At 66.0% G+C, this 80,960-nt stretch carries 66 protein-coding genes and 4 pseudogenes; 33 read left to right on the plus strand and 37 right to left on the minus strand.

The window, feature by feature from the left end; translation table 11 throughout:
• A partial coding sequence (locus tag RWO33_RS01950) for an efflux RND transporter periplasmic adaptor subunit (protein WP_314101527.1) occupies positions 1–860 on the minus strand: 860 nt, incomplete at its 3' end.
• Positions 861–983: 123 nt separating this feature from the next.
• Here RWO33_RS01950 and RWO33_RS01955 point away from each other — a divergent pair.
• The 3 genes from RWO33_RS01955 (at position 984) to RWO33_RS01965 (ending at position 3,825) form a co-directional block, all read left to right on the plus strand.
• The gene (locus RWO33_RS01955; protein ID WP_314101528.1) at positions 984–1,655 is read left to right on the plus strand and encodes a TetR/AcrR family transcriptional regulator; all 672 of its coding nucleotides are present in this window, start codon (positions 984–986) and stop codon (positions 1,653–1,655) included.
• Between the two features lie 138 nt (positions 1,656–1,793).
• Positions 1,794–2,441 (plus strand): protein-L-isoaspartate O-methyltransferase, encoded by a 648-nt coding sequence (locus RWO33_RS01960; protein ID WP_314101531.1) that lies wholly within the window; start codon positions 1,794–1,796, stop codon positions 2,439–2,441.
• Positions 2,442–2,457: 16 nt separating this feature from the next.
• Positions 2,458–3,825 carry a TolC family outer membrane protein gene (locus RWO33_RS01965; protein WP_314101535.1) on the plus strand — a complete coding sequence of 456 codons (1,368 nt, stop codon included), beginning with the start codon at positions 2,458–2,460 and terminating at the stop codon, positions 3,823–3,825.
• A 184-nt stretch (positions 3,826–4,009) separates the two neighbouring features.
• Here RWO33_RS01965 and waaA read toward each other — a convergent pair whose 3' ends face one another.
• On the minus strand, positions 4,010–5,308 hold the full coding sequence (gene waaA, locus RWO33_RS01970; RefSeq protein ID WP_314101537.1) for a lipid IV(A) 3-deoxy-D-manno-octulosonic acid transferase: 1,299 nt from the start codon (positions 5,306–5,308) through the stop codon (positions 4,010–4,012).
• Between the two features lie 86 nt (positions 5,309–5,394).
• Between waaA and RWO33_RS01975 the strand changes: the two genes are divergently transcribed.
• Positions 5,395–6,315, plus strand: coding sequence for an LpxL/LpxP family Kdo(2)-lipid IV(A) lauroyl/palmitoleoyl acyltransferase (locus RWO33_RS01975; RefSeq protein ID WP_314101539.1), 921 nt, complete (start codon positions 5,395–5,397; stop codon positions 6,313–6,315).
• A 97-nt stretch (positions 6,316–6,412) separates the two neighbouring features.
• On the opposite strand, the gene RWO33_RS01980 is transcribed toward RWO33_RS01975, so the two are convergent.
• The 4 genes from RWO33_RS01980 to RWO33_RS01995 form a co-directional block, all read right to left on the minus strand.
• Positions 6,413–6,847 (minus strand): transposase, encoded by a 435-nt coding sequence (locus tag RWO33_RS01980; RefSeq protein ID WP_314101657.1) that lies wholly within the window; start codon positions 6,845–6,847, stop codon positions 6,413–6,415.
• A 169-nt stretch (positions 6,848–7,016) separates the two neighbouring features.
• Positions 7,017–8,336: an O-antigen ligase family protein gene (locus RWO33_RS01985; protein ID WP_145479517.1), complete on the minus strand. Its 1,320-nt coding sequence runs from the start codon at positions 8,334–8,336 to the stop codon at positions 7,017–7,019.
• Positions 8,329–9,441 carry a glycosyltransferase gene (locus RWO33_RS01990; RefSeq protein WP_145479251.1) on the minus strand — a complete coding sequence of 371 codons (1,113 nt, stop codon included), beginning with the start codon at positions 9,439–9,441 and terminating at the stop codon, positions 8,329–8,331. Before RWO33_RS01990 ends, RWO33_RS01985 begins: the two co-directional genes overlap by 8 nt.
• Before the next feature lie 16 nt (positions 9,442–9,457).
• On the minus strand, positions 9,458–9,655 hold the full coding sequence (locus RWO33_RS01995) for a zinc-finger domain-containing protein (protein ID WP_145479250.1): 198 nt from the start codon (positions 9,653–9,655) through the stop codon (positions 9,458–9,460).
• Between the two features lie 326 nt (positions 9,656–9,981).
• On the opposite strand from RWO33_RS01995, the gene RWO33_RS02000 reads away from it, so the two are divergent.
• A complete protein-coding gene (locus RWO33_RS02000) occupies positions 9,982–13,320 on the plus strand; it encodes a GH92 family glycosyl hydrolase (protein ID WP_314101543.1) in 3,339 nt (1,112 codons plus the stop codon).
• Positions 13,321–14,078: 758 nt separating this feature from the next.
• On the opposite strand, the gene RWO33_RS02005 is transcribed toward RWO33_RS02000, so the two are convergent.
• Both RWO33_RS02005 and RWO33_RS02010 read right to left on the minus strand, forming a co-directional pair.
• The gene (locus tag RWO33_RS02005) at positions 14,079–16,367 is read right to left on the minus strand and encodes an NADP-dependent malic enzyme (protein WP_145479248.1); all 2,289 of its coding nucleotides are present in this window, start codon (positions 16,365–16,367) and stop codon (positions 14,079–14,081) included.
• Positions 16,368–16,601: 234 nt separating this feature from the next.
• Positions 16,602–17,951: a dicarboxylate/amino acid:cation symporter gene (locus tag RWO33_RS02010; RefSeq protein ID WP_314101546.1), complete on the minus strand. Its 1,350-nt coding sequence runs from the start codon at positions 17,949–17,951 to the stop codon at positions 16,602–16,604.
• 260 nt (positions 17,952–18,211) lie between these two features.
• Between RWO33_RS02010 and RWO33_RS02015 the strand changes: the two genes are divergently transcribed.
• The gene (locus tag RWO33_RS02015) at positions 18,212–19,378 is read left to right on the plus strand and encodes a porin (RefSeq protein WP_145479246.1); all 1,167 of its coding nucleotides are present in this window, start codon (positions 18,212–18,214) and stop codon (positions 19,376–19,378) included.
• Between the two features lie 132 nt (positions 19,379–19,510).
• Here the strand turns inward: RWO33_RS02015 and RWO33_RS02020 are convergent, their stop codons facing one another.
• Positions 19,511–20,080: a hypothetical protein gene (locus RWO33_RS02020; protein ID WP_314101554.1), complete on the minus strand. Its 570-nt coding sequence runs from the start codon at positions 20,078–20,080 to the stop codon at positions 19,511–19,513.
• Positions 20,081–20,216: 136 nt separating this feature from the next.
• On the opposite strand from RWO33_RS02020, the gene RWO33_RS02025 reads away from it, so the two are divergent.
• Positions 20,217–22,865, plus strand: coding sequence for a PAS-domain containing protein (locus RWO33_RS02025; RefSeq protein WP_314101560.1), 2,649 nt, complete (start codon positions 20,217–20,219; stop codon positions 22,863–22,865).
• A gap of 854 nt (positions 22,866–23,719) precedes the next feature.
• On the opposite strand, the gene RWO33_RS02030 is transcribed toward RWO33_RS02025, so the two are convergent.
• From RWO33_RS02030 to RWO33_RS02095, 14 genes and pseudogenes are all read right to left on the minus strand, one after another.
• On the minus strand, positions 23,720–24,055 hold the full coding sequence (locus RWO33_RS02030; protein ID WP_314101561.1) for a hypothetical protein: 336 nt from the start codon (positions 24,053–24,055) through the stop codon (positions 23,720–23,722).
• 759 nt (positions 24,056–24,814) lie between these two features.
• Positions 24,815–24,956: pseudogene (locus RWO33_RS02035) on the minus strand (LuxR C-terminal-related transcriptional regulator); the annotation flags it as partial.
• Positions 24,957–25,042: 86 nt separating this feature from the next.
• Complete coding sequence (locus tag RWO33_RS02040) at positions 25,043–25,531, minus strand: hypothetical protein (RefSeq protein ID WP_314101563.1); 489 nt, start codon at positions 25,529–25,531, stop codon at positions 25,043–25,045.
• A gap of 737 nt (positions 25,532–26,268) precedes the next feature.
• Positions 26,269–30,276, minus strand: coding sequence for an RHS repeat-associated core domain-containing protein (locus tag RWO33_RS02045; protein WP_314101565.1), 4,008 nt, complete (start codon positions 30,274–30,276; stop codon positions 26,269–26,271).
• Positions 30,277–31,201: 925 nt separating this feature from the next.
• Positions 31,202–31,593: pseudogene (locus RWO33_RS02050) on the minus strand (response regulator transcription factor); the annotation flags it as partial.
• A 42-nt stretch (positions 31,594–31,635) separates the two neighbouring features.
• A complete protein-coding gene (locus RWO33_RS02055; protein ID WP_314101570.1) occupies positions 31,636–32,430 on the minus strand; it encodes a hypothetical protein in 795 nt (264 codons plus the stop codon).
• Positions 32,431–33,494: 1,064 nt separating this feature from the next.
• Positions 33,495–33,974, minus strand: a complete 480-nt coding sequence (locus RWO33_RS02060; RefSeq protein WP_314101572.1) for a hypothetical protein — start codon at positions 33,972–33,974, stop codon at positions 33,495–33,497.
• 425 nt (positions 33,975–34,399) lie between these two features.
• The gene (locus RWO33_RS02065) at positions 34,400–34,711 is read right to left on the minus strand and encodes a hypothetical protein (RefSeq protein WP_314101574.1); all 312 of its coding nucleotides are present in this window, start codon (positions 34,709–34,711) and stop codon (positions 34,400–34,402) included.
• A gap of 518 nt (positions 34,712–35,229) precedes the next feature.
• A complete protein-coding gene (locus tag RWO33_RS02070; RefSeq protein WP_314101576.1) occupies positions 35,230–35,625 on the minus strand; it encodes a hypothetical protein in 396 nt (131 codons plus the stop codon).
• Positions 35,625–36,212, minus strand: a complete 588-nt coding sequence (locus tag RWO33_RS02075) for a DUF6531 domain-containing protein (RefSeq protein ID WP_314101578.1) — start codon at positions 36,210–36,212, stop codon at positions 35,625–35,627. The genes RWO33_RS02070 and RWO33_RS02075 overlap by 1 nt, the downstream gene beginning before the upstream one ends.
• Positions 36,213–37,137: 925 nt before the next feature.
• On the minus strand, positions 37,138–37,794 hold the full coding sequence (locus tag RWO33_RS02080; protein ID WP_314101581.1) for a response regulator transcription factor: 657 nt from the start codon (positions 37,792–37,794) through the stop codon (positions 37,138–37,140).
• A 283-nt stretch (positions 37,795–38,077) separates the two neighbouring features.
• Positions 38,078–39,117, minus strand: a pseudogene (locus RWO33_RS02085) (ABC transporter substrate-binding protein).
• Entirely contained in the window at positions 39,114–40,511 is a 1,398-nt protein-coding gene (locus RWO33_RS02090; RefSeq protein ID WP_314101584.1) for a sensor histidine kinase, read from the minus strand. Before RWO33_RS02090 ends, RWO33_RS02085 begins: the two are co-directional and overlap by 4 nt.
• The gene (locus RWO33_RS02095) at positions 40,486–41,175 is read right to left on the minus strand and encodes a response regulator transcription factor (protein WP_314101586.1); all 690 of its coding nucleotides are present in this window, start codon (positions 41,173–41,175) and stop codon (positions 40,486–40,488) included. The genes RWO33_RS02090 and RWO33_RS02095 overlap by 26 nt, the downstream gene beginning before the upstream one ends.
• A gap of 215 nt (positions 41,176–41,390) precedes the next feature.
• Here RWO33_RS02095 and RWO33_RS02100 point away from each other — a divergent pair, with 215 nt between their 5' ends.
• The 3 genes from RWO33_RS02100 to phbB are packed head-to-tail and all read left to right on the plus strand — an operon-like array spanning position 41,391 to position 44,693.
• A complete protein-coding gene (locus tag RWO33_RS02100) occupies positions 41,391–42,572 on the plus strand; it encodes a porin (protein WP_314101588.1) in 1,182 nt (393 codons plus the stop codon).
• Between the two features lie 33 nt (positions 42,573–42,605).
• On the plus strand, positions 42,606–43,931 hold the full coding sequence (locus tag RWO33_RS02105; protein WP_314101658.1) for a CitMHS family transporter: 1,326 nt from the start codon (positions 42,606–42,608) through the stop codon (positions 43,929–43,931).
• 21 nt (positions 43,932–43,952) lie between these two features.
• The gene (gene phbB, locus RWO33_RS02110; protein ID WP_145479238.1) at positions 43,953–44,693 is read left to right on the plus strand and encodes an acetoacetyl-CoA reductase; all 741 of its coding nucleotides are present in this window, start codon (positions 43,953–43,955) and stop codon (positions 44,691–44,693) included.
• A 116-nt stretch (positions 44,694–44,809) separates the two neighbouring features.
• Here the strand turns inward: phbB and RWO33_RS02115 are convergent, their stop codons facing one another.
• Positions 44,810–47,104: a TonB-dependent receptor gene (locus RWO33_RS02115; RefSeq protein ID WP_314101590.1), complete on the minus strand. Its 2,295-nt coding sequence runs from the start codon at positions 47,102–47,104 to the stop codon at positions 44,810–44,812.
• Positions 47,105–47,272: 168 nt separating this feature from the next.
• Positions 47,273–48,514: a flavohemoglobin expression-modulating QEGLA motif protein gene (locus RWO33_RS02120; RefSeq protein ID WP_314101659.1), complete on the minus strand. Its 1,242-nt coding sequence runs from the start codon at positions 48,512–48,514 to the stop codon at positions 47,273–47,275.
• Positions 48,515–48,642: 128 nt separating this feature from the next.
• Between RWO33_RS02120 and RWO33_RS02125 the strand changes: the two genes are divergently transcribed.
• The gene (locus RWO33_RS02125; RefSeq protein ID WP_314101593.1) at positions 48,643–49,212 is read left to right on the plus strand and encodes an antitoxin Xre/MbcA/ParS toxin-binding domain-containing protein; all 570 of its coding nucleotides are present in this window, start codon (positions 48,643–48,645) and stop codon (positions 49,210–49,212) included.
• Positions 49,209–49,685 (plus strand): RES domain-containing protein, encoded by a 477-nt coding sequence (locus RWO33_RS02130; RefSeq protein ID WP_314101595.1) that lies wholly within the window; start codon positions 49,209–49,211, stop codon positions 49,683–49,685. The genes RWO33_RS02125 and RWO33_RS02130 overlap by 4 nt, the downstream gene beginning before the upstream one ends.
• 63 nt (positions 49,686–49,748) lie before the next feature.
• Here RWO33_RS02130 and rsgA read toward each other — a convergent pair whose 3' ends face one another.
• Positions 49,749–50,837 carry a ribosome small subunit-dependent GTPase A gene (gene rsgA / locus RWO33_RS02135; protein WP_314101597.1) on the minus strand — a complete coding sequence of 363 codons (1,089 nt, stop codon included), beginning with the start codon at positions 50,835–50,837 and terminating at the stop codon, positions 49,749–49,751.
• A 147-nt stretch (positions 50,838–50,984) separates the two neighbouring features.
• Here rsgA and RWO33_RS02140 point away from each other — a divergent pair, with 147 nt between their 5' ends.
• From RWO33_RS02140 to RWO33_RS02155, 4 genes are read left to right on the plus strand one after another with little or no spacing between them, the layout of a single operon-like run.
• On the plus strand, positions 50,985–52,259 hold the full coding sequence (locus RWO33_RS02140; RefSeq protein WP_314101599.1) for a pyridoxal phosphate-dependent aminotransferase: 1,275 nt from the start codon (positions 50,985–50,987) through the stop codon (positions 52,257–52,259).
• A 1-nt stretch (position 52,260) separates the two neighbouring features.
• Positions 52,261–52,884, plus strand: coding sequence for an SGNH/GDSL hydrolase family protein (locus tag RWO33_RS02145; protein WP_314101602.1), 624 nt, complete (start codon positions 52,261–52,263; stop codon positions 52,882–52,884).
• A gap of 56 nt (positions 52,885–52,940) precedes the next feature.
• Positions 52,941–53,582 (plus strand): methyltransferase domain-containing protein, encoded by a 642-nt coding sequence (locus tag RWO33_RS02150; protein ID WP_314101604.1) that lies wholly within the window; start codon positions 52,941–52,943, stop codon positions 53,580–53,582.
• Positions 53,579–53,929, plus strand: a complete 351-nt coding sequence (locus tag RWO33_RS02155) for a hypothetical protein (protein ID WP_314101606.1) — start codon at positions 53,579–53,581, stop codon at positions 53,927–53,929. Before RWO33_RS02150 ends, RWO33_RS02155 begins: the two co-directional genes overlap by 4 nt.
• A 59-nt stretch (positions 53,930–53,988) precedes the next feature.
• Here the strand turns inward: RWO33_RS02155 and RWO33_RS02160 are convergent, their stop codons facing one another.
• Positions 53,989–54,771, minus strand: a complete 783-nt coding sequence (locus tag RWO33_RS02160; RefSeq protein WP_314101608.1) for a polysaccharide deacetylase family protein — start codon at positions 54,769–54,771, stop codon at positions 53,989–53,991.
• Positions 54,772–54,831: 60 nt separating this feature from the next.
• Between RWO33_RS02160 and grxD the strand changes: the two genes are divergently transcribed.
• Positions 54,832–55,758: a Grx4 family monothiol glutaredoxin gene (gene grxD / locus RWO33_RS02165; RefSeq protein ID WP_314101610.1), complete on the plus strand. Its 927-nt coding sequence runs from the start codon at positions 54,832–54,834 to the stop codon at positions 55,756–55,758.
• A gap of 54 nt (positions 55,759–55,812) precedes the next feature.
• Here grxD and RWO33_RS02170 read toward each other — a convergent pair whose 3' ends face one another.
• Positions 55,813–56,352, minus strand: a complete 540-nt coding sequence (locus tag RWO33_RS02170) for a DUF924 family protein (RefSeq protein WP_314101612.1) — start codon at positions 56,350–56,352, stop codon at positions 55,813–55,815.
• Positions 56,353–56,405: 53 nt separating this feature from the next.
• Positions 56,406–57,182, minus strand: coding sequence for an AMP nucleosidase (locus RWO33_RS02175; protein ID WP_314101614.1), 777 nt, complete (start codon positions 57,180–57,182; stop codon positions 56,406–56,408).
• Positions 57,183–57,341: 159 nt separating this feature from the next.
• On the opposite strand from RWO33_RS02175, the gene RWO33_RS02180 reads away from it, so the two are divergent.
• The 8 genes from RWO33_RS02180 to RWO33_RS02215 all read left to right on the plus strand — a co-directional run bounded on the left by RWO33_RS02180 (position 57,342) and on the right by RWO33_RS02215 (position 64,878).
• The gene (locus RWO33_RS02180; RefSeq protein ID WP_314101616.1) at positions 57,342–58,751 is read left to right on the plus strand and encodes an amidohydrolase; all 1,410 of its coding nucleotides are present in this window, start codon (positions 57,342–57,344) and stop codon (positions 58,749–58,751) included.
• Positions 58,748–60,013 carry an amidohydrolase family protein gene (locus tag RWO33_RS02185; protein WP_314101618.1) on the plus strand — a complete coding sequence of 422 codons (1,266 nt, stop codon included), beginning with the start codon at positions 58,748–58,750 and terminating at the stop codon, positions 60,011–60,013. The genes RWO33_RS02180 and RWO33_RS02185 overlap by 4 nt, the downstream gene beginning before the upstream one ends.
• A 10-nt stretch (positions 60,014–60,023) precedes the next feature.
• Positions 60,024–60,659: a DsbA family protein gene (locus RWO33_RS02190; protein ID WP_314101620.1), complete on the plus strand. Its 636-nt coding sequence runs from the start codon at positions 60,024–60,026 to the stop codon at positions 60,657–60,659.
• Positions 60,660–60,742: 83 nt separating this feature from the next.
• Complete coding sequence (locus RWO33_RS02195) at positions 60,743–61,687, plus strand: DegV family protein (protein ID WP_145479222.1); 945 nt, start codon at positions 60,743–60,745, stop codon at positions 61,685–61,687.
• A gap of 73 nt (positions 61,688–61,760) precedes the next feature.
• Positions 61,761–62,096, plus strand: a complete 336-nt coding sequence (locus RWO33_RS02200) for a hypothetical protein (RefSeq protein WP_314101623.1) — start codon at positions 61,761–61,763, stop codon at positions 62,094–62,096.
• A gap of 100 nt (positions 62,097–62,196) precedes the next feature.
• Positions 62,197–63,162: a L,D-transpeptidase family protein gene (locus RWO33_RS02205; RefSeq protein WP_314101624.1), complete on the plus strand. Its 966-nt coding sequence runs from the start codon at positions 62,197–62,199 to the stop codon at positions 63,160–63,162.
• A 6-nt stretch (positions 63,163–63,168) separates the two neighbouring features.
• Entirely contained in the window at positions 63,169–63,888 is a 720-nt protein-coding gene (locus RWO33_RS02210; RefSeq protein ID WP_314101626.1) for a M23 family metallopeptidase, read from the plus strand.
• Between the two features lie 129 nt (positions 63,889–64,017).
• Positions 64,018–64,878, plus strand: a complete 861-nt coding sequence (locus RWO33_RS02215; RefSeq protein ID WP_314101627.1) for a PA4780 family RIO1-like protein kinase — start codon at positions 64,018–64,020, stop codon at positions 64,876–64,878.
• Between the two features lie 227 nt (positions 64,879–65,105).
• Here RWO33_RS02215 and fghA read toward each other — a convergent pair whose 3' ends face one another.
• The 3 genes from fghA to frmR are packed head-to-tail and all read right to left on the minus strand — an operon-like array spanning position 65,106 to position 67,395.
• The gene (gene fghA / locus RWO33_RS02220) at positions 65,106–65,936 is read right to left on the minus strand and encodes an S-formylglutathione hydrolase (RefSeq protein WP_145479218.1); all 831 of its coding nucleotides are present in this window, start codon (positions 65,934–65,936) and stop codon (positions 65,106–65,108) included.
• An 18-nt stretch (positions 65,937–65,954) separates the two neighbouring features.
• Entirely contained in the window at positions 65,955–67,064 is a 1,110-nt protein-coding gene (locus RWO33_RS02225; RefSeq protein WP_314101629.1) for an S-(hydroxymethyl)glutathione dehydrogenase/class III alcohol dehydrogenase, read from the minus strand.
• A gap of 55 nt (positions 67,065–67,119) precedes the next feature.
• The gene (gene frmR / locus RWO33_RS02230) at positions 67,120–67,395 is read right to left on the minus strand and encodes a formaldehyde-responsive transcriptional repressor FrmR (RefSeq protein ID WP_068853984.1); all 276 of its coding nucleotides are present in this window, start codon (positions 67,393–67,395) and stop codon (positions 67,120–67,122) included.
• Positions 67,396–67,518: 123 nt separating this feature from the next.
• Between frmR and RWO33_RS02235 the strand changes: the two genes are divergently transcribed.
• The 3 genes from RWO33_RS02235 (at position 67,519) to RWO33_RS02245 (ending at position 71,733) form a co-directional block, all read left to right on the plus strand.
• Entirely contained in the window at positions 67,519–67,809 is a 291-nt protein-coding gene (locus tag RWO33_RS02235) for a hypothetical protein (RefSeq protein WP_314101634.1), read from the plus strand.
• Between the two features lie 73 nt (positions 67,810–67,882).
• Positions 67,883–68,833: a cation diffusion facilitator family transporter gene (locus RWO33_RS02240; RefSeq protein ID WP_314101636.1), complete on the plus strand. Its 951-nt coding sequence runs from the start codon at positions 67,883–67,885 to the stop codon at positions 68,831–68,833.
• A gap of 110 nt (positions 68,834–68,943) precedes the next feature.
• The gene (locus RWO33_RS02245) at positions 68,944–71,733 is read left to right on the plus strand and encodes a PAS domain-containing protein (RefSeq protein ID WP_314101638.1); all 2,790 of its coding nucleotides are present in this window, start codon (positions 68,944–68,946) and stop codon (positions 71,731–71,733) included.
• Between the two features lie 33 nt (positions 71,734–71,766).
• Here the strand turns inward: RWO33_RS02245 and RWO33_RS02250 are convergent, their stop codons facing one another.
• Together RWO33_RS02250 and RWO33_RS02255 are read right to left on the minus strand one after the other, a co-directional pair.
• On the minus strand, positions 71,767–72,711 hold the full coding sequence (locus RWO33_RS02250) for a helix-turn-helix domain-containing protein (RefSeq protein WP_314101640.1): 945 nt from the start codon (positions 72,709–72,711) through the stop codon (positions 71,767–71,769).
• Between the two features lie 252 nt (positions 72,712–72,963).
• Positions 72,964–73,968: a glycoside hydrolase family 43 protein gene (locus tag RWO33_RS02255; protein ID WP_314101643.1), complete on the minus strand. Its 1,005-nt coding sequence runs from the start codon at positions 73,966–73,968 to the stop codon at positions 72,964–72,966.
• A gap of 199 nt (positions 73,969–74,167) precedes the next feature.
• Between RWO33_RS02255 and RWO33_RS02260 the strand changes: the two genes are divergently transcribed.
• On the plus strand, positions 74,168–74,575 hold the full coding sequence (locus RWO33_RS02260) for a VOC family protein (RefSeq protein ID WP_314101645.1): 408 nt from the start codon (positions 74,168–74,170) through the stop codon (positions 74,573–74,575).
• A 21-nt stretch (positions 74,576–74,596) separates the two neighbouring features.
• Here the strand turns inward: RWO33_RS02260 and RWO33_RS02265 are convergent, their stop codons facing one another.
• Positions 74,597–75,487 (minus strand): LysR family transcriptional regulator, encoded by an 891-nt coding sequence (locus tag RWO33_RS02265; RefSeq protein WP_314101647.1) that lies wholly within the window; start codon positions 75,485–75,487, stop codon positions 74,597–74,599.
• A gap of 104 nt (positions 75,488–75,591) precedes the next feature.
• On the opposite strand from RWO33_RS02265, the gene RWO33_RS02270 reads away from it, so the two are divergent.
• On the plus strand, positions 75,592–76,644 hold the full coding sequence (locus RWO33_RS02270) for an NAD(P)-dependent alcohol dehydrogenase (protein WP_145479209.1): 1,053 nt from the start codon (positions 75,592–75,594) through the stop codon (positions 76,642–76,644).
• 43 nt (positions 76,645–76,687) lie between these two features.
• Here RWO33_RS02270 and RWO33_RS02275 read toward each other — a convergent pair whose 3' ends face one another.
• A complete protein-coding gene (locus RWO33_RS02275; protein ID WP_314101649.1) occupies positions 76,688–78,052 on the minus strand; it encodes a glutamate--cysteine ligase in 1,365 nt (454 codons plus the stop codon).
• A gap of 270 nt (positions 78,053–78,322) precedes the next feature.
• Positions 78,323–78,946 (minus strand): ribosome biogenesis GTP-binding protein YihA/YsxC, encoded by a 624-nt coding sequence (gene yihA / locus RWO33_RS02280; protein WP_314101651.1) that lies wholly within the window; start codon positions 78,944–78,946, stop codon positions 78,323–78,325.
• A gap of 131 nt (positions 78,947–79,077) precedes the next feature.
• Here yihA and RWO33_RS02285 point away from each other — a divergent pair, with 131 nt between their 5' ends.
• From RWO33_RS02285 to RWO33_RS02295, 3 genes and pseudogenes are all read left to right on the plus strand, one after another.
• Entirely contained in the window at positions 79,078–79,872 is a 795-nt protein-coding gene (locus RWO33_RS02285) for a c-type cytochrome (RefSeq protein WP_314101653.1), read from the plus strand.
• A 116-nt stretch (positions 79,873–79,988) separates the two neighbouring features.
• Entirely contained in the window at positions 79,989–80,639 is a 651-nt protein-coding gene (locus RWO33_RS02290) for a thiol:disulfide interchange protein DsbA/DsbL (protein WP_314101655.1), read from the plus strand.
• 106 nt (positions 80,640–80,745) lie between these two features.
• Positions 80,746–80,960, plus strand: a pseudogene (locus tag RWO33_RS02295) (thiol:disulfide interchange protein DsbA/DsbL); the annotation flags it as partial.

Here is an 80,960-nt window from a genome sequence, read left to right on the forward strand (position 1 = left end):
GGCACCTGCAGGGTGCCGGCGCGGCCGGCGGCGGCGAACACGCGCGCGCTCTGGCCCAGCTCCACTTCCGCCGCCGCTTCCGGCGCCAGGCTGACCCGGGTGGCGTAGGTGCGGCCCTGCGCATCGGCAGCCGGGGCGATCTCGCGGATCGTGCCCGGCAGCATCTGGCCCGGCGCGTTCCACAGTTCCACCTGCACCTGCTGGCCGACCTTGTAATCGCGGATGTTGCTTTCCGGCAGTGCGATGAGGACCTCGCGGCCGCCATCGGCCGCCAGGGTGAACACCGTCTGCCCGGCGCCCACCACCTGCCCGGCTTCGGCCTGGCGGCTGGCGATCACGCCGTCGGCCGGAGCGCGCAGCTGCGCATACCCGGTCTGGTTGCGAGCCACGGCCAGGTTGGCACGCGCGGCATTGGCCTGGCCCTGCGCGGCCTTGAACGCGGCGGTCTGCGCATCGAGGGTGGACTGGCTGACCAGCTGCTGCTGGGCGAGCGTGGCGTAGCGCTTCTGGTCGTCGCGGGCGCGCACCAGGTCGGCTTCGGCCGCGGCCAGCTGCGCCTGCGACGCGCTCGCCTGCGAGGCGAAGTCGGCCGCATCCAGTTCCGCCAGCAGGTCGCCCTTGCGCACGCGCTGGCCGGCATCGACATGGCGCTTGACCAGGTTGCCGCCGACCCGGAACGACAGCGGGCTTTCCTCGCGCGCATGCACCTCGCCCGGGTATGCCGCCACTTCCTGCCCGCTCACGGTGCCGGGCTGCACCACCAGCACCGGGGTCGGCGCGGCCGGCTCGACATCCTGTTTGCCACACGCTGCCAGCATCAACGCCAGCAGCCCACCGCTCATCCATCGCACGTTGTTCATGAGGTCTCGGACCTTGAAGTACCGGGGGGAACCGCGTGGAGGCAACACTCCATTCCACGACGGCTAATAGTGAACCAGTCGGTATAGTATAAATATCGAACCGATTGGTCTAGTATTGTTTGGATGACTGCCCGCACTGCCGCTACCGCCCCGTCCAAGCCCGCTGCCAAGGCCGCCGGACCCGGCCGTCCGAAGGATCTGGGCAAGCGCGCCTCGATCCTGGACGCGGCCAAGGCATTGTTCGTCGAACAGGGGTACAGCGGCGTCAGCATGGACAGCATCGCGGCCCAGGCTGGCGTCTCCAAGCTGACCGTTTACAGTCATTTCGGCGACAAAGAGACCCTTTTCACCGAAGCTGTGAAATCAACCTGCGTTGAGATGCTGCCCGACGCGCTGTTCGTCACCGATGCCGACGGCGCCCTGCGCGAGAAGCTGCTGGGCATCGGCCGGGCCTTCTTCACCATGATCACCTCGCCGGCGGCAGTGGCCGTGCAGCGGGTGATGATGGCGCCGGACACCGACGACCGGATCCGCGAGATGTTCTGGCTGGCCGGCCCGCAGCGCACCAGCGATGCCCTGGCCGAGTTCCTGCGTGCGCGCACCGAGCGCGGCGAGCTGGAGCTCAGCGACTTCCACACCGCCGCCCTGCAGTTCTTCACCCTGATCAAAGGCGAGCTGCATACGCATATGATGTGCGGGCTGCGACCGGCCCCGGCCGAGTGCGACGCCGACGCCCATGTGGCCGCCAGCGTTGAATTTTTCCTGAGGGCGTACGCCACCCGCCCGCTGCGGTGATGACAACATGAATGGACCGGAGGTCGCGGTGACTTCCGGCACTGCGACCCCGGCGCGACGGCAGCGATGCTCTCAGCGCGCCGCCGGCTCCCGGCACCGGTAAAATGGCCGGCCCCTTGCGCTGGATTGAGAACCCCCATGACGATCGATTACGCCCACGCCCGCGAACTGATGGTTGAACAGCAGATCCGTCCCTGGGACGTGCTGGACATCCGCGTGCTTGATGTACTGGCACGTTTGCCGCGGGAGGCGTTCGTCGCCGATGCGCACCGCGCCCTCGCCTATGCCGATATTGAACTGCCGCTGGGCAATGGCGCGAAGATGATGAAGCCGGTCATCGAAGGCCGCACCCTGCAGGCGCTGAACCTGCAGGCAGGCGATGAAGTGCTGGAAATCGGCACCGGCAGCGGCTTCCTGAGCGCCTGCATGGGCGAACTGGCCCGCGAAGTGCTGAGCCTGGAAATCGATCCCGCCCTGGCCGCTGCCGCCCGTGCGCGCCTGGATGCCGCCACCCTCGGCAACAACGTCCGCATCGAGACGGCCGACGCATTGACCTGGGACACCGAGCGTCGCTTTGATGCCATCTGCGTCACCGGCGCGGTGGACACCATCCCGGCCCGCTTCATCCAATGGCTGCGCCCGAACGGTCGCCTGTTCGTCATCCATGGCCGTGCCCCGGTGATGGAAGCGGTGCTGGTCAAGGCCGACGGCAGCCAGGAATCCCTGTTTGAAACCGATATCGACTACCTGCGCGGTGCCGCGCCGGCACCCCAGTTCCATCTCTGAGTCCAAGGAAGCCGCAATGATCCGCCGATCCCTCGCTATTGCGCTGGCCGCCGCGCTGCTGCCCATGACCGCCTCTGCCGCCGACCTGCTGCAGGTCTACGAAATGGCGCGCAATGGCGATCCGCAGCTGTCCGCCGCAGAATCGACCCGTCTGTTCGACAAGGAAGGCGCCGTGCAGGCGCGTGCGGCGCTGCTGCCGCAGATCAACGGTGAGGCCTCGCTCACCCGCAACCGTACCAACCCGAACTACGACGTGAGCTCGGACTCGTACACCACCAAGAACCGCAATTACGGGATCAGTGGTTCGCAGACGCTGATCAACTTCACCCAGTTCGCCAACCTGCGCGCGCAGCGCGAGCTGAGCAAGGCCGCGGACTTCACCCTGGATTCGGCCAACGACGACCTGATCGTGCGCACCTCGGCGGCGTACTTCAACGTGCTGGTGGCCATTGAATCGCTGTCGGCGGCACAGACCAACGAAGCGGCGGCGAAGAAGCAGTTCGACTTCGCCGACAAGCGCCTGGAAGTAGGCCTGGCCCCGATCACCGACGTGCATGAAGCGCGCGCCCAGTACGACCAGGCCCGCGCCAACACCATCATCGCGCAGAACACCCTGGCCGACGCCTACCAGGCGTTGACCGAACTGACCGGCCAGCCGGTGACCGACCTGCGCGCCCTGCCGGCCGACTTCCGTCCGGAACTGCCGGCCAAGTACGCCACCATCGACCAGCTGGTCAACGAAGCCGTCGCGCAGAACCCGGCGCTGAAGGCGCAGGAACTGCAGGTGAGCGCGGCCGAAGCCAGTGTGTCGGCAGCGCGCGCCGGCCACCTTCCGACCCTGTCGCTGGGCGCGAGCGTGGGCCGCCAGGCCAGCTGGGGCGACGTGGTCGGCAGCGGTTCCAACTTCAGCCCGGACGCGCGCAGCAACAGCGTCGGCCTGACCCTGAGCGTGCCGATCTTCTCCGGCGGCGCCACCCAGTCCGGCGTGCGCCAGGCCCTGGCCCAGCGCGACATCGCCCAGGACGGCTACGAGCAGCAGAAGCGCGCCTTGGACCGCAACACCCGCAACGCCTACCAGACCCTGGTGGCGGGCATCAGCGAAGTGGAAGCGCGCCGCCTGGCGGTGGTCTCGGCACAGAGCGCCTACGACGCCTCGCAGGTCGGCCTGGAAGTGGGTACCCGCACCGTGCTGGACGTGATCCAGAACCAGCGCATCCTGTTCTCGGCCCAGCTCGAGTACGCCAACGCCCGCTACACCTTCCTGCAGAACCGCCTGCAGCTGGGCCAGGCGGTCGGCGTGCTGGACATCGCCGAACTGCAGGACATCAACCGCCTGCTGACCCAGCAGGCCGCCGCGCCGAGCACCACGGTCAACAGCCAGTGATCCAGCGGTAATCCGGAAACGAAAAAGCCACCTGCGAAGGTGGCTTTTTTTTAATGCGCAAGGACCACGGGCAAGTCGGCCGTAGAGCCACGCCCTGCGTGGCTGCTCTCCCGTCAGGCACCGCGCAGCCACGCAGGGCGTGGCTCTACCGTATTGGCCGGCATCGTTTTTGGGTGTTGGCCCTTCATTCCAGCGGCGGCGGAAGCTGCGGTGCGATCAGTTCCACGGTGCGCTTCAACGCGCCACGTCCGTTGCTCACCAGCGCGCAGCCGGCGCTGGCCATGTCCTCGCGCTCCTGCGCGTCCTGCAGCAGGGTCAGCAGGGCATCGCCGACCCCTGCTACGTCATCGGCGATCACCACCGCACCGGCTTCGCGCATGCGCCGGGAAATCTCGGAAAAGTTGTGCAGGTGCGGGCCGGTCACCGTAGCCGTGCCCATCGCGGCCGGTTCCAGCAGATTGTGGCCGCCGATCGGCTGCAGGCTGCCGCCGACGAACGCCACCTGTGCGCAGCCGTAGAACGCCATCAGCTCGCCCAGCGTGTCGATCACGAACACGTCGCTGTCCGGCTGCGGCCACTGCTGCTGGCGGCGGGTGCTGACCTTCCAGCCCTGCTCGCGCGCCAGCGCTTCCACCCGGGGGAACCGTTCGGGGTGACGCGGCGCCCACAGCAGCAGCAGGCCGGGAACCTCGGCACGCAGGCGCCGGTGCAGGTCGATGATCGACTGCTCCTCGCCTTCATGGGTGCTGGCGGCGATCCACACCGGGCGCGCGCCCGGCACCGCAGCGTGGAAATGCGCGGTGAACTCGCGCACGTTCGGCGTGGCGATGTCGAACTTCAGGTTGCCCAGCGGCTGCACCTGCTCGGGCAGCGCGCCCAGCTGGATGAAACGTTCGGCATCGTCGGCCGACTGCGCGGCCACGCAGGTAACCGTGCGCAGGGTGCGCTCGATCAGCGGGCGCAGCAGGCGGTAGCCGCGCAGCGACCGCGCCGACAGCCGCGCATTGAGGATGTACACCGGAATGCCGCGGTCACGGCAGCCGAACAGCAGGTTCGGCCACAGCTCGGTTTCCAGGATCAGCGCCAGGCTGGGCTTGAAGTGGCCGAGGAAGCGGCCGACGCTGCCCGGCACGTCATAGGGCAGGTAAACATGGTCGACCGCATCGCCCCACAGCGAGCGCACCCGTTCCGAGCCGGTGGGGGTGATGGTGGTGATCACCCAGCGGATGTCCGGGCGCAGCGCACGCAGGGCATTGACCAGCGGCGCCGCCGCGTTGACCTCGCCCACCGACACCGCGTGCAGCCAGACCCGGGGCTGGCCGGTGGGTTGCGGATAGGAGGCGTAGCGCTCGTCCCAGCGCTGGAAGTATTCACGCACCCGGAAGCCACGCCAGACCAGGTGGTACACCGTGATCGGCAACAGCAGGTACAGCACGACCGAATACAGGCCGCGCAGGATCCATTCGACAGGGCTTTTACGCATGCGCAGAGGATACGGGAGCGGCACCGGGAAAGACATGCGGGGACGGGGCGACGCACCGCAACGGACGCATGACTTAGAATCGGGGCATGTCCGATAACGCTTCCACCGCCACCCGGCCGTCCCTGCGCAACCCGCGCCATTGGCCGACCTTCGCCTTCATCTTCCTGGCCTTCGGCATTGCCCGCCTGCCGTGGGGCCTGCAGCGCGCGCTCGGCCGGGGCGTGGGCACCGTGGCCTACCACGTGGCCAGCAGTCGCCGGCGCGCGGCCGAGGTGAACCTCAAGCTGTGCTTCCCGGAGAAGGACGACGCCTGGCGCCAGCGCTTGCTGCGCGACAGCTTCGATGCGCTGGGCGTGGGCATCTTCGAGTTCGCCCGGGCCTGGTGGGGCAGCATCGACAGCATCCGCCCGAAGGTGCAGGTGGAAGGCCTGGAGCACCTGCAGCGGATGCAGGCTGAAGGGCGCGGGGTGCTGCTGGTCTCGGGCCACTTCATGACCCTGGAAATGTGCGGGCGGCTGCTGTGCGACCACGTCGACCTGTCGGGCATGTACCGCAAGCACCGCAACCCGGTCTACGAGTGGGCGGTGAAGTTCGGCCGGCTGCGCTATGCCAAGGCGATGTACGCCAACGAGGACATCCGCGCCACCGTGCGCCACCTGAAGAAGGGCGGATTCCTGTGGTATGCCCCGGACCAGGACATGCGCGGCAAGGACACCGTGTTCGTGCCGTTCTTCGGCCACACCGCGTCGACCATCACCGCCACCCACCAGCTGGCGCGGATGACCGGGTGTGCGGTGATTCCGTATTTCCACCGGCGTGAGGGCGGGAAATATTTCCTGAAGATCGGCGCGCCGCTGGAGAACTTCCCCAGCGACGACGTCGAAGCAGACACGGCACGGGTGAACCAGGCCATCGAAGCCATGGTGCGCGAAGCCCCCGACCAATACCTGTGGATCCACCGCCGCTTCAAGCGCCAGCCGGGCGGCAGAAGCGATTTCTACAAGTAACGCCACGCCCTGCGTGGCTGCGCGGTGCCCTGCCGTAGAGCCACGCCCTGCGTGGCTGCGCGGTGCCGAGCGAAGAGCAGCCACGCAGGGCGTGGCTCTACAGATCCCAGCGGCACCATGCGTACGGGTATTCGCCAATGCTCTCGGCCAGACCGGCGCGCAGGGGATTGGCGACGATGTAGCGCGCAGCATGTTCCAGGGACTCGTCGGTACGGATCGCGTGATCGTAGTAGCCGTGTTGCCACACCTTGCCACCCCCCAACCGGCGGCTGCTGTAAGACTTGAAGACATTCATGCAACTCGCCAACGTACCGCGCCGAAGTTCCATCAGCCAATGCACATGATCGGGCATCACCACCCACGCCATGGACCGGCTGCGGCCGCAGCGCTCGACATGGCGAAGCGAATCGATGACCGCCTCCGCATTGGCGGCATCGGCAAACAGCCTGCGCCGACCATGCACAACAGTGGTAAGGATGTAGAGATACCCGGTTTGGGAAACGCGATGACGTCGAAGTCGGGGACTGGACATGCGAACAGGGTGCCCAAGCCGAAGCAAGCCCGGCATCACCGAATCCCTCACCTGCGCGTAGAGCCACGCCCTGCGTGGCTGTGAGGTGTCGGGTCAAGCGCGATGCCAACACATCTGCGCCGAGCCCTGGCATCGCGCCAGCCACGCAGGGCGTGGCTCTACGTTGCGTTTACCCTTCGTTCGGTTCGTCGCTGGCCAGCAGGCTGCCGGCGTACAGCGCGGCTAGCAGCAGGGTCAGGCCGCCCCAGAAGGTGGAATAGAACGCCAGGTGGGTGTTGAGCGGGAACACGGTGACCGCCAGCGCGAGCATTGCCGGGCGCGCGCGTTCGCGCGCCGCCATCGGCGCAAAGCGCCAGGCGCGCCACGCCTGGGCGGTGGCGGCCAGCCACAGCAACAGGCCCAGGACGCCGGTTTCGGCAAGGATCTCCAGCAGGATCTGATGGGCATGCAGGGCCGGGCCGTCGCCCCACACTTCCGGGTGCTCGGGGGTTGGATTGCACTGCGGGTAGGCGTCGCGGAAGCCGCGCGCGCCCACGCCGTTGACCGGGTGCTGCTCGATCATGCAGCCCGCCGCCGCCCAGATCTGGGCGCGCCCGGACAACGCCTGGTTGACCCCATCGCTTTCGCCTTCCCAGGCCATCGCGGTGCGCGCCAGGCGCTCACGGACCTGGCTGGAACCCACGCCCAGCCCGACCGCCACCACCAGCCCCAATGCGACGCAGGCCATCAAGCCGCGTGCGCCCAGCAGGCGCCAGCCCGAAAACGCCAGCACCAGCGCATAGGTCAGCCACGCCGCGCGCGAACCGGCCAGCACCAGCACCACGCCCACGGCCAGGGCCGCCACCACCCAGCCCCAGCGACCGAAGCGCGCCGCGGCAGCAAACAACAGGAACGGCGACAGGCTCGCCAGCACCTGCCCGAATTTCAGGTTGCATGGCCCGAGGACGCCACTGAGGCGATCGGCCGCTGCCATCTCCGCCGGCGCGCACAGGCCGTACCCGCTGATCGCCCACTTCAACTGGTCCATCGACCAGAACAGCGGGCTGGTGCCGAGCGCTGCCTGCGCCAGGGCATCCAGCGTCCACACCCCGGTGATCGCGGCAATGCCCTTCAAGGTCAGCGCACGCCGCTCCGGGGTGGCCACCGCAATGGCCACCAGCCACATGAAAGGCAGGTAGCGCAGGCCGGCGGCGGTCTTGCGCCATGCCGCGCCCGGGTCGATTGCATCGAAGGTGGAAAATGCCTGCGGCAGCCAGTAGCCCAGGAACAGGATGCTGGTCAGTGCCCACGCCGGGCTGCTCAGCATGCGCTGCTTGCCCTGCAGGCGCAGCTGCACCATGCGCGCCGCCGCATACAGCGCACCGAGCCCGAGTACGGTTTCGGCGATGCCGGGCAACGGCAGCAGCGCCACGTAGGCGATCACCCACCATGGCGCCCAGCGGCCGGCACGGAAGCCCGGCGAACCCGGTGCCGTGAGCGGCTCAGCCAGCGAGGGAGGTATAGAGCTGGAGCGTGTCACGTTGCATCGCCTGCAGGGTGAACGGAATACGCGACGGCAGCGAAGGCGGCTGCGCCAGCAGCTGCAGCGCGCGCGCCAGCAGTGCCTCGGCGTCACCCAAGGGTACCGCGCCGGACGGCTGCAGTTGTTGCAGCAGCTCGCCCACGCCGCCCTGGTTCCAGCCCAGTACAGGCCGGCCCACCGACAGCGCCTCGACCACGGTGCGACCAAAGGCTTCGGGCTTGTCCGACAGCTGCAGGACCAGATTGCTTGCCGCGTAGGCCTCGGCGATGCGCGCGGTGGGGGGCGTCATCAGCACCGCCTCGGCGATGCCCAACGCGCGCGCCTGCGCTTCCAGCTCCTCCACGTAGCGCTCGCGTCCGGGTTCGCGGGTACCGGGCATCCACAACCGCGCCGGCACGCCGGCCGCATGCAGCCCGGCCAGAAGGGTCAGCGCGTGGCCATGGCCTTTGAGCCGGGTGCCACGCCCGGGCAATAGCAGCAGCGGTGCCTCGCCGGCCAGTGCCGGATGCTGCGCGGCCACCGCCAGGCGCGGACGCCGGTCGTTGCCGCCCACGCGCGGGAACTGGGCAGGATCCACGCCACGCGGGATCACCTGCAGGCGCTCGGGAGGCACGCTTGGGTAATGCGCAAGCACGAACTCACGCACGCAATTGGACACGCAGATCACCCGCTCACCGCTGGTCATCACCGCGCTGTAGCGGCTGGGCGAATTCAGCCCATGCACGGTGGTGACCCAGTGCGGGCGCGCGGCCGCCGGCAGGTTGCGGACGGCGTACAGCCCGAGCCAGGCCGGCAGGCGCGAGCGCGCATGCACGATATCGGCGCGGGTTTCCGCCAGCAGGTTGCGCAGCGTGCGCACGTGGCGCAGCGTCCACAGCGACTTCCTGCCGATATCCAGGGTGAGGTGTTCGGCGCCGCTGGCCAGCAGCGGCTCGACCAGGCGGCCCCCGGCGGACACCACGATCGCGCGGTGCCCGGCCGCGACCAGCGCCGCGGCGATTTCAAGCGTGGAGCGCTCGACCCCGCCGGAGTGCAGCGCCGGCAGCAGCTGCACCACGGTCAGTCGGCGCACGTGCGGTCCTGCCAGCTCAGTCGGCCAGCTCGAAGACCGACCCGCAGTACGGGCACGCGGCTTTGCCGTTGGGCTCGTCTTCGATCGGCAGATACACGCGCGGGTGCGAGTTCCACAGCGCCATTTCCGGCGTCGGGCAGCTCAGCGGCAGATCGCTGCGGTGCACGGTGTAACGCTTTTCGGCATTGGCGGGCGCGGTGGCGGTATGGCTCATGGCGTGGACACAGATTGGGGGTGCGAAGGGCTCGATTCTAGCACCCGGGGCGCAGGGCGGGCGGCGGGCGGTCGCCGCGGGGCGACCCTGCCGGGAACAGCGATCCGCGATTTTTCCGGGTTTAGATCGAACTAATTTCACTTGCCATACCCGCCCGGGCTGTTGCAGGATCGGCTGCGTTCCGATCAAAACACCCGATCGCATGGCCCGCCCCCCGCCGGACCTGCATCGCTTCGACTGCCCCATGGGCGGCCGGGGTGCTGCTGTCTGCCGAGGTCGCCGATGCGGGCTTGCCCTGCCGCCTGTCCCACCCGGGAGATCCCTGCATGACCCAGCCGCACCCCCGCCCTGCCCGCCGCGCCCTGCTTCCGCTCGCGCTTGCCCTGGCCTGCTCGCCTGCCTTCGCGCAGGGCCTGCAGACCTCCTTCGAGCCCGGCGAACCGGCCCCGCAGAGCGGCACCGGCGGCGTGCAGCTGAAGATCGGCAAGGGACCGGAAGCGCCGTATGCGGCCAAACCGGGCGTTGGCTACAGCGGCTTGCGCGCGCTGCACTACGCCAGCGCCGGCGGCACTGCCAGCACCAGGCTGTTCAGCACCGACGTGAGCATCGAGGCCGATACCACCCTGTCGTGGCTGGTCCTGCCCGAAATCGTGGGCGGCGATACCGTGGCGTCCACCTATGTCTCGCTCGACCTGGTGCTGGACGACGGCAGCCGCGTCTCGGCCAGCGCTGTGCGCGACCTGCATGGCGTTGCGCTGGGTGCCAAGGCGCAGGGCGACTCCAAGACCCTGTACCCGCAGCAATGGGCGCACAAGTCGGTGCGCCTGGGCGACGTGGCCGCCCTGCGCGGTCGCCGCGTGGTCGGCGTGGAACTGGCCCTGGCCAGCGCCGACGGCGCGCCGGTGTCGGGCTGGATCGATGACGTGCGCCTGGACAACCAGCCGCGCAACACCCCCGCGCGGCCGTCCGACTGGGTGCTCACCACCCGTGGCACCCAGGCCAACGGCACCTTCTCGCGCGGCAACAACTTCCCCGCCACGGCGGTACCGCACGGGTTCAACTTCTGGACCCCGGTGACCGATGCCGGCGCACTGAACTGGCTGTACCGCTGGAACGAACAGAACAACGCCGCCAACCGCCCGCAGCTGCAGGCCCTGGCGCTGAGCCACCAGCCCAGCCCGTGGATGGGCGACCGCCAGACCTTCCAGGTGATGCCCTCGGCCACCCGGGGCGTGCCGGAAGCCGACCGCACCAAGCGCGCGCTGTCGTTCTCGCGCGACAACGAAAGCGCACGCCCCTACCGTTATTCGGTGCGCTTCGACAATGGCATCGCCGCCGCCATCGCGCCGACCGACCATGCCGCGCTGTTCCAGTTCGATTTCCCGAAGGACGGCGACGCCAACCTGCTGTTCGACAACGTCGACGCGCGCGGCGGGCTGAACCTGGATGCGGCCACGCAGACCCTTTCCGGCTACACCGATGTGCGCAGCGGCCTGTCCAACGGTGCCACCCGCATGTACGTGGTGGCCAGCTTCGACCGGCCGTGGCGCAGCAGCGGACGCATCGACAGCGGCCGCCCCACCGGCTACATCAAGTTCGACCCCGGCAGCGAGCGCCGGGTGACCATGCGCATCGCCACCTCGCTGATTTCGGTCGAACAGGCCCGCCACAACCTGGCACTGGAAATCGCAGCCGGGGACACCCTGGCCACGGTGGCCGGCCGCGCCCAGGACGCGTGGGACCAGCGCCTGGCCCGCTTCGACATCGGCCAGGCCAGCGACGACCAGAAGACCACGCTGTATTCCAGCCTGTATCGCCTGTACCTGTACCCCAACTCGGGGTATGAAAACGCCGGCACCGCCGCCGCTCCGGACTGGCGCTACGCCAGCCAGGCCAGCGCGGAGGACGACAACACCGACGGCAGCGCGTTGCGCAGCTTCGCCCCGATCCGCGACGGCAAGGTCTACGTCAACAACGGCTTCTGGGATACCTTCCGCACCACCTGGCCGGCGTATGCGCTGTTCACCCCGGACGATGCCGGCGCCCTGGTGCAGGGCTTCCTGGAGCAGTACCGCGCCGGTGGCTGGGTCGCGCGCTGGTCCTCGCCGGGCTATGCCGACCTGATGGTGGGCACCAGTTCGGACGTGGCCTTCGCCGACGCGTACCTGAAGGGCATCACCGGCTTCGACCCGGCCGAGGCCTACCAGGCAGCCCTGCGCAACGCCACCGTGGTCCCGCCAGACCGTCACGTGGGCCGCAAGGGCATGGACAAGAGCACGTTCCGCGGCTACGCCAGCGCCGACGTGCACGAAGGCATGTCGTGGACGATGGAAGGCGCGCTCAACGACTTCGGCATCGCCAACATGGCCGACGCACTGGCCAAGCGTGCCACCACTGCCGCCCTGCGCGAACGCTACAGCACGGAGGCCGACTATTTCCGCCACCGCGCCGGCACCTACGCCACGGTGTTCGACCCGGCCGCCGGCTTCTTCCAGGGCCGCAACGACGACGGCAGCTGGCGCGTGGACGCCAAGGACTACGACGCACGCATCTGGGGCCACGACTACACCGAATCCAATGGGTGGACCTTCGCCTTCACCGCCGCGCATGACGGCGAAGGCCTGGCCGGGCTGTACGGTAGCCGCGAGAAGCTGGCTGCAAAGCTGGACACCTTCTTCAGCACACCGGAAACCGCAGATCCGAAATTCTCCGGCTCCTATGGCGGCACCATCCACGAGATGACCGAAGCGCGCGATGTGCGCATGGGCATGTACGCGCACAGCAACCAGCCCTCGCACCACATCCCGTGGATGTACCTGTACGCGGGGCAGCCGTGGAAGACCCAGCAGCACGTGCGCGAGATCCTGTCGCGCCTGTACGTGGGCAGCGAGATCGGCCAGGGGTATCCGGGCGATGAGGACAACGGCGAAACCTCGGCCTGGTACGTGCTGGCCTCTCTGGGCCTGTACCCGCTGCGCATGGGGTCGCCGGAATACGCGATCGGTTCGCCGGCCTTCAAGCACGCCCGGGTGGAACTGCAGGGCGGCGCGGTGCTCACCGTGAACGCACCGGAAAATTCGGACCGCAACATCTACGTGCAGTCGTTGAAGATCAACGGCCAGCCGTGGACCAAGACCTGGGTGCCGCATGAGGTGATCGCCAAGGGCGCCACCCTGGACTTCGAGATGGGCCCGGCGCCGTCGACCTGGGGCACCGGCCCGGACGACGCACCGCGTTCGCTGACCGCACGCGGTGAGCGCCCTGCGCTGCTGCATGACCTGCTGGGCAAGGGTGCGCGTGCGCAGCTGGAGGATGGGAAGGCGCTGGCCGCGCTGGTGGATGACGATGCGGGCACCGTGGTGCCGTTCGGTGGCAAGGGCAACGTCGTGTTCAGCGGGGTGGCCGACGGCGCGCCCTCGATGTACACCTTGACCAGCGGCAACGCAGCGATCCGTGGCGGCAAGTGGACGCTGGAAGCGCGCAAGGCCGGCGGCAGCTGGGTCACCCTGGACCAGCGCAGCGGTGAGACCTTCCAGTGGCAGCAGCAGACCCGCCCGTTCCGGATTGCCAAGCCGGGCCGTTATTCCGAGTACCGGCTGCGGATTGAAGGCCCCGGCCGGATGCAGCTGGCCGAGGTGGAGTTGCTGGCCCCGGCGGCGCCCTAACGCATCGGGCGCGTCGGGACCGCGTGGGACACGCATGGCGTGTCGCTACGCGGCATCCGCGCACGCCCCGCCGATCCAGGCACCGCCAAAACCGCGTAGGGACACGCCATGCGTGTCCACCCAATGCCAGAACCCGCGTAGAGACACGCCATGCGTGTCCGCGCAGTGCCAGAACACGCGTAGGGACACGCCATGCGTGTCCAAGCAGTGCCGGAACACGCGTAGGGACACCCCATGCGTGTCCGCGCGGTGCCAGAACACAAGGTAGAGCCACGCCCTGCGTGGCTGCGCGGTGCCGGAACGAAGAGCAGCCGGGCAGAGCCCGGCGCTACCGGGAGCCGACCAGGCCGGCGTACAGCGCGAACAGCTGCTTGAAGTACCGCTTCGAAGGACGAGTGCGCATGGCGCCGTTCCAGAGGGGGGAAGTGGTCGGGCCCGGGGTGGCAGGGTCCTGGGGACCACCGCCAAGCCGGGCCGCGTGGGGGTATTTGGCCCGTGGCAGGTTGCAGGGTGGTGACCGTGGGGCTGCGGGGAGGTTGCGGCCATCTCGCGCGGTAGGTACCGACCGTTGGTCGGTACACGGGGAAACATCAAATGCAAAAGGGACCGGTGCGGTGCACCGATCCCTTTTGCAAGGTCTACCGACCAACGGTCGGTAGCTACCTGCAGAGCATCCGGCCAACGGCCGGGGCTACCCGTTTTTGCTTCGCAAAACCGGACCGCGCAATGCGCGGTCCGCATTGGAACCGCTGAAGGCCTCAGGCCTTCTCCGATTCCAATTGTTTGCGAATCTGCGCATCCACGGCCGCGATCGCGGTCATGTTGAGCACGCGGCGCGAGGTCGCGCTGGTGGTCAGGATGTGCGCCGGCTTGGCCACGCCCATCAGGATCGGACCGATCGCCACGCCGTCGGTGAACACGCGCACCAGGTTGTAGGCGATGTTGGCCGCTTCCAGGTTCGGCAGCACGAACAGGTTGGCGCGGCCCTTCAGCGTGCTGTCCGGCAGCAGCTTCTGGCGCAGCGCTTCGTCCCATGCGGTGTCGCCCTGCATTTCACCGTCCACGTTCAACCGCGGGTTGCGCTTGAGGAGCAGCTCGCGCACGGTGCGCATCTTCAACGCATCCTTGGAATCGTGGCTGCCGAAGTTGGAGTGCGACAGCAGCGCCACCTTCGGTTCGATCCCGAACAGCTTCATGCGGTAGGCCGCCTGCAGCGTGGCTTCGCAGATCTGCTCTGCCGTGGGGTCTTCCTGCACGTGGGTGTCCACGAAGAAGAACACGCCCTGCTGGTTGATCACGCCGGTCATCGCCGAGGTCGAGGTGACCTTCGGCTCCAGCGGCAGCACGCTGCGCACGTAGCCCAGCTTCTTGTGGAAGCGACCGACCACGCCGGTGAGCAGCGCATCGGCTTCGCCGCGCGCGACCATCACCGCCGCGATCAGGGTCGGGCGCGAACGCATCAGGTTCTTGGCCGCCGCCACCGTCACGCCGCGACGGCCGGTGAGGTTGTGGTAGTACTGCCAGTATTCGTTGAAGCGCGGATCGTCGTTGATGTTGGTGATGTCGAAATCGACGCCCGCCTTCATGCGCAGGCCCATGCGCTCGATGCGCGATTCGATCACGTCCGGGCGGCCGATCAGGATCGGCAAGGCCAGGCCTTCATCAACCACGTTCTGCACCGCGCGCAGCACCACTTCTTCTTCGCCTTCGGCATACACCACGCGCTGCTTGTCGGCGCGCGCACGGTCGTACACCGGCTTCATCATCAGGCTGGTGCGGTAGACGAACTGGGCCAGCTTCTCGCGGTAGGCTCCCATGTCGGCGACCGGGCGCGTAGCCACGCCGGAATCCATCGCGGCCTGCGCCACGGCGGCCGACAGCTCCACCAGCAGGCGGCGGTCGAACGGGCGCGGAATCAGGTAGTCGCGGCCGAAGCTCGGGGTGTCATCGCCATACGCCGAGCCCAGGTCGCTGGCCTCGCGGCGCGCCATCGCGGCGATCGCGTGCACGCAGGCGATCTTCATTTCTTCGTTGATCGCGGTGGCGCCCACGTCCAGCGCACCGCGGAACAGGTACGGGAAGCACAGCACGTTGTTGATCTGGTTCGGATAGTCCGAACGGCCGGTGCCGATCAGCGCGTCCGGGCGCACGCTGCGCGCCACTTCCGGCATGATTTCCGGAGTCGGGTTGGCCAGCGCGAAGATCACCGGGTCCTTGGCCATGGTCTTGACCATGTCCGCGGTGAGGATGCCCGGGGCCGACAGGCCCAGGAAGATATCGGCGCCGTCGACGATCTCGGCCAGCGTGCGCTTGTCGGTGTCGCGTGCGTAGCGCTTCTTTTCCGGGTCCAGGTCGGCACGGCCGGTGTGGATCACGCCTTCGCGGTCGAAGGCCAGGATGTTTTCCGGCTTCAGGCCCAGCGAGACCAGCATGTTCACGCAGGACACGCCGGCCGCGCCCATGCCGGTCGTGGCCAGCTTGACCTCTTCGATCTTCTTGCCGGTCACCACCATGGCGTTGAGCACCGCCGCGCCGACGATGATCGCCGTGCCGTGCTGGTCGTCATGGAACACCGGGATGTTCATGCGCTCGCGCAGCTTGCGCTCCACCACGAAGCATTCCGGGGCCTTGATGTCTTCCAGGTTGATGCCGCCGAAGGTCGGTTCCAGCGAGGCGATGATGTCGACCAGCTTGTCCGGGTCGTTTTCATTGATCTCGATGTCGAACACATCGATGCCGGCGAACTTCTGGAACAGCACGCCCTTGCCTTCCATCACCGGCTTGCCGGCCAGCGGGCCGATGTTGCCCAGGCCCAGCACCGCGGTGCCGTTGGAAATCACCGCCACCAGGTTGCCGCGGGCGGTGAGCTCGCTGGCCTGCTGCGGGTCGGCCATGATGGCTTCACAGGCGTGGGCCACGCCCGGCGAATAGGCCAACGACAGGTCGCGCTGGGTCAGCATCGGCTTGGTCGCCGTGACCTTGATCTTGCCCGGCGGCGACATGCGGTGATAGTCGAGGGCGGCCTGTTTGAAATCTTCGTTGGACATCGCTTTCTGCAGATGAATGGGCGAGAGGAACAGGGGATCATACCCCCGTTGGCGTGGCCGGACCTGTCGCTACGCTGTCGCGATCGTGCTGCGACTGCACAAAACAGGCCCTTCGCTGGCGTATGTGAGGCCAGCCTGCCGGGCCCTGATGACAGACGACACCATCAGGATACTGCACGGAAAAAGCCGGGCCCCGGGGCCCCGTCGGGGAGCACCGGGGCCCGGTCACACACCTCAGCGAGCCGGGGCGGTCAGCGGCGACGGCAGGTCGTCGGTGGCCAGCGGCGGCAGCTCGGCTTCGCGGCCGTCCAGCGCCAGCGCCAGGCGGTCACGGTCCAGCGCGCCTTCCCAGCGCGAGACCACCACGGTGGCCACCGCATTGCCGATGAAGTTGGTCAGCGAGCGGCATTCGCTCATGAAGCGGTCCACGCCGAGGATCAGCGCCATGCCGGCCACCGGCACTTCCGGCACCACCGCCAGGGTGGCGGCCAGGGTGATGAAGCCCGCACCGGTCACGCCGGCGGCGCCCTTGGAGCTCAGCATCGCCACCAGCAGCAGCGCGATCTGGTGGCCCAGGGTCAGTTCGGTGTTGGTGGCCTGGGCGATGAACAGCGCGGCCAGGGTCATGTAGATGTTGGTGCCGTCCAGGTTGAACGAGTAGCCGGTCGGCACGACCAGGCCCACCACCGACTTGCTGCAGCCGGCCTTTTCCATCTTTTCCATCAGCGACGGCAGCGCCGATTCCGAGGACGAGGTGCCCAGCACCAGCAGCAGCTCGGCCTTCAGGTAGCGGGCCAGCTTGAACACCGAGAACCCGCACAGGCGGCAGACCACGCCCAGGATCACCGCCACGAACAGGAACGCGGTGAGGTAGAACGAGCCCACCAGCCAGGCCAGGTTGATCAGCGAGCCCACCCCGTACTTGCCGATGGTGAAGGCGATGGCGCCGAAGGCGCCGATCGGCGCGGCCTTCATCAGGATGTGCACCAGGCGGAACACCGGGGCGGTCAGCGCTTCCAGGAAGGTCAGCACCGGACGACCGCGCTCACCCACCAGGGCCAGCGAAATACCGAACAGCACCGCCACGAACAGCACCTGCAGGATGTTGCCATCCACGAACGCGCTCACCAGCGTCGCCGGGATGATGTCCATGACGAAGCCGGTGAGGGTCAGCTCGTGGGATTTTTCCACGTAGCTGTGCACCGCGGTCTGGTCCAGGTCGGCCGGGTTGATGTTCATGCCGGCGCCGGGCTGCACCACGTGCGCCACCACCATGCCCACGATCAGCGCCAGGGTGGAGAAGAACAGGAAGTAGGCCATCGACTTGGCAAAGACCCGGCCCACGGTGCGCAGGTGGGTCATGCCGGCGATGCCGGTGACGATGGTCAGGAAGATCACCGGGGCGATGATCATCTTCACCAGCTTGATGAAGCCATCACCCAGCGGCTTGAGCGATTCGGCGAAGGCCGGCTCGTAATGGCCGAGGATGGCGCCCAGGACGATGGCCACCACCACCTGGAAATACAGCTGGCGGTAGAACGGCAGCGGCTTGGCCGCAAGGGGGGCAGCGGTGGGAACGTGCATGGGAAGCTCCGGCAGTGTCACGGGGATGCCGGCCGCGGGCGGCGGCATCGGGCGTCGCCTTTTTACGCCCGCTGCATCCAGACGCAGATAACCTATTGGTACTAGCCCCCCTGTTCAGCCAACTGCAGTGCCTACACTGCACGGGCACCGCGCCCCCACGGCGGCGGGTGGCCGTGTCGTTCCGGGCCTTGTCGCCCAACAGTTTTCCCGTTCGCGGCCGTTGTTGTTCTGCCCCACTTTTCGAAGCCAGACCCTATTCCATGCGCCTGACCCCCCTGTTCATCGCTCTTACCGCCCTGTCCGCCCCCCTGGCCGCTTCGGCCGCCGACTGGGAAAACTGGCCGACCAAGGTGTCCTTCAGCGACGGCACCGAACTGGCCGCCACTGCCAACATCGCCTACGACCTCAACGACTTCTCGGGCGCGGACGCGTTCGAGGATGACGATGCGGTGCGCCGCAAGGAGTTCGGCGCGACCCTGAAGAAGAAGGGCGTGTACGACGCGATGGTGTACTACGACTTCCAGGCCGATACCTGGCTGGACGTGTTCTTCCGCTTCGAGAGCAAGGCGCTGTTCGGCAAGGACGTGGGCCGCTTCCGCTTCGGTTACATGAAGACCCCGGTCGGCCTGGATTCCAACACCTCCTCGCGCGCCGGCAGCTTCGTGGAAACCGCCCTGCCCGTGCAGGCCTTCTACGCAGGCCGCCGCACCGGTGCCGAGTGGGTGCTGGAGCGCCCGGCCTACCTGATGCAGGTGGGCGCCTACGGTGGCAAGGACCTGCAGGGCGACAACCCCGGCACCACCCAGGCCGTGCGCGGCGTGTGGACCCCGGTGAAGGCGCCGGGCGACGTGATCCACCTGGGCCTGGCCTATTCGCAGGAAAATCCGCGCGGCTACCGCGATGGCCGTGACGTGCATTTCGACGCCAGCGCCCGCCTGCGCGCGCGCCCGGAAGCCGGCCTGACCGACATCCGCCTGGTGGATTCGGGCGCACTGGTCACCGCCGACCAGATCCGCCGCACCGGCCTGGAAGGCATCTACATCAAGGGCCCGTTCTCGGTGCAGGCCGAAGCGCTGCGCACCACCGTCACCCGCGATGGCAAGCCGGATTACACCGGTGATGGCCAGTACGTGATGGGCAGCTGGATCGTCACCGGCGAATCGCGCCCGTACAGCGCTGGCGCCGTGGCCAACGTGAAACCGGCCCACAACTACGGCGCGGTGGAACTGCTGGCCCGTTACAGCCGCATCGACCTGGACGACGCCGATGTTTTCGGTGGCCGCCAGCACGACTGGACCGTGGGTGCGAACTGGTACCTGACCAGCCACTTCAAGTTCCAGGCTAACTACGTGTGGGCGGATGCGAGCCGCCGTGGCGTGCGGACGAAGCCGGAGATCTTCGAGCTGCGTGCGCAGGTGCATTTCTGATGAATCCAAGCGGGTGCACGAAATGTGCACCCGCTTACTAAGTTTCAAAGGGCGCGTCGCGCTGCCCCAACACAGAGGCTACGCACGGACCAAGAGCTTATGGTCATTACCTGGACCGCGGCTGGGCGCGCACTACTTGCACGCCTCTGTACTAGCGTCGATCAATACAATCTGACCCGGTGCATTTGCCTTCACCTTGGCGCGCATGAAAATCTTGGGTGTCGTCTCGTCTTGGGGAGCTCTGATTTTCTGTTCAACGTCGACTTTCAGCGTTGAAGTAACCACACCCGCCTTGCTGACGCACACTACAGGGCGGCCGCCGTTCACAGCTGAAACGTTGAGGAAACCAGGGGTTGAGTACAACCCCTGCCTGAAATCGACGAACTCCAGACACAGTGAGCCATCCGCCTCGTTCCGAGCCTCTTTAGGCTCAAACCGGAGCGATGGCGGCGTACCAAAGTAGGTTTCCCTGTACCCCACCTGCAATTCCGTCTCGAGCAGGATGTAGTCTTTCTTCAACGTCTCCAGCGTCATGGGGGCCTTCGATTCCAGCCGGACGATGAACTCGGTCGGGCCTAGCCCATCATCGATCTTGGTCGACTCAACGAGCATCAGTGATTTGCCTGATACGCACTCGTCCGCATTCGAAGTATGTGGACACAGCAACATGCCTGAGATTACGAGAATCATTGCGGTTTTCATCGGTCTCTCCCCAGGACTTGTGCCTGGTCATCGAAACGCCCCCGTTTCGGCGGACCCGCGATGCAGCCGGGGCCCGTTGGTGAACTATCATGCAAGGCAGTAAATCCCGCGTGAAATCCAAGCTGCCCTGCCCCCCATGTACCGCGCCGCCCGCTACCGCCCCCTGCTGCTGACCCTGCTGGTCATGATCGGCGGAACGCTGCTGGCTGCGCTGGTCGCCGGACGTTACGCGCAACAGCGCGCGCTGGCCGCAGAGAGCACCCAGGTCCGACGTCAGCTGGACCTGTACGCACAGACCCTGCAGCAGCGCATCGACCGCTTCGGTACCCTGCCACAGGTGCTGGCGCTGGACCCGGACCTGCAGCAGGCCCTGCGCCAGCCACTGGATGCCGCCGAGCGGCAGCGGCTGAACCTCAAGCTGCAGCAGGCCAACAATGTCACCCGCGCGTCCACGCTGACCCTGATCGACCGGCATGGCGTCGCCGTGGCCGCCAGCAACTGGGACCAGCCCACCACCAACGTGGGCGAGGACTACAGCTACCGCCCGTATTTCCAGCAGGCCATGGCCAACGGGAGCGGCCGCTTCTACGGCATCGGCATGACCACCGCCGTGCCCGGCTACTTCCTCTCGCAGGCGATCCGCGACGACACCGGCAGCGTGCTGGGCGTCATCGCGATCAAGATCGAACTGCGTGCGCTCGAGCAGGAATGGCTGCAGAGCACCGACATCGTGCTAGCCAGCGATTCCCACGACGTGGTGTTCCTGGCCAACGGCGATGCGTGGCGCTACCGCCTGCTGCGCCCGCTGGCACCGGCCGAACGCGCCGAGATGATGGCCACCCGGCAGTATGCCGACCGCTCATTGAAGCCACTGGAAGCCCGCACCCTGACGCTGCTGGAAGACGGCGGGCGCATGGTGCGGGTGATGCAGCCGTCGCTGCCGAGCCCGGTGCTGTGGCAGACCTACGTGCTGAACGACCCGCACTGGAAGCTGCACCTGCTGCACGATGCCGGCGCCAGTGGCGCCGTGGGTCGCAGCACCGCGCTGGCCGCCGGTGGCATCTGGCTGGCGCTGTGCTTCCTGGGCCTGTTCGTGCAGCAGCGTCGCCGATTGGCCGCGCACCGTCAGCGCAGCCGACGCGAGCTGGAAACGGTGCTGCAGCAGCATGCGCAGGAGCTTCGCACTGCGCAGGACGGCATCCTGCAGGCCGCCCAACAGGCCGACAGCGGGCTCAGCCGAAGCCTCGCGCACCTGCCGCAGGGCGTGGTGGTGATCGACAACGAACAGCGCGTGGTGGCATGGAATGCGCGGTACCTGGAGCTGTTCCGGTTCCCGCCCGACCTGATCCGGGTCGGCCGCCCCATTGAAGAAGCGTTCCGCTTCAACGCGCGCCGCGGTTTGCTCGGGCCCGGCCCCATCGACGAAGCCATCGAGCGTCGCCTGAACCACCTGCGCAGCGGACGCCCGCACATGCGCGAGAGCGAGAAGGAGGACGGCACCGTACTGGAGATTCGTGGCAATCCCCTGCCCGATGGCGGCTTCGTCACAAGCTACGCCGACATCACCGCCTACAAGAACACCGCACGCGAACTTCGCTCGCTGGCCGACGCGTTGGAACACCGCGTGGCCGAGCGCACCCGCGACCTGGACGAAGCGCGGCGCGAGGCCGAGCGTGCCAACCGCTACAAGACCCGGTTCGTGGCTTCGGCGGTGCATGATCTACTGCAGCCGCTCAATGCGGCGCGCATGTTCGTTTCCGTGCTGCGCGGCAAGCTGAGTGGCGACGCCCGCGAGCTGAGCGAGCATGTGGATGCGGCACTGGCCGCGCAGGACTCCATCCTCAACAGCCTGCTGGATATTTCCCGGCTGGAATCGGGCGCGTTGCAGACCCACGTGCATGCCTTCGCGCTGTCGCCGCTGCTGGAAACGCTGGCACGCGAGTTCGGCCTGGCCGCGCAGAACCGTGGGCTGCAACTGGACTGGGTGGACACGCGTGCCGTGGTGGTGAGCGATGAAGCACTGCTGCGCCGCATCCTGCAGAATTTCCTGTCCAACGCGCTGCGGTATACCCCACGTGGACGCGTGCTGATCGGCTGCCGCAGGGTGGGCGACCAGCTGCGCATCGAAGTGCACGATCAGGGCCCGGGCATTCCGGAGAGCCTCCAGGGTGAGATCTTCGAAGAATTCCGCCGACTGGATGACGGCGTGGACCAGGAACGCGGCGCCGGCCTGGGGCTGGCGATCGTCGAGCGTATCGGCCGCCTGCTCGGCCACCGCATCAGCCTGCGCTCCACGTTGGGGCGCGGCAGCGTGTTTGCGGTAACGGTGGCCTTGGGCGATGCGGCGGCGATACCTGCCCCGGCTGCCGCACCGGCAGTACCCGCCGACGCCGGCGATGACAGCCCCCTGCGCCAGTGCCGCGTCTGGAGCATCGACGACGACCCGCGTGTGTGTGCGGCCACCCGGGCGCTGCTGGAGCGTTGGGGTTGCGTCGTGGACCTGGCCGACGGCCCGCAGGCAGCGCTGGAAATTGCCTCCACGTTCAACGTCCCGCAGCTGCTGCTGCTTGACGTACGCATGGGCCAGTGGCACGGACCGGACCTGTACGAACAGCTGTGCGAGCTCTGGCAGGCGCGCCCACCGGTGATCCTGGTCACCGCAGAGCGCGACGACGCGCTCAAGGAACATGCCGCGGAAAACGGCTGGGGCTTCCTGTCCAAACCGGTACGACCGCCGGCCCTACGTGCGCTGATGACGCAGCTGCTGGTGCGGCACAGGGCTTAGTCCGGTGCGCAATTCACCGGCGCGAAATGCTGTTCTTCGTTTATGGTCATGCCATTACCGAACGTTCGGGTTTGGTCGGCGGTCGATCGGGATGCGACCCTACCGGGGGGCGTCCGCCGGCAGGTGTTGCTTCGGTAGGGTAATGGGGAACTCTATCGACCTGCGTCTTCCAGATCGGCACCTCGCATTGATACCCCCTAGAACGGCGACAAGCCTGGTGAGACTCTGCACTATCCGATACCGCCCTCTCCCTCGAAAGAGCACGGCATATGAATCCGATTGTTGAAAAACTAGAGTCTCGCCTCGCGGATGGCACTGGCGTATACGTCCATGACCCCATAGATCCTGTCGTCTACTTTTCTGAGCTGGCGGAAGACATCAAACGTAACGCATGTGAGCCATTTCAGCTGTCCGCAACGGCCGTAGCGCCAGGCTTTCCTCATATTTCTGACGGGGTGAGGATCAGCGGATTCTGCGTAGCAAAGTCGGATGGATATTGGCTTGTGTACCGCCCTGAAGACGACACGTTCTATGCATTCTGGGGCTCGGACAAAGAGAATCTTGGCGCTCCAGGGATCTTTGGACCGCCCCTATACTGCTGGTCCGCGTAAAGGGGCACGCAGATGCCCAGGCATGAACCAGTGCGAAACCCGTCGGCCAGGAATACTGCTTCGGTAGGGTCGGACCCCGGTCGACTGCACGCAACATTGCTACGTGCGACGAACGCCTGACCCCTAAACGAAAATGCGCTTCTTCGCTGACGCCCATGCCACTACCAAACGTTCCAGTGGCGTAGGCGGTCGATCAAGATGCGACCCTACCAGATGCCTCCCGCGGCATCGCACCGATCCCTGTTACTCCGACACCTCTTCAGCTGCCGTATCCGCCATCCGCCGCTTCTTCCTCGGTGTGTGGTCCTGATACCGATACGGCACAGGCACGGGCGTCTCATCCAACGTCAGCGTGATCTTCCCGCGCGCCACATCCACCAGCACACGACTACCCACCCGCAGCTCGAATCGTTCCAACCACATGCCACGCAGGATGAGGCAGGGAATACGACCACCGCCGGGCAACCGATGGCCTCCGGGATGCTTGAAGGATCCAATCCGCAACATCTCCGGCACCTGCAGCCCGATGCCCGTCTGCGGTTGTTCGATTGAGGGTGAATCCGGTATTGAACGACGCATTTGCCACCTCCGAGGAAGTCTCCCTCGCCGGAATGGCAAGGGAGTCGGGAGATTGAAATCCGCTCGAACACACACGGCGTGACGTATTCCCGCGAAGGTGTTGTATTCCGCCACCCTCCCGACATAGGACGTCCTCAGATTGTGTGTTCGAGGAGATTTCAAGCTCCGAGGCAACACGATGCGCCATACAGAGCGCAAAGTTAAATCGCTTGTTTCGAATGATATTTGAGTATCGATAGAAGCACACTACTCATCGTCGCAAACGACACTTCGTCGACATTGCGGGTTCTGGTAGCCTGCGTTTGCAGCCCTAGGAACACGTTCTCTCCCAGCCTCCACTACTGGTGATGACACTAGGTACGTACTGGCCCCGCTCGCGGGGCCAGTCCTTTTCCAGAAACCCGCCGCTTGCGGTTTTTTTGCGTTTGAGTTGGGTGGTTTCGAGACGGGAGGCGACCGATCCGCACAGGCATTTTGCGGACAGAACTCGGACGCTCCCCACGTTGCACGTAGAACCAGCTGACGCGTTAATCGGCTCGGCTGGAACCGGGAGCTGCGCTGGTGCCGTTGATACGTGTTTGGCTTCTAGCGAAACGCCGCCTTCGGTTCGGATCATGCCGAAATCGCAATGCCGAACAATGTCGGCGGTCGACTGGGATGCGACCCCATCGGCGGTCTACGGGCGGCCGAATTTCAACGGCGCTTGCGTTTCGCCAACGCGCGGCTGACACCGCGTTGCCACCCGCGCCTGGTCTGGTTCAGGTCCGCGCCTGCGTCGCCTTCTGGTGCGAGGGCCTTCACCAGCATTGCTGCTTGACTGGCTATGGCATTCAAGCTTCTTGAGAATGGCGATTGCGTTGACTTTTACCGTGTTTTCGGCGAGTCCGAGTTCGTAGGCCATGCTCCACACGGCAGGTCGCAGATCTAAACGGAACGCAATGCGCACACCAGGAATAGCTGCGTACACTGCGACTCGATCGCTCCGTGCTAGCGCCCGCCGCCACAGTCCGCAAAAACCCTCTCTGGCGGAGTATTCAGCTGAATAGCAACCACTCGATTGTAGAGCGGCTTGCAGGGACCAAGGTTGTTGTACACAACATGCACCTCGAGGCCACTCTCAAAGGCAAAAAACACGCCTCCGCCACCGTCTCCAACCGCCCGAACTAGATACCAGGACGAATCGAGATCACTGAGACCTCTTTTGCTCACGCCCCTCACGATTCCGGCGTCGACGTCCTTTATGGGAACCGACTCAACTCCAGCGCCCTGCATCCATTTGACGGCGGCCTCTTCAGCAGCAGCATCAAGCAACAGTATTCGATCCGAACCGATTGGAACCCGCTTCGCGCTTGCCAGTCTTCCATTGTTTGATTCCACCCACGGCGGTCTGGCACCACTGGTCGTCGCACATGACGCCAGCAAGGTAGCCAGAAGCACGGACGCGAGCTGCGCCGCTTTTGTGGAAGCTATTTGCATTTCAGGCTCTCCTTAATCGCATCCCTGACACGGGAGTCCGGAACCCCAGGGAATTCGCCCATTATGTTTCCTTCCCATCCTGGCAATGGCATAGTCCTACGGGGCTCGCTAGAAGTGATCTCGTACATGTCATTCCGCCCGCCATACTTGAACTTCATGAGATGGCCGGCTTCATGGGCCACGTCGAACGCAGAGTGAAGTTGCTTGTTCCGAAGGATACTGGAGATTCAATAGACGCATGCTACTGATCGTCGCAATTGACCCACCGTTTCCTGACGCCGAACGACTCCTGGGCATCAACCACGTACCAAGACCGGCAATAGAACGTCAAAAGAGTCTTTCAACGAGTGATCATGTGGTTGCCGAAGCATTCACCAAGCACGCCAAGATTCATACGCTTCGATCTCCACGCACTAGATTGACACCCAACAGCAACGCGATGATTGAGATAGTCGCGAAAAGTGCCAATGACACAACATAGATTGTTCCCCCTCCCCCGCCAGACCGCTGCACCCAAACCTGAGAGACCTGATCCATCAATGCAAAAGCCGAAAGGAGAAACAAAAGCACCCCCAACACACCCATGCAACGGGCGACCGCGTGCTGCCTTGTCCGCCCCCTATACCCCACAAAAATGACCCACACGTCAACAACAAGAAACAGCGGAAGAGCCACTAACAGTAGTACCTGCCATGTCACTTTGCCGACTCCCCGCACGAATACTTGATGGAAATACGTTATTTGCAGCTTGGAGACGGGCACCAGTCATAGCCGAACCCTCCTCTACCGAAGAGTTTGTCATACGTCCTACCACCGAACACCTCGCCGGCGCCATGCCTCTTAAACACTTGTTCGTGAAACCGCCCGATATCGGTCCACCGATCAAGTCTAACTGGGCGATCCGGCGTTGCGCCTGCCGCGCTTAGCGCCTTGGCATGCGCTCTCGCTAGATCTACTCGAATCGCATCCATACGATCATACATCTCTTCGTTGGCCACCTCGCAGCTCAGTCCTTGAATACCTTCCAGAATAGAGTTGCCCAGCCTCGTATTCGTTATCGCCGCCAGCAGGCCCTGGTTCATCGCCACTTCGCGAGCGCGACACGCGTACGGATCGCCGCCTGAGCAAGCCGCCTGGTAATAGAGCCCGTAATTCCCAACGTCCGCATATGCCTGCTCAGTTGGCGTGACCCAACAGCCTCGTTGATCACATGCAAGACCGCTTCTATCCGTGAATATGAGCGGGTTTCCAGAAACATAAGCATAAGTTGACGGCCCGGCGTTAAGACCAATTGGATCACTCTGAACATAGCGCCCCGTCATGGGATCGTAGTCCCTAAAATAGTTGTAGCTTAGCCCGGAGAGCAAGTCCACCCGTTGGCCCGGGAAGCGCAGCGCTAGGTCCAACTCTACGCCGTCCCCGTCGGGGTCGCTACTCGGGATTTGATCGCCGAAAACTTCGCCTTGATTGGTCCACTGCCAGATTGCGACGGTACGCGCCGAGTCGAATACCACGCGCGGGGTGCCGAGATGATCCGGCTGAACATAAGCTAGCTCAGGAACGCCGAACGGCGGCTCGCCGAGGAGTGCGACGGGGTAGCTACCCAACCATACCGCCTGTTGCAGCGGCCCACCGGCGGCGTCGAAACTGCCCAGCCACAGACCGTCCTCGTCATACATCGCGAGCTGAGCAGAGCCGGTGGAAGGCACGCGCAGAACGCGCTCCCCGCGGTGGTTGTAGGTGTAGCTTTCCAGGACAGCATCGCCTTGCTCGACCTGGCTCATTCGGTTGGCGTCGTTATAGCTGTATGCCTTGCCGCCAATGTTGAGGGTGTTGCCTGCCGCATCATAGTTGCGCGACTCACCATCGACCGCTAGCAGGCGATGGCTGTCAGCTGGGTAGGCGTAGGTTGCGGTGCCATTGGCGGTCGTCAGCGAAACTCGGTTGCCGGTGGCATCGTAGGCGTAGGTCTCGATGGGGGTGCTGGTTGGGCCGTCCTGGGTCTGGGTGAGACGACGCAATGCGTCGTAGCCATAGCGTGCCAGCACCGTGGCGCCGCTACCGGTCTTCAGCTCTGTAATGTTGCCTACTGGATCGTAGCCGTAACTCAGCGACAGACCACCAGCTGCGCCGTCATGCACTGCCTGCGGGCGGTAGTCTGTGTCTACCGGTCGTTGCAGTTGCCGCCCATTGCCGTACGTCCAGCCTGTCGCCGGGCCAAACGGGGCATAGGTGACATTGGTCACCACCACCTGCCGCGCCTGGCCCGGGCGTGTAGCTCCGATCTCGACCACCCGCCCGAGGGCGTCATGAGTGTAGTCGACCACGCTGCCGTCTGGATATGTCATTGCAGTCAACTGGCCTCCCGGACTATAGGCATAGCGCACGGTCAACGCCACGCCACCGACCGTCTGCACCTTGCGCGTCAAATCACCGAAGCGGTTGTAGCAATATTGTGTGCTACCGCTGCCGTCCCGCACCCTGGACAGGCGGCCGACACTGAATGCTTCCGCTGCGTCGCAGACGATTTGCGGAACGTCATAGGTGTAGGTAACGTTCAAACTGGCGTCGGCGTAAGCCCTTGCAGTCATACGGCGGAGGACGTCATGACTGAATGTAGTGGTCAGGTTCCGCGCATCTGTCCGGGTTGCCGGATTGCCTGCACTGTCGTAGGTGAAGGTTGTGGTGCCAGTGTCCGGGCTAACCAGCTGAATCAGTTCACCCAGGCCGTTGTAGCTATAGCGCGTTTTCAGCCCTTTCGGATCGGTGACTTCTGTCAGGTTATCTTGGCTGTCATAGGCAAATCTGATATCTGCCGCTATGCCGCCAACATCCTGCAGAGTGCGCTTCAGTCGGTTGAGCGGGTCGTACTCAGATTGAGTGGTTCGCTGCAGTGCGTCGGTGACCGAGGTGACGTTACCGTTGGCGTCGTAGCTGAAATCTGTCGGGTTGGCAGAAGCATCAGCCTGGGTGGTCAGCCGGCTTAGTTGGTTGTAGATTCGGCTTAGCGTGCGCTTAAGCACTCCGCCGGCGTCCTTGGTGTCTTCCCCAACACGATTGCCGGCATTGTCCAGGGTGTAGTGGATGGTGTTGCCGGCGTTGTCGGTGACATCGGTCAGACGATGCGCGGCATCGTAGGTGTAGACAGTGGATGCTCCGTCGGGTTGGGTGACCTGCCGCACGGAGCCGCTAGGCCAATAGGCGATCCGCGTGACGCGATCGTCGGACTCCACGGAATCATCGGGTCCATGAACCTTCGCGGCGGTCAGCCAGCCACGCACATGGTACTCATAGCTGGTGATGACCCCATTCGGATCTTTGACCAAAAGCGGGCGTCCTGCGCCGTCGTAAGCCAGTGTCTCAGTTACATGTCCCAGCGCATCTGTCACCTTCCAGGGATCGCCTTTGCGATACGCGCATGTTGCGGGCGAGGTGGCGCAATTGGCGTCATGGGACATGCGATAGGCGAAGCTTGTGATATCACCCGGGACGGGCCCCGTTACAGATCTGACCAAGCCCACCCGTGGGCAAGTCCCAGCCGAAATATCGCTGGCCTCGCAGTACGTCGCCGTGACCGCCCGGGAGGTGCCGGCGAGATCCTGCTGAGTGGCCTTGGTCATCTGCCTGCGGCCATTGTATTCAAACAACTGGGTGGCGATTGCGACGTCCGTTTCGTCGTAGTAGGAGACCGAAGCCGGCAGCGACGCAGCGTCATTCCACACCGTCCGGATCGCTCTTGCCTGCGTCGTACCAGCGCCTTCGATCATCAACCCGACTCGACCCTTGGCATCTCGCTGGTAAGTTGTGATTAATCCGTTTCGATTGACTTCGCTAAGCAGCCCTTTCGTGTCGTAGCCGTACAGTGTCACCGAAGGCGTGCAATCGCTGCACGTTTCAGATTCGCTGATCAAACGGCGGCCGCTGTTGTAGACATCAAAATTGAACTCCTTGATCGACCCAAGTGGCGCTGTCACCTCGACGCGATTCCCCGTGTCGTCGTAGTTGACTTCGAAGCGATTGATGCCGCCCGCATTCTCTGTCGATATAGCACGCCCGGACGCGTCATAGGAGAATGATGACAGCAGCACTCCATCCTGGAACTTCTCAACCAATTGGACGCGGCCGTTAACGCTGTCGTCCTCGTATCCATAGATAGTGGTCGCGCCTTCCGCGCTCACACTTGTGAGCCGACCTTGGCTGTCGTAGTCATAGTCAATGGAGCCACCACCCGGAAGATCGATCCGTCCAACCTCCATATACCGCTTGTAGTGAAGCGTGGCGACCCGTCCATTTGGAGTAACCAGGCTTGTCGGCTCCCCAACGGAGTTGCGGACAATTGACACCTGCTCCAGTCCGTTCTGCTCGACAGCAGAGATGCGACCTTTCTTATCAAAGATATTGACCGTACTCCCGACCCTCAGACGCCATCCGGCGAAGCTGCCGACGGCATCGTAAGCTTCCTTGAGTTCATAGGCGACCAGGTCGGGCAAGTGGCTGGACCAGGTACCGTCGGGCAACTTGACAAAGATCAGCCCTCCGCCACTGGAAAGGAACGCGAACACCAACCCTTGATCCCGGTCGCCAATCACCTCTGCGGTCAGAAAGCTGCTCCAGTGCTTGCCAAACGCCGAGAGCAGCGACCCGCTCATGGAGGAAAACGTCTGGTCGATGGAGAAACCGGGAAACACAAGATCGGACCTTCGTTCCACCTTCTTACCATTCGCGCACGCGATGGGATTGCCCACCGTCGGATCTGGCGCGGGCGCCGGCGAAGCCGCCTCACATTGCGAGGGTTTTGCAGGGTCAACGAGTTCGGACCAGCGACCACAGCTCCAACCAGAATCTTGAGAACCCACCATGCTGTAGCCGTCTGGGCAAGCGGGCATGGGTATCACCCAGTTCTGGCCGTAGTCTTGTAGTACGGTACCTATCGGGTACCCGCCCGCGGTTGGTCCCACCGCGGTCAACGTATGGTGGCAGCCAGGATAGTCTGTCTCACCTAATGGTACGTAGTGGGCGTTGCTGTACTGCCAACCGCTACCCGGGTTTAGAGACGCCATACTCGCCACTGCGTATACACAAGCTTCCGTTGAATCTGAAAAAACCGGAAGCGGCTGATCGACGACCTCCACTTGAAATCTTTCAGTCGCAGGGAAGCTTGTCCATGTAAGTTCAGCCGCGACCGCAGTGGATCCGAAAGACAGGATACTGACGACAACAAGGGTTGCAATATGAAAGAACGTGAAACGAGCGCAACCAAGGGCGTATGCAGCAGTATCACGAGCGACCGCCACAACGCCGTGGTGCGATAAACACACTGGTTCGCATCGCATTCTCTAATTCCTTTTAATGCGGCATATCCCCGGCGCCGCTGAGCCGCTGCAACAGCCTTCCCCTGTCACAGGCCGATGATGCCACAGGCAATCTTTAGCGAGCGCAGAGCGCGATCAATTTCCAAGGAACCATGCCTTCGGTCACGCTTTGCGCTGCCCAATACGTATGCTTGCCAGTAGAGGTCGTCCGGCTTCCGCCCGTGCAGTCGCTGGCAATCGCGGGCGGAAGTGGCGCAGGCTTTGATGACGGAAGGTTAGAGCGCGGCTTCGGTTCTGGTCATGCCCCACCGTGCCGATGAACTGCAGCGGCGGTCGATTGGGATGCGACCCTACCGGTTCAGCCGTCCAGGCCTGCGGTTGGGTCGCCTTCGGGTTCGAGTGCTTTTACCAGCACTGCTGCCTGGGTGCGGCTGACGCATTCGAGTTTTTTCAGGATGGCGGTTACGTGCACTTTTACGGTGTTTTCGGCCAGGCCCAGTTCGTAGGCGATCTGCTTGTTGAGCAGGCCGTCGGCCAGGCAGAGCAGCACGCGGAACTGTTGCGGGGTGAGCTGCGCGAGGCGGGCAGCGAGCAGTGCGTCGGATTCGGAGCGCTCTGAGCCATCGCCGGGAGCCAGAGGCCGCCGTCGAGGACGGTTTCCACGGCTTTGCCGATGGCGTCTGCGCGGGCGGATGTGGGGATGAAGCCGGCGGCGCCGAACTGCTGGGCGCGGCGGATGACGCGCGGATGGCCATAGGGGGTGGTACCAACGTCCACCCACGCGCATTGGGGCTACCAGTCCGAGTCGTCCCGACCGGGAACTTCATCCACTTCAGAGTCCCAGTCAGATTTACCTTCGTCATCAGAGTCACACGTTCTGAGGGCGGCACCTTCGGTTGTGGCACCAGCCCTTTTCAAGTGCTCAATCACGTCCTTCATGTCGTCGATCACCCATGACTCGGCGTCCTCATCCTGCTCGAGCTTCGCAAGCAACTTCTCGGCCAATTTCAGCGGAGGAATGCGCTTGTGACCACCAATCGAACTCCAGTCGTAGGTGGACATCAGATTCACATCGGCACCCAGGTCAATGAGTTCTTTCACCCGGTCTGAACAGAAGCCGACATCCTCCACCGTCCGCATGATAACCAGATGCAGAGGGGTAAACTCAAAGGAGTTTACGCGGCGGCTTACCTGGCAGACGTTGGTGCGCATGGACTCTCCCACCAGGGCAAAGTCATTGACCGTTCGCCCCAGAACGATCTTCTCGTTGTCCTCAATGAGCGGCTTCATTACATCGAAGAGCGTTCGGGTTGGCTGAGGACCCTCAGCGAGAGCTTGATCGCCTACGGTGGCCGCCGGCGCAGCTGAGGAGGCCAGCGGTTCGGGCAGTGCTCTCGCCTGCATCGTTGGAGTAGCCACAGGTGACGCCCCCGAATGCGGAGCGTTCTCCATCGACACTATCTTTCCTGCGTCAACGCCGGCCGCAGTTGCCAAACCCACCCTGCCGACAGCAGTTGCCGACGCCGTTGACCGCGGCGCCCCGGCAGCGCTGATGTTGACCGACTGGGCAAGTTGAGATGGAATCATGACGGGCGCCTTCGAACGAGATGGCCGCACGTTTTATTGAATCGAAGAGAATGTTACCTTCAGCTTTCGATCACACCGCGTGCGAACAGGTGTAGCACGGACGTGGCAGGCCGCTTGTGTCATGGCTTCATCCGTCACCATCCCCGACCGCCCTGACCAGGTACCAGGACTAGTCAAGATCACTGAGCCCTCTCTTGATAACGCCATTCTTAATTCTGGCGCAAACGTCCTTTATTGAAATCGACTCAATGGCGGCGCCCTGCATCCACTTGATGGCTGTCGAGAAACAGCCCGACTGCCTGCAGCGGGATGACGCCAACTGCAAGCAAGCCAATCGTTCCGAGCAGGTAATCGCCGCATGAACTAGGGATTGTGTCATGGGTTTTTCCTACCTGCTTGCGACGATGTCCCGGCGATTACGTACCGAATTGGATGAGAGGAAACGAGGAGTTGCACTGCAGTGCAGACGAAGCCGCGACTGCAAACCGCAATGGATCCCCCGCCCAAAGGCACCCATCGGGCGGATTACCTCAGGCGCCGCAAGTTATCTTTAGTCGTCTGCGTATATATCAAATGCAAGATTTATATTAAGGTCGGACAAGACGCCCAGCAGCCCGCTCTCCAGCACGAAACCAGAGCTATCCTTCGTGAACCATCCGATAAAGTACTCCAGCTGACCACCGGTTTTTTTCAAATGCAGCAAAAAATCGCGATTTTCAAGCAGCTGGTTACTTATGTTGGCAATCGCGTCCTCAAATGGTTCGACTGTAGGCCACTGATAACTCCAGAACGTCCGCGCCCGGACTCCTGCGAGCTCCGTCCCTTTTGGCGTAGCTTTCCTGTCCCCAACGCTATACGACGCCCTAGGCCCAAGTCCAAGTCGCTTAGTGATATCGTCACTGCGAACCTTGGGGTGCGTAATCCTAAGCGAGATTTTGAAACGCGCTGTACTAGTCACGGCAGATAGCCCTCCAACATTCCTTGATCGCTTCCAGCATCACTCTAACCGAACAATTCACTCGTTTCATGCGGCTGAGTGTAGCGATCTTGCGAGCGCTAACGCATCACTTTGCCACCCAGTACATCGCCAGGTTGGCTTCTCGATCGACAGCGAGACCAGCTGAAAGAACGGAGCCAGCGTGATTCATCTGCGGACAACTGTACAACGATAGACTTTTGTCACCCCCCGGACCGCTGCCAGCAACCAGAGTTCGTCTCCACCAAGGTGCGCTTCGCGCGCTTCTCTTCGCATCTGGGAGCTTTACATTTTGGTATGGAGCGCACTCCGCGACCAGCAGATCGATGCCACCCGGCTTAAAATTGAATGCAACCCAGATTTCTCCAGAATCAATGCTGTGCGCCTCTTCGATATTGGCGGCAGATCTTGGAAATTGTTTGGGCAACCATCCATTGTCTAACATATGGCTCTGGACCGCTGCTTCGTAATTCTTATACCGCCCGTGGGCCAGTTCATTTGTCCCAGCGAGCTGCGAGCAGCCGGTGAGAAGTGCCGACAAAACGATGAAAAAGCGAATCCCATTCATGGATAGGTCATCCCCTTAGGCATTAGAGAGGCACAAGAAGATACGCATGATTCACCGCGCGGACCTACAGCGACCCCCGCTCCGTTCGCCTTGTTGTCGGCTGCGCATTCCGCGTCAGGCTCCCCCTTGTACTGCTGCTGATACAGCTCGCGCGCGACCCCCGCGGTTGCGGCAAATGATGCATCTAGCGCGCCACGTGATGACACTTCACACATCGCTACGCAGTGATAGAACTTGTCGACACCTACAAAATTCTTCGCCACCATGTCGTTCGCTCCCTTTCGAAGCGTATCGATTGTGTTAGCCAGCTGAGAGAGCACTGGCACCTCCGATCCCTTCTCCCATTGGATCGGAGTTCCCCCATTGTTGAATGCGCCAACGCCTTCCAACCCTAGCGGATCAACCACCTCCGGCCGGTTAGGGAACTAGAGGTCAGGTGAACTCCCAGGCCTAAATACCAGATCGCGCCAAAAAGCACCCTCACTGCGAAGCAGATCCGAGAACTCAGGCCGATCAAGCTCTCTCAACTGCGCCATATCCAAACCGTATCGATGGAAGAAGCCGAGCAGTTCCAGAAGCTCAACCCGGGTGAGGGCAGCTCGATCAACAACGATAAACAGCGTCTTCCCCCTTCCGTATTCCTTGGCAACGCAGGAAATCTTGCCAAGCCAACCGAAAAAGCAATCTTCATCATGCTTGGAGTAATACGTGACTCCCTCTGCCTTCAGTTCGACCACGCCGCTCTGATTCATCGGACCCCCGCTTGGGATAAACAATTTTATAGCCTTTGCCACCGCTACCGATCTTCAGCCCTGTAATGTTGCCTACCGAATCGTAGCCGTAGCTCAGCGATGGGCCACGGTAGTCTGCGCCCGTCGTTGTAGTTGCCGCCCGTTGCCGTAGGTCCAGCCAGTAGCCGGACCAAACGGGGCGTAGCTCACATTGGTCACTACCACCTGCCGCGCTTGGCCCGGGCGCGTAACGCCGACCTCGCTGATACGCCCCAGGCTGTCGCGAGCGTAGTCGGCCACGCCTCCGTCCGGATAGGACAGCCGCGCAAGTCGTCCACCCTTCGTATAGGCATAACGCGTCGTCACGGTGGTAGTTGTTAGAGCATCCGGCAGAATTTTCGGCCCTCCCACTCGGGGACCTGAGTACCAAAGCAAATTTCACCGCATCGCGATCCGGCCACCGAACAGGACCTGATTGCCGAATGACTAAATTATCCACCCGCGTAAAGCTGCCGGATCCGGTCCTACTGTCTATGTGAATAGTCCAAAGCGACCCCGGAGCCATCGCGAACGAGCTGGGGCAGCATCGCACTGTCGAGAAGGCATGCAACTTCAGCTCCAGAGGATGCTTCAATCAGTATCAAAGCACCGCCGCTTATAGCTGATTCCACCGCCTCCGGCTTGAGGTCCAGCATCCCAGATGCCCTTCGAAACCCAAAGTCCTCGCGGAGCTGTGTAAACACACTTATGTCAAGAACTATATTCTGAAGGCTGAATCCGTCGACAAAGAGCTGCTTCACATTCTTGAACTTCATAGTGTATGCCCCAGACCCCTGTGGGTCGATTAGGCGTATATCAAATGCATCAGCACCTGTGGCGACAATGGCTGTGATTTCAAAATCATGAATATCAATTTTCATCAACTTATCTCTTGGGCCAGTCGCTCACTGGCACTCCAACTGTCGTAGTCATAGTCAATGGAGCCCCCACCCGGAAGATCGATCCGTCCAACCTCCATATACCGCTTGTAGTGAAGCGTGGCGACCCGTCCATTTGGAGTAACCAGGCTTGTCGGCTCCCCAACGGAGTTGCGGACAATTGACACCTGCTCCAGTCCGTTCTGCTCGACAGCAGAGATGCGACCTTTCTTATCAAAGATATTGACCGTACTCCCGACCCTCAGACGCCATCCGGCGAAGCTGCCGACGGCATCGTAAGCTTCCTTGAGTTCATAGGCGACCAGGTCGGGCAAGTGGCTGGACCAGGTACCGTCGGGCAACTTGACAAAGATCAGCCCTCCGCCACTGGAAAGGAACGCGAACACCAACCCTTGATCCCGGTCGCCAATCACCTCTGCGGTCAGAAAGCTGCTCCAGTGCTTGCCAAACGCCGAGAGCAGCGACCCGCTCATGGAGGAAAACGTCTGGTCGATGGAGAAACCGGGAAACACAAGATCGGACCTTCGTTCCACCTTCTTACCATTCGCGCACGCGATGGGATTGCCCACCGTCGGATCTGGCGCGGGCGCCGGCGAAGCCGCCTCACATTGCGAGGGTTTTGCAGGGTCAACGAGTTCGGACCAGCGACCACAGCTCCAACCAGAATCTTGAGAACCCACCATGCTGTAGCCGTCTGGGCAAGCGGGCATGGGTATCACCCAGTTCTGGCCGTAGTCTTGTAGTACGGTACCTATCGGGTACCCGCCCGCGGTTGGTCCCACCGCGGTCAACGTATGGTGGCAGCCAGGATAGTCTGTCTCACCTAATGGTACGTAGTGGGCGTTGCTGTACTGCCAACCGCTACCCGGGTTTAGAGACGCCATACTCGCCACTGCGTATACACAAGCTTCCGTTGAATCTGAAAAAACCGGAAGCGGCTGATCGACGACCTCCACTTGAAATCTTTCAGTCGCAGGGAAGCTTGTCCATGTAAGTTCAGCCGCGACCGCAGTGGATCCGAAAGACAGGATACTGACGACAACAAGGGTTGCAATATGAAAGAACGTGAAACGAGCGCAACCAAGGGCGTATGCAGCAGTATCACGAGCGACCGCCACAACGCCGTGGTGCGATAAACACACTGGTTCGCATCGCATTCTCTAATTCCTTTTAATGCGGCATATCCCCGGCGCCGCTGAGCCGCTGCAACAGCCTTCCCCTGTCACAGGCCGATGATGCCACAGGCAATCTTTAGCGAGCGCAGAGCGCGATCAATTTCCAAGGAACCATGCCTTCGGTCACGCTTTGCGCTGCCCAATACGTATGCTTGCCAGTAGAGGTCGTCCGGCTTCCGCCCGTGCAGTCGCTGGCAATCGCGGGCGGAAGTGGCGCAGGCTTTGATGACGGAAGGTTAGAGCGCGGCTTCGGTTCTGGTCATGCCCCACCGTGCCGATGAACTGCAGCGGCGGTCGATTGGGATGCGACCCTACCGGTTCAGCCGTCCAGGCCTGCGGTTGGGTCGCCTTCGGGTTCGAGTGCTTTTACCAGCACTGCTGCCTGGGTGCGGCTGACGCATTCGAGTTTTTTCAGGATGGCGGTTACGTGCACTTTTACGGTGTTTTCGGCCAGGCCCAGTTCGTAGGCGATCTGCTTGTTGAGCAGGCCGTCGGCCAGGCAGAGCAGCACGCGGAACTGCTGCGGGGTCAGCTGCGCGAGGCGGGCAGCGAGCAGCGCGTCGGATTCGGAGCGCTCTGCTGCCATCGCCGGGAACCAGAGGCCGCCGTCGAGGACGGTTTCCACGGCTTTGCCGATGGCGTCTGCGGGGGCGGATTTGGGGATGAAGCCGGCGGCGCCGAACTGCTGGGCGCGACGGATGACGCGCGGGTGGTCGTTGGAGGAGACGATGACCACCGGGATGTCCGGGTGGGAGCCGCGTACGTGGAGAAGTGAGGAGAAGCCTCGGGCGCCTGGCATGGTGAGGTCGAGGAGGACCAGTTCTATTTCCGGGTGCTGGTTGAGGGCGGCCTCCAAAGCCTGCGCGCTGGCGACCTCGATGACCTGGACGGCTGGGAGGGCCTGGCGCAGGGAGTGGACGACGGCGGCGCGGAGTAGCGGGTGGTCGTCGGCTACGAGGATGGTGGTTTCGCTCATGGGGGCATTGTAGGGCGATTCCAGGTTGCGGCTAAGAGCAGCCACGCAGGGCGTGGCTCTACGCGGGGTTTGGGATCATGCGGACGGTGGGGAAGAGCGGACACGCATGGCGTGTCCCTACGCGGTTGTTTGGCCGGGGGGTGGTCACGCATGGCGTGTCGCGGCGCGGTTGTTCGGCTGGCGGGGGCGGACACGCATGGCGTGTCCCGGCGCGGGCTCCGGGTAGCGACACGCCATGCGTGTCCTGCGCGGAAAGGAGCGCGACCGCTGGTTTCCGCGTGGTTCAACGTGGCTGGGTGCTGCCCTTCCAGGCGTCGAGGAACTGGCGGCGTTTCAGGGCATCCAGATAAACCAGCAGGCCCGGGCCCAGCAGGATCGGGCGGTAGCTGCGGCCCGGGGCGCGGCCGCGTTGGGTCGGGAGGATGGACATCAACCGGGCTTCGCGGGACAGCACCTGCTGGCCGCGCGGGGACAGCAGGTAGTCGAGGAAGCGGCGGGCTTCAGCGGCATTGGGCGCGGTGCGCGGGATCACGGCGGTGCGCAGCACAACGAGGGTGTAGTCCTCCGGCTCGACGATGCCCAAAGGGGCGCCGGCATCGATGCGGGCCTGGGCGTAGGAGCCGAGCACGTTGTATACGAGCGAGAGCTGGCCGCTGCTGACCTTGTCCAGCAGCACGCCGGTGCGCTCTTCCATCTGTACCTGGTTGTCGCCCAGCGCGCCCAGCAAGGCGCCGGCCATGCTGCCACGCTGGCCGTCCTGGGTGGCAAGCAGATAACCGACGCTGCTGCGTTCCACGTCGTAGTGCCCACCTTGCCGGCCAACGGGGCGTCCGGCGCGCGCAGCAGTTCGAGCAGCTGGCGGCGGGTCCTGGGCACGCGCGCGGCCGGCAGGGTGCGGGTGTTGTAGACCATCGCGACCGGTTCGTAGCTGATGCCGAAGGCTTCGTGGCGCCACTGCGCCCACGCGGGCAGCGCGTCGGTCTGCGGCGAGCGATGCGGCAGGGCGTGGCCGTCGTTGACCAGCTTGGCCTGCAGGTCCATTCCGCTGCTGATCAGCATGTCCGGGCCGGTGGGGCCGTGCCGGTCGCGCAGGTACTGCGCGTACATGTCCTGTGCGATGACGTCTTCGTAGATGATTTCGGTGCCCGGGTGCAGCCGCTGGTAGTCGGCGATGACGGTGCCGAACACTTCGATGTCGGTGGAGCCATGCAGGCGCAGCTGGGCGGTGGCCGGGCCTTTGGCGGGGAAGCGCTGCACGTCGCCCGGCTCGGCCAGCGCGGGGCTGGCGAGGATCAACATCAACAGCATCACGATGCGCATCATGCGTGCAGCCTCGGCAGGCGGATGGTGGCGACCAGCCCGCCCGCGGGGCGGTTGCTCAGGTCGATCTGGCCGCCATGGCTGTCGACCACGCGCTTGACGATGGCCAGGCCCAGCCCTGCCCCGCCCGGTGCGGCATCTTCGCCACGGGCGAAGCGCTCGAACACGCGCTCGGCATCGCCCGGTGGAATGCCGGGGCCGTGGTCGGCGATGGTGACCACGCTCCACGCGCCCTCCTCGGTCAGCGCGACCTGGAGTGGGCCGTTGCCGCCGTACTTTAGGGCGTTGTCGATGAGGTTCTTGATCGCTTCCCGCAGCAGCAGCGCATCGCCCTGCACACGCGAGGAGGCCACGCCCACCGCGAGCTGCACGCGGGGTGCGGGCAAGGCCTGCGGCAATGCTTCGTGCAGCGCCTGGTGCACGATTTCCACCATGTCCACCGGCGCGAAGCGCTGCAGGTTGGAGCGGTGGATCACGCTGGCGTCGCTGAGCAGCTGGTTGAGCAGGCGGCTCATGTGGGTGGCGTTGCGGTCGATGGCGACCAGGCTGCGGCGCATGTCTTCAGGGTCCTCATCGTCCAGCGCCAGCTGCGCCTGCGCACGCAGCGCAGCCAGCGGAGTGCGCATCTGGTGGGCGGCCTCGGCCATGAACGCGCGCAGGGTTTCGTTGCTGCTGGACAGGCGCGCCATGAAACGGTTCAACGCAGCCACCATCTGGTCCATCTCACGCGGCACGCGCGCATCCAGCGGGCTCAGGTCGGACGGCTCGCGGCGCGACAGTTCGCGCTCCACCTTCACCAGCGGGCGGAACGCGCGGTGCACGCCGAAGGCGACCAACGCGAGCGACAGCAGGGACAGCACGCCAATGGCCAGCAGCGCACGGTTGACGATGTCCTGCGCCACCGCTTCGCGCGCGCGCCGGGTCTGGCCGACCTGCACGCGTACTTCGGCCTGCGCCGAAGGCGAGGACACGCGCCGCGACACCACCACGAAGCGCACGGTTTCGCCACTGTAGGCCGCGTCGAACAGCTGCGGTTCGTCGCTGGCTGGGCGCGGCGGCGGTGGCAGGTCCGGGTAGCCGGTCACGGTGCGCCCGCGTGCGTCGTAGACGCGGTAGAACACGCGGTCATCAGGCGCCATGGCGAGCAGGTCGAGCGAGGCGTACGGCAGGTCCACCTGCCACTGCGCATCCACCAGTGCCACCGAGTCGATGATCGAGAGGGCCGAGGACACCAGCAGGTGGTCGTAGGAGCGGTTGGCGGCGCGCTGCCCGTAGTCGCGTGCGGCGAACAGCAGGGCTACCGCAAACACCGCCAGCAGCAGGCCGAGGTACAGGGTGAGCGTGCGCCGCAGCGAGCTGGGCGCACGAGTGTCAGCCCTCGGCATCGGGCGCGCCATCGACGGCTTCGAGCAGGTAACCGCTGCCCCGCACGGTGACGATGCGCAGCGGCGCGTCGGCCAGCTTCTTCCGCAGGCGGCCCACATACAGTTCGATGGCATTGGGGCCGGCTTCGTCGTCGAAGCCGAACAAGCCATTGCCGATCTCGTCCTTGCCCACCACGTGCCCGAGCCGGCCCATCAGGATTTCCAGCAGGCGGTACTCGCGGTTGGGCAGTTCGATCGGCTGGCCATCCAGGCTGACCCGGTGCGAGGCGTTGTCGAACTGGAACCCGCCGATCTGCACCACTTCGCTGGCCTGGCCGCGCGTGCGCCGCAGCAGCACGCGGCAGCGCGCTTCGAATTCGCGGAAATCGAACGGTTTGCCCAGGTAATCATCGGCGCCGACATCCAGCGCCTGCACGCGATCCTCGATGCCATCGCGGGCGGTAAGCATCAGTACCGGGGTGGTGTCGCCACGCTCACGCATGCCAGACAGCACGCGCAGGCCATCCAGCTTGGGCAGGCCGATGTCCAGCACCACCAGGTCGAAGCTCTGGTAGCGCAGCACGCTGGCGGCGGCCAGGCCGTCGCTCTGCCAGTCCACCGCGTGGCCGCTGCGGCGCATGCGGCGAACGATGGCGTCGGCCAGGTCCGGGTTGTCTTCTACCAGCAGGATGCGCATGGGACGGGAATGGGGAGCGATGCAGGAATCGTAGCGCGAGCGGCGTGTTTCGTGGGTTGCGCTGCGCTGCAGCAGGCGCCGACAGGTGGATGACAGCTTCGCCGCACTAGGCTGCGCCATCGCACCTCCCCCACGGTGCGGGTCGCTCCTGTCACCACCTGCGGTACTGCACGGCCCCGGCCTGCCGATCCGCCCACATGTACCTGGGAGGGTTCATGGTTCTCAATCTCCTGCGCTGGCGCGGGCTGGTCGCCTGCACCTTGCTGTTGCCCGCCCTGCCGCTGTGGGCCGCCGCGGATGCCGACGACGAACGCCCGCTCACCGCCACCTTCGGCGGGCGCCTGCACCTGGATTTCGCGGATTTCGACAACGAGTACCGCGGCACCCCGAACAAGGACGACACCGAGATCCGCCGTGCCTGGCTGGACATGTCCGGCAGGTTCTTCGTGGTGGACTACAAGCTGGAAGCGGACTTCTCCGGCGACCAGGTGGAAGCCAAGGACGTCTACGTCAGCCGTGATTTTAGCGGGGGCAAGCTCAGCGTAGGCCAGTTCAAGCAGTTCTTCTCGCTCGATGACCGCACCGGTTCCAACTACGGGAGCTTCCTGGAGCGCGGCAATGCCGGTACGACGCTGGCGCCGCTGTACCGGCTGGGCGCCTCGTGGCAGGCCGCCAGGGGCGACATGACCTGGTCCGCAAGCGCCTACAGCCTGGAAAGCATCGATGCGTGGCAGGTGAAGGGCCGTGCGGCCGGTGGCCGCGCCACCTGGGCGCCGGGCGCCACCGCGGGCGATGTGCTGCACCTGGGCCTGTCGCTGGCGCACGAGCGGTACGACAGCCCCGGCGCCAACGGCGTGCCGGCGCTGCGGATCCGCCCGCGCCCGGCCGGACACCTGTCCGACAACAGCCGCCTGACCCTGGTCGATTTCTCGGCTGGCCGCGACACCGACGTGAACAAGTGGTCGCTGGAGTACGCACAGGTGCAGGGCCCGCTGTCATGGCAGGGCGAATTCAGTGGCGCCACCTTCAACGATGGCAGCCAGCGCGGAACGGTGCTGGCCGGCTACGGCATGCTGAGCTGGTTCGTGACCGGCGAGTCGCGCGGCTACGACCGTAAAACCGGCCGCTTTGCGCGCATCAAGGACATCCGGCACAAGGCCGGCGCGTTCGAGCTGGCGCTGCGCTACGACCAGATGCGCGGTGAGCAGCACCTGATCGGCCAGCCCGACCTGCGCGACGGGCTCACCGAAGCCTGGACGCTGGGCGGCAACTGGTACCTGCGCCCGAACCTGCGCTTCATGCTGAACCTGATCGACAGCCGCAACCGTGATCGCCTGGCTGCCACCACGGTGGACCACACGCGCGCGGTGACCGGCCGGCTGCAGTTCGATTTCTAACCTCTCTTCTACGTTGCAAGGAGTCCGCAGATGATGCTGAGCATCCTCGGCTTTGGCATGGTCATTACGTTCATGTACTTGATCATGAGCAAACGGCTGTCGCCACTGGTCGCCCTGATCACCATTCCGATCATCTTCGCGCTGCTGGCCGGATTTGGTAACGGGCTGGACGAGATGATGCTGGACGGCATCAAGAAGATCGCGCCGACCGGCGTGATGCTGATGTTCGCCATCCTGTACTTCGGGGTGATGATCGACGCCGGGCTGTTCGACCCGCTGGTGCGGATCATCCTGCGCCTGGTCAAGGGCGATCCGATGAAGATCGTGCTCGGGACTGCGGCGCTGGCGATGTTGATCTCGCTCGATGGCGACGGCTCCACCACCTACATGATCACCGTGTCGGCGATGCTGCCGCTGTACCAGCGGCTGGGCATGAATGCCCTCAACATGACCTGCGTGACCATCCTCGCCGGCGGGGTGATGAACCTTACCCCGTGGGGCGGCCCGACCGCACGTGCGGCTACTGCACTGCACGTGGACCCGGCCGATGTGTTCGTGCCGCTGATCCCGGCGATGGTGCTGGCCTGCGCTTCGGTGCTGCTGCTGGCCTGGTACCTGGGCCTGAAGGAACGTCGCCGGCTGGGCGTGGTGAAGCTGCCGCAGGGTGGCAGCTGGATGGACTCCAGCGTGTCCGACGACGGCGCGCTGCCGACCGTGGAAGACGCGGAAGACACCAAGCGGCCGAAGCTGCTGTGGGTGAACCTGGCGCTGACCCTGGCGCTGATGACCGCGCTGATCATGGGCGTGCTGCCGATGCCGGTGCTGTTCATGGTGGGCTTCGCCATCGCGCTGGTGATCAACTACCCGAACCTGGCCGAACAGCGCCGCCGCGTGGTCAACCACGCCGGCAACGTGCTGTCGGTGGTGTCGCTGATCTTCGCGGCAGGCATCTTCACCGGCATCCTCAACAACACGGGGATGGTGGAGGCGATGTCGCACAGCTTCCTGGCGGTCATTCCGGATGCATGGGGCCCGTACCTGGCGGTGATCACCGCACTGGCGTCGATGCCGTTCACCTTCTTCATGTCCAACGACGCCTTCTACTTCGGCGTATTGCCGATCCTGTCCGAGGCGGCCGGCAACTACGGCATCACGCCGGTGGAAATGGCGCGCGCATCGCTCGCCGGCCAGCCGGTGCACCTGCTGAGCCCGCTGGTGCCGTCCACCTACCTGCTGGTGGGGCTGGCCAAGGTGGAATTCGCCGACCACCAGAAATTCACCCTGAAGTGGGCGGTGATGGTGTCGCTGGTGCTGATGGCAGGCAGCCTGCTGTGCGCCCTGTATCCGTTCGCTGCCTGATGATCTTCAAGGAGTCCTGACATGACGCTTCGCATCGCATACGTCACCAGCGGCATGGGCAGCGTGGGTACTGCCATCTGCCAGAAGCTGGCCCGCAACGGCCACACCGTGGTCGCCGGCTGCGCCCCCAACTCGCCGCGCAAGGCCGGCTGGCTGCGCGAGCAGCGCGAACTGGGTTTCGATTTCATCGCCTCCGAAGGCAACGCGGCGGACTGGCAGTCCACGGTGGCGGCCTTCACCAAGGTCAAGGCCGAGGTCGGCGAGATCGATGTGCTGGTGAACAATGCCGGCGGCAGTCGTGACGTGCTGTTCCGGCAGATGAGCCAGGACGACTGGAACGCGGTGATGGGCTCGAACCTGCATGCACTGTTCAACATCACCAAGCAGGTGATCGACGGCATGGCCGCACGCAGCTGGGGCCGGATCATCAACATCGGCTCGGTGAGCGCGCACAAGGGCCAGATCGGCCAGGTGAACTTCGCCACCGCCAAGGCGGCGATGCACGGCTTCAGCCGCGCCCTGGCCAATGAGGTGGCCACGCGCGGGGTGACGGTGAACACCATTTCGCCGGGCTATATCGCCAGCCAGTCGATCAGCAGCTTCCCACCGGATGTGCTGGACCGCCTGGCAGGCTCGGTCCCGATCCGCCGCCTCGGCAAGCCCGAAGAGGTGGCCAGCCTGTGCGCATGGCTGGCGTCGGATGACGCCGCGTATGTGACCGGCGCCGATTACGCCGTGAACGGCGGATTGCACATGTTCTGATGCAGTGCCGGGATGACGGGCAATGTGCCGACCAACGGTCGGCACCTACCCTGCATCCCGGTTCGATGTCGCCCCGAACGGTAGCGCCCGACCGTTGGTCGGGCGGCGACCCACCGTCAGAATTCCGCGCTTACCGTCATGAACAATTGCCGCGGCGCGCTCGCGTGGATGGCATACCGCGTTCCGGCCGGATCGGTCGGAGCGAATGAGCTCAGCTGCCCAGCGTAGCGCTTGTTGGTCAGGTTGGTCGCATTCAACGACACCTTGACGTCGCGCAACCCCAGCCCCGGCCCGAACGCATAGCCCATGCCCGCATCGAACGTGGTCACGCCCGGCACCGACTGGTCGTTGGTGTAGGTGTAATACCGCTTGCCGGTGTACTTGGCGCGCAGGCTGGCGAAGAAGCCATCGCGGTTCCAGCTGATCTCGCTGGACGCCATGCGCTGCGGGGTATCGACGGTGATCTTGCCGGCCACCGGCACGATCGAACCACCGGAAGTGTAGTCGTCCTCGTAGGTGCTCTTGTTCCACGACACCGCGTTGTACCACTGCAGCCCGTCAACCGGCTTCAGGATGAAGGTCAGCTCGGCGCCCTGGCTCTTCACCGAGCCCACGTTGATGAAGCGGGTGATGCATTCCGGGCGCGTGCCGACTTCGATGCTGGTGCAGGGATTGAGCGACAGCAGGCGGTTGTCGAACATCACATGGTAGGCCGCGATCGAGGCCTGGTACTTCTCGCCAAAGGTACGGAAGCCGGCTTCGAACGAACGCGACTTCTCCGGCTCCAGGTCGTCCACGCTGGCCGCGAACGATTCCGGCGATACCTGCAGCGGGCCACCGCTGCCACCGCCCACGAAGGCCGCGATGTTCTCCGAGTACGAGGCAAACACCTCGTTGTTGGGGCTGAGCTTGAAGCCGATACCGGCCTGCGGCAGCACCGATTCCTTGGCGGTCAGCGTCCCGGAGGCATAGCTGGCTTCGGTGCCGGGCCTGGACGCGGCGGTCATGCGGGTGTTCGGGCTCTTGATGCCCACGTCCACGGTCAGCCTGTCGTCGAGGAAACGCATGCGGTCCTGCACGTAGAACTGGCGGGTGCGGATGTCATAGTCCTGGTCGAACAGGCGACGGTTCGGGTAGTTCAGGTAGCCGTCGTCCAGGAACGGGCCGGTGATGTAATAGAAGTTGCGCTCGACATTGTGGTCATTGCGTTCGTACCACAGGCCGGCTTCCAGCTCGTGCAGGCCCAGCTGCCAGCTCAGCGCGGCGGTGACGCCCTGCCGGTTGATGGTGTAGTTGGTGCTGCGGATGGAGATCGGCAGCGCCTGCGGCGTACCTGGATTGGACGCCTGCCCCGGTGCCCACCAGTGGCCCTGTCCGCGGTTCTCGTGGTGGTAGGCCAGCAGCTTCAGGCGGGCGCTGTCACCCAGGGCAAGGTCGGCATCCAGCGAGTAAAGGTTGTCATCGCGCAGCGCACGGCTCTGGTAGTACGCGTCGTCGATGCTGTTGACACCACCGCTGAAGGCGCAGCGCTGCGCGTTGTAGGTGGCCGGCGCGCAGTAGGCGGCAGCCAGCGCGCGGTCCCAGTCAGGCGCGTAGATGTTCCAGTCCCAGCCGAGGCCGCGTTCGAGCATGCTCTTGGAGAGGTAGGCGTAGTTGGCCTGGCTGACCCGCGAGGTCGCAGCGAAGGCACCGAAGCGATGGTCGCCCACGTTCCAGACGGCCTTGGCATTGAACTGGCGGGTGGTCTGGTTCTGGTTCGGTTCGGCCCACATGTCCGCGTCCTGGTGCACGCCGGACACGTAGGCGGAGAAGCCATTGAGATCGCCCGTGTCCACGCGCAGGAAGCCACGGCGCTGGTTGTCGTCGCCCACGGTGACGCTGGCACGGCCGCCGAACTCGGTGGAGGGGTCCTGCGAGAAATACTGGATGGTGCCGCCCAGGTTGCTGGTGGACGCCACACCCAGTGAGCCGATGCCCTGGGACAGCTCGGCGCCGGCCAGGTTTTCGGCGATCAGTGCACGGGCGATGCTGAGGCCGTTGTAGTTGCCGTAGCTGTTGTCGCCCAGCGGAATGCCGTCAAGCGTGTAGCCCAGCCGGCTCTTGTCGAAGCCGCGCAGGCTGATGGTCTGCGATTCCTCATTGGCGCCGAAGGCGTCATTGGACTGCACCGACACGCCGGGCAGGCGGTCGAGGATCTTCTGCGCGCTGGTGCCGGGCGGCAGCACCTGCTTGTCCACGGCGGTGATGCGTTGCACCTGCCGGGTTTCACCCTGGCCGATCACCGAAACGGCATCAAGGGTGCGGGCGCTGGGCGCGCCGTTGGCGTCGAGGGTGGCGTCCACGTCGGCGGCGTGCGCATTGGAAGCGCACAGCGCGATCGCCACAGCGATCGTCAGGGGTCGGTTGAGCATGAGGGTCCGTTGCGTGATGGAGATGCCTGCGCGATGCAGGTGCGCGGCCATCTTGCGGACGCAACATGAAAGGATTCTTACGGGTTGCCGAAGCGTGTCGCAAAGTGCGACGAGGTGCCTGTATTCAAGGGAATCACGGCGCGCCCACCAACGACGGGTACGACCGCCTCATTCCGCAGCCAGCTGATCCATCCGGATACGGTTGGCAAACAACGAGAATGCCAGCATGCCCGCCAAGCCGTTAGCGCGACTGACCCAGTGCGGCAGCCAGCGCGGCGGGCGCAGGATGCCTTCTTCGAACAGCGGGGCGAAGTCCAGCGCGTCGGTCAACGACATCTTGCCGGCGAACAGCCAGCGGCAGTTCTGCAGGCGGTCTTCGGCGAGCATGTGGCGGAAGAAGGTGTGTACGGAGACCAGTCCGCGCAGGTACACGGTGTCCTTGGTGAAGGCCGCGCCGCCGGTGACGGGAACGCCGCGGAACACGCGCTGGGCCGAGGCGAAACTCTCTTCGTTGTTCTGCCCGGCGTCGCAGAAATAGCGGAACACCTGGATGAAGTCCGCGCCTTCGCGGGCCATGGCAATGGCTTCGGTGCGCAGGCTGATGCGCTTGAGACGCTCGATGTCGATGCTGCCGGTGATCTGCTCGGCGAAGGTGGCCAACCCCTCCTGGGTGGCGGTAACGCGTGGCGAGGCCAGCGCCAGGCTGGGCAGGTGCGGCTGTTCACGCCCGTTCAATGCGGTGAGCGAATGCACCAGGGCTTCATGGTGGAACAGCTGCGCGCGGTCGTAGGCGCTGAAGCGCGCACTGGTACGCAGGCGGATGCGGGTGGGACCGGCGGCAGCCTTGGAAATCAGCTCCGGGTCGAGCTGTACGCTGATGATGCGCGACTCGAAGAACGCGTCCAGGTCGCTCTGCAGCTGCAACTGCAGCGCGGTGGCCGACACCGGCACCTGTTCCTCCGGCGCCAGCAGTTCGTGATCCAGCTCCTGGGCGATCTGGATGAAATGGCGCGCAGCGTCGCGGGTACTGGGGCCGTTGCCCGGCAGCGGTTGCTCGGGCGCGCCGTACAGCTCCACCGAGTAGCGGTCCACGTCTGCGCTGCCAAGGGATTCCAGCAGGCCGGCGGCCAGGTCCCAGCTGTGCGCGGAGCGGCGGACGTACAGGCCGATCGGATGGCTGGGGTCGCATTGGGCGCTGATCGCGGCCAGCTCCCGGCGGGTGTCGCCGAAATCCAGTTTCGGGTACGCCAGGACCGGCATCAGCGGCTGGCCGCGCGCTACGCTGGCCAGGAAAGGGCCCTGCAGCGACGCGGGCCAGCTGGTCAGCCCAAGCAGCTTGATGTCCGCCACTGCCTGCACCAGGCGCGCGTCCAGCGCGGTGTGGTGGGCGACGTCACGATCCACGGTCATCGGCGGCGTTCGTGGGACGCTGTTCATGAATGGACCTTATCAGGGTCTGGGCCGAGATGTGAGCCAGTTCCGGCCCCTTGAGCATAATTGGCCTATAGTTGGTACAGAAGTAGCCGAAGGAGATTCCCGTGTCGCCCACAGATCGCAGCCGCCCCGATCCTGACAAGGCCACCGCCCGTGGCAACGCCACTCGCAGCACGAGGCGCAGCACCGGCTCCGTCCGCGAGCCGCTGGCCGCCTACGAGGCGCCCGCGAGGGTGAATGCCTTCCGAACCCTGCTGCGCACCGCGCCGCTGGCCGAGCGGGTGCGCATCGAGCGCGAGGGCGTGCCCTACCAGGTGGTCAAGGGGCTCATTGACGACATCTTTGTCAGCAGCACGGAGTTCCAGACCTTCGTCCGGATTCCCAAGGCCACCTTTACCAAGAAGATGCGCGACAAGTCGCTGTTTGCCGGAACCACCGGGCAGTCGGTGGTCGGGCTGATGGAGCTGATCAACAAGGTCGAGGACATGCTCGCTGCGGAACCGGACAACCCCGCCGCCAGAGATTTCGATGTGGAACGGTGGGTGGGCCAGTGGATCCAGCGGCCCCAGCCCGCGTTGGGCGGGCTGGCGCCGGCCGAGCTGATGGACACCCCCAGCGGGCGCGCGTCGGTGATGCGGGTACTGGGCGCGGTGCAGAGCGGCGCCTATCAATGAGGCTGGCCCGGATCGGGTCCACCGGGCCCACCTGGGCACCGGACGACATGACCGGCGCTGGCGCCGCCACCTCGCCCGGGCGCTGGAACCGTGAAGGGGAACGGGTGATCTATGCCGCGCCCAGCCTCGCCATGGCGGTGCTGGAAACGGCTGCGCATATCGACGACAGCGGCTTGCCGCTGAACAAGTACGTCATCGAGATCGACGTGCCCGACGAGGTGTGGGCGGCGCGGTTGATCGTTTCGGTCCACACGCTACCGGTGGGCTGGGATGCAATTCCGCACGGGATGGTGTCGATCGACACCGGATCGAACTGGTACGCCGGCGGCGCCCACGCGATCGTCGAGCTGCCGTCGGCGATCGTGCCGGAAGAATCCATCGTGCTGATCAATGCACAGCATGCGGACAGCCGGCGGATGCGTGCGCAGGCTACGCGGCGGTTGCAGTACAACCTGTTGTTCCGGGGGCAGTAGGTCGCCTGACGGGTTGGGGCAGCCACGCAGGGCGTGGCTCTACGCGGTCTGGTAAGCGGTGCGTCAGCGTTTTTTCGTGGGCCGCCACTGCGCGCCTTTGCTGACGTGGCGCCGTTCGATGGCCTGCTGGGCCTGGCGGACCGCCAGCTTCGCGGCGGCGGCGGCCACCTCTTCCTTGAGCTTGAAATAGTTCAGCAGGCGCTCCTCATCGAGCTCGCCCGAGTCGATCGCCGCGCGCACCGCGCAGCCCGGTTCGCGCTGGTGGGCGCAGTCGCGGAAGCGGCACTGTTCGGCCAGCGCTTCGACGTCGGCAAAGCCCACTTCACCCAGGGCTTCTTCGCCGGTGGGCTTGAGCTCGCGCATGCCGGGGGTGTCGATCAGGCAGGCGCCGGACGGCATCGGAATCAGCGCGCGGTGGGTGGTGGTGTGGCGGCCCTTGGAGTCGTTACCGCGTACTTCGGCGGTTTTCATCAACGCGTAGCCCAGCAGGGTATTGGTCAGTGTCGACTTGCCCGCACCCGAGGACCCCACCAGGACCACGGTCTGCCCTGCTCCCAGCCACGGCAGCAGCGCGCTGGCGCTGGCCGGATCGCGGCCGTTGATGGCCAGCAGCGGAATGTCCTGCGCGGCCAGCTCTTCCAGCACCGCCAGGGCGTCTTCGCTGTACTCGGTCTGGTCGGCCTTGGTCAGCACCACCACCGGCCGCGCGCCGCCCCCGCCGACCAGCATCAGGTAGCGCTCGATCCGGCGCGGGTTGAAGTCCGCGTCCAGCCCGCAGACGATGAAAACAGTATCGATGTTGGCCGCGATCACCTGCTGGTGGTAGTGCTCGCCGGCCGCGCCACGCTTGATCGCGGTACGGCGCGGCAGCAGTGCCACGATCAGGTTGCCTTCCAGCAGCACCCAGTCGCCCACCGCGGCGCGTTCGTGGCTGGGGAAGCGCGGGCGCTGCCATTCGGCCGGCGATTCGGTCTTGATCGCCGCGCCGGGGGCATCGGCCACCACGTAGCCGGTGCGGTGCTGTTCGACCACCCGGCCGGGGCGGGCCTGCGGGTGGGCGTCGAACAGGGCCTGCCAGGCTGGCAGTTCGGGGGCACCTGCCCAGGGCCAGCCCATGGTCTGCAGGGCGCGGTAGTCGATCAGTTCGCTCATCGGCCCATTCTAGAGGGCGAGCTCCCCCCGCGTCTCAGCCATGGGCGGCAACTGCCCGCCAATACTGGGATTTTGCCCCGGAACCCTTGCCCTGCAACGCAGCATTTCCGCTAGTATGCGATTTCCATGCCCGATCACGGCCCCGCCATGTCCACGCCCCCGCTGAAGCCGCTTGCCACCCGCGAGCGCCTGTCCGAAGTCCGCTACGAGATCCGGGGCGAACTGGCGCGGCGAGCGCGTGAGCTGGAGGCGCAGGGGCGCAAGCTGATCAAGCTGAACATCGGCAACCCCGGCAACTTTGGGTTCCGCGCACCGGAACACCTGCAGCGTGCCATTGCCGACGACATGGGCCGCACCGATCCGTACACCCACCAGCAGGGCCTGCCCGAGGCACGCGAGGCGATCGCCGCCGCGTACGCACGCCGCGGCGCACCCGACGCGCACCCGGACCGGGTGTTCATCGGCAACGGGGTGAGCGAACTGATCGACCTGTCGCTGCGTGCGCTGCTCAATCCGGGCGATGAAGTGCTGGTGCCCTCGCCCGACTACCCGTTGTGGTCGGCGGCGACCATCCTCAATGACGGCCGCCCGGTGTACTACCGCTGCGCGCCCGAGAACGGCTTCCAGCCGGACCCGGCCGAAATCGAAACGCTGGTGTCCTCGCGCACCCGCGCGATCGTGCTGATCAACCCGAACAACCCCAGTGGCGCCAGCTACCCGCGCGCGCTGCTGGAGCAGATCGTGGACATCGCGCGCCGGCACAACCTGCTGCTGATGGTCGATGAGATCTACGACCAGATCCTGTACGACGACGCGGTATTCCAGCCGGTCGCGCCGCTGGCCGGCGAGCACCCGTGCATCACCTTCAGCGGGCTGAGCAAGGTGCACCGCGCCTGCGGCTGGCGGGTGGGCTGGGCGATGCTGTCCGGCGCGGCTGCGCAGCTGGGTGAGTTCCGCGCGGCGATGGACCTGCTCAGCGCGCTGCGCCTGTGCGCCAACGTGCCGGGGCAGTACGCCATCGATGCAGCGGTGAACGGCCCGGACACGGTGTCGGCACTGTGCGCACCGGGTGGACGGCTGTACGAAACCCGGCGCGCGGTGATCGAGGCATGCAACGCCAGCGAGCACCTCTCGCTGGTCGCGCCGGCTGGCGCGCTGTATGCGTTCCCGGCCGTGCTGGGCGCGGCCGCACGCGGTTTCGATGACCATGATTTCGCGCTGGAACTGATGAATGAAGAAGGCGTGCTGGTGGTGCCGGGGTCCAGCTTCAACGTGCCCTACCGCCACCACTTCCGGGTGACCCTGCTGCCCGAAGCCGAGGTGATGCGCGATGTATTCGCGCGCATCGACCGCGCGTTGGCGCGCCGCGCCGAGGCCAATACCAAGGTGGTTCCGCTCAAGCCGCGCAGTGCGGTGGCCTGAGGTGGCGCTGCGTTACCTGGCGCTGGGCGATTCCTACACCATCGGCGAAGCGGTGGACCAGGCCGGTCGCTGGCCGGAGCAGTTGGCTACGGCCCTGCAGGAGGCCACCGTGGTGGTGGGCGCACCGCAGATCATCGCCACCACCGGCTGGACCACCGACGAGCTGGACGCCGGCATCGATGCGGTCGGCCCGCAGGGCCCGTTCGATCTGGTCAGCCTGCTGATCGGCGTCAACGACCAGTACCGCGGGCGCAGCGTGGAGGAGTACCGTCCGCGCTTTACCGCGCTGCTGGAGCGCGCCATCGCGTTCGCCGGCAAGCGTCCGCAGCGGGTACTGGTGCTGTCGATTCCCGATTGGGGGGTGACCCCGTTCGCACGCGACAACGGCCGCGACCCGGCACGGATCGCGAGCGAACTGGACGCCTACAACGCGGCCGCGCAGGCGATCTGCGCGGAACACGCGGTGGCGTTCGTGGACATCACCGCGGTCAGCCGCACGCGTGGCGCGGAAGCGGCGATGCTGGCCGCGGATGGCCTGCATCCTTCGGCGGCGATGTATACCGAATGGACGCGACTGGCCTTCCCGGTCGCGCGTACCCTCCTGGATGACGAGGCCACACGCTGAGCACGGACGCATCACCACTTGCCAGGGAACAGGCCCGCCGCATCGCCGATGCGTTCATGCCGGCGCAGCGCTTCGGCAACCGACGCGATTACTACTACAGCCGCGGCAAGCTCGGCAGCGATCCGCTGTATCCGGGCGTGCTGGACGCGCTGGCGCCGTGTTCGCGGCCGCTGCTGGATATCGGCTGCGGGCTGGGGTTGCTGGCGCATGTGCTGCGGCAGAACCAGCGCCACCAGGCCTACGTCGGCGTGGATATCGACCCGGACAAGATCGCCCGCGCACAGCGCGCCGGTGCGCGGGCGGCACTGCACGATGCGCGCTTCGACTGCGTGGACGCGAGTGCCGCCCTGCCCGACCACCACGGAAGCGTGGCGCTGCTGGACGTGCTGCAGTACCTGCCGGCCGAGGCCCAGCCGGTGCTGCTGGGTGAGGCGGCCGCGCGGGTGGCGCCCGGCGGGCGGCTGGTGATCCGCACCACGCTGGCCGACAACAGCGGCCGCGACCGCACGACCCGGGTGACCGACATGCTGGCGCATCTGGTGGGATGGATGGGCACGCGCCCGCGCCACTACCCCGATGCGGCGAGCGTGCGTGCGCCGCTGGAAGCAGCCGGGTTGCAGCTGGCGATGGCACCGCTGTACGGCAATACGCCGTTCAACAACTGGCTGGTGACCGCGGTACGTGGAGAGCGGGCTTGAACGCTCCGCGCCCTCGCCATTCCGCGCTCGGCATCGCGGCGCTGGTGGTGAGCCTGGTCGCGCTGGTGCTGTTCGCGGTCACCGCACATGTCGCCCACGTCCCGCGCTACGCGGGCATGCACGAGGTGCCGGTGGCAGTGCTGGTGATGCTGTTCGTGTGCCTGGGGGTCACGGTGGTCGGCCTGCTGCTGGGCATCGGCTGCGCGCTGCAGCATCAGCGCAGACGCGTCACCGGGGTGCTGGCGCTGGGACTGTCGATCACGTTGCTGTGGGCGCAGGCCTCGCTGGGCAGCTGGGTGCACCAGCAGTGGGAGCAAGCCCACCCGGTGGCGGCAGACCAGGCGTAGAGCCACGCCCTGCGTGGCTGCTCTCGGTCCAACACCGCGAAGCCACGCAGGGCGTGGCGCTACGGGTTGTGCGGCAGGGTCGCGTGCAGGCCGCGCGCCTGGATCGCCTGCAGTACCGCTTCGATGATGGCCAAATTCTGGCCGTGGGCCGCGCCTTCGTGCAGCAGGATGATCGCGCCGGGACGCAGGTCGGCGACGATGCGGTCGATGACCTGCTGCGGCTGGCAGTTCACGCCATCGAAACCGCGCGCGCTCCAGCCCACCCGGGTCAGGTTCCAGCGTTTCAGCGCCGGGGCGACGAACGGGTTGGTCATGCCCACCACCGAGCGGTACCAGCGTGGCGGGGCGCCCGCGATATCCGCCAGCGCCTGCTGGCAACGGGCGATCTCGTCGGCCATCGTGGCCGGGCCCAGCCGCCAGAAGCGGGTCTGCGGGTGGGTGTTGCTGTGGTTGCCCAGGTCGTGGCCACGCGACAGTACCTGCCGCACCAGGTCGGGACGGGCGGCGGCGCGCTCGCCGACCATGAAGAAGGTGGCCTTGGCCTGGTAGCGGTCAAGCAGGTCCAGCACCGCCGGCGTCTCGGCCGACGGACCGTCGTCCAAGGTCAGCCAGACCTGTCCGGCCGGGGCCGGCAGCCGGCTCAGCACCGGGGCGTAGAAGCGGCTGTTGGGCAGGAACACCGGCACCAGGAACAGGGCGTGCGAGGCCACCATCAGGGGCAGGCCCAGGGTCCAGCCATACCGCCACCAGAGCAGCGCCACGGCCAGCTGGGAGAGCACCAGCCAGGGCAGCCAGCGCCACGGGCGGCGGGGAATGCGATGCAACGTTTCTGGAACGGTCATGCCCCATGATGCCATGCCGCGTAGAATGGACGGCTCGAATACCCCCGGACCCTGACCGTCATGTCCCTTGATCCCGCCCTGCGTTCGCGCATCGAATCCATCCTCACCGCCGACCGTGTCGTGCTGTTCATGAAGGGCCAGCCGACCATGCCGCAGTGCGGGTTCTCGGCCAAGGCCGTGGGCGCGCTGCAGGACCTGGGCGTCGCATTCGCCCACGTCAACGTGCTGGCCGACCCGGAGATCCGCGAGGGCATCAAGGCCTACGGCGACTGGCCGACCATCCCGCAGCTGTACATCGACGGCGAGCTGGTCGGCGGCAGCGACATCATCCTGCAGATGGCCGGCAGCGGTGAGCTGAGCAGCGTGCTTGGCCTGGCCGCGCCGGACCGCACCCCGCCGCGCATCACCGTGACCCCGGCCGCGGTGGAGATGCTGCGCGGCGCACTGGCCGACGCCCCCGGCGCTGCGCTGCAGCTCGGCATCGACGCGCAGTTCCAGCCGAACTTCCAGCTGGCCCCGCACGACGACAACGCCATCGCCGCCGAATCCAACGGCCTGCGCGTGCAGTTCGACCTGGCCAGCGCACGCCGCGCCGACGGCATCACCATCGATTGGGTGGACGACATCCGCGGCAAGGGCCTGGCCATCGACAACCCGAACGCGCCGAAGGCCGTGCAGGAACTGGCCGTTCGCGACGCTGACGACCAGCGCCGTGCCGGCACTGTCACCATCGTCGACGTGCGCCCGGCGGACGAGCGCGCGATTGCCGCGATCAACGCCCCGTTCGAGACCTTCGACGGCGACAACCGCGCCCGCCTGGAAGCCCTGCCCAAGGACACCCCGCTGGCGTTCCTGTGCCACCACGGTGGCCGCAGCGCGCAGGCGGCCGAGCAGTTCCGCGCATTGGGTTTCAGCAAGGTCTACAACATCACCGGCGGCATCGATGCCTGGTCGGACGCGGTGGACAACAGCGTGCCGAAGTATTGATCGCGCGCAACACCAACGCTTCAAAAAAAACGCCGGCTATGCCGGCGTTTTCTTTTACCCCGCGAAGCCACCCTCGGTCAGGTAATCCAGTTCCTCCGGCGTCGGCATGCGGCCCAGTACCGCGTTGCGGTGGGGGAAGCGGCCGAAGCGGCGAATGATGTCACGGTGCAGTTCGGCGTACTGCAGGTATTCCTTGTCGCCCAATACGTCGAACATCGCGACCGAGCGCTCCTGGTCCTGCGGGTCTTCGGAATGCTCGAACGGCAGGTAGATGAAAGCGCGCAGCTTGGGGACCAGCTGCAGATCCAAGCCCTCTTCCACCGCGCGCATGGCGTAGTGGCGGGCCAGGCCGTCGGTGGCGTAGGAATGGGCGGTGTCGCGGAAGCAGTTCCGAGGGAACTGGTCGAGCAGGATCATCAACGCCAGCGCGCCATCGGCGCTCTCCAGCCAATGCTCGCGCGCACGCCGTGCAGCGGCGAAGTGCTCGTCGAGAAATGCCTCGCGGAAACGCGCATCGAACGCGTCATCGCGCGTGAACCACTTCTGCGGTCCCGCGTCGCGCCAGAATTCCACTACGTTTGCCGCTACGTCCATTAACTGCCCCTGTGGACGGCGCGCCCTCGTGGCGCCCATCCATCCAATGCCAATCACTCGTCAAAGCGCAGGTGGCGGACCGACTTGCCGTTGCGCCGTATAAGCTTAAGCGCCTCGATGCCGATCTGGATATGGTTTTCGACGAACTGGGAGCTGACCTTGGCATCGGACGCCTCGGTCTTGACCCCGTCCGGGATCATCGGCTGGTCCGACACCAGCAGCAGCGCTCCGATCGGGATGTGGTTGGCAAAGCCGGCCGCGAACAGGGTGGCCGTCTCCATGTCGATGGCCATGCAGCGCATCAGCCGCAGCCGCTCCTTGAACGCCTCGTCGTGTTCCCAGACCCGCCGGTTGGTGGTGTAGACGGTGCCGGTCCAGTAGTCGTGGCCGAGGTCGCGGATGGTGGTGGAGACCGCACGCTGCAGCGCGAAGGCCGGCAGCGCCGGGACTTCCGGCGGCAGGTAATCGCTGGACGTGCCCTCGCCGCGGATCGCCGCGATCGGCAGGATCAGATCGCCCAGCTGGTTCTTGCGCTTGAGCCCACCGCACTTGCCCAGGAACAGCACCGCCTTGGGCATCACCGCCGACAGCAGGTCCATGACGATGGCCGCGTTGGGGCTGCCCATGCCGAAGTTGATCAGGGTGATGCCGTCGCTGGTCACGCTGGCCATCGGTCGGTCCATGCCCTGCACCGGTGCCCCGGTGAGGTGCGAAAACACGTGCAGATAGCCGCCGAAGTTGGTCAGCAGCACATGCGGCCCGAACTGGTCCAGTGGCACGCCGGTGTAACGCGGCAGCCAGTTTTCGACGATGTCCTGCTTGCTCTTCATTCCCGGGTTCCGTCCTGCAGCTCGTTTTCCGCACCAATTGTCATGCGCTTGAACGAATAAGCAAGCCGGGCGGGTCCGCACCGTGCGTTTGGTCACTTGGCAAGGCCGCGCCCAGCCGCTAGCGTCGCGGAACATCTTTCACGCCGCATCGGGGACCACATGCGTACACGATTGACCGCCGGGCTGGGCCTGGCGCTGTTCACCCTGGCTGCGCCCTCGGCGCCGGCGGCGTCGCGCTTCACCCAGGACCCCTACCCCAGCACTTACGCACCGATTGCCTCGGCGCCGGTAGTGATCCGCAATGCCACCGTGCTGACCGGCACCGGCGCGCGCCTGGAACGGACCGACCTGCTGCTGCGCGATGGCCGCATCGCCGCGCTGGGCACGGCGCTGCAGGCACCGGCCGATGCGATGCAGGTGGATGGCAGCGGCAAGTGGGTCACGCCGGGCATCATCGACGTGCACTCGCACCTGGGCGTGTACCCCAGTCCGAGCGTGGGCGCGCACGCCGACGGCAATGAAATGACCGCCCCGGTCACCGCCAATGTGTGGGCCGAACATTCGGTGTGGCCGCAGGATCCGGGCTTCGCTGCGGCCCTGGCCGGCGGCGTGACCGCACTGCAGATCCTGCCCGGCTCGGCCAACCTGGTCGGCGGGCGCGGGGTGACCCTGAAAAACATTCCGGCCACCACCTACCAGGCGATGAAGTTCCCCGGCGCGCCGTGGGGCATGAAGATGGCCTGCGGCGAGAACCCCAAGCGCGTGTACGGCACCGGCAAGGGCGTGGCCCCGCAGACCCGCATGGGCAGCGTGGCCGGCTACCGCGCCGCGTTCATCGACGCCAGCGAGTACCTGGCCAAGAACGCGCCGAAGAAGGTCAGGAAGAAGCGCTGGTTCGGCGGCAGCGACAAGGGCGACAGCGCCGGCGACAGCGGTGGCAAGCGCGACCTGAAGCTGGACACGCTGGCCGGGGTGATCGATGGCGACATCCGCGTGCACATCCACTGCTACCGGGCCGATGAAATGGCCACCATGCTGGACCTGGCCAAGGAGTTCGGCTTCAAGGTCGCCGCGTTCCACCACGGCGCCGAGGCCTACAAGCTGGCCGACCGGCTGGCCGCCGAAGGCGTCTGCGGCGCGCTGTGGGCCGACTGGTGGGGCTTCAAGATGGAGGCCTTCGACGGCATTCCCGAAAACATCGCGCTGGTCGACCGCCCCGCCAACAGCTGCGCGATCGTGCATTCCGATTCGCCCGAAGGCATCCAGCGGCTCAACCAGGAAGCGGCCAAGGTGATCGCCAACGCGCGCCGTGCCGGCATGCAGATCGCACCCGAGCGGGCGATCGGCTGGCTGACCCTCAACCCGGCCCGGTCGATGGGCATCGAACAACAGACCGGCAGCCTGGAGGTGGGCAAGATGGGCGACGTGGTGGTCTGGAACGGCAGTCCCTTCAGCTCGTACGCGCTGGCCGAGAAGGTCTACATCGACGGCCACCAGGTGTACGACCGCCAGGACGCACGCCGCCAGCCGCTGTCGGACTTCATGCTCGGCCAGGAGGCCCGCCCATGAGCGCGCGTTCGCTGCTTCCCCTGCTCGCGCTGGCCCTGCTCGGCGCTGCATCGGCCAGCTCGGCACAGGACCTGCTGGTACGCAATGCCACCGTGCACACCGCCAGCGCGCGCGGCAGCCTGGAGCATGCCGACGTGCTGGTCCAGGGCGGTGTGATCCGTGCGGTCGGGCCCGGCCTGGCCGCGCCGGCGGGGGCGACCGTGGTCGAAGCCAACGGCAGGCCGCTGACCCCGGCCCTGTTTGGCGGCATCACCGACATCGGCATCGAGGAGGTCTCCGGTGAGGCGACCACGGTGGACAGCACGCTGAAGTTGGACGACCAGCCGCTGCGCCCGGAGTTCGATGTCACCCTGGCCTACAACCCGGCGTCGGTGCTGATTCCGGTGGCGCGGCTGGACGGTATCGGCTTCACCGCGCTGGGCGCCAACAGCGGCGGCGGCTTCGTCGCCGGCCAGGGCGGAGTGATGCGGCTGGACGGCAGCGCCGATCCGATCGGCCCGCTGGCGCTGTACCTGCGCCTCGGGTCCGCCGCGGCGGAACTGCCCGGCAACTCGCGCGCGGCGCAGTGGATGCTGCTGGCGCAGATGGTTCGCGAAGCGCGCGGCCGGGTGGCGGTCGATTCGCCGCATGCCCTGCTGACCCCGGCCGGGCGCGCCACGCTGGCGCGTTACCTGGCCGGCCAGGGCCGGCTGGTGGTGGAAGTGGACCGCGCCGCCGACATCCGCCAGCTGCTGCGCTGGGCCACGCGCGAAAAGATCAAGGTCGCCATTGCCGGCGGTGCCGAAGCGTGGCGCGTCGCGCCGCAGCTGGCGCAGGCCGGGGTGCCGGTGTTCGTGGATGCGCTGGGCAACCTGCCGGCCAGCTTCGACCAGCTGGGCGCCACCCTGGAAAACGCCGCGCGCCTGCACGCTGCCGGCGTGGCGGTCAGCTTCACCCAGCGCGACGACCCGTCGCACAACGCCCGCAAGATGCGCCAGCTCGCCGGCAATGCGGTGGCCAACGGCCTGCCCTGGCAGGATGGCCTGGCCGGGCTGACCCGGGTGCCGGCGCAGGCGCTGGGCGTAGGCGACCGGCTGGGCAGCATCGAGCCGGGCAAACTGGCTGACCTGGTGCTGTGGGAAGGCGACCCGCTGGACGTGGGCCACTACGCCGAGCAGGTCTGGCTGGGCGGCCGCGCGGTGCCGATGCGCTCGCGCCAGACCGAGCTGCGTGACCGCTACGCCGCCCCGGTGGGCAGCGAGCCGCGCGCCTATTCGCATTGAGGAACGTCGCATGAGCCTGCGCTGGTACTTCGATTTCGTTTCCCCGTTCGCCTACCTGCACTGGCAGCAGCTGAAAACGCTGCCGCAGTTCGAGCGCATCACCCCGGTGCCGATTGCGCTGGGCGCGGTGCTGCACCACATGGGCAACCTCGGTCCGGCGGAAATCCCGGCCAAGCGCCGCTTCACCTACCGGCAGGTGCTGTGGCAGGCACAGCAGCAGGGCGTGCCGCTGCGCTTCCCGCCCGGCCACCCGTTCAACCCGCTGGCGGCGCTGCGCCTGTGCCTGGCCGCGGACGCCACCCCGGCGGCGGTGGACATCCTGTTCAACTGGATCTGGCGCGACGGCCGCGCCGGCGACAGCCCACAGGCACTGGCACTGCCCGGCGCGATGCTGGACATTGCCGACGTGGCCGCCGCAGTGGGGGCGCCGTGGGTGAAGGAACAGCTGCGCCAGAACACCGAAGCGGCGATCGCCGCCGGGGTGTTCGGGGTGCCGACCCTGGCCATCGACGGTGAGCTGTTCTGGGGCAACGACAGCCACGCGCTGATGGCGGCCGTGCTGGCCGACCCGGGCCTGCTGCGGCAGCCGGAGTGGGAACGGGTGGTGGCGCTGCCGGTTGCGGTGGAGCGGAGCCGGCCAAGCTGACCGGCGCGGTCAGGCAACGGGATGCGTTTTGAGATAGCTTTCACACTTTCGAACGAACACCCTGCCTGGAGGGGGCAAACAGGATGCGCATCGGAATCGTGGTCGACTCTGCCTGTGATCTACCGCAGGACTTCATCCAGCAGCACAACATCGTGCTGCTGCCCATTACCGTCCGCATTGGCGAGGCCGTGCTGGCCGACCACCGCGACGAACAGGCCACCTTGAGCTTCCTGCATGCCCACGTCGCCGAACATGGCGCCGAGGCCGAAACCATTCCCTTCAGCGTGGCGCAGATCCGCGACCTGTTCCTGGGCAAGCTGGTGATCGACTACGACCATGTGTTCTGCATGACGATCACCAAGACGCGTAGTCCGATCCATGACAACGCGATGCAGGCCAGCTTCGCGATCCTCAACGACTACAAGCCGGTGCGCCAGGCGGCGGGGCACAACTCGCCGTTCGCACTGCGCGTGCTGGACACGCAGAACCTGTTCGCCGCCCAGGGCGTGACCGCGGTGGAAGCAGTACGGCTGCGCGACAGCGGCGCCGGCGTGCAGCAGATCCGCGAGCGGCTGGAAGAGCTTGCGTTGAACGTGCACGGCTACATGGTCACCCGCGACCTGTATTACATGCGCGCCCGCGCCCGCCACAAGGGCGACCGCAGCGTGGGCCTGATCAGCGCCGCGCTGGGCAGTGCGCTGGACATCAAGCCGGTGCTGCACGGTTACCGCGGCAGCACCGGCCCGGTGGCGAAGATCAAGGGCTTCGACAACGCGGTGCAGAAGCTGTTCGACTTCGTCGGCCAGCGCGTCCGGGCCGGGTTGCTGACCCCGACCGTGTGCGTGAGCTACGGCGGCGAACTGGCCGACCTGCAGGCGCTGCCCGGTTACGCCAGCCTGCGCGAAACCTGCAAGGCGCACGGGGTGGACGTGTACGAGTCGGTGATGAGCCTGACCGGCATGGTCAATGTCGGCAAGGGCGCGGTGACCATCGGATTTGCCGACGGCCCGCACACGTTTACGGCCTGAGTGATCGGGCCGGTTCGTGCACGCCGATTGCACCCGGCGTCTGCGAACCTTGCCGCACTCGATGGAGACCAACATGACCCAATACAGCATCAGCCTGCCGGATCCGGCCAAAGCCCGCGGCAACGATCCCGACCTGTCCTTCCGTTCGCAGAGCGCCGGCGGTTTCGCCGAGGAACTGCAGGATGCGCTGCGCAGCACGACATTGTTCGAGCGGTGGCGGGCCAAGCAGCCAGACCCGGATGCGGTGGAACTGCAATGGGGTGCCACCGATCCGGGCGCCACGGTGACGGGTGAGCAGAAAGACCTGCGCATCAACCTGACCGTCTCCACCACGATCGACAGCGACGTGTTCAAGCAGCGCATGCGCCTGCTCGCCGGTAATCACTGGGAAATGCGCGACGTGCGGTAATCGCCGCATCGCCTGGGCGGTCAGCTTCCCGTCAGGGATTTCACGGGGCCCGTGCAGCGCGCTCCGGCATCGTGGGCTTGAATCCGCCCTGGAGTACCCGATGCCGCTGCGCCTGCCTGCTACTGCTTCCCTGCTTGCCCTTGCCCTGGCCGCTGCCACCCCTGCGCTGGCGCAGGCCCCGGCTTCCCTGCCCGCCCCCATCGCTGAAGACGGCACCGTGGCCACCGGCCCCCGCTCGGATCTGCATGCACAGGTGCTGCTGGACCGCGCGCATTTTTCGCCGGGCCAGATCGACGGGCTGCCCGGTTCCAACCAGAAGCGCGCGGTGTCCGGCTTCCAGGCCGCACGCGGCCTGAAGGTGACCGGTGAGCTGGATGATGCCACCTGGCAGGCCCTGCAGCCGGACAGCGCGCCGCCGCTGGCGAGTTACACGCTCACCGCCGAGGACGTTGCAGGCCCGTTCCAGCCGCTTCCGAAGAAGCCCGCCGAGCAGGCCAAGCTCACGGCGATGGGTTTCACCTCTGTGGGCGAGGCCTTGGGCGAACGCTTCCATGCCGATCCCAAGCTGCTGCAGACCCTCAATCCCGGTGTGGATCTTGGCAAGGCCGGCAGCACGATCCAGGTGCCGAACATCGCACCGGCAGCGTTGCCGAAGGCGGCCAAGCTGGTGATCGACAAGTCGGACTCCACGCTGCGCCTGTACGACGCGGCGGGCAAGGTGTACGCGCAGTTCCCGGTGTCGTCGGGCAGCCAGCATGATCCGCTGCCGATCGGCAAGTGGAAGATCCTGGGTGTCTCGCGCAATCCGCCGTTCCACTACAACCCGAAATTGTTCTGGGATGCGAAGGCCGGCGACCGCAAGGCTACCCTGCCGCCGGGCCCGAACAATCCGGTCGGGCCGGTCTGGATCGACATTTCGAAGCCGCATTACGGCCTGCATGGCACGCCCGAGCCGGGCCATGTGGGCAAGACCGAATCGCACGGCTGCGTGCGGATGACCAACTGGGACGCGCTGCAGGTGGCCGACGCGGTGGATGCGTCGGTGCCGGTGGTGATGCAGGAGTAAACGACGATGCTGATGCGACTGCTGGCGTTGGGCGTGGTGGTGGGCGTGGCGGGGTGGTGGTTGCTGGCGTCGGATAGTGGTGTTTCCGCGTCAGCCGGGGGCCAACCCGTCGCGGAGAGCAGCCAGGCAGGGCCTGGCTCTACGCGGGAGGTTGTTGTTCCTGCGCAGGGCAGCCAGGCAGGGCCTGGCTCTACGGGGGAGGTTGTTGCTCCTGCTCAGGGCAGCCAGGCAGGGCCTGGCTCTACGCGGGAGGTGGTTGCTCCTGCGCCGAGCGCGGGGGTTGCCCCGGGTCTGTTGTTGCCGGTGCAGGGGATTACGGCGGCGCAGTTGCAGGACACGTTTACCGATGCGCGCAGCGAGGGGCGGGTGCACGATGCCATCGATATCCTCGCGCCTGAAGGCACGCCGGTACTGGCGGTGGCCGATGGCACGATCGAGAAGCTGTTCGACAGCGAGCGCGGCGGGTTGACCGTGTACCAGTTCGAACCCGGCGGAACGTACTGCTATTACTACGCCCACCTGCAGCGCTATGCCGATGGGCTGGCGGAAAAGCAGGTGGTCAAGCGGGGCGACGTGATCGGCTACGTGGGCCATACCGGCAACGCCAGCCCGGACGCGCCACACCTGCACTTCGAGATCCACCGGCTGGGCCCGGAAAAGCAGTGGTGGAAGGGCGAGTCGCTGAACCCCTACCCGGTGCTGCGTGGCGAGCAGGTCCTGCCCTGAGCCCTGCCCGGCCCGGGTGGCTGAACCGGGATGGGGTGGGCAATTGGCCCGGCCGCCGCGAAGGTGCGAGAATCGCCGGCCCTCCCTTTCCGGCTGGCGCGTTGGCGCCGCCCTCCTGACCGAGACTACGTGAAGACCCCCGAAAGCCTGCAGGCGTTGATCGAAGATGGCGTCATCGATGAAGTGCTGCGCCCGCTCAAGAGCGGCAAGGAAGCGGCCGTGTACGTGGTGCGCAGCGGCGACGATGTGCGCTGCGCCAAGGTCTACAAGGACATGGCCCAGCGCAGCTTCCAGCAGCGCGTGCAGTACCAGGAAGGGCGCAAGGTGCGCGGCAGCCGCGAGGCCCGCGCGGTGGGCAAGGCCAGCAAGTACGGACGCAAGCAGCAGGAAACGGCGTGGAAGAACACCGAGGTCGACGCGCTGTACCAGCTGCGCGAAGCCGGCGTGCGCGTGCCGGAACCCCACGGGTATTTCCATGGCGTGCTGGTGATGGAGCTGGTGACCGACGCGGAGGGGTTCTCCGCCGCGCGGCTGGGCGAGGTCGAGCTGGAGCCCGACCAGGCCCGTGAGTTCCACGCGATCCTGGTGCGCCAGGTGGTGCTGATGCTGTGCTGTGGCCTGATCCACGGCGATCTGTCGCCGTACAACGTGCTGGTGGGTCCGGACGGCCCGGTGGTGATCGATTTCCCGCAGGTGGTGAGCGCCGGTGGCAACAATGCCGCGCGCAGCATGCTCCTGCGCGATGTGAACAACCTCACCGCGTATCTGGGGCGGTCGGCGCCGGAGTTGCTGGATACCTGGTACGGCGAGGAAATGTGGGCGCTGTTCGAGGCCGGTGAACTGCTGCCGGACAGTCCGTTGACCGGCACCTTCGTGCATGACGAATCGACCATCGACCTGGACAGCGTGCGCCACGCGATCAACGACGCGCGCGAAGAAGCGCTGATCCGCCAGCAGGGTCGGGAAGCGGCGGAAGAAGACGACGATTGAGGGGGGTACAGCCACGCAAGGCGTGGCTCTACACGATCAGACGGCCGTACCCATCGGCCGACGGCCGGCCCCACCGGCAGACGGCCGGGCCCATCGTCAGACGACCGTACCCACCGGCAGATGACCAAGTCCACCGGCAGACGTCGGTCCCACCGGCAGATGAGCAAGCCCACCGGCAGACGTCGGTCTCACCGGTGTAGAGCCACGCCCTGCGTGGCTGCCCCTGCCTAGCCGTGCAACGCTTCGGCGTGATGCGCGATGTGCTCGCCGATGAACGTGCTGATGAAGTAATAGCTGTGGTCATACCCCGGCTGCAGCCGCAACTGCAACGGGTGCCCCGCTGCCGTGCACGCGGCCTGCAGCCACTGCGGCTGCAGCTGGCTGTCCAGGAACTCGTCGCCGCCGCCCTGGTCGACCAGCAGGGGCAGCTTTTCCGTCGCCGTGGCCACCAGTTCGCTGGCATCCCACTGCGCCCAGCCGGCGCGATCCTCGCCCAGGTAGGCCGAGAACGCCTTCTGCCCCCACGGCACCCGGGTCGGGGCGACGATCGGCGAGAACGCCGACACGCTGCGGTAGCGGCCCGGGTTGCGCAGCGCGATCACCAGCGCGCCATGCCCGCCCATCGAATGACCACTGATGCCGCGTGCAGCGCTGGCCGGCAGGTGCGCCTCCACCAGCGCCGGCAGCTCTTCGACGATGTAGTCATGCATCCGGTAGTGCTTCGCCCACGGCTGCTCGGTGGCATTGAGGTAGAACCCCGCCCCCTTGCCCAGGTCGTAACCCTCCGCATCGGCGACGTCGTCGCCGCGCGGGCTGGTGTCGGGCGCGACCAGGATCACCCCGTGTTCGGCGGCGTACCGCTGCGCACCGGCCTTGGTGATGAAGTTCTGCTCGGTGCAGGTCAGCCCGCTCAACCAGTACAGCACCGGCAGTTTCTGCGTGGCGGCCTGTGGCGGCAGGTACACGGCCACCTTCATGTCGCAGCCCAGCACCTGCGACCGGTGCTGGTACACGTCCTGCCAGCCACCGAAGGCGGCGCGATGTTCAATGCGTTCCATGGGCGGGCTCCGCGGCAATCAGAAGTGGACGACCGAGCGGATCGACTTGCCTTCGTGCATCAGGTCGAAGGCGTCGTTGATCTGCTCCAGTTCCATGGTGTGGGTGACGAAGGGCGCCAGTTCGATGTCGCCCTTCATCGCGTCTTCGACCATGCCAGGCAGCTGGCTGCGGCCCTTCACGCCACCGAACGCGGTGCCCTTCCACGAGCGGCCGGTCACCAGCTGGAACGGACGGGTGGAGATCTCCTGCCCAGAACCGGCCACGCCGATGATCACCGACTGGCCCCAGCCGCGGTGCGCGCATTCCAGCGCCGCGCGCATCACGTTCACGTTGCCGATGCACTCGAAGGTATGGTCCACGCCCCAGGTGGTCTGTTCGACGATGACCTGCTGGATCGGCTTGTCGAAGTCCTTCGGGTTGATGCAGTCGGTGGCGCCGAACTGCCTGGCCAGCTCGAACTTGGACGGGTTGGTGTCGATGGCGAAGATGCGGCCGGCCTTGGCCTGGCGCGCGCCCTGGATCACCGCCAGGCCGATGCCGCCCAGGCCGAACACGGCGACCGAATCGCCTTCCTGCACCTTGGCGGTGTTGTGCACCGCGCCGATGCCGGTGGTCACGCCGCAGCCGAGCAGGCACACGTGCTCCGGGTTGGCGTCCGGGTTGATCTTGGCCAGCGAAACTTCGGCCACCACGGTGTACTCGCTGAAGGTGGAGCAGCCCATGTAGTGGTAGATCGGCTGGCCGTTGTAGCTGAAGCGGGTGGTGCCGTCGGGCATCACGCCCTTGCCCTGGGTGGCGCGCACCGCCACGCACAGGTTGGTCTTGCCCGAGGTGCAGAACAGGCATTCGCCGCATTCGGCGGTGTACAGCGGAATCACGTGGTCGCCCGGCTTGACGCTGGTCACGCCCTCGCCCACTTCCACCACGATGCCGGCGCCTTCATGTCCCAGCACCGCCGGGAACAGGCCTTCCGGATCATCGCCGGACAGGGTGAACGCGTCGGTATGGCAGACCCCGGTATGGGTGATGCGTACCAGCACTTCGCCCTTCTGCGGCGGGGCAACGTCGATCTCGACGATCTTCAGCGGTTCGCCAGCGGCGAAGGCAACAGCGGCACGGGATTTCATCGGGAACACTCCAGGACGGTAGACAAGGCAGGACAGCGCGCGGGCGGCCGCACGCTCATTTCAGGTAGGAACGGATCAGCGCGCTCATGTCGCGCACGCGCTCGGCGCGCTGCGCATCGGACTGCGCCGGCTGGCCGAATTCCTCGCGCAGGTGGGCTTCCATCACTTCGGACATCAGCCCGTTGACGGCGCCCCGGATCGCCGCGATCTGCTGCAGCACCGGACCGCATTCGGCGCCGGCCTCCAGCGCGCGGTCCAGCGCATCGCACTGGCCGCGGATGCGGCGCACGCGGGCCAGGACCTTCTTTTTTTCTTCCGGGGAATGCGGCACGGCACGGCGACCAGGGAACTATACTGGGGGATAGTATATACGAGCTGGGAAATGCTGCTGCACGACGCCATCACGGCGCTCCATGGATGCTCCTTCCAACCCCACCCCCCAGCCGGACCGACGATGCCCGACGCCCCCTCCTTCGTTGTCCGCTCCTTTGAAGCCAACTACGCCGCCTCCGGCAGTGTCGAGCGCATCCTGTCGCTGACCGTGGACTGCAACTGCGGCACGACCTCCTCCTGCAGCTCAACCCAGCTGATCCACCTGCCCGGTGGCGCGCTGTTCCGCTGCGAACAGTGCGGTTCGCACCAGGCGATCAGCCACGCGCGACTGGATGCCAGCGCCTCGCCGACACGGCTGCTGCGCGAAAGCGCGCCGACCCGCAGCGCACCGATGGTCACCATCCGCTTCTGAGCCGCTGCCTGCACGCGGAAGGCACGGCCTTCCGTCGATGATGGCGTGACACCCCACTGCAGTACCGCCCGCCATGGCCAAGCCGTCCGGCTCCCGTCTCGTTGTCTACGCCGCGCTGGTCGGCAACCTGTGCATCGCCATCGCCAAGTTCGTCGCCGCCGGGATGTCCGGCAGTTCGGCGATGCTCAGCGAAGGCGTGCATTCGCTGGTGGACACCACCAATGAACTCCTGCTGCTGTACGGCCTGCACCGCGCCGACAAGAAGCCCGACACCGTGCACCCGTTCGGGTATGGCCGTGAACTGTACTTCTGGAGCTTCATCGTCGCCCTGCTGGTGTTCGCGGCCGGCGCGGGCGTGTCGGCCTATGAAGGCATCCTGCATATCCGCAACCCGGAACCGGCCACCAACCACACGGTGAGCTACGTGGTGCTGGGCATCTCGTTCCTGTTCGAGGGCGGCTCGTGGTGGGTAGCGCTGCGCGAATTCCGGGCCACCAAGGGGTCGATGGGCTATTTCGAAGCCTTCCGGCGCAGCAAGGATCCGTCCACCTTCACCGTGCTGCTGGAAGACAGCGCCGCCCTGCTCGGGCTGGCGTTCGCGGCGATCGGCCTGGCCGCCGCGCAGTGGCTGGACATGCCCGAGCTCGATGGCGTGGCTTCGCTGTGCATCGCCGGCGTACTGGCGCTCACCGCGTTCCTGCTGGCGCGCGAGACCAAGGGCCTGCTGGTCGGCGAGCCGGCCCACCCCAGCGTCGCCCGGCGGATCATGGCCGTGGCCGACACCGATGCCGACCTGCGCAAAGCCAACGGCGTCACCACCATGCAGATGGGACCGGACCAGGTCGTGGCGATGCTGAGCGCCGAATTCGAGGACGATCGCAACACCCCGCAGATCGAGGCCTGCATTACCCGCATCGAACAGGCGGTCAAGGCCGAATACCCCGAGCTGGTGGCCCTGTTCGTGAAGCCGCAGACCCCCGAAGTGTTCCGTGCCCGGCGTGCGGCACTGGGGGACCCGGGATGAAGCCTTCAGCTCGCCGGGCATGGCCGCCAGCGGTGTGTTCATGGCCACCACGGCCGATCGGATAATCTACCCGGCCCCTGCCTGGCCTTCGGCTGCGAGACTCCTTGAACGTGACGGACCCCATAGACGGACACAGCCGGCGCGACACCGAGCGCATGAAGATGGCGCTGGCGGCCGGTGCCATCGTCGGCACCTGGTTCTGGGACGTGGCCAACGACCGGCTGACCGTCGACGAGGCACTGACCGACGCCTTCGGGCTGGACCCGGCCTCGCCGCAGCACGAGCTGCGCCTGGAACAGGTGCTGCATGCCGTGCACCCGGACGACCATGCCGAACTGGTGGCGGCGATCAACGACGCGATGGTGCGCGGCGGCCGCTACGCGCACCAGTACCGCGCGCGCAACGCGCAGGGCCAGTACCGCTGGCTGGAGGCCATCGGCCGGGTCGACCTGGACGATACCGGGCGCCCGCAGGGCTTCCAGGGCGTGCTGATCGACATCGATGACCGCCGCCAGGTGGAAGCGCAGCGCGACCAGGCCCAGGCCCTGCTGCGCTCGTTCGTGGAAGCCGCGCCCGGCGTGGTGTATGCCAAGGACCGCCAGGGCCGGTTGCTGATCGGCAACCATGGCACCACCGAGCTGATCGGACTGCCGCCGGAGCAATACGTCGGGCGCACCGATGCCGAACTGCTGAACGACCCGGTGCAGGCGGCGATGGTGATGGCCGTCGACGAACGGATCATGGCCAGTGGCCAGGCCGAGCAGCTGGAAGAATCGATCAGCTTCCCCGACGGGCGCCGCGCGGACTGGCTGTCGACCAAGGCACCCCTGCGCGACGCCGACGGCACCGTCGTCGGGTTGATCGGCACCTCGCTGGACATCACCGAGCGCAAGGCCGTCGAGGCGCGCCACCAGGAAATCGAGGAACGCTACCGCCTCGCCGTGCGCGCGACCAACGATGCGATCTGGGACTGGCGCATGACCGACGGCCACGTGATCTGGAACGAGGCGCTGGCCACGCTGTTCGGGCACACCCTGATGGAGTCCGACGCGCAGTGGTGGCTTGATCATATCCATCCGGACGATCGGGATCGCGTGGATCTGGACATCCACCGGGTGATCGACGGCGATGGCACCACCTGGTACGGCGAGTACCGCTTCCAGCGCGCCGACGGCAGCTACGCCCAGGTCCTGGACCGCGGCGCGGTGCTGCGCGGCCCGGACGGCGAGCCGCTGCGCATGATCGGCGCGATGCTCGACCTCACCGCGCGCAAGTCTGCCGAAGCGGCGCTGGCCGAAAGCGAAGAGCGCCTGCGCTTTGCCACCGACGCCGGCGACATGGGCTTCTGGGACGTGGACCTGGTCAACGACGTCCTGATCTGGCCGCCGCGCACCAAGGCGATGTTCGGCATTTCGCCGCAGGTGCCGGTCAGCCTGCGCGACTTCTACGACGGCCTGCATCCGGCCGACCGCGAAGCGGTACACGCGGCCTTTAGCGCCGCCGCCGATCCGGCACAGCGCGCGTTGTACGACGTGGAATACCGCACCGTCGGCAAGGAGGACGGCGTGGTCCGCTGGGTAGCGGCGAAGGGCCGTGGCCACTTCGAGGGCGAGCGCTGCCTGCGCGTGGTCGGCGTGGCCATCGAAGTCACCGCGCGCAAACTCGCCGAGGCGCGGCTGCACGAACTCAACGAACAGCTGGAAAGCCGCGTGGCCGAAGAGGTCGCCGAACGGACCCGGGTCGAGGACGCGCTGCGCCAGAGCCAGAAGATGGAAGCGGTGGGCCAGCTCACCGGCGGAATCGCGCACGACTTCAACAACATGCTGGCGGCCGTGATCGGCCCACTCGCCCTGCTGTCGCTGCGGCTGGGCGAGAGCGACCCGCTGGTCACCCGCTACATCGACATGGCCATCGACGGCGCCAACCGCGCCGCGCAGCTGACCCAGCGGCTGCTGGCGTTTTCCCGCCAGCAGCCGCTGCAGCCGGTGCCGGTGGATGCCAACCGCCTGGTGGCGGGCATGACCGACCTGTTCGTGCACTCGCTGGGCGGCAACATCCGCCTGGAGACCACGCTGGCGCCGGACCTGTGGCTGACCTTCGCCGACGCCAACCAGCTGGAGAACGTGATCCTCAACCTGGCGGTCAACGCGCGCGACGCGATGCCGGCGGGCGGCCGCCTGTCCGTCGCCACCGCCAACTGCACGGTGGACCGGGACAGTGCCGACGCGCATCCCACGGTGCCGCGGGGCCAGTACATCCTGGTCACGGTGGCCGACAACGGCACCGGCATGACGGCGGAGGTCATCGCCAAGGCATTCGATCCCTTCTTCACCACCAAGCAGGTCGGCCAAGGCACCGGCTTGGGCCTGTCGCAGGTGTATGGCTTCGTCAAACAGTCCGCCGGGCACGTGAAGCTGTGTTCTGCGGTCGGCGAAGGCACCACCGTCAAGCTGTACCTGCCGCGCCTGGCTGCCACCGTCGACACCGTCGATGCGCCCACCGCAGGCGACGTCGCGGCCCCGGTCGGGCTGCGCGAACGGGTGCTGGTGGTGGAAGACGAGCCCGCCGTGCGCCAGTTCTCGGTCGAAGCGCTCACCGCACTGGGCTATGACGTGCTCGCCGCCGAAGGCGCGGCACCCGCGCTGGCGTTGCTGGACGCGCATGCCGACATCGCGCTGCTGTTCACCGACGTGGTCATGCCCGAGGTCAACGGTCGCCAGCTGGCTGATGAAGCGCTACGCCGCCGACCGGATCTCAAGGTGTTGTTCACCACCGGCTACAGCCGCAATGCGCTGGAGCGCGATGGGGTCATCGATCCGGGCGTGCAGGTGATCGGCAAGCCGTTCAGCGTCGCGACGCTGGCGACGCGGGTGCGGGCGGTGTTGGGCGAGGGGCGTTGAGGGGCCTGCCTGGTTGCCACGCAGGGCGTGGCACTACGGGCGGGATGCTGCCAGCTCTACCGAGGGGTGCAGGCCGAAGGTGCGGTGGTACATGCCGGCGAAGCGGCCCTGGTCCCACACGCCGAACCGGGTGCAGATGCTGGTGACGGTGTCGCCCGGGCCGGCTTCGCGCAGCGCCTTGCGGATCACGTGCATGCGTTCGAGCATGTAGTACTGGTGCGGCCCCATGCCGAATACTTCATCGAAGGCGCGGTTGAGGGAACGCTGCGACGTTCCCGCGCTGAGGATCAGGTCGCCGATGACCGCCTCGCCGCGGATGCTCTTGTGGATATGGTCCAGGCTGCGGCGGATGATCTCGTTGCGCGGCACCGTGGGTCGCCCGCGCGCACGCTGCACCGCCTCGGGGTTGGCCAGCACCATGCAGCGCAGCAGCGCGTGGATGAGCTGGCCACTGAACGCCTTGCGCACGCTCGGCGCCTGGAACAGCGTGGGGTCGTCGCGATCGATCACCAGCGCGCGCGTCACCAGGGTGATGATCGCCGTGACTTCCTCGCGGCCGATGTTGACCGGCGTGATGCGGGCGATGTGGTCGTCGAACAGGCCGGCCACTTCGCGCGCACGCTGCACCACCGCGACCACGTCCATGCTCAGCGCGATGAAGCGCGACGGCCGGCGTGAGTAACCATGTACCTCGCCGCCGGGCGGGTACCAGATGAACTGCTCATCGGAGGTCTCCTGCCCCTGCATGGCCGCGTCGCTGCCGGGCAGCGAGACGTAGGCGAGGTAGCGATGGTGCTCGTTCAGTCCGTTGAACAGCACCGGCGCCCCGTCGCTGCCCAGCATGGCAACGACATCGCCGGCATCCAGCAGCTCCAGCGTCCACTCGCCCCTGCCGGGCCCGATCAGGCGCATGACACCGTCCACGCCGGCAAGCGCGTCGGTGTAAGCCTCGAAGTCGTTGAATCGCTGTAGCGGCATGGGGGGCGCCGTGGACGAAAGGGAGGTACCGCGCGTGCGGTGTGTCAGGCTGCGGCGATCCCCCCATGAAGGTCGCTGCCCGACGCTCGATATCCGCTAGTTGAAGTTGTCCCGGATGGTGGTAACCCGGCCTTCGCGGAAGGTGATCTGGATTTTCATCATCCTGGTACTCCCTGATTGCCGGGGCAGACGCGCCCCGGGGCCGACTTTGCCACAAGCCGGCGCCCGGGGGTATTGTCCCTGGGTCACAATTCAGCGCAGCGGATCGGCTGGCACGCCCTCATGGGTGATGCGCACCGGCAGCACGTGGCCCTGTTCATCGAAGTGCATGCGCTCGATGGCCGTGGCGCGGTGATCGCGCGCCTTGTCGCCCAGCGGACGCCGGTGATAGACGATGTACCAGTTGTCGCTGCCCGGGGCGTGGATGACCGAGTGGTGGCCGGCACTGGTGGCAATGGCCGGGTCCTGCTGCAGGATGCGGCCGATCCGCTTGAACGGGCCGGTAGGCGCATCGGCGATGGCATAGGCCACCGAGTAATCCGGGCCGCCCCAGCCGCCTTCGGACCACATGAAGTAATAACGGCCATCGCGCTTGAACATCAACGGGCCTTCCACGTATTCCGGGGCCGGGGTGATTTCCTTGAACACGGTGCCGTCGGCCAGCGGCAGCACGCCGGTGAAATCGTCCTTCAGGCGCACGATATTGGCGTGCTTCCAGCCGCCGTAGAGCATGTACCAGCTGCCATCGTCGTCCTTGAACACGAACTGGTCGATCGGCTGGGCGCCGTTGTGGAACCCGCCCACCAGGGGCTTGCCGAGCAGGTCGCGGTAATGCCCTTCGGGTTTGTCGGCCACGGCCACGCCGATCCCACCCAGCTCCTGGTCGTTCTTGATGTCGTTGGCGGAGAAGAAGAAGTAGTAGCGGCCGTCCTTCTCCACCACCGAGGGCGCCCACATCGCCTCGCGCGCCCAGGAAACCGCCTCGACCTTCAGGACGCCGGGATGCTTCGTCCAGGTCACAAGGTCGGGTGAGGAAAACGCGTCGAACACGGTCTGCTCGGCGTACTCGCGCGAGCTGGTGGGGAAGATCCAGTACTTCCCGTTGAATACGGCTGCTTCCGGGTCGGCGTACCAGCCCGGCAGGATGGGGTTGCCGGACATCGCCGGTGCCTTGCCCTGCGCCACGCCGGTTGCACCCGCCCCGAATGAAACGCTTGCTGCCAATGCCGCGGCCATCATCGTGCTGCGAAACGTCATGCCCTGCCCTCCCGAACCGGTAGATGAGGGTCGAGTTTAGATCGATTCAGTCCCGGATTTCCGTACAGGGGGTCACCTGTGTGCACAGCCCGCCGCGCCCTCGTTCGACTGCGTGGCGGACAGCGGGGGCTGGCACTACGATGGAGATCTGCGTGCCGCCCGCCAAGAGCCGGCGGCACCGCTGCCCCCAGGAGGTCGCATGCAGTTTCTGGTCAACATCGATGTGGACAACGTGGAGGACGCGCTGTCGTTCTATACGCGGGCATTCGCGCTGCACGTCGGCCGACGTTTCGGGAACGATGGCGTGGAGCTGCTGGGGGGGCCGGCGCCGATCTACCTGCTGGCCAAAGCCCCCGGCACCACGGCCACGCCGCAGGTGCGTGACCGACGCGATTACCGCCGCCACTGGACGCCGCTCCACCTGGACTGGGTCGTGGACAATCTTGATGCCGCCCTGGCGCGCGCGATTGCCGCGGGCGCGCGCGTGGAGCAGCCGCCCGCAACCCATGCCTGGGGCCGGATCGCCCTGCTCGCCGATCCCTTCGGCCACGGCTTCTGCCTGCTGCAGTTCCTGGGCCGAGGCTATGACGAAATCAGCAGTGCCTGAGCGTCCCGGGTTGCGCTGCGCTCAAGCGCCATCGCGCAGCATGTCCACGAACGCGCGCAACGCCGAGGACATCTGCCGCTGGCGTGGGTAGTAAAGCACCCAGCCGGCGAAGGGCTCGCTCCAGTCCTCCAGCACCGCCACCAGCCGGCCATCGTCCAGGTAGGGCCGTGCCGCATCTTCCAGCACGTAGGCAAAGCCCAGGCCGTCCAGCACCGCCTGCAGGATGGTGTGCTGGTCGCCCAGCGTGAGCCGGCCCGGCACGTCGATGTCCAGGGTCTGCCCATCGCGTTCGAACTGCCATTTGTACAGATGCCCGCTGGCGAAGCGGAAGCGCACGCACTCGTGCTCGACCAGCTCGCGCGGATGCCGCGGAATGCCGCGACCGCGCAGATAGGCCGGCGAGGCCACGATCAGGCCCCGCAACGCCGGGCCCAGTGGCACCGCCACCATGTCTTCGGGCACGAACTCGTGCAGGCGCACCCCCGCGTCGTAGCCTTTCGCCACGATGTCCACCAGTCCATCGTCCTGCGCCACCTCCAGCCGCACATCCGGGTGCGCGCGCAGGAAATGCGCCAGGCGCGGTCCGAGCTGGGTGTGTACCGCCGCGCGGGTGGCATTGATCCGCAGCAGCCCGGCCGGTGCCGCGCGGAAGTGATTCATCTCTTCCAGCGCGTCATGCACCTGGCCCAGCGCCGGCTGCAGGCGGTCCAGCAGCCGCTGCCCGGCTTCGGTGAGGGCAACGCTGCGGGTGGTGCGGTGGAACAGGCCTACCCCCAGCCGCTCTTCCAGCGCGCGGATCGCATAGCTCACCGCCGAGGTCGACAAGGCCAGCTCCGCCCCGGCGCGGCGGAAGCTGCGGTGGCGCGCGACTGCGGCGAACGCAGCCAGGTGGGTGAGGTTGTCAGTGGCCACGATTGTGCAGTCTGCCTTGATGAATCATGCCGATATATTGACTGTATACCACTGGGAAGCGGGCGTATTGTAAAGCGCCTTTCCATAAATCCCAGGATATCCCCATGTCCCTCGCCCATGGCTATGCCGTGCACGACCAGACCGCACCGCTGGTGCCGTTCTCCTTTGAACGCCGCGCGGTCGGTGCCGACGACGTCCGCATCCAGATCCTCTACAGCGGCATCTGCCACTCCGACCTGCACCAGGCCCGCGACGACTGGGGTGGCGCGCAGTTCCCGATGGTGCCGGGCCACGAAATCATCGGCCGGGTCACCGAGGTCGGCGCCAACGTCACCCGCTTCAAGGTCGGCGACTTCGCCGGCGTCGGCTGCATGGTTGACTCCTGCCGCCACTGCGATGCCTGCGACCACGACCTGGAGCAGTACTGCGAAAAGGGTCCGACCTACACCTACAACAGCACCGAGCGCGGCAGCGACCAGCTGACCTACGGCGGTTACTCCGACCACATCGTGGTCGAGCAGCGCTTCGTGGTGAAGGTGTCGGAGACGCTCGACCTGAAGGCCGCCGCGCCGCTGCTGTGCGCGGGCATCACCACCTATTCCCCGTTGCGCCACTGGAAGGTCGGCCCCGGCCAGAAGGTCGGCGTGATCGGCCTGGGCGGCCTCGGCCACATGGGCGTGAAGTTCGCCAAGGCGATGGGCGCCACCGTGGTGATGATCACCACCACCCCTGAAAAGGGTGCCGACGCCAAGCGCCTGGGCGCCGACGAGGTGCTGGTCTCGCGTGACCCGGCGCAGATGAAGGCACACGCCAACAGCTTCGACTTCCTGCTCAACACCATCCCGGTGAGCCACGACACCAACCCGTACATGTCGCTGCTCAAGCGTGACGCCACCATGTGCCTGGTCGGTGTGATCACCGAACTGGACCCGCCGTTGAACGGCTCCAGCGTCATCTTCGGCCGCAAGCACGTGACCGGCTCGGCGATCGGCGGCATGGCCGAGACCCAGGAAATGATGGACTTCTGCGCCGAACACAACATCGTCAGCGACGTCGAAGTGATCGACATCAAGACGGTCAACGAAGCGTGGGCGCGAATGGCGAAGAACGACGTGCGGTACCGCTTCGTGATCGACATGGCCACGCTGGCGGCATAAGGCATCAACAAAAACCCCGGCATTGCCGGGGTTTTTTCATGGATCAGTAAGCGAACTGCTCGAATACCGGGTCCACGTTCTGGTTCCACTCGCCATGGAACAGCGCCAGCTTGCGTTCGGCCGGGGTGATCCCCGAATCGACGATTTCCTGCAGCACGTCCAGGAAGTGGCTTTCGTCCTGGCCATCGGCATTGCGTGCCGCACGACGCTGCAGGCCAGCCACCGCGATCTTCAGCGCCTCGCGCGCCAGGTCGCGCACCGTGCCGCCGCGGAATGGCAGGTTCAGTGCATGCTTGGGCACCCCGTCGCGCAGCGCGTGGCGTTCCACCAGGCTGAAGTCGCGCACCAGGTCCCACGCCGCATCCAGCGCCGCATCGTCGTACAGCAGGCCGACCCAGAATGCCGGCAACGCGCACAGCCGGCTCCACGGGCCGGCATCGGCACCGCGCATTTCCAGGTACTTCTTCAGGCGCACCTCGGGGAACGCGGTGGTCATGTGGTCCGACCAGTCGCGCAGCGTCGGCAGCTGGCCCGGCAACACCGGCAGCTTGCCCACCATGAAATCGCGGAAGCTCTGCCCGCTGGCATCGTGGTACACGCCATCGCGGTACGAAAAATACATCGGCACATCGAGCAGGTAATCCACGTACCGCTCGTAACCGAAGCCGTCCTCGAACACGAAGTCGAGCATGCCGGTACGGCCTGCGTCCGTGTCCGTCCAGATGTGCGAACGGTAGCTCAGGTAACCGTTCGGCCTGCCTTCGGTGAAGGGCGAATCGGCGAACAGCGCCGTGGCGATCGGCTGCAGCGCCAGCGACACCCGGAACTTTTTCACCATGTCCGCTTCGGTGGCGTAATCCAGGTTCACCTGCACGGTGCAGGTGCGGGTCATCATGTCCAGGCCCAGCGAGCCGACCTTGGGCATGTAGTCGCGCATGATCCGGTAGCGGCCCTTGGGCATCCACGGCATCTCGTCGCGCCGCCACTTGGGCTGGAAGCCCATGCCGAGGAAGCCCAGCTGCAGTTCGGCGGCCACCTGGGCCACTTCGTTGAGATGGGTGCCGGTTTCCACGCAGGTCTGGTGGATGCTTTCCAGCGCGGCACCGGACAGCTCCAGCTGGCCGGCCGGTTCCAGGGTCACCGACGCGTTGTCGCGCAGCAGCGCGATGGTGCGGCCGTTCTCCTGCACCGGCGCCCAGCCGAAGCGGGTCAGCCCGGTCAGCAGCGCCTCGATGCCGCGCTCGCCGTCGAAGGTCGGCGGGCGCAGGTCGTCCAGGCGGAAGCCGAACTTCTCGTGCTCGGTGCCGATGCGCCACTGCGCCTTGGGCTTTTCGCCGGAGGCCAACGTGGCGACCAGTTCGTTACGGTCGGTGATCGGCGTCTCGGCGACGTGGCTGGGGCTCGACAAGGGGGGGCTCGCAGGGATTCTGGTCTGGACGGGGATGTGGGGCTCAACGCCCAGCATCGCAAGGGCGCAGTATAGGGTGGCCGTTCCGACCGTCATGCCATCGTGACGGTTTTCTGCATCCTATTGGCTGGGACTTGACCGCGCCGATGTCCGCGCGACAGAGCGCGTACCGACCAACGGTCGGTACCTACCGGTAGCACCCGACCGTTGGCCTGGTGGCATCGGTTGATACGCGCCGGTAGGACCCGACCGTTGGTCGGGTGGCAGGAATCAGGGCGCCGCGGGCGCCGGCTTGTCCAGGCCCAGCCAGCCGCCGATGATGCCGCGTGCCTCGTCCACGCCCTGGCGTGCCGGTCCGGAGAAGGTCTGCACGCTGACGGTGTCGCCGAAGGACGACTGCAGTTCCTTACGCACCTTCTGCAGGGCAATGCCCTGCTGGCCACGACCCAGCTTGTCGGCCTTGGTCAGCAGCGCGTGCGCCGGCAGGCCTCGCTGCACGGCGTAGGCCAGCATCTGCCGGTCGTAGTCCTTGAGCGGGTGGCGGATGTCCATCACCACCACCAGGCCGCGCAGGGCCTCGCGGGTGCGGAAGTACTGGTCGATGAAGGCCTGCCAGTGCGCCTGCAGGTCCAGCGGCACCTTGGCGTACCCGTAACCGGGCAGGTCGACCAGCTTGGCCTCCGGGGTGACCTCGAAGAACACCAGCTGCTGGGTGCGGCCGGGGGTCTTGGAGACCCGGGCCAGGCTGTTCTGGCGGGTCAGGGCGTTGAGGGCACTGGATTTGCCGGCGTTGGAGCGGCCGGCGAAGGCCACTTCGGCCCCCACGTCGTCCGGCAATTGCCGGATATTGTGGGCCGAGAGCAGGTATTGGGCGCGTTCGAGGAGCAATGACATGCGCATAGGATCGCACGCCGCCGGTTTTGCCGCACTGCCGCGTTGACCCTGGCGTGAAAGCGCATGGATAATCGGGCGATCCCCGCGTGTGCATCCTGCACATGCCAGGCCGGTCCACACGGAGCTTCCGCATGCGCCATGCTCGCGTTCTTGCCGTTTCCGCTGTTGCTGTATCGCTGTTGGCCGCCGTCGCGGTCGCCCAGACCGCGGTGACCCCGCTGCCGGACAACGCGCCGGTAAGGACGGCGTCGCTCGAAGTCGATTTCAGCAAGACCACCTGGGGCGACCCCAAGGCCGGCCAGACCAAGGCCGCCGCCTGCGCGGCCTGCCATTCGGCCGATGGCAATTCCACGGTCGAGATGTACCCCAGCATCGCCGGTCAGAGCGAGCGCTACAGCGCCCTGCAGATGGCGCTGATCGCCAACGGCCAGCGCACCTCCGGAGCGTCGGCGGCGATGGTGCCGTTCGTACAGGACCTCACGCCGCAGGACATGCGCGACATCGGCGCCTACTTCGCGACGCAGAAGGCCAATGCCGGGCTTGCCGACGACGGCGTGGTCACCGAAGGCCCCTACAAGGACAAGAAGTTCTTCGAGATCGGCCAGCAGCTGTACCGCGGCGGCGATGCCCAGCGCGGCATCCCGGCCTGCATGGCCTGCCACGGCCCCACCGGTGCCGGCAATCCGGGCCCGGCCTACCCGCACATCGGCGGCCAGCATGCGTCCTATGTGGCGCGCCGGCTGCAGGAGTACCAGGCCGGCGTCACCCAGGAAACCGACAAGGCCCACTTCCAGATCATGGCCACGATCGCCAAGTCACTGACCGAGCAGGAAATCCAGGCGCTGGGCAGCTACCTGCAGGGCCTGCACAACCGCGCCGACGACGTGGCGGCGGCCGCACCCCGCCCGGGCGCCGCCCGGCAGTGACGCCGGGGGCGCCCCGGAACCGATGACAGATGCGCCCCGCCCCCGCGGCGGGGTATGTTCACCCCCCCACGCCGGCACTGGGCCGGCGTTGTTTTTTCCGATGGAGAGCAATGTAAATGACGCTGATGCCCCGTTTGATGCTGTTGTTGCTGGCCCTGGCACCCCTGTCGGTGCTGGCCGCACCCGCCGCCGCCCCGCTGGTGGAAGGCGAAGACTACGAGGTGATCGCGTCGCCGGGCCCGTTCGCGCCGCTGGCCGGCAAGGTCGAAGTAGTGGAAATGTTCGGCTACACCTGCCCGCACTGCGCGCATTTCGAGCCCACCCTGGAAGCCTGGGCGAAGAAACTGCCCAAGGACGTGCGCTTCACCCCGGTGCCGGCGGCGTTCGGTGGCTACTGGGATTCCTACGCCCGTGCCTACTACGCTGCAGAGCAGCTGGGGGTGGCCAAGCGCAGCCATGCCGCCATGTTCAAAGCGTTGCATGAAGAAAAAACGCTGCCGATGCAGAACGTGTCCCCCGACGAGCTCGCGGGCTTCTACACCGCATACGGGGTGAGCGCAGGCGCCTACACCACCGCGCTGAAGAGCACGGCGGTAGAACAGAAGGTCAAGGCTGCGCGGGATTTCGCCCAGCGCACCCGGGTGCCCGGCACCCCGGCCCTGATCGTCAACGGCAAGTACCTGGTCAAGGGCGACTCCTTCGACGACATGCTGCGCAATACCGATGCCCTGATCGCCCGCGAGCGCGCCGGCGCCAAGGCTCGCTGAACCATCACGCACCCTGCACGCGGCGCCCCGGCGGGCGCGTGTCATCATTCCCCCCTGGCTGGCGCCCGACGCGCCGGCCCCAACATGCACCGCTGGAGACGCTTCGATGAAGACCCGTTTCGCCCTCATGCTCATGGCCCTGCTGCCCCTCCTGGCAGCCTGCAAGGCCCAGGACGGCACCGCCAACACCGCCGCCCCGACCGAACCGGCCACCACCGAAGCGCCGGCGACAACCACGCCGGACACCACCGCCGCCAGCGGTGAGACCGCTGCCGCCGAGCAGGCCGCCGCCGAAGCTGCCAGCCAGGCGTCGGCCGACAC

The sequence above is a fragment of the uncultured Stenotrophomonas sp. genome, assembly GCF_963519925.1.
GTDB classification, from domain to species: domain Bacteria; phylum Pseudomonadota; class Gammaproteobacteria; order Xanthomonadales; family Xanthomonadaceae; genus Stenotrophomonas; species Stenotrophomonas maltophilia_AE.

What these genes read in the sequence shown, in the direction of transcription:
- RWO33_RS01955 (WP_314101528.1), top strand. Translation starts at nt 984, where the DNA reads ATGACTGCCCGCACTGCCGCTACCGCCCCGTCCAAGCCCGCTGCCAAG.
- RWO33_RS01960 (WP_314101531.1), top strand. Translation starts at nt 1,794, where the DNA reads ATGACGATCGATTACGCCCACGCCCGCGAACTGATGGTTGAACAGCAG.
- RWO33_RS01965 (WP_314101535.1), top strand. Translation starts at nt 2,458, where the DNA reads ATGATCCGCCGATCCCTCGCTATTGCGCTGGCCGCCGCGCTGCTGCCC.
- waaA (WP_314101537.1), bottom strand. Translation starts at nt 5,308, where the DNA reads ATGCGTAAAAGCCCTGTCGAATGGATCCTGCGCGGCCTGTATTCGGTC.
- RWO33_RS01975 (WP_314101539.1), top strand. Translation starts at nt 5,395, where the DNA reads ATGTCCGATAACGCTTCCACCGCCACCCGGCCGTCCCTGCGCAACCCG.
- RWO33_RS01980 (WP_314101657.1), bottom strand. Translation starts at nt 6,847, where the DNA reads ATGTCCAGTCCCCGACTTCGACGTCATCGCGTTTCCCAAACCGGGTAT.
- RWO33_RS01995 (WP_145479250.1), bottom strand. Translation starts at nt 9,655, where the DNA reads ATGAGCCATACCGCCACCGCGCCCGCCAATGCCGAAAAGCGTTACACC.
- RWO33_RS02000 (WP_314101543.1), top strand. Translation starts at nt 9,982, where the DNA reads ATGACCCAGCCGCACCCCCGCCCTGCCCGCCGCGCCCTGCTTCCGCTC.
- RWO33_RS02005 (WP_145479248.1), bottom strand. Translation starts at nt 16,367, where the DNA reads ATGTCCAACGAAGATTTCAAACAGGCCGCCCTCGACTATCACCGCATG.
- RWO33_RS02010 (WP_314101546.1), bottom strand. Translation starts at nt 17,951, where the DNA reads ATGCACGTTCCCACCGCTGCCCCCCTTGCGGCCAAGCCGCTGCCGTTC.
- RWO33_RS02015 (WP_145479246.1), top strand. Translation starts at nt 18,212, where the DNA reads ATGCGCCTGACCCCCCTGTTCATCGCTCTTACCGCCCTGTCCGCCCCC.
- RWO33_RS02020 (WP_314101554.1), bottom strand. Translation starts at nt 20,080, where the DNA reads ATGAAAACCGCAATGATTCTCGTAATCTCAGGCATGTTGCTGTGTCCA.
- RWO33_RS02025 (WP_314101560.1), top strand. Translation starts at nt 20,217, where the DNA reads ATGTACCGCGCCGCCCGCTACCGCCCCCTGCTGCTGACCCTGCTGGTC.
- RWO33_RS02030 (WP_314101561.1), bottom strand. Translation starts at nt 24,055, where the DNA reads ATGCGTCGTTCAATACCGGATTCACCCTCAATCGAACAACCGCAGACG.
- RWO33_RS02040 (WP_314101563.1), bottom strand. Translation starts at nt 25,531, where the DNA reads ATGCAAATAGCTTCCACAAAAGCGGCGCAGCTCGCGTCCGTGCTTCTG.
- RWO33_RS02055 (WP_314101570.1), bottom strand. Translation starts at nt 32,430, where the DNA reads ATGATTCCATCTCAACTTGCCCAGTCGGTCAACATCAGCGCTGCCGGG.
- RWO33_RS02060 (WP_314101572.1), bottom strand. Translation starts at nt 33,974, where the DNA reads ATGAATGGGATTCGCTTTTTCATCGTTTTGTCGGCACTTCTCACCGGC.
- RWO33_RS02070 (WP_314101576.1), bottom strand. Translation starts at nt 35,625, where the DNA reads ATGAAAATTGATATTCATGATTTTGAAATCACAGCCATTGTCGCCACA.
- RWO33_RS02080 (WP_314101581.1), bottom strand. Translation starts at nt 37,794, where the DNA reads ATGAGCGAAACCACCATCCTCGTAGCCGACGACCACCCGCTACTCCGC.
- RWO33_RS02090 (WP_314101584.1), bottom strand. Translation starts at nt 40,511, where the DNA reads ATGGCGCGCCCGATGCCGAGGGCTGACACTCGTGCGCCCAGCTCGCTG.
- RWO33_RS02095 (WP_314101586.1), bottom strand. Translation starts at nt 41,175, where the DNA reads ATGCGCATCCTGCTGGTAGAAGACAACCCGGACCTGGCCGACGCCATC.
- RWO33_RS02100 (WP_314101588.1), top strand. Translation starts at nt 41,391, where the DNA reads ATGGTTCTCAATCTCCTGCGCTGGCGCGGGCTGGTCGCCTGCACCTTG.
- RWO33_RS02105 (WP_314101658.1), top strand. Translation starts at nt 42,606, where the DNA reads ATGCTGAGCATCCTCGGCTTTGGCATGGTCATTACGTTCATGTACTTG.
- phbB (WP_145479238.1), top strand. Translation starts at nt 43,953, where the DNA reads ATGACGCTTCGCATCGCATACGTCACCAGCGGCATGGGCAGCGTGGGT.
- RWO33_RS02115 (WP_314101590.1), bottom strand. Translation starts at nt 47,104, where the DNA reads ATGCTCAACCGACCCCTGACGATCGCTGTGGCGATCGCGCTGTGCGCT.
- RWO33_RS02120 (WP_314101659.1), bottom strand. Translation starts at nt 48,514, where the DNA reads ATGACCGTGGATCGTGACGTCGCCCACCACACCGCGCTGGACGCGCGC.
- RWO33_RS02130 (WP_314101595.1), top strand. Translation starts at nt 49,209, where the DNA reads ATGAGGCTGGCCCGGATCGGGTCCACCGGGCCCACCTGGGCACCGGAC.
- rsgA (WP_314101597.1), bottom strand. Translation starts at nt 50,837, where the DNA reads ATGAGCGAACTGATCGACTACCGCGCCCTGCAGACCATGGGCTGGCCC.
- RWO33_RS02140 (WP_314101599.1), top strand. Translation starts at nt 50,985, where the DNA reads ATGTCCACGCCCCCGCTGAAGCCGCTTGCCACCCGCGAGCGCCTGTCC.
- RWO33_RS02150 (WP_314101604.1), top strand. Translation starts at nt 52,941, where the DNA reads ATGCCGGCGCAGCGCTTCGGCAACCGACGCGATTACTACTACAGCCGC.
- RWO33_RS02160 (WP_314101608.1), bottom strand. Translation starts at nt 54,771, where the DNA reads ATGACCGTTCCAGAAACGTTGCATCGCATTCCCCGCCGCCCGTGGCGC.
- grxD (WP_314101610.1), top strand. Translation starts at nt 54,832, where the DNA reads ATGTCCCTTGATCCCGCCCTGCGTTCGCGCATCGAATCCATCCTCACC.
- RWO33_RS02170 (WP_314101612.1), bottom strand. Translation starts at nt 56,352, where the DNA reads ATGGACGTAGCGGCAAACGTAGTGGAATTCTGGCGCGACGCGGGACCG.
- RWO33_RS02175 (WP_314101614.1), bottom strand. Translation starts at nt 57,182, where the DNA reads ATGAAGAGCAAGCAGGACATCGTCGAAAACTGGCTGCCGCGTTACACC.
- RWO33_RS02180 (WP_314101616.1), top strand. Translation starts at nt 57,342, where the DNA reads ATGCGTACACGATTGACCGCCGGGCTGGGCCTGGCGCTGTTCACCCTG.
- RWO33_RS02185 (WP_314101618.1), top strand. Translation starts at nt 58,748, where the DNA reads ATGAGCGCGCGTTCGCTGCTTCCCCTGCTCGCGCTGGCCCTGCTCGGC.
- RWO33_RS02190 (WP_314101620.1), top strand. Translation starts at nt 60,024, where the DNA reads ATGAGCCTGCGCTGGTACTTCGATTTCGTTTCCCCGTTCGCCTACCTG.
- RWO33_RS02195 (WP_145479222.1), top strand. Translation starts at nt 60,743, where the DNA reads ATGCGCATCGGAATCGTGGTCGACTCTGCCTGTGATCTACCGCAGGAC.
- RWO33_RS02200 (WP_314101623.1), top strand. Translation starts at nt 61,761, where the DNA reads ATGACCCAATACAGCATCAGCCTGCCGGATCCGGCCAAAGCCCGCGGC.
- RWO33_RS02205 (WP_314101624.1), top strand. Translation starts at nt 62,197, where the DNA reads ATGCCGCTGCGCCTGCCTGCTACTGCTTCCCTGCTTGCCCTTGCCCTG.
- RWO33_RS02210 (WP_314101626.1), top strand. Translation starts at nt 63,169, where the DNA reads ATGCTGATGCGACTGCTGGCGTTGGGCGTGGTGGTGGGCGTGGCGGGG.
- fghA (WP_145479218.1), bottom strand. Translation starts at nt 65,936, where the DNA reads ATGGAACGCATTGAACATCGCGCCGCCTTCGGTGGCTGGCAGGACGTG.
- RWO33_RS02225 (WP_314101629.1), bottom strand. Translation starts at nt 67,064, where the DNA reads ATGAAATCCCGTGCCGCTGTTGCCTTCGCCGCTGGCGAACCGCTGAAG.
- RWO33_RS02235 (WP_314101634.1), top strand. Translation starts at nt 67,519, where the DNA reads ATGCCCGACGCCCCCTCCTTCGTTGTCCGCTCCTTTGAAGCCAACTAC.
- RWO33_RS02240 (WP_314101636.1), top strand. Translation starts at nt 67,883, where the DNA reads ATGGCCAAGCCGTCCGGCTCCCGTCTCGTTGTCTACGCCGCGCTGGTC.
- RWO33_RS02250 (WP_314101640.1), bottom strand. Translation starts at nt 72,711, where the DNA reads ATGCCGCTACAGCGATTCAACGACTTCGAGGCTTACACCGACGCGCTT.
- RWO33_RS02255 (WP_314101643.1), bottom strand. Translation starts at nt 73,968, where the DNA reads ATGACGTTTCGCAGCACGATGATGGCCGCGGCATTGGCAGCAAGCGTT.
- RWO33_RS02260 (WP_314101645.1), top strand. Translation starts at nt 74,168, where the DNA reads ATGCAGTTTCTGGTCAACATCGATGTGGACAACGTGGAGGACGCGCTG.
- RWO33_RS02270 (WP_145479209.1), top strand. Translation starts at nt 75,592, where the DNA reads ATGTCCCTCGCCCATGGCTATGCCGTGCACGACCAGACCGCACCGCTG.
- yihA (WP_314101651.1), bottom strand. Translation starts at nt 78,946, where the DNA reads ATGTCATTGCTCCTCGAACGCGCCCAATACCTGCTCTCGGCCCACAAT.
- RWO33_RS02285 (WP_314101653.1), top strand. Translation starts at nt 79,078, where the DNA reads ATGCGCCATGCTCGCGTTCTTGCCGTTTCCGCTGTTGCTGTATCGCTG.
- RWO33_RS02290 (WP_314101655.1), top strand. Translation starts at nt 79,989, where the DNA reads ATGACGCTGATGCCCCGTTTGATGCTGTTGTTGCTGGCCCTGGCACCC.